Origin of the sequence: Streptococcus sp. DTU_2020_1001019_1_SI_AUS_MUR_006 (genome assembly GCF_032340315.1) — a bacterium.
In the GTDB taxonomy this organism is placed as follows: Bacteria; Bacillota; Bacilli; order Lactobacillales; family Streptococcaceae; genus Streptococcus.
The window spans coordinates 230687-345736 of the sequence record NZ_CP135436.1; the positions used below are offsets into that span (position 1 = coordinate 230687).

At 40.1% G+C, this 115050-nt stretch carries 117 protein-coding genes, 11 tRNA genes, 3 rRNA genes, 7 pseudogenes and 1 riboswitch (1 of these 139 running past the window's edge); of the genes and pseudogenes, 30 read left to right on the forward strand and 108 right to left on the reverse strand.

Going from position 1 to position 115050, the window contains the following annotated elements; genetic code table 11:
- Positions 1 to 199: 199 nt before the first annotated feature.
- Together RRU92_RS01080 and ruvB are read right to left on the reverse strand one after the other, a co-directional pair.
- The gene (locus RRU92_RS01080) at positions 200 to 772 is read right to left on the reverse strand and encodes a nucleotidyltransferase family protein (protein WP_315640028.1); all 573 of its coding nucleotides are present in this window, start codon (positions 770 to 772) and stop codon (positions 200 to 202) included.
- Complete coding sequence (gene ruvB, locus RRU92_RS01085) at positions 753 to 1751, reverse strand: Holliday junction branch migration DNA helicase RuvB (protein WP_315640029.1); 999 nt, start codon at positions 1749 to 1751, stop codon at positions 753 to 755. Before ruvB ends, RRU92_RS01080 begins: the two co-directional genes overlap by 20 nt.
- A 123-nt stretch (positions 1752 to 1874) precedes the next feature.
- Between ruvB and RRU92_RS01090 the strand changes: the two genes are divergently transcribed.
- Complete coding sequence (locus RRU92_RS01090; RefSeq protein ID WP_000970382.1) at positions 1875 to 1967, forward strand: type I toxin-antitoxin system Fst family toxin; 93 nt, start codon at positions 1875 to 1877, stop codon at positions 1965 to 1967.
- Between the two features lie 316 nt (positions 1968 to 2283).
- Here RRU92_RS01090 and RRU92_RS01095 read toward each other — a convergent pair.
- Positions 2284 to 3089 (reverse strand): IS5 family transposase gene (locus RRU92_RS01095; protein WP_315639137.1). Its coding sequence is split into 2 segments (ribosomal slippage): positions 2284 to 2712 and positions 2715 to 3089, totalling 804 coding nucleotides; the frame shifts between segments, so codons are not numbered across the junction.
- Between the two features lie 22 nt (positions 3090 to 3111).
- Between RRU92_RS01095 and RRU92_RS01100 the strand changes: the two are divergent.
- A pseudogene (locus tag RRU92_RS01100) lies at positions 3112 to 3264 on the forward strand (site-specific integrase); the annotation flags it as partial.
- A gap of 517 nt (positions 3265 to 3781) precedes the next feature.
- Here the strand turns inward: RRU92_RS01100 and RRU92_RS01105 are convergent.
- The 8 genes from RRU92_RS01105 to leuS all read right to left on the reverse strand — a co-directional run bounded on the left by RRU92_RS01105 (position 3782) and on the right by leuS (position 11082).
- On the reverse strand, positions 3782 to 4135 hold the full coding sequence (locus tag RRU92_RS01105) for a type II toxin-antitoxin system RelE/ParE family toxin (protein WP_315640030.1): 354 nt from the start codon (positions 4133 to 4135) through the stop codon (positions 3782 to 3784).
- The gene (locus tag RRU92_RS01110) at positions 4125 to 4409 is read right to left on the reverse strand and encodes a type II toxin-antitoxin system RelB/DinJ family antitoxin (protein ID WP_315640031.1); all 285 of its coding nucleotides are present in this window, start codon (positions 4407 to 4409) and stop codon (positions 4125 to 4127) included. Before RRU92_RS01110 ends, RRU92_RS01105 begins: the two co-directional genes overlap by 11 nt.
- A gap of 533 nt (positions 4410 to 4942) precedes the next feature.
- Positions 4943 to 5365, reverse strand: a complete 423-nt coding sequence (locus RRU92_RS01115; protein ID WP_315640033.1) for a GNAT family N-acetyltransferase — start codon at positions 5363 to 5365, stop codon at positions 4943 to 4945.
- Positions 5366 to 5376: 11 nt separating this feature from the next.
- Entirely contained in the window at positions 5377 to 6069 is a 693-nt protein-coding gene (locus RRU92_RS01120) for a GNAT family protein (protein ID WP_315640035.1), read from the reverse strand.
- A gap of 121 nt (positions 6070 to 6190) precedes the next feature.
- Positions 6191 to 6604, reverse strand: a complete 414-nt coding sequence (locus tag RRU92_RS01125; RefSeq protein WP_315640036.1) for a YjdF family protein — start codon at positions 6602 to 6604, stop codon at positions 6191 to 6193.
- 141 nt (positions 6605 to 6745) lie between these two features.
- A complete protein-coding gene (locus RRU92_RS01130; protein ID WP_315640037.1) occupies positions 6746 to 7978 on the reverse strand; it encodes an acyl-CoA thioesterase/BAAT N-terminal domain-containing protein in 1233 nt (410 codons plus the stop codon).
- A 56-nt stretch (positions 7979 to 8034) separates the two neighbouring features.
- Entirely contained in the window at positions 8035 to 8490 is a 456-nt protein-coding gene (locus RRU92_RS01135; protein ID WP_315640039.1) for a MarR family winged helix-turn-helix transcriptional regulator, read from the reverse strand.
- Positions 8491 to 8580: 90 nt separating this feature from the next.
- The gene (leuS, locus tag RRU92_RS01140; RefSeq protein ID WP_315640040.1) at positions 8581 to 11082 is read right to left on the reverse strand and encodes a leucine--tRNA ligase; all 2502 of its coding nucleotides are present in this window, start codon (positions 11080 to 11082) and stop codon (positions 8581 to 8583) included.
- Positions 11083 to 11321: 239 nt separating this feature from the next.
- Between leuS and RRU92_RS01145 the strand changes: the two genes are divergently transcribed.
- The 8 genes from RRU92_RS01145 (at position 11322) to RRU92_RS01180 (ending at position 20058) form a co-directional block, all read left to right on the forward strand.
- A complete protein-coding gene (locus tag RRU92_RS01145) occupies positions 11322 to 12338 on the forward strand; it encodes an NAD(P)H-dependent glycerol-3-phosphate dehydrogenase (protein WP_315640041.1) in 1017 nt (338 codons plus the stop codon).
- Between the two features lie 21 nt (positions 12339 to 12359).
- The gene (gene galU / locus RRU92_RS01150; protein WP_315640043.1) at positions 12360 to 13259 is read left to right on the forward strand and encodes a UTP--glucose-1-phosphate uridylyltransferase GalU; all 900 of its coding nucleotides are present in this window, start codon (positions 12360 to 12362) and stop codon (positions 13257 to 13259) included.
- A 147-nt stretch (positions 13260 to 13406) separates the two neighbouring features.
- A complete protein-coding gene (gene pbp1b / locus RRU92_RS01155) occupies positions 13407 to 15869 on the forward strand; it encodes a penicillin-binding protein PBP1B (protein WP_315640044.1) in 2463 nt (820 codons plus the stop codon).
- A gap of 101 nt (positions 15870 to 15970) precedes the next feature.
- A complete protein-coding gene (locus RRU92_RS01160; RefSeq protein ID WP_315640045.1) occupies positions 15971 to 16882 on the forward strand; it encodes a DMT family transporter in 912 nt (303 codons plus the stop codon).
- An 84-nt stretch (positions 16883 to 16966) separates the two neighbouring features.
- On the forward strand, positions 16967 to 17665 hold the full coding sequence (dapD, locus tag RRU92_RS01165) for a 2,3,4,5-tetrahydropyridine-2,6-dicarboxylate N-acetyltransferase (RefSeq protein WP_248034990.1): 699 nt from the start codon (positions 16967 to 16969) through the stop codon (positions 17663 to 17665).
- A 61-nt stretch (positions 17666 to 17726) separates the two neighbouring features.
- Positions 17727 to 18857: an N-acetyldiaminopimelate deacetylase gene (locus tag RRU92_RS01170; protein ID WP_315640046.1), complete on the forward strand. Its 1131-nt coding sequence runs from the start codon at positions 17727 to 17729 to the stop codon at positions 18855 to 18857.
- A gap of 3 nt (positions 18858 to 18860) precedes the next feature.
- Positions 18861 to 19400, forward strand: coding sequence for a 5-formyltetrahydrofolate cyclo-ligase (locus RRU92_RS01175; protein WP_315640048.1), 540 nt, complete (start codon positions 18861 to 18863; stop codon positions 19398 to 19400).
- Positions 19384 to 20058 (forward strand): rhomboid family intramembrane serine protease, encoded by a 675-nt coding sequence (locus RRU92_RS01180; RefSeq protein WP_315640049.1) that lies wholly within the window; start codon positions 19384 to 19386, stop codon positions 20056 to 20058. The genes RRU92_RS01175 and RRU92_RS01180 overlap by 17 nt, the downstream gene beginning before the upstream one ends.
- A gap of 76 nt (positions 20059 to 20134) precedes the next feature.
- Here RRU92_RS01180 and RRU92_RS01185 read toward each other — a convergent pair whose 3' ends face one another.
- The 5 genes from RRU92_RS01185 to RRU92_RS01205 all read right to left on the reverse strand — a co-directional run bounded on the left by RRU92_RS01185 (position 20135) and on the right by RRU92_RS01205 (position 26338).
- Positions 20135 to 21514 (reverse strand): glycoside hydrolase family 1 protein, encoded by a 1380-nt coding sequence (locus RRU92_RS01185; protein WP_315640051.1) that lies wholly within the window; start codon positions 21512 to 21514, stop codon positions 20135 to 20137.
- A 110-nt stretch (positions 21515 to 21624) separates the two neighbouring features.
- The gene (locus RRU92_RS01190) at positions 21625 to 23478 is read right to left on the reverse strand and encodes a proline--tRNA ligase (protein ID WP_315640052.1); all 1854 of its coding nucleotides are present in this window, start codon (positions 23476 to 23478) and stop codon (positions 21625 to 21627) included.
- Positions 23479 to 23495: 17 nt separating this feature from the next.
- Positions 23496 to 24752, reverse strand: a complete 1257-nt coding sequence (gene rseP / locus RRU92_RS01195) for an RIP metalloprotease RseP (RefSeq protein WP_153225268.1) — start codon at positions 24750 to 24752, stop codon at positions 23496 to 23498.
- Positions 24753 to 24773: 21 nt separating this feature from the next.
- Entirely contained in the window at positions 24774 to 25577 is an 804-nt protein-coding gene (locus tag RRU92_RS01200; protein ID WP_153225267.1) for a phosphatidate cytidylyltransferase, read from the reverse strand.
- Positions 25578 to 25585: 8 nt separating this feature from the next.
- A complete protein-coding gene (locus tag RRU92_RS01205) occupies positions 25586 to 26338 on the reverse strand; it encodes an isoprenyl transferase (RefSeq protein WP_315640055.1) in 753 nt (250 codons plus the stop codon).
- 214 nt (positions 26339 to 26552) lie between these two features.
- Here RRU92_RS01205 and RRU92_RS01210 point away from each other — a divergent pair, with 214 nt between their 5' ends.
- From RRU92_RS01210 to RRU92_RS01240, 7 genes are all read left to right on the forward strand, one after another.
- A complete protein-coding gene (locus RRU92_RS01210; RefSeq protein ID WP_315640056.1) occupies positions 26553 to 26948 on the forward strand; it encodes a helix-hairpin-helix domain-containing protein in 396 nt (131 codons plus the stop codon).
- A 286-nt stretch (positions 26949 to 27234) separates the two neighbouring features.
- Positions 27235 to 27813 carry a flavin reductase family protein gene (locus RRU92_RS01215; RefSeq protein ID WP_301560082.1) on the forward strand — a complete coding sequence of 193 codons (579 nt, stop codon included), beginning with the start codon at positions 27235 to 27237 and terminating at the stop codon, positions 27811 to 27813.
- Positions 27800 to 28360 carry a GNAT family protein gene (locus tag RRU92_RS01220; protein ID WP_315640057.1) on the forward strand — a complete coding sequence of 187 codons (561 nt, stop codon included), beginning with the start codon at positions 27800 to 27802 and terminating at the stop codon, positions 28358 to 28360. The genes RRU92_RS01215 and RRU92_RS01220 overlap by 14 nt, the downstream gene beginning before the upstream one ends.
- Entirely contained in the window at positions 28360 to 28938 is a 579-nt protein-coding gene (locus RRU92_RS01225) for an AAA family ATPase (protein ID WP_315640895.1), read from the forward strand. Before RRU92_RS01220 ends, RRU92_RS01225 begins: the two co-directional genes overlap by 1 nt.
- Positions 28931 to 31582 carry a valine--tRNA ligase gene (locus tag RRU92_RS01230; RefSeq protein WP_315640059.1) on the forward strand — a complete coding sequence of 884 codons (2652 nt, stop codon included), beginning with the start codon at positions 28931 to 28933 and terminating at the stop codon, positions 31580 to 31582. The genes RRU92_RS01225 and RRU92_RS01230 overlap by 8 nt, the downstream gene beginning before the upstream one ends.
- Before the next feature lie 88 nt (positions 31583 to 31670).
- Positions 31671 to 33785 (forward strand): ATP-dependent nuclease, encoded by a 2115-nt coding sequence (locus RRU92_RS01235; protein ID WP_315640063.1) that lies wholly within the window; start codon positions 31671 to 31673, stop codon positions 33783 to 33785.
- A complete protein-coding gene (locus RRU92_RS01240; protein ID WP_315640065.1) occupies positions 33752 to 33904 on the forward strand; it encodes a hypothetical protein in 153 nt (50 codons plus the stop codon). Before RRU92_RS01235 ends, RRU92_RS01240 begins: the two co-directional genes overlap by 34 nt.
- Here RRU92_RS01240 and RRU92_RS01245 read toward each other — a convergent pair.
- A protein-coding gene (locus tag RRU92_RS01245; protein WP_315639137.1) for an IS5 family transposase occupies positions 33893 to 34698 on the reverse strand; the annotation gives its coding sequence in 2 pieces (ribosomal slippage) (positions 33893 to 34321 and positions 34324 to 34698; 804 coding nt in all). The two genes, RRU92_RS01240 and RRU92_RS01245, sit on opposite strands and share 12 nt — an antisense overlap.
- Positions 34699 to 34717: 19 nt before the next feature.
- Between RRU92_RS01245 and RRU92_RS01250 the strand changes: the two genes are divergently transcribed.
- The 6 genes and pseudogenes from RRU92_RS01250 to RRU92_RS01275 form a co-directional block, all read left to right on the forward strand.
- Entirely contained in the window at positions 34718 to 36583 is a 1866-nt protein-coding gene (locus RRU92_RS01250; RefSeq protein WP_315640066.1) for a UvrD-helicase domain-containing protein, read from the forward strand.
- Between the two features lie 91 nt (positions 36584 to 36674).
- Positions 36675 to 36863 (forward strand): annotated as a pseudogene (locus RRU92_RS01255) (hypothetical protein); the annotation flags it as partial.
- Between the two features lie 411 nt (positions 36864 to 37274).
- A protein-coding gene (locus tag RRU92_RS01260) for an IS3 family transposase (protein ID WP_315639819.1) occupies positions 37275 to 38623 on the forward strand; the annotation gives its coding sequence in 2 pieces (ribosomal slippage) (positions 37275 to 37725 and positions 37725 to 38623; 1350 coding nt in all).
- A gap of 156 nt (positions 38624 to 38779) precedes the next feature.
- On the forward strand, positions 38780 to 41254 hold the full coding sequence (locus RRU92_RS01265) for a hypothetical protein (protein ID WP_315640068.1): 2475 nt from the start codon (positions 38780 to 38782) through the stop codon (positions 41252 to 41254).
- A 203-nt stretch (positions 41255 to 41457) separates the two neighbouring features.
- Positions 41458 to 41601 (forward strand): annotated as a pseudogene (locus RRU92_RS01270) (DNA cytosine methyltransferase); the annotation flags it as partial.
- 164 nt (positions 41602 to 41765) lie between these two features.
- Positions 41766 to 41873, forward strand: a pseudogene (locus RRU92_RS01275) (cell filamentation protein Fic); the annotation flags it as partial.
- A gap of 2 nt (positions 41874 to 41875) precedes the next feature.
- Here the strand turns inward: RRU92_RS01275 and RRU92_RS01280 are convergent.
- From RRU92_RS01280 to RRU92_RS01290, 3 genes and pseudogenes are all read right to left on the reverse strand, one after another.
- Positions 41876 to 42068: pseudogene (locus RRU92_RS01280) on the reverse strand (group II intron reverse transcriptase/maturase); the annotation flags it as partial.
- Positions 42069 to 42412: 344 nt separating this feature from the next.
- Entirely contained in the window at positions 42413 to 43099 is a 687-nt protein-coding gene (locus tag RRU92_RS01285; protein WP_315640069.1) for a YoaK family protein, read from the reverse strand.
- Positions 43100 to 43311: 212 nt separating this feature from the next.
- On the reverse strand, positions 43312 to 44004 hold the full coding sequence (locus RRU92_RS01290; protein ID WP_315640070.1) for a hypothetical protein: 693 nt from the start codon (positions 44002 to 44004) through the stop codon (positions 43312 to 43314).
- A gap of 281 nt (positions 44005 to 44285) precedes the next feature.
- Here RRU92_RS01290 and RRU92_RS01295 point away from each other — a divergent pair, with 281 nt between their 5' ends.
- On the forward strand, positions 44286 to 44516 hold the full coding sequence (locus RRU92_RS01295) for a hypothetical protein (protein ID WP_315640071.1): 231 nt from the start codon (positions 44286 to 44288) through the stop codon (positions 44514 to 44516).
- Positions 44517 to 44738: 222 nt separating this feature from the next.
- Here the strand turns inward: RRU92_RS01295 and RRU92_RS01300 are convergent, their stop codons facing one another.
- From RRU92_RS01300 to RRU92_RS01320, 5 genes are all read right to left on the reverse strand, one after another.
- A complete protein-coding gene (locus tag RRU92_RS01300) occupies positions 44739 to 45512 on the reverse strand; it encodes an NUDIX hydrolase (protein WP_315640072.1) in 774 nt (257 codons plus the stop codon).
- Position 45513: 1 nt separating this feature from the next.
- Positions 45514 to 46290: a nicotinamide riboside transporter PnuC gene (gene pnuC / locus RRU92_RS01305; protein ID WP_315640073.1), complete on the reverse strand. Its 777-nt coding sequence runs from the start codon at positions 46288 to 46290 to the stop codon at positions 45514 to 45516.
- Positions 46291 to 46299: 9 nt separating this feature from the next.
- Positions 46300 to 47358, reverse strand: a complete 1059-nt coding sequence (locus RRU92_RS01310) for an AAA family ATPase (RefSeq protein ID WP_315640074.1) — start codon at positions 47356 to 47358, stop codon at positions 46300 to 46302.
- Positions 47359 to 47607: 249 nt separating this feature from the next.
- A complete protein-coding gene (locus tag RRU92_RS01315) occupies positions 47608 to 50040 on the reverse strand; it encodes an ATP-dependent Clp protease ATP-binding subunit (RefSeq protein ID WP_315640077.1) in 2433 nt (810 codons plus the stop codon).
- 6 nt (positions 50041 to 50046) lie between these two features.
- Positions 50047 to 50505, reverse strand: coding sequence for a CtsR family transcriptional regulator (locus RRU92_RS01320; RefSeq protein ID WP_315640078.1), 459 nt, complete (start codon positions 50503 to 50505; stop codon positions 50047 to 50049).
- 466 nt (positions 50506 to 50971) lie between these two features.
- Here RRU92_RS01320 and RRU92_RS01325 point away from each other — a divergent pair, with 466 nt between their 5' ends.
- Both RRU92_RS01325 and RRU92_RS01330 read left to right on the forward strand, forming a co-directional pair.
- Positions 50972 to 51181, forward strand: a complete 210-nt coding sequence (locus tag RRU92_RS01325; protein ID WP_001044018.1) for a CPCC family cysteine-rich protein — start codon at positions 50972 to 50974, stop codon at positions 51179 to 51181.
- 34 nt (positions 51182 to 51215) lie between these two features.
- The gene (locus RRU92_RS01330) at positions 51216 to 51416 is read left to right on the forward strand and encodes a hypothetical protein (RefSeq protein WP_315640079.1); all 201 of its coding nucleotides are present in this window, start codon (positions 51216 to 51218) and stop codon (positions 51414 to 51416) included.
- A gap of 282 nt (positions 51417 to 51698) precedes the next feature.
- Here the strand turns inward: RRU92_RS01330 and RRU92_RS01335 are convergent, their stop codons facing one another.
- From RRU92_RS01335 to cls, 8 genes are all read right to left on the reverse strand, one after another.
- Positions 51699 to 52001, reverse strand: a complete 303-nt coding sequence (locus tag RRU92_RS01335) for a hypothetical protein (protein WP_315640081.1) — start codon at positions 51999 to 52001, stop codon at positions 51699 to 51701.
- 27 nt (positions 52002 to 52028) lie between these two features.
- Entirely contained in the window at positions 52029 to 52268 is a 240-nt protein-coding gene (locus tag RRU92_RS01340; RefSeq protein WP_315640082.1) for a hypothetical protein, read from the reverse strand.
- A gap of 36 nt (positions 52269 to 52304) precedes the next feature.
- Positions 52305 to 52517 carry a hypothetical protein gene (locus RRU92_RS01345; protein ID WP_315640083.1) on the reverse strand — a complete coding sequence of 71 codons (213 nt, stop codon included), beginning with the start codon at positions 52515 to 52517 and terminating at the stop codon, positions 52305 to 52307.
- Between the two features lie 349 nt (positions 52518 to 52866).
- On the reverse strand, positions 52867 to 53595 hold the full coding sequence (locus RRU92_RS01350; protein WP_315640085.1) for an ABC transporter ATP-binding protein: 729 nt from the start codon (positions 53593 to 53595) through the stop codon (positions 52867 to 52869).
- The gene (locus tag RRU92_RS01355) at positions 53595 to 54602 is read right to left on the reverse strand and encodes an ABC transporter substrate-binding protein (RefSeq protein ID WP_315640087.1); all 1008 of its coding nucleotides are present in this window, start codon (positions 54600 to 54602) and stop codon (positions 53595 to 53597) included. The genes RRU92_RS01350 and RRU92_RS01355 overlap by 1 nt, the downstream gene beginning before the upstream one ends.
- A 37-nt stretch (positions 54603 to 54639) precedes the next feature.
- Positions 54640 to 55398 (reverse strand): ABC transporter permease, encoded by a 759-nt coding sequence (locus RRU92_RS01360; RefSeq protein ID WP_315640089.1) that lies wholly within the window; start codon positions 55396 to 55398, stop codon positions 54640 to 54642.
- The gene (locus RRU92_RS01365) at positions 55361 to 55651 is read right to left on the reverse strand and encodes an MTH1187 family thiamine-binding protein (RefSeq protein ID WP_315640091.1); all 291 of its coding nucleotides are present in this window, start codon (positions 55649 to 55651) and stop codon (positions 55361 to 55363) included. Before RRU92_RS01365 ends, RRU92_RS01360 begins: the two co-directional genes overlap by 38 nt.
- Positions 55652 to 55726: 75 nt before the next feature.
- A riboswitch (TPP riboswitch) is annotated at positions 55727 to 55829 on the reverse strand.
- 108 nt (positions 55830 to 55937) lie between these two features.
- Positions 55938 to 57470: a cardiolipin synthase gene (cls, locus tag RRU92_RS01370; RefSeq protein WP_315640092.1), complete on the reverse strand. Its 1533-nt coding sequence runs from the start codon at positions 57468 to 57470 to the stop codon at positions 55938 to 55940.
- Positions 57471 to 57990: 520 nt separating this feature from the next.
- Between cls and RRU92_RS01375 the strand changes: the two are divergent.
- The 3 genes and pseudogenes from RRU92_RS01375 to RRU92_RS01385 all read left to right on the forward strand — a co-directional run.
- Positions 57991 to 59055 (forward strand): annotated as a pseudogene (locus RRU92_RS01375) (IS110 family transposase); the annotation flags it as partial.
- 124 nt (positions 59056 to 59179) lie between these two features.
- The gene (locus tag RRU92_RS01380; protein ID WP_153225811.1) at positions 59180 to 60436 is read left to right on the forward strand and encodes an ISL3 family transposase; all 1257 of its coding nucleotides are present in this window, start codon (positions 59180 to 59182) and stop codon (positions 60434 to 60436) included.
- A 27-nt stretch (positions 60437 to 60463) separates the two neighbouring features.
- A pseudogene (locus tag RRU92_RS01385) lies at positions 60464 to 60616 on the forward strand (IS110 family transposase); the annotation flags it as partial.
- A 225-nt stretch (positions 60617 to 60841) separates the two neighbouring features.
- On the opposite strand, the gene RRU92_RS01390 reads toward RRU92_RS01385, so the two are convergent.
- The 16 genes from RRU92_RS01390 to pbp2a all read right to left on the reverse strand — a co-directional run bounded on the left by RRU92_RS01390 (position 60842) and on the right by pbp2a (position 69767).
- Positions 60842 to 60915, reverse strand: a tRNA-Pro gene (locus RRU92_RS01390).
- Positions 60916 to 60929: 14 nt separating this feature from the next.
- Positions 60930 to 61003: transfer RNA gene (locus RRU92_RS01395), tRNA-Arg, on the reverse strand.
- 8 nt (positions 61004 to 61011) lie between these two features.
- Positions 61012 to 61097, reverse strand: a tRNA-Leu gene (locus RRU92_RS01400).
- A 7-nt stretch (positions 61098 to 61104) separates the two neighbouring features.
- Positions 61105 to 61176: transfer RNA gene (locus RRU92_RS01405), tRNA-Gly, on the reverse strand.
- A gap of 27 nt (positions 61177 to 61203) precedes the next feature.
- Positions 61204 to 61276 (reverse strand) — tRNA-Thr (locus tag RRU92_RS01410).
- Positions 61277 to 61288: 12 nt separating this feature from the next.
- Positions 61289 to 61370: transfer RNA gene (locus RRU92_RS01415), tRNA-Leu, on the reverse strand.
- Between the two features lie 5 nt (positions 61371 to 61375).
- A tRNA-Lys gene (locus RRU92_RS01420) sits at positions 61376 to 61448 on the reverse strand.
- Positions 61449 to 61472: 24 nt separating this feature from the next.
- A tRNA-Asp gene (locus RRU92_RS01425) sits at positions 61473 to 61545 on the reverse strand.
- A 2-nt stretch (positions 61546 to 61547) separates the two neighbouring features.
- Positions 61548 to 61620, reverse strand: a tRNA-Val gene (locus RRU92_RS01430).
- Positions 61621 to 61624: 4 nt separating this feature from the next.
- Positions 61625 to 61740 (reverse strand): 5S ribosomal RNA (gene rrf / locus RRU92_RS01435).
- A gap of 78 nt (positions 61741 to 61818) precedes the next feature.
- A 23S ribosomal RNA gene (locus RRU92_RS01440) occupies positions 61819 to 64722 on the reverse strand.
- 125 nt (positions 64723 to 64847) lie between these two features.
- Positions 64848 to 64920, reverse strand: a tRNA-Ala gene (locus RRU92_RS01445).
- 50 nt (positions 64921 to 64970) lie between these two features.
- Positions 64971 to 66517, reverse strand: a 16S ribosomal RNA gene (locus RRU92_RS01450).
- The 16S, 23S and 5S rRNA genes sit together here with 11 tRNA genes alongside, the layout of an rRNA operon.
- 242 nt (positions 66518 to 66759) lie before the next feature.
- Positions 66760 to 66831, reverse strand: a tRNA-Glu gene (locus tag RRU92_RS01455).
- 73 nt (positions 66832 to 66904) lie between these two features.
- A complete protein-coding gene (locus RRU92_RS01460) occupies positions 66905 to 67369 on the reverse strand; it encodes a sigma-70 family RNA polymerase sigma factor (protein WP_315640094.1) in 465 nt (154 codons plus the stop codon).
- A gap of 172 nt (positions 67370 to 67541) precedes the next feature.
- Positions 67542 to 69767, reverse strand: a complete 2226-nt coding sequence (gene pbp2a / locus RRU92_RS01465) for a penicillin-binding protein PBP2A (RefSeq protein ID WP_315640095.1) — start codon at positions 69765 to 69767, stop codon at positions 67542 to 67544.
- An 88-nt stretch (positions 69768 to 69855) separates the two neighbouring features.
- Here pbp2a and RRU92_RS01470 point away from each other — a divergent pair, with 88 nt between their 5' ends.
- On the forward strand, positions 69856 to 70731 hold the full coding sequence (locus RRU92_RS01470) for an RluA family pseudouridine synthase (RefSeq protein WP_148131560.1): 876 nt from the start codon (positions 69856 to 69858) through the stop codon (positions 70729 to 70731).
- Positions 70732 to 70807: 76 nt separating this feature from the next.
- On the opposite strand, the gene gap is transcribed toward RRU92_RS01470, so the two are convergent.
- The 59 genes from gap to RRU92_RS01765 all read right to left on the reverse strand — a co-directional run.
- Positions 70808 to 71818: a type I glyceraldehyde-3-phosphate dehydrogenase gene (gene gap, locus RRU92_RS01475; protein WP_049492462.1), complete on the reverse strand. Its 1011-nt coding sequence runs from the start codon at positions 71816 to 71818 to the stop codon at positions 70808 to 70810.
- 270 nt (positions 71819 to 72088) lie between these two features.
- Positions 72089 to 74740, reverse strand: coding sequence for a bifunctional acetaldehyde-CoA/alcohol dehydrogenase (adhE, locus tag RRU92_RS01480; RefSeq protein ID WP_060956407.1), 2652 nt, complete (start codon positions 74738 to 74740; stop codon positions 72089 to 72091).
- Between the two features lie 300 nt (positions 74741 to 75040).
- Positions 75041 to 75454: an MORN repeat-containing protein gene (locus RRU92_RS01485; protein WP_060956293.1), complete on the reverse strand. Its 414-nt coding sequence runs from the start codon at positions 75452 to 75454 to the stop codon at positions 75041 to 75043.
- Entirely contained in the window at positions 75429 to 75884 is a 456-nt protein-coding gene (locus RRU92_RS01490) for a low molecular weight protein-tyrosine-phosphatase (RefSeq protein ID WP_315640098.1), read from the reverse strand. Before RRU92_RS01490 ends, RRU92_RS01485 begins: the two co-directional genes overlap by 26 nt.
- Before the next feature lie 48 nt (positions 75885 to 75932).
- Complete coding sequence (yajC, locus tag RRU92_RS01495) at positions 75933 to 76253, reverse strand: preprotein translocase subunit YajC (protein ID WP_315640099.1); 321 nt, start codon at positions 76251 to 76253, stop codon at positions 75933 to 75935.
- Between the two features lie 142 nt (positions 76254 to 76395).
- Positions 76396 to 78372 (reverse strand): transketolase, encoded by a 1977-nt coding sequence (gene tkt, locus RRU92_RS01500; protein WP_315640100.1) that lies wholly within the window; start codon positions 78370 to 78372, stop codon positions 76396 to 76398.
- Between the two features lie 114 nt (positions 78373 to 78486).
- On the reverse strand, positions 78487 to 79578 hold the full coding sequence (ulaG, locus tag RRU92_RS01505; protein ID WP_006153413.1) for an L-ascorbate 6-phosphate lactonase: 1092 nt from the start codon (positions 79576 to 79578) through the stop codon (positions 78487 to 78489).
- 116 nt (positions 79579 to 79694) lie between these two features.
- Positions 79695 to 81368: a transcription antiterminator gene (locus RRU92_RS01510; RefSeq protein WP_311523473.1), complete on the reverse strand. Its 1674-nt coding sequence runs from the start codon at positions 81366 to 81368 to the stop codon at positions 79695 to 79697.
- Positions 81369 to 81534: 166 nt separating this feature from the next.
- Positions 81535 to 82242 (reverse strand): L-ribulose-5-phosphate 4-epimerase, encoded by a 708-nt coding sequence (locus tag RRU92_RS01515; protein WP_006153388.1) that lies wholly within the window; start codon positions 82240 to 82242, stop codon positions 81535 to 81537.
- Position 82243: 1 nt separating this feature from the next.
- The gene (locus tag RRU92_RS01520) at positions 82244 to 83107 is read right to left on the reverse strand and encodes an L-ribulose-5-phosphate 3-epimerase (protein ID WP_311523469.1); all 864 of its coding nucleotides are present in this window, start codon (positions 83105 to 83107) and stop codon (positions 82244 to 82246) included.
- Between the two features lie 3 nt (positions 83108 to 83110).
- Entirely contained in the window at positions 83111 to 83776 is a 666-nt protein-coding gene (locus RRU92_RS01525; protein ID WP_049548839.1) for a 3-keto-L-gulonate-6-phosphate decarboxylase UlaD, read from the reverse strand.
- A 16-nt stretch (positions 83777 to 83792) separates the two neighbouring features.
- Positions 83793 to 84278 carry a PTS sugar transporter subunit IIA gene (locus RRU92_RS01530; RefSeq protein ID WP_311523468.1) on the reverse strand — a complete coding sequence of 162 codons (486 nt, stop codon included), beginning with the start codon at positions 84276 to 84278 and terminating at the stop codon, positions 83793 to 83795.
- Between the two features lie 76 nt (positions 84279 to 84354).
- A complete protein-coding gene (locus RRU92_RS01535; protein WP_000241466.1) occupies positions 84355 to 84636 on the reverse strand; it encodes a PTS sugar transporter subunit IIB in 282 nt (93 codons plus the stop codon).
- 23 nt (positions 84637 to 84659) lie between these two features.
- Positions 84660 to 86117 (reverse strand): PTS ascorbate transporter subunit IIC, encoded by a 1458-nt coding sequence (locus tag RRU92_RS01540; protein ID WP_049548841.1) that lies wholly within the window; start codon positions 86115 to 86117, stop codon positions 84660 to 84662.
- A 130-nt stretch (positions 86118 to 86247) separates the two neighbouring features.
- Positions 86248 to 86871 carry an HI_0552 family protein gene (locus tag RRU92_RS01545; protein ID WP_315640102.1) on the reverse strand — a complete coding sequence of 208 codons (624 nt, stop codon included), beginning with the start codon at positions 86869 to 86871 and terminating at the stop codon, positions 86248 to 86250.
- Between the two features lie 55 nt (positions 86872 to 86926).
- Positions 86927 to 87883 (reverse strand): RNA-binding cell elongation regulator Jag/EloR, encoded by a 957-nt coding sequence (gene jag / locus RRU92_RS01550; RefSeq protein ID WP_315640103.1) that lies wholly within the window; start codon positions 87881 to 87883, stop codon positions 86927 to 86929.
- A 14-nt stretch (positions 87884 to 87897) separates the two neighbouring features.
- Positions 87898 to 88725: a YidC/Oxa1 family membrane protein insertase gene (locus tag RRU92_RS01555; RefSeq protein ID WP_315640104.1), complete on the reverse strand. Its 828-nt coding sequence runs from the start codon at positions 88723 to 88725 to the stop codon at positions 87898 to 87900.
- Positions 88700 to 89071 carry a ribonuclease P protein component gene (gene rnpA / locus RRU92_RS01560; protein WP_153224692.1) on the reverse strand — a complete coding sequence of 124 codons (372 nt, stop codon included), beginning with the start codon at positions 89069 to 89071 and terminating at the stop codon, positions 88700 to 88702. The genes RRU92_RS01555 and rnpA overlap by 26 nt, the downstream gene beginning before the upstream one ends.
- A gap of 329 nt (positions 89072 to 89400) precedes the next feature.
- Positions 89401 to 90738 (reverse strand): PFL family protein, encoded by a 1338-nt coding sequence (locus RRU92_RS01565; RefSeq protein WP_049504880.1) that lies wholly within the window; start codon positions 90736 to 90738, stop codon positions 89401 to 89403.
- A gap of 9 nt (positions 90739 to 90747) precedes the next feature.
- A complete protein-coding gene (locus tag RRU92_RS01570) occupies positions 90748 to 91014 on the reverse strand; it encodes an ACT domain-containing protein (RefSeq protein WP_000644115.1) in 267 nt (88 codons plus the stop codon).
- A 465-nt stretch (positions 91015 to 91479) separates the two neighbouring features.
- Positions 91480 to 91866, reverse strand: a complete 387-nt coding sequence (rplQ, locus tag RRU92_RS01575) for a 50S ribosomal protein L17 (protein WP_000331493.1) — start codon at positions 91864 to 91866, stop codon at positions 91480 to 91482.
- A gap of 11 nt (positions 91867 to 91877) precedes the next feature.
- Positions 91878 to 92813: a DNA-directed RNA polymerase subunit alpha gene (locus tag RRU92_RS01580; RefSeq protein ID WP_000568996.1), complete on the reverse strand. Its 936-nt coding sequence runs from the start codon at positions 92811 to 92813 to the stop codon at positions 91878 to 91880.
- Positions 92814 to 92855: 42 nt separating this feature from the next.
- Complete coding sequence (gene rpsK, locus RRU92_RS01585; RefSeq protein ID WP_001118385.1) at positions 92856 to 93239, reverse strand: 30S ribosomal protein S11; 384 nt, start codon at positions 93237 to 93239, stop codon at positions 92856 to 92858.
- 17 nt (positions 93240 to 93256) lie between these two features.
- A complete protein-coding gene (rpsM, locus tag RRU92_RS01590; RefSeq protein ID WP_000090783.1) occupies positions 93257 to 93622 on the reverse strand; it encodes a 30S ribosomal protein S13 in 366 nt (121 codons plus the stop codon).
- A gap of 17 nt (positions 93623 to 93639) precedes the next feature.
- Positions 93640 to 93756: a 50S ribosomal protein L36 gene (gene rpmJ, locus RRU92_RS01595; RefSeq protein ID WP_001808836.1), complete on the reverse strand. Its 117-nt coding sequence runs from the start codon at positions 93754 to 93756 to the stop codon at positions 93640 to 93642.
- A gap of 24 nt (positions 93757 to 93780) precedes the next feature.
- Entirely contained in the window at positions 93781 to 93999 is a 219-nt protein-coding gene (gene infA, locus RRU92_RS01600) for a translation initiation factor IF-1 (RefSeq protein WP_001029883.1), read from the reverse strand.
- A 117-nt stretch (positions 94000 to 94116) separates the two neighbouring features.
- The gene (locus tag RRU92_RS01605) at positions 94117 to 94755 is read right to left on the reverse strand and encodes an adenylate kinase (protein ID WP_315640119.1); all 639 of its coding nucleotides are present in this window, start codon (positions 94753 to 94755) and stop codon (positions 94117 to 94119) included.
- A gap of 155 nt (positions 94756 to 94910) precedes the next feature.
- The gene (secY, locus tag RRU92_RS01610) at positions 94911 to 96221 is read right to left on the reverse strand and encodes a preprotein translocase subunit SecY (RefSeq protein ID WP_315640121.1); all 1311 of its coding nucleotides are present in this window, start codon (positions 96219 to 96221) and stop codon (positions 94911 to 94913) included.
- 12 nt (positions 96222 to 96233) lie between these two features.
- On the reverse strand, positions 96234 to 96674 hold the full coding sequence (gene rplO, locus RRU92_RS01615) for a 50S ribosomal protein L15 (RefSeq protein WP_000766079.1): 441 nt from the start codon (positions 96672 to 96674) through the stop codon (positions 96234 to 96236).
- 146 nt (positions 96675 to 96820) lie between these two features.
- The gene (gene rpmD, locus RRU92_RS01620) at positions 96821 to 97003 is read right to left on the reverse strand and encodes a 50S ribosomal protein L30 (protein WP_000057243.1); all 183 of its coding nucleotides are present in this window, start codon (positions 97001 to 97003) and stop codon (positions 96821 to 96823) included.
- A gap of 13 nt (positions 97004 to 97016) precedes the next feature.
- Positions 97017 to 97511, reverse strand: coding sequence for a 30S ribosomal protein S5 (rpsE, locus tag RRU92_RS01625; RefSeq protein WP_000874203.1), 495 nt, complete (start codon positions 97509 to 97511; stop codon positions 97017 to 97019).
- 17 nt (positions 97512 to 97528) lie between these two features.
- The gene (rplR, locus tag RRU92_RS01630; protein ID WP_000624044.1) at positions 97529 to 97885 is read right to left on the reverse strand and encodes a 50S ribosomal protein L18; all 357 of its coding nucleotides are present in this window, start codon (positions 97883 to 97885) and stop codon (positions 97529 to 97531) included.
- Positions 97886 to 97968: 83 nt separating this feature from the next.
- Positions 97969 to 98505 carry a 50S ribosomal protein L6 gene (rplF, locus tag RRU92_RS01635; RefSeq protein WP_000086625.1) on the reverse strand — a complete coding sequence of 179 codons (537 nt, stop codon included), beginning with the start codon at positions 98503 to 98505 and terminating at the stop codon, positions 97969 to 97971.
- A 187-nt stretch (positions 98506 to 98692) separates the two neighbouring features.
- Positions 98693 to 99091, reverse strand: a complete 399-nt coding sequence (rpsH, locus tag RRU92_RS01640) for a 30S ribosomal protein S8 (RefSeq protein WP_000245504.1) — start codon at positions 99089 to 99091, stop codon at positions 98693 to 98695.
- Between the two features lie 212 nt (positions 99092 to 99303).
- Positions 99304 to 99489, reverse strand: a complete 186-nt coding sequence (locus RRU92_RS01645) for a type Z 30S ribosomal protein S14 (protein WP_001085699.1) — start codon at positions 99487 to 99489, stop codon at positions 99304 to 99306.
- A 17-nt stretch (positions 99490 to 99506) separates the two neighbouring features.
- Complete coding sequence (gene rplE / locus RRU92_RS01650) at positions 99507 to 100049, reverse strand: 50S ribosomal protein L5 (protein WP_000013542.1); 543 nt, start codon at positions 100047 to 100049, stop codon at positions 99507 to 99509.
- Positions 100050 to 100072: 23 nt separating this feature from the next.
- Positions 100073 to 100378: a 50S ribosomal protein L24 gene (gene rplX, locus RRU92_RS01655; protein ID WP_000497691.1), complete on the reverse strand. Its 306-nt coding sequence runs from the start codon at positions 100376 to 100378 to the stop codon at positions 100073 to 100075.
- 83 nt (positions 100379 to 100461) lie between these two features.
- Positions 100462 to 100830 (reverse strand): 50S ribosomal protein L14, encoded by a 369-nt coding sequence (rplN, locus tag RRU92_RS01660; protein WP_000616548.1) that lies wholly within the window; start codon positions 100828 to 100830, stop codon positions 100462 to 100464.
- 25 nt (positions 100831 to 100855) lie between these two features.
- A complete protein-coding gene (rpsQ, locus tag RRU92_RS01665) occupies positions 100856 to 101116 on the reverse strand; it encodes a 30S ribosomal protein S17 (protein ID WP_000440801.1) in 261 nt (86 codons plus the stop codon).
- A 24-nt stretch (positions 101117 to 101140) separates the two neighbouring features.
- A complete protein-coding gene (gene rpmC / locus RRU92_RS01670) occupies positions 101141 to 101347 on the reverse strand; it encodes a 50S ribosomal protein L29 (RefSeq protein WP_000772918.1) in 207 nt (68 codons plus the stop codon).
- A gap of 9 nt (positions 101348 to 101356) precedes the next feature.
- The gene (rplP, locus tag RRU92_RS01675) at positions 101357 to 101770 is read right to left on the reverse strand and encodes a 50S ribosomal protein L16 (protein WP_000960948.1); all 414 of its coding nucleotides are present in this window, start codon (positions 101768 to 101770) and stop codon (positions 101357 to 101359) included.
- A 3-nt stretch (positions 101771 to 101773) separates the two neighbouring features.
- Complete coding sequence (gene rpsC, locus RRU92_RS01680; protein ID WP_000529936.1) at positions 101774 to 102427, reverse strand: 30S ribosomal protein S3; 654 nt, start codon at positions 102425 to 102427, stop codon at positions 101774 to 101776.
- Positions 102428 to 102439: 12 nt separating this feature from the next.
- On the reverse strand, positions 102440 to 102784 hold the full coding sequence (gene rplV, locus RRU92_RS01685) for a 50S ribosomal protein L22 (RefSeq protein ID WP_049548847.1): 345 nt from the start codon (positions 102782 to 102784) through the stop codon (positions 102440 to 102442).
- Positions 102785 to 102795: 11 nt separating this feature from the next.
- Complete coding sequence (gene rpsS / locus RRU92_RS01690; protein WP_000533766.1) at positions 102796 to 103077, reverse strand: 30S ribosomal protein S19; 282 nt, start codon at positions 103075 to 103077, stop codon at positions 102796 to 102798.
- A gap of 104 nt (positions 103078 to 103181) precedes the next feature.
- Positions 103182 to 104015 carry a 50S ribosomal protein L2 gene (rplB, locus tag RRU92_RS01695; protein ID WP_075228994.1) on the reverse strand — a complete coding sequence of 278 codons (834 nt, stop codon included), beginning with the start codon at positions 104013 to 104015 and terminating at the stop codon, positions 103182 to 103184.
- Between the two features lie 17 nt (positions 104016 to 104032).
- Positions 104033 to 104329, reverse strand: coding sequence for a 50S ribosomal protein L23 (locus tag RRU92_RS01700; RefSeq protein WP_075228993.1), 297 nt, complete (start codon positions 104327 to 104329; stop codon positions 104033 to 104035).
- A complete protein-coding gene (rplD, locus tag RRU92_RS01705) occupies positions 104329 to 104952 on the reverse strand; it encodes a 50S ribosomal protein L4 (RefSeq protein WP_000024549.1) in 624 nt (207 codons plus the stop codon). Before rplD ends, RRU92_RS01700 begins: the two co-directional genes overlap by 1 nt.
- A gap of 24 nt (positions 104953 to 104976) precedes the next feature.
- Positions 104977 to 105603, reverse strand: coding sequence for a 50S ribosomal protein L3 (gene rplC / locus RRU92_RS01710; RefSeq protein WP_000160197.1), 627 nt, complete (start codon positions 105601 to 105603; stop codon positions 104977 to 104979).
- A 216-nt stretch (positions 105604 to 105819) separates the two neighbouring features.
- The gene (gene rpsJ, locus RRU92_RS01715) at positions 105820 to 106128 is read right to left on the reverse strand and encodes a 30S ribosomal protein S10 (RefSeq protein WP_001284511.1); all 309 of its coding nucleotides are present in this window, start codon (positions 106126 to 106128) and stop codon (positions 105820 to 105822) included.
- Positions 106129 to 106419: 291 nt separating this feature from the next.
- The gene (locus RRU92_RS01720) at positions 106420 to 107034 is read right to left on the reverse strand and encodes a phosphoribulokinase (RefSeq protein ID WP_315640149.1); all 615 of its coding nucleotides are present in this window, start codon (positions 107032 to 107034) and stop codon (positions 106420 to 106422) included.
- A complete protein-coding gene (gene nrdG / locus RRU92_RS01725) occupies positions 107031 to 107627 on the reverse strand; it encodes an anaerobic ribonucleoside-triphosphate reductase activating protein (protein ID WP_315640150.1) in 597 nt (198 codons plus the stop codon). Before nrdG ends, RRU92_RS01720 begins: the two co-directional genes overlap by 4 nt.
- A gap of 4 nt (positions 107628 to 107631) precedes the next feature.
- Positions 107632 to 108132, reverse strand: a complete 501-nt coding sequence (locus RRU92_RS01730; RefSeq protein WP_315640152.1) for a GNAT family N-acetyltransferase — start codon at positions 108130 to 108132, stop codon at positions 107632 to 107634.
- A 37-nt stretch (positions 108133 to 108169) separates the two neighbouring features.
- Positions 108170 to 108310: a hypothetical protein gene (locus RRU92_RS01735; RefSeq protein ID WP_315640153.1), complete on the reverse strand. Its 141-nt coding sequence runs from the start codon at positions 108308 to 108310 to the stop codon at positions 108170 to 108172.
- Between the two features lie 11 nt (positions 108311 to 108321).
- On the reverse strand, positions 108322 to 110529 hold the full coding sequence (nrdD, locus tag RRU92_RS01740) for an anaerobic ribonucleoside-triphosphate reductase (protein WP_315640155.1): 2208 nt from the start codon (positions 110527 to 110529) through the stop codon (positions 108322 to 108324).
- 119 nt (positions 110530 to 110648) lie between these two features.
- The gene (locus tag RRU92_RS01745; RefSeq protein WP_315640157.1) at positions 110649 to 112202 is read right to left on the reverse strand and encodes a damage-inducible protein CinA; all 1554 of its coding nucleotides are present in this window, start codon (positions 112200 to 112202) and stop codon (positions 110649 to 110651) included.
- Positions 112203 to 112246: 44 nt separating this feature from the next.
- The gene (locus tag RRU92_RS01750; protein ID WP_257374856.1) at positions 112247 to 112381 is read right to left on the reverse strand and encodes a hypothetical protein; all 135 of its coding nucleotides are present in this window, start codon (positions 112379 to 112381) and stop codon (positions 112247 to 112249) included.
- A gap of 87 nt (positions 112382 to 112468) precedes the next feature.
- A complete protein-coding gene (mnmG, locus tag RRU92_RS01755; protein ID WP_315640160.1) occupies positions 112469 to 114385 on the reverse strand; it encodes a tRNA uridine-5-carboxymethylaminomethyl(34) synthesis enzyme MnmG in 1917 nt (638 codons plus the stop codon).
- The gene (locus RRU92_RS01760) at positions 114375 to 114806 is read right to left on the reverse strand and encodes an NUDIX hydrolase (protein WP_315640161.1); all 432 of its coding nucleotides are present in this window, start codon (positions 114804 to 114806) and stop codon (positions 114375 to 114377) included. The genes mnmG and RRU92_RS01760 overlap by 11 nt, the downstream gene beginning before the upstream one ends.
- A gap of 8 nt (positions 114807 to 114814) precedes the next feature.
- Positions 114815 to 115050, reverse strand: partial view of an NUDIX hydrolase gene (locus RRU92_RS01765; RefSeq protein WP_194251812.1) — the 3' portion only. The gene runs 220 nt beyond the window's last position; the window shows 236 of its 456 coding nt (coding positions 221–456); its start codon lies off the right edge, out of view; it ends in the stop codon at positions 114815 to 114817.

A 115050-nucleotide genomic window follows, 5' to 3' on the forward strand; every position in this document is an offset into this window, starting at 1 on the left:
CTAGCAATGTTTTAAAATCCGTAGCGTACTATTCTAGGTTCAATCTACTATATATCGAATCATCGCTCCATCAAAAAAAGCCGCCTGATTGGGCGACTTAATTTTTTATAGGGAGATTATTATGAAAAAGTTTTAGGAGTATAAGTTAAGGTCTTTTTAACTTATGAGATAAGTATACAGCTCCTATCTTAAAGTTTCCTTAAGTATTTTTAAATGTGAGATTTTTCCATTTCTCCTGCCAATTTTTCTTTGCTAAACGCTTTTGATAGAGCTTCATTCGGTCTTCATTTTCTAAGAAATGAGGAGTTGGACGAACCTGAAAGTTCAAAATATCCTCCAAACCATAAGGGGCAAAGAGTTCTAAAGTTGCGTCAGCATGCAAGCGAAGACCTATCGCCGTACAACGTTCAGGATATTTACTCATGGCATCACAGGAATTTCTATACGGAGGTGTGTGGGGGCTATGCTGATGCATATAGACTTGATTTTTCAGCTCCCACTGATACTGGGGAAAGTCCTCTCTCAACTTGCTTTCTATAGCCAGCGTATCTTCATAACTCACATCTGGATCAAAGAAAATCACATCCACATCCGTTTCACGGTCAAAGGCTGGCTTATCTGACAAGAGATTCCAGATAAAATTTCGGACCGAACCAGCCGCCAACCAGGAATCTTTCAACTCCAAGTCACGGATAATAGTCAGAATAGCCATCATGTCAGGATTTTCTCTGAAAGAATCTAAAATTTCAGCTTTATTTTTCAATGTATTCATACCCCAAATGTTCATAAGCCTTGGCTGTCGCGACCCGTCCTGAACGAGTTCGCATGATAAAGCCCTTCTGGATCAGGTAAGGTTCATACATATCCTCTACCGTCTCACGCTCTTCGGCGATATTTACAGAAAGTGTTCCTAAACCGACAGGACCTCCACCGTAGACCTCAATCATGGTGCGAAGAATTTTCTGGTCCACATAGTCCAAGCCTTCATGGTCTACATCCAGCATGGTCAAAGCCTTATCCGTAATCACATCATCAATCAAGCCATCGCCCATAATCTGCGCAAAGTCTCGCACGCGCTTGAGGAGACGATTGGCAATACGAGGAGTTCCACGACTACGTAAAGCTAACTCCGAAGCTGCTTCATGAGTGATTTCCATCTCAAAAATATCTGCCGTCCGCTCGACAATCTCTGTCAAGTCATCATGGGCATAATACTCCATGTGACCAGTAATCCCAAAACGTGCACGAAGTGGATTCGATAGCATTCCTGCTCGTGTCGTCGCACCAATCAAGGTAAAAGGTGGCAATTCCAGATGGACACTGCGACTACCTTCCCCCGCACCAATCATGATGTCGATGTAGAAGTCTTCCATAGCACTGTAAAGCACCTCTTCCACCGACATAGGCAAGCGATGAATCTCATCAATAAAAAGAACATCTCCTGGCTCCAAGTCATTCAAAATCGCTACCAGATCACCGGCTTTTTCGATAACGGGACCAGACGTTTGTTTGAGATTGACTCCCAGTTCATTGGCAATGACAAAAGCCATGGTTGTTTTCCCGAGACCTGGAGGGCCAAACAAAAGAACATGGTCCAGCGCCTCATCACGCATTTTTGCTGCTTCGATAAAGATTTGAAGCTGATCCTTGACCTTATCTTGACCGATATATTCACGTAAATATTGAGGACGAAGGGTACGTTCTACCAGCTCCTCATCACCCATGATTTCATTATCTAAAATTCTACTCATGGCTCTATTATATCAAAAATCCAAGCCACAAACAAAAAAGCCACCTGGTTGGGTGATTCCCGAGTTTAGATATAATATTCTACGGCACTGCTACACCGCCTGCGAAATGAGGTGAAATAGCCCATGATGGAACTAGTACTCAAAACTATCATCGGACCAATTGTGGTCGGTGTCGTTCTTCGCTTAGTCGATAAATGGCTAAACAAGGACAAATAGTGTCAAAAAAGACCCCTAGCTTATTTGGACGTGAGCTTGGGGTCTTTTCTAGCCTATGATATAGAACTAGTACTCAATTCCTTTTTATTATCCCATAGTTCACAAATTTTGTCAAAGTTTTACTCCCTTGTCCAATAATACTTTCAAGATTAAGAGAAAGTTAAAAATTATCAAGGAACAACAAAAGATTACATCACTATCAATGAACATGGGCGCTCATCAACTCAAATCAGTCAAACCAACATTTTAATCCACGAAATGAAACGATAGGCTTACACATGATGTACCACTTCTTCACATTAGACTTCCTGCGAAACTAGAATCCTAGTTCACGATTGATAATGCCAGTAATCAAATTCATTCGTAATCCAAACCGTTTGCGTCGATTTCGATAGGTTGTTGAAAATATTTTAAACGTTTTTACTTTGGCAAAAATATTCTCAACCTTGATTCTCTCTTTAGATAGCGCATGGTTATAGGATTTATCTTCAAGAGTTAGTGGCTTAAGTTTGCTTGATTTCCTCGGAGTTTGCGCTTGTGAATACATCTTCATGAGTCCTTGATAACCACTGTCAGCCAAGATTTTACCAGCTTGTCCGATATTTCTGCGACTCATTTTGAACAATTTCATATCGTGGCAATAGTTCACTGCAATATCCAAAGAAACAATTCTCCCTTGGCTTGTGACAATCGCTTGAGCCTTCATAGCATGGCATTTCTTTTTACCAGAATAATTGGCTAGTTGATTTTTTTAGGACGATTTATTTTTACCTCTGTTGCATCCACAATCACCGTATCCTCAGCACTAAGATGAGTTTTTGAAATCGTAAAGCCACTTTGAATAAGAGTTGATTCAACCCATTGACTCCGACGAATTAAGTTGCTTTCGTGAATGCCAAAATCAGCCGCAATTTGTTCATAAGTACGGTATTCGCGCATGTATTGAAGAGTAGCCATGAGGAGATCTTCTAAGCTTAACTTAGGGGTCCGTCCACCTTTTGCGTGTTTACGTTGATAAGCTGTTTTTAATACGGCTAACATCTCTTCAAAAGTAGTGCGCTGAACACCAACAAGGCGTTTAAAGCGTGCATCAGTTAATGGTTTACTTACTTCATAATTCATAGTTTTATTGTATCATATTTTGTTTCGCAGGAAGTCTATTATTTCACGAGTCCCAACCGAGCAGTTTGGGCAGGCACTAGGTCATACAAAAATCTATATGACGGATCGTTATAACCAAGTTGAGGACGAACTCACTGAAACGACAATAGACCTATTTCTTAGTCATATTCACTAAAAAATCCCCGCCAATTCCCCGACCAAAATCCTAAAAATACCGAAATTTATTGGAAAATGATGTTTAGGAAACTCCCAAAAGCCTGAAATAGAGCCAAAAAACTCCACCTGATTGGGTGGAGTTAAGGGAGATTATTATGAAAAAGAAAAGTTTAGGATTTTATTAAATAAAGTTAGGAGGTCTTTATTTAATAACTACATGATACAAGACGAAACTTAAAACTAGCTTAACTTTTCTCAAATTTTACTATTCTGCAAAAAATTTCTATCACTAGCACCTCACCACGCAAAAAAGCCACCTGATTGGGTGACTTCATTAGGAGATTATGATGAAAAAAGTTTAGGATTTCATTAAATAAAGATTACTCAATGAAAATCGAAATCAGACTAGGCAGAGCGACGCAAGCATAACTAAAGTTAGGTAAGTCGACTCTAACGAAGTATGGTGAGATTTTCGAAGAGTATTAGGAGGTCTTTATTTAATAGCTAAATGATACAAGACAAGACTTAAAGTTAGCTTAAGATTTTGAACTTTTTTTATTATCTTTTTGTAGTAAGGTAACATAGTCACTCTTGGTATGAAATAAATGGGAGAGAAAAACAGTCTTTTGTGTCTGATCAATAAAGTAAAGCAAAACGTATTGATCTATAATTTTTCCTCGTGTAGGAAACTTACTATTAATCTTTACACCGATTTTCTCATCTGCATCAAAACCAGCCTCAGGAAAGACTTCTAGACTTTTTAAGCCGTCTAAAATTTTTACTACAGTATTTTTCGCAGATTGAGGGGCTAAAAGTACCGTAGCTATATATTCGTGTATATTTTCGATAGCTTGTTCAACTTCTTTTGAAAGAATCACTTTATAAGCCATAGCGTGCCCTCACATTGTCTAGGGAAGTTCCTTCACCTGCCTCATATTCTCTCAAGGCACGTTCAGATTGGGCTTGTAGTTCAGCAATTAACTGCTCTCTATGCAAATCTTCGGCCGTCTTAATAGGCAAATCTTGTTCTAGAACTATTTGCTCTACAAATAAAGAAATAGCATCTGTCATTGTCATGCCCTTTTCCTTGATAATATTTCTAGCTTGCTCCATAGTAGCTTCATTTAGTTTGAAATTGTATTGTTTCGATACGCTTATAGCCATGATATATCTCCAATCTATACGATATAGATTGATTATATACTAGATATAGATTTTCATCAAGAAAAGTATTTTTCTCATAGCCTTACCTCCTCGCTAGATAGTATATTTTTACACGAGATTTCCTCGACAATCTTCTTTTTGAAAAATTTAATTCTTTCATATTTCGATACCTTTTGATAAAACCACGATAGATCAGATACTTTTTATCAGGATCTCAAGTAGGTCATTAAAAAGTTTAATAACACCAATTTTAAAGGCATCAAGTTTCTAAACAATAGAAGATTCGGCGATCTTTGTATTATATGGATATCCGCGTTATCCTTGACACGAACTTTTACTTTTGTTCAAAACAACGAATACCAATGAAATATCGCTGAAAGTCACATAACAAAAAAAGCCACCAAATTGGGTGACTTTATTAGGAGATTATGATGAAAAAAAGTTTTAGGATTTCTATTAAATAAAGTTAGGAGGTCTTTATTAATAACTAAATGATACAGGATAAGACTTAAAGTTAGCTTAAGTGAAAAAAATTATTTTAAATTTTCTCGGTCCACCAAAATCATGCCCGTACACTGGAAACTAGATAAGGTTTCAAACCCCAGAGAACGATAAAATCCCAAGTTTTTTTCTGTTTGTTCTGTCGCTAGTTGGATTTGGTAGGTATCCTTATAATCGGATAAAGCCTGCTTCATCAAGGTGCTGCCAATTCCTTGACGCTGATAGGTAGGCAAGACGATCAAATCCTGGACAAAAACCGAAGAAAAACCGTCTCCAATCAAGCGAACTAGACCAACGACTTCCTCACCATCACGGGCAAGATAAGTCGCTAGCGAATGAGACAAAGCCTGGGACAACATTTGGGGCTGATTGGTATAATTTGTCCAACCAACTGCCTGGTAGAGATGCAAAACGTAATCAAGTGAAACAGATGTTTCTTTTGTTATCTTAATCATAGCAAACCTTTCTAACATTCTCTAAGGGATTTCAACTGTTGCCCATTTTCATCAAAATTTTCCGAACGCAACCACGATTCAAAACGAGCTTTGACCTTTGGCCAGTCCTTATCAATCATAGACATCCAGTCCGTATCCCTAGTACGCCCTTTATAAATAACAGCTTGACGGAAAGTGCCTTCGTAGACAAAGCCCAAACGTTCTGCTGCTTTTCTAGAAGGTAGATTTAGTGCATCACATTTCCACTCATAACGGCGATAGTTGAGCTCTTCAAAAACATAACGAGCAAGCAAATAGTGGGCTTCTGTTCCCATCCTGGTCTGTTTGAGAGCAGGAGAAAAGGTCACCGCGCCAACTTCAATGGTGCGATTGACTTGGTCAATACGCATGAGAGAAAAAGTCCCCAGCGCCTTTTCAGTCACTTTATCGATAATCGCATAATAGAAGCGATCCTTGCGCTCAATCATCTGCTTTAAAGCAACGATTAATTCTTCAAGATTTTCTACTGGTGGTTGAAAGAGATAGGTCCACATATCACGAGGACTATCTGGACCATAAACAGCCAGCAAATCCTCCGCATGCTTTTCCACTGACAGAGCTTCGATAATCGTATACTGTCCCTCTATCCGTACAAGCGATGGTAAAACTCCAGGTGTATCGTCTACAGGTTCACCAATCATCTGACCATATTCATTTACTGGCATATCTTTCTCCTTGTCTTACTCTTATAAGTTTAAAGATGTGAATAGTATATCACATCTCACAGGTAATCTACAAAAAATCCTCCAGATTATGGAGGATTGATCAAATATGGGAACGAGTGAGTTAATGCCCCTTGTGCTTCTCTCTACGTTTTTGCTGTTTGCGTTCGAATTTCTCTTGTTTGAGCAATTGTTTTTGGACACTAGATTGATGTTTTGAAATCTTTTTCCTTTCCTCATACTGCAACTGCAATAGTTCTTTCGACGTGGAAGAAACTTTTTGATTTACTTGTTTCCTCACCATTCGTTGTAATCGTTTAGGATTCTTGATTTTTACATGTTGCTTAATTGTAGTTTCTGGACTAAAAGATAATTGAGTAAACTGAGTCTGTAAAATCTCTAGAATTTCATCATCTTTTGGCTCCTGACCAAATGTCACACGACAAACTTGATAAGTTTCTCGATACACTTGTTCAAACAAACCATGCCAAAATCCATCTTCAAAATAAACTGTCAATCCAATTGAAATTGTTTCCACGACAGCACCTCCTTAAATCTATCCCTAAGAATGGACTACCAAGGAGGAAGGTTACTGATAGGCTTGCCTACGTCTGGACTACCAACCAGAACTGTGTTTTTATCTTAGTTGGGACTATTATAGCATATTTATAATCTTATGTTATTGCTTCTTCAAATACCTATCAAAAAAATGAATCGTAGCCAACCAAGAATCCTTACTCTCTTTCATCAATAAACGCCAATCTTTTCGATAACGGTGATTTGGTTGATAAGCCACTGTCAACATGTGACCTGTTTCATGATATTTTTTAAATGTAATGTGGTGTCCTTTATAATCTGAGACAATATCATCAATTGCTGACGAGGCATCCCATATTTCATCAACAGTACTTCCGAGCAATAAGATTGGTGAATGCATTTGACCAATATCTATCTTAGCAGTACGATCTTTAGGGAAGCTTTTTCTAAAAAGTTTGCTGAATAGATAATCTCTAAGTCGAAACTTTTGATAGGGAAGTTCTCTTTGCAAATACGTCCAAGAAGAAGTATGGGAGTTCCATTTCCCTTTTATCCCTTCATACACCACATCAGAGGGTGAATTTAGTACCAAACATTGAACGTCATTAAAAATGCTCTCCTCAGCTAAAACTAACTCTGCTCCCTTAGACCGTCCATAGATTCCAATTCTTTCACTATCTACTTGATGATGCTGACGTAGATAATCCTTTGCTTCCACAAGGCACTCTAAAGGAATACGTTCCAAATGTTTTGGCAACCCCTCTAAACCAAAGTAGGCAACTGCTAGGCAAATATAACCTCTAGAAGATAGAAGCTGAGCTATATTCTGTGCCTTTTCAATCCTTCCTTCACTACCGCTCACAATAATCAATGCTGGTGCTTTTATTGCCTTTTTATCATAAAAGAGTCTCCCTTGAAAATGTTGCCCGTAAATATCTTGATGGCTAATTTGCGAACTCATGTAATGTCTTGTGAAAGTTCTCTCTGCAATGACAGTACTTCCTTGCATAATTTTGACTTCCACAAAAAAATGATCTAATAAGGGAATTTTAGAAAGAGAGTTTGACAGTTTCTTTTTCTTATTGGTCAAGGGCTTGGCATTAAAGAATAACCCCTTTGTTGCAATATCTTCATCAGAGCCAGAACAAGATGGAGTTTGTGAAATATCAATAATACCATTCTTATCTGATACAAAAGTCGCTGTTGATTTCCATAAGACATCATGAGCTAATAGCATGGGAGCATTGATACAATAATAATCGGATAGAAACATTTCGACTCGATAGGTTTCTCTTGGTTTTAAGCCATCGATGAAAATATTAAAAGATTCGTCTGCTAAATCAGACTCTGAAATCAGTTCAATTTTTATATTCATATCTTCCTCTTTTTGTTAATATGATTAACAATATAGTTTTAAAATTACCGTGATTTTTACCACGGTAATTCTCGCCATACCTTTTCAACATCATCCATCAATTTCACAACTGTTTGAAGCTCCTCCTCGCTATAGTTGTTTAAAACTGAAAAGACCGATTCTTCAATATATGCTTGTTGCTCCTTATGGATTTTAAAAACTTCGATACCTTTTTCAGATAATCTCAAATATTTATTTTTCCCATTATTCGGAGCAAAATCAAAAACAACTAAATTTTTTTGAATTAATCTCCTAACACTTTGAGTTATTGCACTTCTCGAAACTTTTAATAATTCAGATAATTTCACTAGATTTAAGGGCTGATTTTTCCCAATCACAACAATCAAATGTACCTCATTCAACGTAATGGATTTGTCAATACTAATTTTATGTTGTGTTTTTTTTAACTGTTCAAACGCTAAAATAAATCTATTGAAACGATTATTAAATGTAATAAATTCTTTTTTATCCATAATCTCTCTTTTCTTTGTTAATTATATTAACAAAATAGAAACTTCTTGTCAAATAAAAATCCTCCAGATTCTACTCTGAAGGATTCATTTTTATTTCACAACAATATTCACAAGCTTGTTAGGGACACTAATCACCTTCACAATTTCTTTGCCATCGATCTCTGCCTTAACTTTTTCGTTAGCCAGAGCCACTTCTTGCAATTCTTCACGTGAAAGGTCCTTCGCAACCATCAATTTAGCACGGACTTTACCTTTGATTTGAACGACGATTTCGACTTCGTCTTCAACCAATTTGCTTTCGTCCCATGTTGGCCAAGCCACGTAAGAGATAGACTCACCTGTTGCTGCGACTGTTTGCCAAAGTTCTTCTGCCAAGTGAGGCGCAAATGGGGCGATCAATTGGATAAAGCCTTTGGCGTAATCCACATAGAGTTTGTCTTCCTTATTAGCCGCATTGACAAAGACCATGAGTTGGGCAATGGCTGTGTTGAATTTCATAGACTCGATTTGCTCTGTAACAGATTTAACGGTTTCGTTGTAAACCTTGTCAAGAGCGCCATTGTTTTCCGCAACGATTTCTTTACTTGTAATCAAACGGTAAACACGGTCAAGGAATTTACGGCTTCCTTCCAGACCTTCTTCTGACCAAGCGATGGAAGCATCAAGTGGCCCCATGAACATTTCATAGACGCGAAGGGTATCCGCACCGTATTGTTCCACCACATCATCTGGGTTGACAACGTTCTTGAGGGATTTAGACATCTTGGCTGGTGCTTGCTCCAACTCTTCCCCTGTTTCCACATGGAAGAAGGAACCGTCACGTTTTTCAACCTTGTCAGTTGCCACAAGTGCGCCACGGTGGTCACGGTAGCTTGTTCCCAAGATCATTCCTTGGTTAAAGAGTTTTTGGAAAGGTTCTTTGGTTGGAACAACACCGATATCATAGAGGAATTTGTGCCAGAAACGAGCGTAAAGCAAGTGGAGAACAGCGTGTTCTGCACCACCCACGTAGATATCTACTGGCAACCATTGTTTGAGAAGGTCCTCATCGGCTAATTTCTCAGTGTTGTGTGGATCGATATAGCGAAGGTAGTACCAGCTTGAACCTGCCCATTGTGGCATGGTGTTGGTTTCACGACGACCTTTGACACCATCTTCACGAGTCACTTCAAGCCAGTCTGTCAAGTTCGCCAATGGACTTTCCCCAGTACCTGAAGGGCGAATGTCCTTGGTTACTGGCAAGACAAGTGGGAGTTCACTTTCTGGAACAGCTGTTGAAGTTCCATCTTCCCAATGAATGATTGGGATTGGTTCACCCCAGTAACGTTGACGGCTAAAGAGCCAGTCGCGGAGACGGTAGGTAACCTTTTCTTGACCACAGCCTTTTTCTTCCAACCAAGCCACAATTTTAGAAATAGCGTCTTCTTTGTTCAATCCATCTAAGAAGTCAGAATTAACATGAAGTCCATCTTCTGTGTAGGCAGCTTCTTCAACGTTTCCACCTTCCAAGACTTCTACAATTGGAAGTCCAAACTGTTTAGCAAATTCCCAGTCACGTTGGTCGTGGGCAGGTACGGCCATAACGGCACCTGTACCGTAGCTAGCAAGGACATAGTCGGCAATCCAGATTGGAATTTCTTTACCGTTAACAGGGTTGATAGCATAAGCTCCAGTCCAAACACCTGTTTTTTCCTTGGCAAGGTCTGTACGAGCCAAGTCTGATTTAAGGCTGGCTTGGTGTTTGTAGTCCGCTACAGCCTCAGCTTGTTCGGGACTTGTGATAGCGTCTACCAAGTCATGCTCAGGCGCCAAAACAGTGAAAGTAGCACCGAAAAGGGTGTCAGGACGAGTGGTAAAGACGGTGAATTCCTTGTCTGTTCCTTTTACTTTGAAAGTGACATTGGCACCAGTTGATTTACCAATCCAGTTGCGTTGCATGTCCTTGATAGACTCTGGCCAGTCAAGGTCATCCAAGTCATTGAGCAAGCGCTCAGCATAGGCAGTGATTTTAAGCATCCATTGACGCATCGGTTTGCGGACAACAGGATAGCCACCACGCTCAGAAGTTCCATCAGGAAGAACTTCTTCGTTTGCGATAGCTGTTCCCAATTCCTCAACCCAGTTTACTGGCACTTCAGCTTCATAAGCCAAGCCTTTTTCGTAAAGCTTAGTGAAAATCCATTGCGTCCACTTGTAGTAGTTCGGATCTGTAGTATTGACTTCACGGTCCCAGTCGTAAGAGAATCCAAGCGCATTGATTTGGCGTTTGAAGTTGGCAATGTTTTCTGCTGTGAATTCCGCTGGGTCATTACCTGTATCCATAGCGTATTGCTCTGCAGGCAAACCAAAAGCATCCCACCCCATTGGGTGAAGGACATTGTAGCCTTGGGCACGTTTGAAACGACTGAGGATATCCGTTGCTGTGTAACCTTCTGGGTGTCCTACGTGCAGACCCGCTCCAGATGGGTAAGGGAACATGTCAAGCGCATAAAACTTAGGTTTTGAAGCGTCTGTTCCTGTCTTAAAAGTGTGATTGTCAGCCCAGTATTTTTGCCACTTAGGCTCGATTTCTTTATGATTGTAAAAACTCATGCTGTCTCTCCAATTTTCGTGATGCTCCTATTATACCATTTTTAGGGGGAATATTGCTCCTCTTTTCGTGTTTTTTATCGTTTCTCCCTTTTAAAACTAGACTATTTTACAAATAAATTCTAAAAATTCTCTAATATATATAATTTATCATTCAATTAATTCTTCATAAATAATATAGATGCAAGATAGGGCTTTTTATGGTAGAATATAGGAAAGTGCTTTCTCAGAAGGAGGGAAATATGGACAAACAAACCATCGCTGTTTTAGGGCCTGGTTCTTGGGGTACTGCGCTGTCACAAGTTCTAAATGACAACGGACACCAAGTGCGTATCTGGGGAAATATTCCTGATCAAATTGATGAAATTAATACACAACATACTAACAAACGCTATTTTAAGGATACTGTATTAGACGAAAAAATTGTTGCCTATCATGATTTGGCAGAAACCTTGAAGGGGGTTGATGCCGTCTTATTTGTGGTACCAACCAAGGTGACCAGATTGGTAGCTCAACAAGTGGCTGCTGTTTTGGATCATAAAGTGGTGGTCATGCATGCTTCAAAAGGCCTCGAACCAAATAGTCACAAACGTCTTTCAACCATTCTTGAAGAAGAAATCCCTGAAGAACTTAGAAGCGAGATCGTCGTCGTATCTGGTCCTAGCCATGCCGAAGAAACAATTGTACGCGACATTACCTTGATTACGGCTGCTTCTAAAGATTTACAGACTGCTCAATATGTTCAAAAACTCTTTAGCAACCACTACTTCCGCCTTTATACCAATACGGATGTGATCGGAGTGGAAACAGCTGGTGCTCTTAAAAATATCATCGCTGTTGGTGCAGGTGCCCTGCATGGACTTGGATTTGGGGATAATGCAAAGGCTGCTATTATCACGCGCGGGCTGGCAGAAATTACCCGTCTGGGGGTTAAACTTGGAGCAAATCCATTAACTTACAGTGGACTTTCTGGGGTTGGAGATTTAATCGTTACCGGAACTTCTGTCCACTCACGTAACTGGCGTGCAGGAGATGCTCTTGGGCGTGGCGAAGCCTTGGCAGATATCGAAGCAAATATGGGAATGGTCATTGAAGGTATTTCAACAACCAAAGCTGCTTACGAATTGGCGCAAGAACTCGGAGTTTATATGCCTATTACTCAAGCCATCTACCAAGTTATTTATGAAAATGTTAATATTAAGGATGCCGTTTCTGAACTCATGAGCAATGAGTTCAAGGCAGAGAACGAGTGGTCTTAGTCACCGTTAGAAAGGAAGCTCATGAAGCAAAAAGTTAGAAAAGCCGTTATCCCTGCTGCAGGACTTGGAACTCGTTTCCTACCTGCAACTAAAGCTTTGGCCAAAGAAATGTTGCCAATCGTGGATAAACCAACCATCCAGTTTATCGTTGAAGAAGCTCTCAAGTCTGGAATTGAGGACATTCTTGTCGTAACAGGAAAGTCAAAACGTTCTATCGAAGATCATTTCGACTCAAACTTCGAGTTAGAATATAACCTCAAGGAAAAAGGAAAAACCGACCTTTTGAAACTAGTTGATGAAACAACTGGTATGCGCCTTCACTTTATCCGTCAAACACACCCACGTGGCCTCGGAGATGCCGTTTTACAAGCCAAAGCTTTCGTCGGGAACGAACCCTTTGTGGTCATGCTTGGAGATGATCTCATGGATATCACAAATGACAAGGCCGTTCCATTGACCAAGCAACTCATGAATGATTATGAGAAGACTCATGCTTCTACTATCGCTGTCATGCCTATCCCACACGAAGAAGTTTCTTCATACGGTGTTATCGCTCCTCAAGGAGAAGGAAATGACGGTCTTTACAGTGTTGAAACCTTCGTTGAAAAGCCAGCACCTGAAGATGCACCAAGTGATTTAGCTATTATCGGTCGTTACCTTCTCACACCTGAGATTTTCAGTATTCTTGAAAATCAAACACCAGGAGCAGGAAATGAAATCCAGCTAACAGATGCTATCGATACCCTCAACAAAACCCAACGAGTATTTGCTCGCGAGTTTAAAGGCTCACGTTACGATGTTGGAGATAAGTTTGGATTTATGAAGACTTCCATCGAATACGCTCTCAAACATCCACAAGTCAAAGACCACTTGAAGGACTACTTGATTGATCTTGGAAAAGAACTTTCAGGAGACAAATAAACAATTTACCAAACAGTCAGATTTAGTTTAAATCTGGCTTTTTTGATGTCTAAATCCCAAGAACCAATCCCTATCTAACCCCCATTCTAAGCCTAATTTCTTGCAAGAGATGCTTTTATGGTATAATAATAAAGAGTGAGGAATTCTATGAACAAACATGTAACAAGAATCAAACAAAAAGGACTGGCCTTACTTCGGTCTCTAAAATTAACAATTTCCAAAAAAAATCCAGATAAAAATAAGAAAGTCAAAACAAAACTAACCATTTGGACTATTGGGGCCAAGATTTTACTTGGAATAAAAGCAACTTTTAACACACTTTTCATCCTAGCTTTTATTGGCGGTCTCCTCGGGACTGGGGTTGTTTTGGGGTATGCTGTTTCTCTCTTTGATCAAGTTAGTGTCCCTCAAACGGAGGATTTGGTTAAACAGGTCAACAATATTTCATCTATTTCTGAGATTCGCTATGCAGATGGTTCTATGATTGGGGCTATCGAGAGCGATCTTTTGCGAACATCTGTCGCATCCGATGCCATCTCAGAGAATCTCAAGCAAGCTATCGTTGCAACCGAGGACGAACACTTTGCAGAGCACAATGGTGTCGTTCCTAAAGCTGTCATTCGTGCCAGTCTAGGAAACTTTATCAGCCTTGGTTCTTCGAGTGGTGGTTCTACCCTAACACAACAGCTCATCAAACAACAAGTAGTTGGTGATACTCCTACGCTTGCTCGTAAAGCTAGTGAAATCGTAGATGCTCTAGCCCTAGAACGTGCTATGAATAAGGATGAAATCCTGACTACCTATCTAAATGTTGCACCTTTTGGTCGCAATAACAAGGGGCAAAATATCGCAGGTGCTCAGCAGGCTGCAACTGGGATTTTCGGAGTGGATGCTAGTAAACTAACCATTCCTCAAGCAGCTTTCCTAGCAGGTTTACCACAAAGCCCTATTTCCTACTCACCTTATGAGTCTACTGGTGAGATGAAGAGCGAAGAAGATATTGAACTTGGAATCAAGCGCTCAAAAGATGTTCTTTACAATATGTACAGAACTGGAGTCCTTAGCCAAGAAGATTACGAAACCTATAAAGCATACGATATTAAGAAAGACTTCTTGCCAGCAGAAAATGTCAACGTAACTGCTAAAGGTTTCCTCTACTTCTCTGCCCTCGATGAAGCGACGAACCTCATGTATGATTATCTAATCAAAAAAGATAACGTTTCTGAACAAGAGCTCAAAAATGAATCTATCCAAAAATCTTATCATGAATTGGCTGAAAAAGAGATTCAAAATGGCGGTTACCGTATCACAACTACAATCGATAAAGCTATCCATTCTGCCATGCAAGGTGCAGTTGCAAACTATGGCTACCTTGTCGATGATGATACTGGTCAACCAGAAGTCGGAAATGTCTTGATGGATAACCAAACAGGCGCCATTTTAGGATTTGTCGGTGGTCGTGATTACCAAAGTAATCAAAACAACCACGCCTTTAACACTAAACGGTCTCCTGCTTCAACTACTAAACCTATCCTAGCCTACAGTATTGCGATTGACCAAGGTTTTATGGGAAGTGCAAGCGTCTTATCTAACTATCCAACTAACTTCTCTAACGGAAATCCGATTATGTATGTCAATAGTTCTGGTACTGCCATGATGAGTCTGAAAGAAGCTCTGAATTACTCTTGGAATATCCCAGCCTACTGGACCTATCAGTTACTTCTTCAAAAAGGAGTTGATGTCCGTTCCTACATGGAAAAAATGGGCTACGAGATCCCAGAATACGGCATTGAGAGTCTTCCTATGGGTGGAGGAATCGATGTCACTGTAGCCCAGCATACAAACGGCTACCAAACCTTGGCTAACAATGGTGTTTACCATAAGAAATACATGATTTCAAAAATCGAGAAGACCAGCGGCGAGGTTATCTATGAGCACAAAGACGAACCTGTACAAGTCTACTCTAAAGCAACTGCAACCATTATGCAGAGCTTACTAAGAGATGTGATTTCTTCCCAAGTGACTTCAAGCTTCCAGAGCGATCTTGCTGCAATCAACCCAAGTTTGGCAGGTGCTGACTGGATTGGTAAAACTGGTACTACCAATGAAGATGGCGATATGTGGCTCATGCTTTCAACTCCAAGATTAACCCTTGGTGGTTGGCTTGGTCACGATGATAACCGACCACTTGGTAAAGGTGCAGGACACTACCGTAATGCAAAATATATGGCTCATCTGGTAAATGCCATTCAACAAGCAGCCCCTTCTTCTTGGGGTTCAGAACGTTTCAAACTCGATCCAAGTGTCACTTCATCACAAGTCCTCAAATCAACTGGTCAAAAACCAGGTAAGGTTACTATCAATGGTAAAGAGATTAATGTGACTGGTGAAATGGTAACAAGTTACTGGGCTAACCAAAATGGTGCTCCGACTACCACTTATAAATTCGCTATTGGTGGAAGCGATGCAGACTACCAAAATGCTTGGAACACCATTTTAGGAAGTCTTCCTAAAGCATCTTCTTCCTCATCGAACAATAGCAATAACAATAATAATCGTAATAATACTTCTAATAGTAACGGGAACAGAAGCAGCAATCAACGGCGCTAACTAAACAGCACAATCATTGAGAGTGGGAAAGAAAATTTCTGAAAGAAATGATTTTTCTCCACTCTCTTTTTTCTTTTTTCATTTCATGGTACAATAGCAACATGAATAAATATCAAAAGAATATTTTTAAGGGAACCATTTATTCTCTCCTATCTGGCCTGATCTGGGGGATCTGCGGAATTTTAGGAGAGTACTTTTTTTCACATTATCAAGTATCTTCAGGGTGGATTACTTCTATGCGTCTACTCGTCGCTGGTAGTTTCGTAATCGTCTTATCTAGTATAAAACTCCGGTCCCAGCTCTTCGAGATCTGGAAAAATCGAAACAATTACCTGCCTTTTCTGGCCTATGCTATCTTAGGGATCTTCTCCGTACAATTTTTCTTTTATCTCTGTGTGGAGTACTCCAACGCTACCACTGCCACCATCCTCCAATTTATCAGTCCTGTCTTTATACTTCTATATAATCGCATCATCTACAAGAAAAAAGCTTCTAAAAAAGCAATTTTCTATGTTTTGACTGCTATGATTGGGGTCTTTTTGATGGCTACCAAAGGCGATTTGTCTAAGCTATCCATCACTCCTCTTGCTTTACTGACAGGACTTCTCAGTGCCCTAGGTGTCATGTTCAATGTTATCTTACCCCAACGCTTTGCTAAAAAATACGGTTTTGTGCCAACTGTTGGTTGGGGAATGATTATCGCTGGACTTTTTAGTAATTTTCTCTACCCTGTTTATAAGATTAGCTTCCAGGTTGATGCCATCAGTATCTGTATTTGTTTGACCATTGCCTTTTTGGGAACTGCCTTTGCCTTTTTCCTATCGATGAAGGCTGTCTCTCTCGTTTCTCCCTTGGTGGTGTCAGTCGTCAGTGCAAGCGAACCGCTATCCTCTGCTATTCTAAGCGTTCTTTTCCTTGGCATGGTTCTGGATAGTTTCTTGGTACTGGCCATGATTTTGATTATCGTTCCTATGGTTTTCTTGTCCATCGAAGAATCTAAATCCAAGAATTAAACACCTTCTTTTAACACTTAAGGCTTCAAAATTGAAGCCTTTTTTGGTAGAATAGTAAGCATTACAAAGAGTGAGGAGACACCTATGACTGCTACAAAAATGAATGCACAAGAAATTATCCAATTTATCGCAAATGCTGAGAAAAAGACAAGTGTAAAAGTGACCTTTGAGGGGCAACTTGCTGGAGCTATCCCTGCCTCTGTTATCAAGCTTGGGAATGTTCTTTTTGGAGACTGGAAAGATATCGCTCCACTTCTTGAAGGACTTACAGAAAACAAGGACTATGTTGTTGAACAAGATGCTCGCAACTCTGCTGTGCCTCTCCTTGATAAACGTGATATCAATGCGCGTATCGAGCCAGGTGCTATCATCCGTGACCAGGTTGAGATTGGCGACAACGCTGTTATCATGATGGGGGCTGTTATCAATATCGGTGCAGAAATCGGATCTGGCACTATGATTGATATGGGAGCTATCCTTGGTGGACGCGCTATTGTCGGTAAAAATAGCCACGTTGGTGCAGGTGCTGTTCTTGCAGGCGTTATCGAGCCAGCTAGTGCTGAGCCTGTCCGTGTCGGTGACAATGTTCTCATCGGTGCTAACGCTGTGGTTATCGAAGGTGTTCAAATCGGTAGCGGTTCTGTTGTTGCAGCAGGAGCCATCGTCACTCAAGATGTTCCAGAAAATGTTGTGGTAGCTGGTGTCCCAGCTCGTGTTATCAAAGAAATCGATAGCCAAACCCAACAAAAAACAGCGCTAGAAGATGCGCTTCGCACCTTGTAATTAGTAACAGAGGCGGAAATATTTCCAGCCTCTTTCTCGTATCAATAGAAGGAAATTAGATATGTTAGATTTAATTCAAACTCGACGCGATCTTCACCAAATTCCCGAGATTGGTTTAGAAGAATTCAAAACTCACGCTTATTTACTCAATGTCATTGAAACATTAACAGCTGGTAAGGATTTTGTTCAGATTCGTACCTGGCGAACAGGTATTTTAGTTTACTTGCAAGGAAGTCAGCCAGAACGTACCATTGGTTGGCGAACAGACATCGACGGACTCCCAATTGTTGAACAAACAGGCCTTCCTTTTGCCTCTCAACACCAAGACCGTATGCATGCTTGTGGGCACGACTTTCACATGACCATTGCCCTTGGAAGTCTCGAACGCGCCTTAGAAAACCAACCAAAAAACAATCTCCTCTTTCTCTTCCAACCTGCGGAAGAAAATGAGGCAGGCGGTATGCTCATGTATGAAGATGATGCCTTTGGTGACTGGTTGCCTGATCAATTCTATGGACTTCATGTTCGCCCCGACTTAAAAGTTGGACAAATTGCGACCAATACTCATACACTCTTTGCAGGAACATGTGAAGTTAAGATTCGCTTTAAGGGTAAAGGTGGTCACGCTGCATTTCCACATGAAGCCAACGACGCTCTGGTTGCTGCGAGCTATTTTGTGACCCAAGTCCAGTCAGTCGTCAGCCGTAATGTTGATCCTATCGAGGGAGCTGTTGTCACTTTCGGTGTTTTTCAAGCTGGGACAACCAATAATGTCATAGCTGATACAGCCTTCTTGCATGGAACCATTCGAGCTCTCACACACAGCATGAGCCTCTTGGTTCAAAAACGTGTCAAAGCTATCGCTGAAGGTGTCGCAGCTGCTTTTGATATGGATGTGGAAGTTGAACTCAAGCAGGGAGGTTATTTACCAGTCGAAAACAACCCTGAACTAGCCCGTGAATTGATGACCTTCTTTGATGAAAAAGAGGGAATTGAACTAATCGACATCGAACCTGCCATGACAGGAGAAGACTTTGGTTATCTTCTCTCCAAGGTTCCTGGTGTCATGTTCTGGCTTGGAATTGATAGTCCCTATGCTCTTCACCATCCACAGATGAGTCCTAAGGAAGAAGCTCTGGCAATTGGAGTCGAGGCTGTATCAAGCTTTTTAGCCAAGAAAGCTGCGGAGTAAACTATGAAAAAAAGCTTACGCAAGCAGGTCTTGCAAGAACTCAAATCTCTGTCAACCGAAGAAAAGGAAGTCATGGACGTTTGGTTGACTGAGCAACTACTTCTACATCCCTTCTACAAGGAAGCAAAAACCATCGCCACTTATCTGTCTTTTCCTCATGAATTTCAGACAGCTAGACTCATTGAACAGGCTCAAAAAGATGGGAAGACACTCCTCATTCCCAAAACCTATCCACATGGGAAAATGGACTTTGTTCTATATGAACCAGAGAAACTCGAAAGAAATTCTTTTGGACTTTTTGAACCTCAAGGAGATTTCACTATCCTTGAACCCTCTCAGATTGACCTGATTCATGTTCCTGGTTTGGCTTCCAATCCTTCTGCTTATCGGATTGGCTACGGTGGTGGTTATTATGATCGCTACTTAGAGCATTTCCCAGACCACACCATCAGTACACTTTATTCTTGTCAGATTCAGGACTTCCAGCCTGATTCACATGATATTCCCGTTGAGGAGGTACTTATCTATGAAAGAGATTTTTGATCGTCGTTATCCCGTCACAAGCTTCTTTCTTCTTGTGACAAGCCTGGTTTTCATACTCATGTTTCTAACCAGTGGTTTCAACTATACCAGCGCAGCCACCTTGTATCAATTCGGAGCTGTGTATCCCCCTGCTATCAAGGCCATGCCTGAACAAATCTGGCGCTTATTCTCCGCAACCTTTGTCCACATTGGCTTGGAGCACTTTTTAGTCAATATGCTATCCCTCTACTTCTTAGGACGTCAGATGGAACAAATCTTTGGCTCTAAACAGTTTTTCTTTATCTACCTTCTATCAGGTATGATGGGAAATCTCTTTGTCCTAGTTTTTAATCCCAATGCTATTACTGCAGGTGCTTCAACTGCTCTCTACGGTATGTTTGCCTCAATTGTTGTTCTCCGATATGCTTCACGCAATCCCTATCTCCAACAACTTGGTCAATCCTACCTCTCCCTCTTAGTCATCAATCTAGTAGGTAGTGTCTTAATCCCTGGAATCAGCCTTGCTGGGCATGTCGGGGGTGCTGTCGGGGGTGCATTACTGGCTATCGTCTTCCCAGTTCGAGGAGAACGAAAAATTTACACACCAGGCCAACGTGGTCTAGCAATCCTAGCCTTTATTGCTTTATCAGCTTTACTACTTTTTATCGGACTATTATAAGAACAAGAAAAACCATTGGAAAAACTCGAAAAGAATTGAGGTCCAATGGTTTTTTTGAATCTATTTGAAAAGTAGTTTAAAACCCATTATTTTCGCTGAGTTCTTTGAACCAGTGACCTGATTTTTTCAGGCGTCGTTCTTGAGTTTCAAGATCAAGCTCGACCAAACCATAACGGTTTTTATAGCTGTTGAGCCATGACCAGCAATCGATAAATGTCCAGATCAAGTAGCCTTTACAGTTAGCACCATCTTCAATTGCACGATGAAGTTCACGAAGGTGACCTTTAACAAAGTCAATACGATAATCATCCTGAATCATACCATTCTCACGGAATTTATCTTCACCTTCAACGCCCATCCCATTCTCTGTCAACATCCACTCGATATTACCATAGTTTTCCTTGATATTTTGAGCGATATGGTAAATTCCTTGCTCGTAGATTTCCCAGCCACGGTGCGGATTGATCTTACGACCAGGCATGACGTAAGGTTCATAGAAATGCTCTGGCAAGAGCGGACTGTCAGGATGCTTAGCAAAACGTGGCGCCATGACACGCAAGGGTTGGTAGTAGTTGACTCCAAGAAAGTCTACTGTATGTTGGCGAATGAGTTCCAATTCTTCTGCTGTAGAATCTGGCAGTAAATCATGCTCAGCTAAAATTTCCTTCAATTCTTCTGGATAAGTTCCTAAGACAGATGGATCTAGGAAAGATTGAGCTTGAAATAGATCAGCAATGCGTGCAGCTTTCACATCAGCAGGATGCTGGCTACGTGGATAGGCTGGTGTCAAGTTGAGAACAATTCCAATCTTAGAACCAGTTAAGACTTCATGACAAGCCTTAACTGCAAGAGTGCTGGCTAGCTGGGTATGATAGGCAACCTTAACGGCAGCTTTGGCATCTACCTTATGAGGATAATGGGCATCATAGAAATAGCCGAACTCTACAGGAACGATAGGTTCATTAAAGGTAATCCATTGGTCCACAAGGTCGCCATAAGTCTCAAAACAGAAGCGAGCATAGTATTCATAAGCCTTAATAGTTGCCTTATTTTCCCAACCATCTCCATCTTCTTGAAGGGCAAAAGGCAAGTCAAAGTGATAAAGATTGACTAAAAGACGAATGCCCTTAGCCTTGATGGCTTCAAATACCTGACGGTAGAAAGCCACACCTTGAGGGTTGACTTCTCCACGACCCTGTGGGAAAATACGAGACCACTGGATGGAAGTACGAAAGGCTGTATGACCTGTTTCTAACAATAGTTCGATATCTTTTTCCCAATTTTCATAAAAGGCCGATGTCTTGTCTGGTCCAATCCCATTGTAGTAGCGATTGGGTTCTACTTGGAACCAATAATCCCAGAGATTATCTCCCTTTCCGTCACCAGGCACTCGCCCTTCTGTCTGTGGTCCAGAAGTTGAGGAACCCCAGACAAAATCCTTTGGAAATTTTAGCATAGCTCTACCTCTTTATTTACTCTTTTTATGTTTATTTTATCTCATTATAAAGAAAAAACAAGGCAAAAACTAGTTACATTTTTGTCTTGTTTTTCTTCTGATTATAGATTTTATTTGTTTGTTAGGATTTCAAGAGTTTCAAGCAAGTTATCTGCATGAACTTCGATTGTATCCCCTGTCGCCTTGATCTTGACTTCTACGATACCATCAGCTGCTTTCTTCCCAACAGTGATACGGATTGGAAGACCAATCAAATCGCTGTCACTGAATTTAACACCGACACGTTCGTTACGGTCATCCGTCAAGACTTCGTAGCCTTTATTTACCAAAGCTTCTTCGATACGATTTGTCAATGTAAGACTTGCTTCATCCTTGACGTTAACTGGAACCAAATGCACATCAAATGGCGCCAATTCTTTAGGGAAGTTGATTCCCCAAGCGTAACGATATTCGCCTTTTGGAGTTTTGTTGACAAAGAGGCGAGCGTGTTGCTCCATGACTGCTGAAAGGAGACGGCTCACACCGATACCGTAGCAGCCCATGATGATTGGCACAGCACGACCATTTTCATCCAAGACATCTGCACCCATGCTTGCTGAGTAACGAGTACCGAGTTTGAAAATGTGACCAATTTCAATACCACGCGCAAAATTGAGAACACCTTGTCCGTCTGGTGAAATTTCACCTTCACGAACTTCACGGATATCCACATACTCAGCAGTGAAATCACGACCTGGGTTGACACCAGTCAAGTGGTAACCATCTTGGTTGGCACCAGCAACAGCATTGCGACTATCTTGCACCTTGCGGTCTGCGATAATCTTGACATGTTCTGGAAGATTGACTGGGCCAAGTGAACCAAAGTCCGCTCCCAACAATTCTTTCACTCCTGCCTCAGTTGCTGGCTCCAAGAAATCTGCTCCAAGGTAGTTTTTCAATTTGACTTCATTAAGTTGGTCGTTGCCAACCAATAGAGCTACAACTGGCTCTTGGTCTGCGATATAAACCAAGGTCTTGATTGTTTGCTCTTCAGAGATATTCAAGAAGGCTGCTACTTCATCAATTGATTTGACACCTGGTGTTTCCACACGTGCCACTTGATCTTCAGTCACAACACGGTTGCTTGGTTTGTACTCGTTGGTTGCCATTTCCAAGTTGGCTGCATAGCTTGACTCGCTTGAGTAGGCAATAGTATCTTCACCAGAAACCATCCATTTGAGCAATTCTGCCTTGATTTCTTCTTGCACTTCTGCAGGAATCTCGTCAAATGATGCGACAGACTTGTCTAACACCACCCAACGATCAAGGTCTGTACGAGCAGGTGTGATGGCCATAAACTCTTGGCTATCCTTACCACCCATAGCTCCACCGTCTCCGATGATGGCTTTAAAGTCCAAGCCACTACGAGTGAAGATACGCTCGTAAGCTGCTTTGTACTCATCATAAGTTACATCCAAACTATCGTAGTTAGCGTGGAAGCTATAACCATCTTTCATGATGAACTCACGGGTACGAAGAAGTCCATTACGTGGACGTTTTTCATCACGGTACTTAGGCTGGATTTGGTACAAGTTCAGTGGTAATTGCTTGTAAGACTTAACAGAATCACGGACAATAGCTGTGAAGGTTTCTTCGTGAGTTGGACCCAAGATAAAGTCTGACTTCTCACGGTTTTTCAATTTATATAAGTCTTCCCCGTAGGTTTCATAACGGCCAGATTCACGCCAAAGGTCAGCGCTTAGAAGGGCTGGAGTCAACATCTCAACGGCACCCATCTTCTCAAACTCTTGACGCATGATGTTCTTGGCTTTTTCGATAACACGGTTAGCAAGTGGCAGGTAGGAATAGACACCTGCAGATACTTGACGAACATAACCAGCACGCAACATAAGGGCGTGGCTGATAACTTGAGCATCGCTTGGCATTTCGCGAAGCGTTGGGATAAGCATTTTACTTTGTTTCATAATTACTCCTCTAATTCTTAAAAGAAGGTTCGCATGATGTCGTTCCATGTTACAGCGAGCATCAATACGACCATAATGACAACTCCAACCAGAGTGACATAGGTTTCAATTTCTTGTTTTAGTGGTTTGCGACGGATCGCTTCTAGGATATTGAGCACGATTTTTCCACCATCTAGCGCAGGGATTGGAATCAAGTTAAAAATCCCGATATTGATGGAAATCATAGCCAAGAAGAACAAGACATTCTCAAGACCATTTTTAGCAGCATCACTACTTGCCTTAAAGATAGCAACAGGACCGCCTAGCTTATTCAAATCTGGTTGGAAGATCAAGCTTTTCAAAGCATTGAGAATACGCAAGGCTGAGTCAGCCGCACTTGTAAATCCACCCATAAACATGGACCAGATATCTGATTTGAGTCTTGGCTGAACACCCAGGATATAACGACCTTGACTTTCTTCAGGTGCCACACTCACTTGTTTTTCAGTTCCACTCTCAGCAATAGTCACATCCAAAACAGGCGCTGTTTTATCCTTGGTTTCTGCATCAACAGCCTGAATTAAATCTGCCCAGTTTGAAATCTCGTGACTGCCGACCTTAGTGATTTGGGCCGTATTTTCAACACCAACCTTAGCCAAAGCGCTATCTGGAATAATATTGAAGTTATTCGTTTGCGTATCACGAACACCGCCTTGCATGAAAATCAAGATCCAAAAAACGATGACTCCTAGAATAAAGTTATTCATAGGGCCAGCAAAGTTGGTGATCATTTTACCCCAGACAGTCGCATTTTGATATTGAACATCTAAAGGAGCGATACGAACTTCCGTTCCATCAGCTTCCACAATGGTCGCATCATGGTCTACTGAGAAGGTTTTCTCTTCTTCCAAGACCAAGCCTCTAATAAAGAGTTTGTCCTCAAAATCAAACTGAGTAACCTGCATAGGCAGAGCTGTCTGGTCAATCTTTTTACCAGAGAGATTGATACGCTTGACCTTGCCATCCACTGCCAATGTTAAGCTTGCGGGAGTTCCAGTCTTGATTTCTGTCGTATCTTCACCCCAACCGGCCATGCGAACGTACCCACCAAGTGGCAGGAGACGAATGGTATAAGCAGTTCCATCTTTTCCGATGTGGGCAAAGATTTTGGGGCCCATACCGATGGCAAATTCACGAACCAAAATTCCAGATTTCTTAGCAAAGTAAAAATGTCCGAATTCGTGAACCACTACGGTAATCCCAAAGACCAGGATAAATGTTAGTAATCCTATCATTTAATTTCTATTTACCTTTCCTTAAAATAAGCCAAAGAGGTGCATAATAGGGAAGACAGCCAGCATGCAATCAAAACGATCCAATACCCCACCATGACCTGGGATAAACTTGCCTGAGTCTTTGACACCAAAGTGACGTTTCATAGCACTTTCAATCAAATCGCCCAACTGACCAGCTATACTAAAGAAAATAGCAAAGACCATCATTTTGTAAATTCCATAAGGTAAAGCAACGGTACTATCAACTAGCATAAAAATCAAAGTCACTAGCATAGCAGCCACGATACCCCCCATAGCACCCTCTATGGTCTTGTTAGGGGAAACTCTCGGAGCTAGCTTTCTCTTACCAAACTTCATCCCTACCAGATAAGCACCACTATCGGTTGCCCAGACCATACACAGTCCCAAAAGCGCCTTATCCAAACCTGCAATACGAGCATCGACCAAAGCATTAAAACCAAAGCCAACATAAAAACTCATGGCAATCGGAAAAACAGCATCCTCAATAGTATAGTTCTTGCTGAAGACTGTTGCCCCTAGTAAAATCAGTATCACGACACTATAAGCTACAACATTCCCATCTACAGGTAAAAACTTCCAGTAGTTTTCCAAAGGTACGGTCAGAGCAAAAGTCGCTAGTAAAGTCAAGAGACCTTCAGGCGTCATGGTATTTAAACCCTTCATGCGCAGTAACTCATGTACTCCCAACATAGCCACAACCCCCATGGCAATCTGGAGCCATAAGCCACCAATCGCCAAGATTGGGATAAAGATAGCCAAGGCCAAGATAGCAAAAAGGGTTCTCTTTTGTAAATCCTGTATCATAATATCTCCTAAACTCCTCCAAAACGACGGTTGCGACGATTGTACTCGATGATAGCATCTTTCAAGGCTTCCTCATCAAAGTCAGGCCACAAGACATCCGTGAAATAGAGCTCGCTATAAGCAGCCTGCCAAGGCAAGAAATTACTCAAACGAAGTTCACCGCTGGTCCGAATAATTAAATCAGGATCCCGCAATACTTTTGGCAAATGACCCGTAAAGAGGTATTCCCCAATCAATTCCTCGGTAATATCACCAGGATTGATCTTAGCATCTAAAACATCCTGTGCAATCAACTTGACCGCTTGTGTAATTTCAGCTCGTCCACCATAATTAAGGGCAAAATTGAGAATCAATCCTGTATTTAACTTAGTCAGCTCTTCTGCCTTTTTAAGAGCATCAAAAGTCTGCTTCGGCAAACGATCAGTCTCCCCAATCATTTGAATCTTCATGTTCTTCTGATGCAATTCGGGAACAAACTTATCATAAAATTCAACAGGTAAGTTCATGATAAACTTGACTTCCTGGTCTGGACGTGTCCAATTTTCAGTTGAGAAGGCATAGACCGTCAAGGCTTTGACACCCATATCACTAGCAGCAATCGCTACCTTTCTCAATGCATACATCCCAGCCTTATGCCCAAAGACACGTGGCTGCATCCGTTTTTTAGCCCAACGGCCATTCCCATCCATAATAACACCGATGTGGTCGGGCACCATTGTGGGGGCTTCTGTTGCTTTATCTTTTTTTAAAAATCCAAACATGATTGTATTCCTATTCAAAATCTATCGTTTCATTATACCATATTTTTCATTTTTCTTCTATTATCGTCTATCATTCTACGGTGAAATTTCCCATATATCTCCTATATTTTCAGTATATCAAGCCTTGCAATTCCTAAAGAAAGTTGATACAATAAAACCATAGAGATTCGATCCTTGTTCAGCCACAGGGATTTTTTATTGAAAGGATTTTATCATGTCAAAGACACTCCAACGTAAAAAACAATTAAGAAACAGCCTCCGTCGCTCAGGTGCATTTTCAAACACTGTAAACAAGGTTGTCGAAGAAACAAAAAAAGTTGTAAAACATGCTGAAAAAGCAGCAAGCGATGCAGGTAAAGCTGTCTCTAAAAAGGTTGAAAAAACTGTAGAAGCAACCAAAGAGCAAGCTCAAAAAGTTACAAGCTCTGTAGAGGAATTCGCAGCCAACCTAGGTGGACTTTCAGTAGATCGCGCCAAAACTTTCTATGATGAAGGGATTAAGTCTGCTTCAGATTTCAAAAACTGGACTGAAAAAGAACTCCTTGCCTTGAAAGGAATCGGACCAGCTACTATTAAGAAATTGAAAGAAAATGGCATCAAGTTCAAGTAATCTTTCTTGTTCCTTGCTTTTCCGTCAAAAACTTGTTAAAATATAGCCATTAGAGGTGTTTTGAGTCCAACATTTTACAGAAAGTGGCGGTGCTGAGAAGTCCACAAATGTGTCAAAACTGGTTGCTAATGGATGAAAATGAAATAATAATGTCTTTTTGTTTTAAAGACGTAAGTTGCGGGCATCTGCCCGAAATTGGGTGGTACCGCGGATTAACACATTCGTCCCTGTCAGATTGATGGCAGGGACGATTTTTCTTTTACACCCCTAGCCAAAGGAGGTTGCCATGAAACAATCTTTTAACACCAGTAAGCTCTACTATGGTTTTCCTATCTTCATTTTGGGCTATCAGGACCAGAACTTTGGGCACAATATCACGACCTGCAGTTCCTCTTATAGTCTGGGAGATTGGTTGGTCATAGGTGTTGGTGCTGAGGAAAATGCAGCTGACCAGATTAAGCATTACCAACAGTTCACTGTCAACATCCCTGACGAAAAACTCATGATCCAGATGGAGCAGGCTGGCTTTATCAGCCATCGGGAGAAATTGAAACACCTAGGGCTTGACTACGAGATTTCTGAACGAACTCAGGCTCCGATTTTGGAGGCCTGTCCAGTCGTTTTGGATTGCCAGGTTGATCGGATTATCGAGGAAGAGGGCATCTGTCATATCTTTGCCAAAATTCTCGAGCGACTGGCTGACCAAGAGCTCTTAGATGACAAGGGCCATTTTAAAAATGACCACTTTGCGCCTACTTACTTTATGGGGGATGGCCATCAGCGCGTTTATCGTTATCTAGATGACCGAGTCGATCCTATGGGGAGCTTCATCAAGAAAGCGAGGAAGAAGAATGACAAGAACTGAACTGCCAGAACAAATCGAAACGGAGCGACTGGTCTTGCGAGTACGTACAGTGGCGGATGCTGAGGATATCTTTGGCTATGCCAGTCGTCCAGAAGTCTCTTACCCAGCAGGGTTTCCACCTGTCAAAACCTTGGAAGATGAGATTTATTACCTAGAACATATCCTTCCCGAGCGTAATCAAAAGGATAATCTCCCAGCAGGCTATGGAATTGTGATTAAAGGGACCGATACAATCATTGGTTCTGTCGATTTCCCCCATCGCCACGAAGATGATGTGCTAGAGATTGGCTATACCTTGCACCCAGACTATTGGGGCCGAGGTTATGTTCCTGAAGCGGCGCGTGCCTTGATTGATTTAGCTTTTAAAGAATTGAACCTACACAAGATTGAACTAACTTGTTTTGGTTACAATGTCCAAAGTCAACGAGTCGCTGAGAAACTTGGTTTCACCCTTGAAGCTCGCATAAGGGATCGCAAAGATGCCCAAGGCAATCGTTGTGATGATTTGAGATACGGCTTGCTGAGGAGTGAGTGGGAGGTGATTTGATGCATCTTTTCATCATTGGTGCTCCAGCCTCAGGGAAAATGACCATTGGTCAGGAACTTTCAAAACTCACCGGTGCGACTCTCTTTTTCAACCATCAACCAATTGATTTTGCACTAGAAATTTATCAGGACTTTACAGAGGAGATGTGGGAATTTGTTCGTGGAATTACCTTTTCTTTCCTTGGAGCAAGTGCAAGAAATCAGCGATCAGTAATTTTAACTGACGTGATTGATTTTTCAAATCAGTACCAGCTGATGTATTTGAAGCAAATTCAGGATTTGTTGAATGACTATCATCAAGAGATTCTTTTTGTTGAATTAGAAACGTCTCTGGAGGAGCGCTTACGTCGCAATCGGACGGAGAATCGGTTGAAATACAAACCCTTGAAACGGTATTTTGAGGTATCTGAAAGAGAGATTTTAGAGACTGATAAAACGAATCAACTTAATTCTCAAAAGCAACCGAGTGCTCTTCACCACTACCTTAAAATTGATAATACGAATCTGTCCGCAGAAGAAGTTGCAAAGCAGATTCAAGAAAAAATGAAAACAATAGAGAAAGGACAAACACATGTCTAAAGAACTTTCACCTAAATACAATCCAGCCGAGGTTGAGGCTGGTCGTTACCAAAAATGGCTTGACGAAGATGTTTTCAAGCCTTCTGGCGATAAAAAGGCTAAGCCATACTCTATCGTGATTCCACCACCAAACGTAACTGGTAAACTCCACCTTGGTCACGCTTGGGATACAACGTTGCAAGATATCATCATCCGTCAAAAACGCATGCAAGGCTTTGATACGCTTTGGCTTCCAGGGATGGACCACGCTGGGATTGCAACTCAGGCTAAGGTTGAGGAGCGCTTGCGTGGCGAGGGCATCAGCCGTTACGACCTTGGTCGTGAGAAATTCCTTGATAAAGTCTGGGAATGGAAAGACGAATATGCCACTACTATCAAGGAACAATGGGGTAAGATGGGGCTCTCTGTAGACTACTCTCGCGAACGTTTCACGCTTGACGAAGGTTTGTCAAAAGCGGTTCGCAAGGTCTTTGTGGACCTTTACAAGAAAGGCTGGATCTACCGTGGTGAGTTTATCATCAACTGGGACCCAGCAGCTCGTACAGCCCTTTCTGATATCGAGGTTATTCACAAGGATGTCGAAGGTGCCTTCTACCACATGAATTACATGCTGGAAGATGGCTCACGCGCTCTTGAGGTTGCGACAACTCGTCCTGAGACTATGTTTGGAGACGTTGCCGTTGCGGTCAATCCAGAAGACCCACGCTACAAGGACTTGATCGGTAAAAACGTCATCCTTCCAATCGCTAATAAACTCATCCCAATCGTTGGAGATGAGCACGCAGATCCAGAGTTTGGTACTGGTGTCGTGAAAATCACACCTGCCCACGATCCAAATGACTTCTTGGTTGGTCAACGCCACAACTTGCCACAAGTCAACGTCATGAACGACGACGGAACTATGAATGACTTGGCCTTCGAATTTGCAGGCATGGACCGTTTCGAAGCTCGTAAGGCAGTCGTTGCTAAGTTGGAAGAAATCGGTGCCCTCGTTAAAATCGAAAAACGTGTCCACAGTGTTGGTCACTCAGAACGTACAGGTGTTGTAGTTGAGCCACGCTTGTCTACGCAATGGTTTGTTAAGATGGACCAATTGGCCAAGAATGCCATTGCCAACCAAGATACAGAGGACAAGGTAGAATTCTACCCACCTCGTTTCAACGATACCTTCCTCCAATGGATGGAAAATGTCCACGATTGGGTAATCTCTCGTCAGCTCTGGTGGGGTCACCAAATCCCTGCTTGGTACAACGCTGAGGGTGAAATGTATGTTGGCGAAGAAGCTCCTGAAGGTGACGGTTGGACTCAGGACGAAGACGTCTTGGATACTTGGTTCAGTTCGGCCCTTTGGCCATTCTCAACCATGGGCTGGCCTGATGTCGACTCAGAAGACTTCAAACGTTACTTCCCAACTTCAACTTTGGTAACAGGTTACGACATCATCTTCTTCTGGGTGTCTCGTATGATCTTCCAATCATTGGAATTCACTGGCCGTCAACCATTCCAAAACGTTCTGATCCACGGTCTTATCCGTGATGAGCAAGGACGTAAGATGTCTAAATCTCTCGGAAACGGGATTGATCCGATGGATGTTATCGAAAAATATGGTGCCGATGCCCTTCGTTGGTTCCTTTCAAACGGTTCTGCACCAGGGCAAGACGTACGCTTCTCTTACGAGAAAATGGATGCGTCATGGAACTTCATTAACAAGATTTGGAACATCTCTCGCTACATCCTCATGAACAATGAAGGTTTGACCCTTGAGCAAGCAACTGCTAATGTCGAAAAAGTTGTTAACAAGGAAGCTGGAAATGTCACTGACCGTTGGATTCTCCACAACCTCAATGAAACGATTGGAAAAGTCACTGAAAACTTTGACAAATTTGAGTTTGGTGTCGCTGGCCACATCCTCTACAACTTCATCTGGGACGAGTTTGCGGACTGGTATGTTGAGTTGACCAAGGAAGTCCTTTATAGCGATAACGAAGAAGAGAAAGTCATCACACGTTCTGTTCTCCTTTATACTTTGGACAAAATCCTTCGTCTCCTTCACCCAATTATGCCTTTCGTTACAGAGGAAATCTTTGGGCAAATCTCAGAAGGCTCTATCGTTACAGCAGAATACCCAACTGTTAACCCAGCCTTTGAAGACCTCGCTGCTCACACTGGTGTAGAAAGCCTCAAAGACTTGATCCGTGCTGTTCGTAATGCGCGTGCGGAAGTAAACGTTGCACCAAGTAAGCCAATCACGATTCTTGTTAAGACAAGCGATAGCGATTTGGAAGCCTTCTTTAACAGTAATGTCAACTACATCAAACGCTTCACAAATCCAGAGCACTTGGAAATCGCATCAAACATCCCTGCACCTGAACTCGCTATGTCAAGCGTCATCACTGGAGCAGAAATCTACTTGCCACTCGCTGACCTCCTCAATGTCGAAGAAGAACTCGCTCGTCTCGACAAGGAACTCGCTAAATGGCAAAAAGAACTGGATATGGTAAGTAAGAAGCTCTCTAACGAACGCTTCGTAGCCAATGCCAAACCAGAAGTCGTCCAAAAAGAACGCGACAAACAAGCCGACTACCAAGCTAAATACGACGCGACCGTAGCACGTATTGATGAGATGAAGAAGTTGGTGAAATAAGATCTGAATCATAAACCTAAATTTTAATATTTAGGTTTATTTCTCAACATTCGTTGGTAACGCTTTCTTTGTGAAAAGGAGAATTCTTATGAGAATTGATAAAATTACTATTGAGGGATATAGACGCTTTAATAAAAGTACAATAAATTTAAATCATGGAAATTTTGCTATTTTAGCAGGAGCTAACAATAGTGGAAAAACTTCGCTTATTCAGCTGTTAGACATTGTTTTCAATAATAAATCAAGAAAGTCAGTGTATTTTAATGATTTTTCTATCTCATTAAAGTCTTTGTTGGATAAAAAAGTTAAGGAATTAGATCTTTCCTCAGATTTTAATGATGAGAAGTTCATTGAATTTATAAATTATATTAATGAACATATAAAAATAAAACTTCAAATTGTATTGTCCTATGATGTGGAGGAATCCATAGGTCTATTTGCAAACTACCTAATGGATCTAGAAGATGATATGCGGAACTTTTATTTTGAATACAATTATAAACTCAATACAGAGGTAATAAAAGAAGAATTTATTAAACAAGATATCAAATCAGCTACAATACTTCAAGAAATCATAGAACAAAATACAGAAAGTATTTATTTTTATGCTGATAAAGATTTCAATAATAAGAAAATTATTGAATATAAAGATTTTAAAAAATTATTCCATTTTGAATATATATCTGCTGATAGAGAACTAGATGATGAAAATCTTAAAAATAAAAAGATAACTACATCGATTATTTCATCATCTGATTCCACTGACCGTGATTCTATATGGGATAGTAAATTTGATGAATTAAAAAATAAAATAGCTAATGATTTAGCTGAATCAGAAATTGATTCTAGTATTCAAAAAGAAGCACAACAAGTTTTATCCGACTTAAAAGATAGTCTAGACAATGTATCAAAAAATGAAATTGAAGCTTTGGAAGCGAAATTTCATTTTAACGAAAAGAATTTATTGAACTTGATTAAGGATAGTTTATTAATCAATTATTCACATAGTACCGATGAATTTTTGTTTAGTTTAACTGAAGAATCTCAAGGTCTTGGGGTTAGTAATCTAATTTATATGAGCCTCCAAATTGATAGATTTAGAAGAACAATTCAACCAACTACTGTTAATCTATTTGTTATCGAAGAACCTGAAGCACATATGCATATACAAATGCAGAAAGTGCTAGTTAGTTATATTGAAACTATTTTTAGTAAACAAAAAAATCTACAAGGAATTATTACAACTCATTCAACTGAAATTGTAAAAAATGTAGATGTTAATGATATAAAAGTCATTCGTTCAGAAAATAATTTTATGAATCGTATAGTTGATTTGCATCAATTTATTGTTAATAATGGAGATAAAAAATTTTATGAAACATTTTTTAAATTGAATTTCGCAGATTTAATTTTTTCAGATGCTGTTATCTTTTATGAGGGTGATGCAGAGAGAATGTATTTTGAAAGTTTGATTAATAGGAAACATTCAAAATATATCAATTTAACTCGTCAATATATAAGTTATTGTCAATGTGGTGGAGCTCACGCACATAAATATTTTCCACTATTAAATGAATTGAGAATGACGGCCTGTGTCTTTACTGATATTGATTACGATAAAGAAAGGGAGGAATTAGAGGGAATAGATAGTGATAAATCTTCTAATGCGACTTTAAACTCAATATTATCTGGTGAGAATAAAAATGTTGGCAGTATATATCAACAACAAAGAGAAAATAGAAGGAAAAATATAGAAGTTTTCACTCAAACATGTCATGATGGTTATTCCAGAACTTTAGAAGAAGCAATTTTATATAAACTACTTTTTCCTATCCCTCCTTATTCTGAAATAAATCGAAGAAAGTACCGTTCACAAATGATTACAGCATTTGTGAATAAAAAAAGAGTCAAAAGAAATATAAAATCAAGAAAATACAATCAAGCAAATAAGAATAGGAATAAAGGTGTATTTATAAAATATGGGAGAGATTTTTGGAAAGATATAAAGATTGAATCAAAATTAGATTTTTCTATCCCGACTAAAAAGGGATTAGCAATCAGCATCAGAGATGTTGTAAATAGTATGGACAAAACCGACTTCATGTATTCAATTATCATGAATGGCAAAGAAGCTGAAATACTACCTAATTATATCGAGGAGGGATTATTATGGCTCAACAACAAAATAACTTCTACAAAATAAATGCTCCTGCTGGAAGTGGCAAGACTTACTTTATTAGTAAGACTATTAACGATATTCTTAATAATGAACCATTTGTTAAAATTTTGTGTATTAGACTTCCTGCGAAACTAGAATCCTAGTTCACGATTGATAATGCCAGTAATCAAATTCATTCGTAATCCAAACCGTTTGCGTCGATTTCGATAGGTTGTTGAAAATATTTTAAACGTTTTTACTTTGGCAAAAATATTCTCAACCTTGATTCTCTCTTTAGATAGCGCATGGTTATAGGATTTATCTTCAAGAGTTAGTGGCTTAAGTTTGCTTGATTTCCTCGGAGTTTGCGCTTGTGAATACATCTTCATGAGTCCTTGATAACCACTGTCAGCCAAGATTTTACCAGCTTGTCCGATATTTCTGCGACTCATTTTGAACAATTTCATATCGTGGCAATAGTTCACTGCAATATCCAAAGAAACAATTCTCCCTTGGCTTGTGACAATCGCTTGAGCCTTCATAGCATGGCATTTCTTTTTACCAGAATAATTGGCTAGTTGATTTTTTTAGGACGATTTATTTTTACCTCTGTTGCATCCACAATCACCGTATCCTCAGCACTAAGATGAGTTTTTGAAATCGTAAAGCCACTTTGAATAAGAGTTGATTCAACCCATTGACTCCGACGAATTAAGTTGCTTTCGTGAATGCCAAAATCAGCCGCAATTTGTTCATAAGTACGGTATTCGCGCATGTATTGAAGAGTAGCCATGAGGAGATCTTCTAAGCTTAACTTAGGGGTCCGTCCACCTTTTGCGTGTTTACGTTGATAAGCTGTTTTTAATACGGCTAACATCTCTTCAAAAGTAGTGCGCTGAACACCAACAAGGCGTTTAAAGCGTGCATCAGTTAATGGTTTACTTACTTCATAATTCATAGTTTTATTGTATCATATTTTGTTTCGCAGGAAGTCTATTACCTATACTAATAGAGCCTCCCAAGTAATGCAGGAAAGAATTGTTTCTCCAAACGTTGAAATATCAACTATTCATAGTTTCTTAAATAAGTTTTTAAAGCCATTCTTTAGAAATGAGAAAGTTATAGACTATTATCTTGAAATTTATAAAGAAGAAATTGAGACTACACTCAAAGAAGAAACAAAATTAAATAGATATAAAGAAAGATTTCAAGTAGAGGGTGAAGTTTCTGAGGAGACAATAAAATCAAATTTATATGAAATTTATTATAATGAACGACAATACTCATCCGTGTTAAATGGTGGTTTATCTCATGATGATTTATTGAACTTTTCATTTAAATTAATAGATAGATTTCCTAAAATTGGGTTTAAGTTACGTGAGATGTATGATTATATTTTCATTGATGAAGTTCAAGATACAAATGCAGTTATTTTGAGATTTTTTTATAATTCGGCTAAAGATAGTTCAACAAATGTTTATTTTCTTGGAGACAAGATGCAAGAAATCTATAATAAATATGATGGTTCGTTTGAAACTGAATTTAGAGAATTTGATGGTAATCTCTCAAAAACCTTTACCACCAATTACCGATCCTCTGAAGAAATAGTTGATTTATTAAATAATTTATACCAATCTTCTTCTAGAGTAAAACAAGTCGCCTACAAAGGCAAAAAAGGTCAATTCCCTCAATTAGTCTTCACAGATAACATTGAAAAATATTTATTTGATAATAGAGAGGCTTACGAAGAGTTTTATAAATTAAGAACAATTAATAAAAAAAGGTTTCAAAACATCAATAATAGTGGGAAGTCTGCTGAAGAAATCTATACAATATATCAGAAAATATACCCTAATAATGGTCGTGTTAGTGTAATGGATGTTTTGACAAACAGCAACTATGATGAAAATCCTGATGTGCTAATGTCTTTTTTAAGTTTGTTATTTCAAGTGTTGAATGAATATAAAAATAAAAATTATGGTGAAGTGATTCGTATCTTAAAGAATAGCAAAAGAAACTTATCTTTTGGTAAATTTATTTCAGTTTTTAATAACCATCTTTTGAAAATTGAACTTCATGAGGATAAGTTAAAACTGAAAGAAAAAATGAATTTCTTTATCGAATTATTAGAATCTGATTCTTCGCTAGAAACCGTACTTCAGGAATTAGTTAATGAGAAAATTATCAGTAGTGATTTCTATAAATTTATATCCTCATATGAAAGAAATGGCTCTTTTCTCTATACTGATTTATTCTCTTCATCAATTGAATTATTCAAATTGATTGATGAATATAATAGAAACCCTATGGTGTCAACACAACATGGGGTTAAAGGAGAAGGGCATAAAAAGATATTATTTGTAGCTGAAAATTCAAGTAATCCAGGTATCAAGATATATGAATTTCTAAACCTATTTACACATTTTTATACACAAAATAAATTTAATTTTGATAGTTTTCAACAGTTTTTCTATAACTTTAATCGTGATATTTTCTTACTAGAAGATAAACTAGAAAAAAAAATAAGTAAAATTCAAGCGGAGGATAGAAAACAGTACATTGATGATTTCCAAAATATTTATAACAAATATTTAGATAATGATTACTTTAAGTTTATCTGCTTGAAGCAAAATACGCTACAACTTCGAGAGAAAACTTGTCTCGCAGATATAAAAATTATATTTAACAATAATACGGTTAGATCTATTTTAACAGCTTACAAACTTTTTTATGTTGGTTGTTCCCGAGCTGAAGAAGAATTAGTTGTATTGATTAATGCAAGTCAAATTGACAATATGACGGAATTTAAGAATTGTTTTAAACAAATTGGTTTTCAGATATAAATATATACAAATCTGAAATTCGAATTTTTAATGGGTGTGTAGAAATTAATATTACATGATTCAAAAATGTGGAATTATAGATATACCTCAGTTAGCAGATTTCCTCAATGTTAAAGGTGAACTGGCCCGTCTCGATAAGAAACTACTCTCTAACGAACGCTTCGTAGCTAATGCCAAACCAGAAGTCGTCCAAGAAGAACGCGACAAACAAGCCGACTACCAAGCTAAATACGACGCGACCGTAGCACGTATTGATGAAATGAAGAAGTTGGTGAGATAAACATAGAAACACGGTGATAAGCCGTGTTTTTTTGGTATAATATCTATAATTACAGTTGACATGCTGTTTCAAAAATGAAAAGGATTATCTTATGTTTTTTTATTTAATTCTATTACTATTCATTTCCATATTATGTTCATCTATAATATATTTTATTCCTTACCACATAATAAAATATTTTCAAAAAAGGAAAGCTATTGTAATAAATAATATTAACAGACTTTTAAATGGCGGAATTGGACAGTTTCCTAGAACAAATTTTGAAAAAATATTATTGAAATATAATGGATTTTCTAATAAGTTAAATGATATATATAATTTATATTTCAAGAAAAATCTGCATCACATAATCAAACTGAACTGCACCCCAAAAGTTAGACATAAAAATCTAACTTTTGGGGTATTTTTATTATGAAATTAACTTATGATGATAAAGTTCAAATCTATGAACTTAGAAAACAAGGATATAGCTTAGAGAAGCTTTCAAATAAATTTGGGATAAACAATTCTAATATTAGGTACATGATTAAATTGATTGATCGTTACGGAATAGAATTCGTCAAAAAAGGAAAAAATCGTTACTATTCTCCTGATTTAAAACAAGAAATGATTAATAAAGTCTTACATGAAGGCTGGACTAAAGATAGAGTTTCACTTGAATACGGCCTCCCAAGTCGTACGATACTTCTTAATTGGCTAGCACAATACAAGAAAAACGGGTATACTATTGTTGAGAAAACAAGAGGGAGAATACCTAAAATGGGACATAAGCTAAAAACGAGACCTGAAGAGAGGACAGAATTAGAACGTCTTCAAGCAGAAAATGAGTACCTGAGAGCGGAGAATGCCATCCTAAAAAAGTTGAGAGAACTCCGATTGAAGGAGGAAAAAGAGAAAGAAGAAAGACAGAAATTGTTCAAGAATTAATGACTGAGTTTTCGTTAGATATTCTTCTAAAAGCCATTAAACTAGCTCGTTCGACCTACTACTATCACTTGAAACAGCTAGACAAACCAGATAAGGACCAAGAGCTTAAAGCTGAAATTCAATCCATTTTTATCGAACATAAGGGAAATTATGGTTATCGTCGGATTCATTTAGAACTAAGAAATCGTGGTTATCTGGTAAATCATAAAAGAGTTCAACGCTTGATGAAAGTACTCAATTTACAAGCTAAAATGCGACAGAAACGAAAATATTCTTCTCATAAAGGAGACGTTGGTAAGAAAGCAGATAACCTTATTCAACGCCAATTTGAAGCAGCCAAACCAATGGAAAAGTGCTATACGGATGTGACTGAGTTTGCCATTCCAAATAGCACGCAGAAATTGTATTTATCGCCTGTTTTAGATGGCTTTAATAGCGAAATTATTGCTTTTAATCTTTCTTGTTCGCCTAATTTAGAACAAGTACAAACAATGTTGGAACAGGCATTCACAGAGAAGCACTACGAGAATACGATTCTCCATAGCGATCAAGGTTGGCAATACCAACACGATTCTTATCATCGGTTCCTAGAGAGTAAGGGAATTCGAGCATCTATGTCACGTAAGGGCAACAGCCCAGACAACGGCATGATGGAATCTTTCTTTGGCATTCTTAAGACTGAAATGTTTTATGGTTATGAGAATACGTTTCAGTCACTTGAGCACTTGGAACAAGCTATTGTAGACTATATTGATTACTACAACAACAAACGAATTAAGGTAAAACTAAAAGGACTTAGTCCTGTACAATACAGAACTAAATCCTTTGCTTAAATTAATTGTCTAACTTTTTGGGATCAGTACAAACTGAGCGTTATTTTTTATTATATTTCATCTGTTTTGATTCAGAAAATATTTCATGTAAAATTTTTAAATCTATCCTTACTATCATTTCTTGACATTTCTTCTTTTGTTGTTGGTGTTTTGGGAATGTATGGCATTTATATTGGGTTTTTACAGTATACTACAGAGAATAATGAACGAGGGAAGTATCTTGGAAAAAATAAAACAAGCTATGTGTTGAAAGATTTTTTCTGGTATCGTTTTAGTCAAAGTAAAGCGTTTATACTTTCATTGCTAGTTCTTACAATAGTCCCAAATATTATAAAGTTATCACTTCTAACTAATGAAGTGAATCTATATCTAATTTATCTATGGCAAAGTTCACTACTTTTGTTATTAATTGCTTTTGTATTTCTTCTAAAAATGAGTTTATTTTTGATTAGTATTATATCGAGAATAAATTCTGGAGTAGACTATGATTTACAAAGTATAATAAGAGAAAGAATACAAGAGGAATATATTCAAAAGTTTTGGATAGAATTTCAAAAAGAATTATATATCAAAAAAATTGATAAAATAGATAGAGAACATACTTTAGTTGAATGTTTATTTTATAAATTAAGTTTTTTTAGAAATCATCGATTTATGAGGAAACAATTACTTTGTGATGATTTAGAACCTAGATTCCTATATAATTGGCTAAAGTATGATACAAGGAATTTATCAGAATTTGAAAAGAAAGAATTTATAGAGTTAGTATTTATAGGAATACAAAAAGATGTTTATCAAAAAATAGGTGATAAAAACAAGCAGATAATAAAAAATCTTGAGGAATTTCATAGATTTTATAGATTGTTTGTGGAAATGAAATGGAGATTATTTGTCTCAGATGATGAAATGTATAGAATTACTAGAAAGAAGCCATCTAATATAGATATAATGCTTCCCTTTAAATCATGGTATATTTTATTGAATCATGATATCAAAATATTTAATGAATTGTTCAAAACCTTTGACAACGAACTGATATATAATTACTATGTGAAACAAATTAAACGACAGCTTTTAGGATTTACTTTTGGAAGAAAAAATTCTTTGAAGTTTTCAGATGAAACTGTAGAGAATTTTCTATGGAAACTGATTTTTAGACATCCTCAGCTTGATATGCAAAGAGTATATGACGGGTTAATTATATCAACAAAAAAAATAATAGATAGTAATAATCTGTATAAAATATCTGTTAAGAAAAATGGAAATTCTAGGGTATTAAAATTATTAAATTTTCAATATGCCAGATTGAAAGAAAATCGAATTAAGGATAATATAAGAAGTTCTGAAAGATTCAGAAATTTTAAGTTTTATGAGGAAGAATTTGAATATTTTAAATGGTCTCAGCTTTGGAAGCAAAAGAACTTATTTCAAAATAATGTTAATTATAATACAAACATTTTTAAGGGTTCAGAACGAACGCTTAATGAGTATTCAAAAGTGTTATTTGAGTCTTTAGAATATTCTTATGAGCAGTTTAATCAATACCAAAAAAACTGTATATTAAGTATGAATAATGAATACAGTCTTGCTTTTATGTTATATCAATTGTTATATACCGATTATACAGAATGGGATGATAACATTGAATTTTATGATGCTGAGATTAAAAAATTAATGAGTTGCGATGAAGAACAACAAAATTACCTTTTCTATCAAGCTAAAGAGATAATCTTAAGAACAAATATTAGTGATCGTATTACAGATGAAATTTTAGATAAATTATGGACAAAACGAAATGAAAAAATAACAGATTTTTATTGGTTTAATCAGTTTGGTAGAAGTCATCAAATGTCAGAACTTAAAATTGTATATGTTCAATGGTTATTGTCAGGTAAAACATTTTCATTCTCAAGCAGATTTAACTTTATATATGATTCATTCAGCTTTGGTAAAGTGGTAACAAGAGCGAAGAACAGTAAAAAATGTATAAAAGTCTCTGTTAATAAATTACATTGGAAACGTGTTAGAAATAAAGAGAAAATGGATAACTTCTGTAGAGAATATTTCCTTCTTACTGATAAGTTAGATTCAATTCTCACAAATGATTTTTATTCCTACAAGCAAAATGATATACAATTATCAATTGAATATCTTTTGAAGACCAATAAAGTTAACATATCAAATGTAATAGAAGATCTATCCGTATCAAGTTTATTACGTCTAGAGCGGATATTAAGCTATAGGGGCTACCGTTATAATCGATATTTCAGCTATACTAGTAGAACAATTTTTGATGCTGTAACTTCTAATAGTCCATTTTATTGGTCCGGTGGGAAAGGAATATTAGAATTTTATATCCTCAAAACTATTGATAGTTTTTATCAAGATTTATATTTGGATAGTCAATTTATAGATGGCCTTAAAAGAAAAATGATTTCTACTTTGAATACTCAAAATATGATGATTGATGAGTATGTTGAAGTAATCTCCAAAAAAGTTTCAATCGTAGACAGTGTTTCTAAGTTTCAAAAAGAAGAAATTATTCGTAAATTAAATGATTTGTTATACAATACTGAAACAAAGAGTAATCAGAGTAAGTTAGCTCATAAGAAAATATACAGATATAGGTAGCGGTGCTAAATACCTCTTTTTAATTTATATAACAGACCGATGAATATACCTCACTGGAAAAGGAAAAATATAAATCAACAGTAATTAGGTTTAATATAAATTTCAATATTTGATTAGGTTAGATCTTTTTGCGTGAAAATTATAAGTAAATGAACTTTTAATGTTATACTAGAAAAGTCATTATTTTAGAAAGCAGGTAAGACATAACAAATTCTGTAAGTTCGAACCGACCTGAGAAGTACAACATTTCAGCTTTCTTCTCAGGTGTTGGGGGAATTGAGTTGGGATTTGAACAGACCAACGAGTTCAGAGTGGTGTATACCAATGAATTTGATAAGTATGAGCGCTAGAATTATTCGTTTAATCAAACCATTCATCTAAAGGACATTCCAGATGAGTGCATGGGATGTTGGGTATAACTTATTGTGAATGCTTTTTATAATTTAAAACAGTTCCTACTAAATTTCACCCTTTACCGATGACTCAGAAAAAGAATTGAAAGGAACTCTTTATGCAACCAACTTACAACATTGACCATCCAAACTTGTCTTATGAAGCTAAGCGTGATTTATGGCAGATCGGTTTTGGTCTACAGAAGGTTGATAATCTAGTGCCATCAGATAACGTTTTATTACGCTGACCGTCAATGATAACACCTGAATGAAGATACTTACGAACCGAGGATTCCGTATCTCCGTCTTCAATCATGTTATGTAGTAGGGACGTCAATCTATCTTGAGGAACTGTATCGAAAAATTTCCCTAGGTCTATATCCATTTAGGTACTCTACGAACTTCATGATGACTTTTTCACACAAACCTTAGTCCGAATTCAATTACTCTCGTGATTCACATATATAGATTAGGCCTGCCTATTTGGACTTTAGAGTTTGCAACCCCTTATCCACTCCACTATACATGCCTTGTGTTCGTAGCGCCACGGTTTAGCCATCCCTTCCTCTGATGATTCTTTTTTCAAGTGTCAGACTTAAAACGCTCTATCACCAGATCGTTTTAATCAGCTACCTCACGATAGTCAGGCTTGGGAATCGCTATTGAGTTACCGATATCGGAGAGCCCACGGAGGACTTTCACCTCAGATGTACGACATGGCCATCATACCAAAAACGGCAAATCTCAATTTGAGAGATTTGCCGTTTTATATATTTTCATCTTGCAAATCTAGCTGCTTCACTCTAACAATATAGTATGCTATAATCAAAAACAAATTGAAGCTGACAATCCAGATAGACCATTCATGGAGAAAATGCATAGATACAGCCAAGCTAATAGCGCCCACGACGAAACTGCCTACAACAATGCCATAGTTCAAGGCTTGCCGACGATATTCTTGAACATCTCCTTCTCCTCTAACGATGCGATACAAAGCAGTCAACATCTTTCTATAATTTCCAGACGTCATAAAAATGACATAGGGATGATCTTCAATCAAACTACCCGTAAATGTTAGCATCATCATGCCTGTTCCAAAAGCAATAAAAGGAACTTCTAATAGAGGAAAGCGGGAAAAGAAGGGAAGAACAAGGGTCCCGATAAATAAGGGAAGTAGCATCTTAATTCGCCAATAGGCTGTTTTGCGATATTCTTTCATGTGTAAGGCAAAAAGAAAGCCTAGGGAAAAGAATATAATCGAGCAGAATCTCAACATAGTATTGATGACATGTGAATCGTGCCAATCTGATATCAGTAGGAGAATGTTCCCTGTCTGTGTCGCCACCAAACTATGGTACTGGATATGACAGAACACATCCAAAGAACCACCGATAAAGCCAAGGAACACTCCCATGAGTCGTGTGTTTTGAGGTAAAATTAATTTATCTGGCATTGATTCATCACTCGTTTCCCTTTGATTTTTTCATTATACCACTTTCTCTGAAAGAAACTAAGTGAAAAACGGTCAGTTCAGGTAGATATGATTACATATACTCCTAAGTTCATCTCATCTCTGAAGTTCATTTATGACGTCTTATCAACTTCAAATGCTGTAGGTACTCATCAACTGAACTATTTTTAAACAAATTATTTCAGTACTGAAGACTATGGCTGAATCAAAGCAACGCTAGATACAGTTCCATCTGCGCCTGTTGTAATTTGGATGATTTTTCCACCACCAATTTTGGCATTATATTTACCATCATCAAGGGTATAGGCATAGCCTTGGATAGAGTAGTTTTCTTTCTTACCATCACTAGATTCTACTGTAAATTGACCACCTGATGAAACAGTGATAGTCTCGCCATTAGCCCCCTTCCAGTTGCCAGCTGCAGCAGAGAAATCTCCATCAACCATGGTTAGAACACCCTTGTAACGTTTGTTGTGTTCTGCTTGCTTATCTTGAAGTTTGCGATCAGTAGTTGGATCATAAGCTGATTGGCTTGTCTGTGCTTGAGAGCCTTGCTGATTTGAGGGAGTTTGCGAAGATGCCTGTTGGTTAGAAACTTCTTGCCCCTGTCTTGTTTCTGGCGCTGGTGTTGCTTGCGATTGATTAGCAGTAGTTGCTGACTGGTCAGAAGATGATGATTTAGCTTTTTCTGTTGAAGCTGAACTTGATGACTTCTGAGTCTTGTTCTCTTTACTTGAAGAACTTGCCTTAGAACTAGAAGATGCTTGTGTTGTCTTGCTAGAACTATCGCTTGCAGTATTCTCTTTCTTATTACCACAAGCTCCCAATAGCAGGGTTGAAGCGAGTACAGTTGCGGCCATCAATTTGATAGAAGTTTTATTTTTCATTTTATGCTCCTTTTGTAACATTTTTGAAATGTTTGGAAATATGTTTGTAACATTATTGTAATATTTGTTTTGAAATTTGTCAACTACTTATCTAAAATTTTTTAGAATTATTTTTTAGTACATTTATTTCCTTATCCCTCCTATATCTTTTATTCGTAAAGAATTTAAAAAAACAGGAAAATTTTTCCTATGAGAATACTATATTTTATACGTGTAATCGCTTGCATTTTTTTCCTGAAGGGCTATAATAAAATTGAAATAGATATTGGAGGTGTAGACTTATGTTAAGCAAATATTACAAGTATCTTCCTTGGGTGATTTTAGATGCTTTCGTTTCTTATGGGGCAGCTACTCATTACGCTCAAACAACATTTGATTTGTTCTACCTAACTGCCATTTTCATGATTGTCTATGTAGCTTTATTGTATTTACACGAAACCTATTTAAAATATAAATACAAAGATTTATTCATTCGAATCATGAGTAATTCAAAGACAGATAAACATCCTTAATTAGTAAAGTAGTCAAATAGCATCAAAAAAGAGGTCGGGAAAAAATCCCGACCTCACTTTTTTATGACTAATAAGTCTTTGACACGATGGCTGAATTGACTTTTGATACAAACTTTATTTTCTCTATTCTCAAGTTCAACAAGCCATCAGGTTTATTGAAATTTCTCAGGACTGAGACTAGGAAATCGAGACTTGATCTATCGATTTCTGTCCCAAAGCTTTTTATTTCAATCGATAGGTTTTTCTTGGTTTCTTTTTAGGCACTCGTTTGAGCCCAACTTCTTCTACATACTCACCGTATTTTACGAGAAAGTTATTGCTGACGATTGGTCGTCCTGGGTTGATGAGATTGACCAATTCGGTCCCTTCATAGACAGTGAACTCCTCCTCTAGCAGATAGAGGAAGGTCGGATTCCAGTCAAGACGCCCTTGGATTCGTTTGATGGATTCTTGGATAATGGCATAATGGTCAAAGGCGAAGTCTTGCTCCCCCAGCTCTAGTCCATCTAGGAAGCACTTGCCCGTCTGAAAATTGACATCGACAAAAACCACATCCTTTGCATCATCTCCAGCTTGAACGAGATCAAGTGCGCGGCTAGGTAGATACACCAAATGGGCGATAGTAACCGTCCAGCCCCGCGGATCACGACCTGGAGTAGATACTGTCATCAACTGTTCGATTTTTTCTAAAGGAAGGTCGAGGTTGACCTCCTCTCTTACTTCACGCTGACAAGCATGCCTTGCATCTTCGCTCTTATCCATAAAACCACCGACCAAAGCCAAACAGTTCTGATAAGGATGGGCCTTACGGCGGATTAGTATGAGTTTGATTTTGCCTTCCACAAAGCAATAAGCTACCATATCCACCGTCACGCTCGGTTTTTCATACTGAGGAAGATCCTGTTTGCAGTACCAGTCTAAAAATTCCTTCTCAGTCGCATGAACCTCAAAATATTCTCTTTCTGTCATTCCAGCTGGGATTATCGTTTCAGTCATCTTATCTCTCCTTGACAGCCTTAGTCCATTGGTACCAACCGACTAAACTATTGATGGTGTAAACCCAGTACATTCCTTGGATATGGATGTTTTCACCCCACCAGAGGTAGATACTAAAGAGATTGGTTGCAATCCAGAAAATCCATTGCTCACGGTAAAGACGTGTCATCAAGAGCTGACCAACACCATTTGTCGCATCGGTAACACTGTCACGGAAAGGACGAGCACTGCTGATACTTTGGTAGGCTAATCCCATGCCAATCCAGATGATAGCAGTCAAGGCCAAGTACTTGAGCCAATCAATCAGACCGAGTTTCTTAGCTTCAAAGTGAGACTCCTCTGGTCTTCCTTGTTCATTGATCCGATTAGACAACCAAGTATAGAGACCAATAGGCTGCATGACAAAGAAATAAACTGTTGTCAAAACTTCACCGTAGAAAGTCGCATTCATAGCTAGGACCAAATAGATTGCAGAGTTAATAGCACCAAAAAGATAGTTGCTAGCCCGACCTTCAGCTACCAATATAACGCAGACAATCCCTGTCCAAGAGGCCAAGAGACCAATCCAGTCATGACTTTCTGTGTTTTGTGTAAACTCCAGAATAAGAGGAACACTTGATAAAGCAATCAAATAGAGCCACTGGAAAAGACTACGGCCCACAAAGAGGTCTTTCCAAAGCAAACGCATAACTCCTGCAAAACCAATTTTACGAGCTTCTGCGTGAACATTTTTAAAGTTTTCAATAAATCGTGTGATTTTTTCAGTTATTTTTTTCATTTTCTTCTCCTAATCTGCTTGGTAAATGGCATCAATAGCCACTTTTGCTGCTTCATAATTTTCTAGATAATCATCAGCTAGATAAACATGAGGAATATTGCCTAGATATTGCTCCCTCATCATATCCAAATGCTGAGAAAAACTGTGACGGATATGGTCTTCTGCCATGGTCATGTCGCGAAAACCATCATTGACATAAGAGCCAACAGGTTGCACAAAGAGGATTAAATCCCACTTTTCCTTGGCTAAGATGGAAACAAAGAGACTATCAAAGGTCTCTACGGACAAGTCCTCCTGCTCTTCGCTTTCCATGTAGTAATCGTAGTAGCCCTTGGTTACCAAAGAGTTTGTATCTGCAAGGACCAGGCCTCGATTGGCATTGCTATCGATTAACTTGGAAGTTTGGTCATATTGCCCCAAAAGAAGGTAATAATAATCTTTGGGGATAAGCTCATCATCTCGGACATTATTTTTTATCTGATACTCACGAGCATATTCCAGACTGACTGGCGCATCATAGAAGCGAGCTAAATCCTTGGCTAGAGTTGTTTTCCCATTACTCGCACTTCCCATAATCAACACTTTTTTCGTAAACTGACGGCGGAAAGGTTGAGCGATGTATTTCCAATATTTGCTTGGATTTTCTCGAATCATAGTAGCCGAAATTCCAAATTTTCTTTCCTGTAGGACAGTCTCGAAACCACGTTCTGACAATTCTTGTTGATATTCGGACTCTCCTACAAAAAAGATGAGTTCCTGACCAGTCTGGTCATAGGAAATGGCCTGCAACATCTGATCCAACCACTCCTGCCAGCCCATTGGATAGCGTGGAATATTGGTTTCGTCAAGTTTACAAACAGAGGTCAACTCATCATCTCGAAATGCTTCACGAATATAGCGAAACCTCTTTTGTAGTGTAAGTCCAATCTGTTCACCACGATCTCCCTTATAACCTGAAACTACCACCCATACAGCATCGCATTGTCGTTTTGCTCTTTGGATTAAATCAATATGCCCCTGATGCAAGGGAGCAAAGGTTCCAAAAACCACTGCTATCTGTTTTTTCATGTCTTTTCAACCTTTTTATAACTTTTTATATTTTATATTATACTTTACCTTTCTGTATTTGTCAACACTTTTTTATTATTTTTTATAAAAACATTGCTGTATGATAAGAATTTTTTACGTAGCATACAAAACTTGATTAGGAAAAATCCCTTTTGGAAATCCTTAAACTAATTGCACAATTCAAATGCTTATTTGAGTAACAACTTCCCAAAAAAAGAGGCTGAAACAATCTGTTCCAACCTCACAATTTTAAACAATCTCAAATTTTAATTGACCAGCTTTGACACCAATCTTCAGAGTCTTACCAGCTTCCAATTCACCTTTAAGGAGAAGTTCTGCAAGTTTGTCTTCTACTTCCGTTTGCAAAGTTCTGCGTAGTGGACGAGCCCCCATCTCTGGATCATAGCCTTGCTGAGCTAGAAGTTTAAGGGCAGATGCTTGGAGTTTCAAGTCAATTCCTTTTTCTGCTAAGCTTGCAATCAATGGTTTGACCATAATCTTAACTACTTCTTGCATATCTTGACTTGACAAGCTATGGAAGACCACCTTCTCATCAATACGGTTGATAAACTCTGGACGATAAGCCTTTTTCAACTCCTCAAACATCCGTTTTTCCATATTTTCTTGGTCAAAACGAATGTCCTTAGCTCCAAAGCCGACTGTCTTGTCGTCACGAAGAGCTGTCGCACCAAGGTTTGATGTCATGATGATGATGGTATTGGAGAAGTCAACCTTGCGACCCTTACTGTCTGTCAAGACACCATCATCCAAGACCTGCAAGAGAACATTAAAGATGTCTGGATGAGCCTTTTCTACCTCGTCAAAGAGAAGTACTGAGTACGGTTTGTTACGAACCTTCTCGGTCAACTCTCCACCTTCTTCGTAACCTACATAACCTGGAGGAGCCCCATTGAGACGACTGGCCGCGAATTTCTCCATGTATTCACTCATGTCAAAGCGGATAAGAGCAGATTCATCATCAAAGAGAACTTCCGCCAAGGCCTTGGCCAACTCGGTCTTACCAACACCTGTTGGTCCTAGGAACATAAAGGATCCAATTGGACGTTTGTTATTGCGAATACCCGATTGATTTCGGCGAATGGCACGACTGATGCTAGACACCGCTTGTTCCTGTCCGATAACACGTTTATGCAGTTCAGCTTCAAGGTTGAGATACTTCTTGGCATCCGTTTGGGTTAATTTTTGCACAGGAATACCTGACAAGCGACTCAAGGTGGTCAAAATGTCTGATTCTGTCACCAAATCTTTATAGACTGGAACTTCCTGCTCTTTTGCAATGAGTTGAGCAGCTTGCTTCCATTTACCATCCATCAAGGCCTTATCAGCTGGTGTTAAACCTGACTCATCTTGTTTAGCGTGTTTCGATTTATTTTGCACTGTTGCAGCTGCTTCGTCCAATAGATCAATGGCTGAGTCTGGCAAATGACGACTCGTCAAATAACGATGTGCCATTTTGACAGCTGTTTCTACTGCATCGTCTGTAATTTGGACATGGTGGTGTTTCTCGTAAGTTGCTTTCAAGCCCTGCAAAATAGCCATACTATCTGCTAAACTCGGCTCCTCAATCATCACTTTTGCAAAGCGACGAGAAAGGGCTGCGTCTTTTTCGATGTGCTTTTGATACTCTTCCTGAGTGGTCGCACCGACAGTTCTCAGAGTTCCACGTGCCAAGGCAGGTTTCAAGATATTGGCTGCATCCAAGGTCGAATCAATCCCACTTCCTGATCCCATAATGGTATGAAGCTCATCGATAAAGAGAATGACCTTGCCATCTTCCTCAATATCTTTGATGATATTGTTCATACGTTCTTCAAAGTCACCACGGAAACGAGTTCCCGCAACCACATTCATCAAATCAAGTTCTAGGACACGCATCTTAGCCATTTCATCAGGTACATCCCCGTTGGCAATACGTTGCGCAAGACCAAGTGCTAGAGCTGTTTTACCGACACCTGCATCTCCAACTAAGACCGGATTATTTTTTGTCTTACGGCTCAAGATTTGAATCATACGAGAGATTTCTTGGTCGCGCCCGATGACTGGTTCCAATTTACCCGAACGAGCTTGCTCCGTAAGATCATGCGTATAATCTTCCAAACCTCCACTTGGTGTCTGAGGCATCCCCATCATATTAGCCATGGAATTTTGCTTATCCGCTACCGTACGATGACGCTGGCGAAGGGCCTTCAAATCTTCTCTAGTCCAACCAGCACGCGCTTCAAGACTTCGACGAAGTCCAGCAATCTTGACCTGATCCTTCTGATCTTCGTAAGAAAATCCCGCTTTTTCTAAAATGCGAGTAGCTAAGGCATTGCCATCATGTAAGATAGCATAAAGAAGGTGCTCTGTTCCCAATACCTTGGCATGTACGACAGATGCAACATGCTCTGCTTCCAACAACAATACCTTCAACCGGTGTGAAAAAGGAAGCTCCTGATAATGTTCCTGATCGCTATACTTTGTTTCAGTTAGCTCTACAGCAACTTCCTCCAGACGATCAATCTCATATGGAAATTCATTTAAAGTCGCCCCAGCTACACTGTAACCATGATTGGCCATAGCAATCAATAGATGCCATGACTCTAGGTATTCTGCCCCAAAATGACTGGCGACCAGAAAGGCACTTTCTATACATTCTCTCAATGCTTTTGAATATTTCATTTAGTTCTATTTTCCTTTTCTATCTACCTCTTGTAATAACTGACGGAGCATATTGGCACGGATAAGATTGGCATCATCGCCTAAAACTCGGTCTGTCGCCATTGCTAATAATAGATTCATCTCCTGACGAGTCACCAAATCCTGCTCAAACAAGAGTCTTAAAACATCTTCAAAGATAGCTAGGCTAACTTCTTCACCTACCGAATACAGTAGATCTCGAAGCATATCATGATGGTTAGAGAATTCAATTCGACCAATGCGAATATAACCGCCACCTCCTCGCTTACTTTCAACTAAATAACCTCTGCTTTCAGTAAATCGAGTCTTAATCACATAGTTGATCTGGCTAGGCACGACTTGAAAGGTATCCGCTAATTGGCTTCGTTGCAATTCAACCATACCCGACTGCTCCAAAATCGCCTTGATATAGGCCTCTATATGGTCTGATGTATTTTTAAATCTCATAGAACGCCACCTCTTTCTTTGAACCTTGACTATCTTTGACTATACTATCATTTAACACTCTATAAGTCAAATTTTTAGAGCTCAGCCCTTGAAAATACTGACTTTTTTAAAAAACACTTTGGCATTAAATAGCCTTAGTTTTTCTTGAAAGTTCCTAAAAAAGTCCACAAAAAAGAGCCCTAAAAAGGGCGTAATATTGACGAGTTCAGCAGGCAAGAAACTAGCACGGTCAAACGTGCTTTTTTAATACCTGGTAATATTATAGCATATCCAGAAAACTCTCTCAATCATTAGCAATAGCTCCAATGTTGAAGTATAATGATACTATAACTCTTGCAGAAGCTAAGAAAGCCTATCTCAGAAAAGTTTAGAAAGATAAGAGAATTTAATATAAAAATATTTAGTTCTAGCCAATTAATATTTCTGGTTTCACTATTTTAAAAACAATAATTAGGAGTAAATAATTATGAATAAGACTGGTAAAGAAAACTTAGTAATGATTAATGATGAAGAATACGTACATTGTCCAGTTTGCGGAACATTGACCGCTGTTTATGACATTTGTGATCATTGTAATTGGCAAAATACGGGGGAAACCAACATTGATGGAGGCCCAAACAAGATGACACTAGCAAAAGCTAAGGAAGCTTACGTTAAAGGGATTCCAATAATATAACAAACTATAGTACTACAGAATCAGGAAAATAAAAATGGAACTTAGAAAGTTTAACAATAAAGTTGTAACGATGACAGACGTTGATAACCAGACCTTTGAGGGAATTTGTCTTTTTGAAGATAAGGATACTTTTGATGAAGAGTATGATGCTTTATCTGTTAAAACAGGTTTACGATGGACGAGGTTATTTGAAAATGAAATTTTAAATGTTGAAATTATTAAAAAAATTAACTAACCTAAAAGTCCTTAGATTTTTTCCAAGGGCTGATTTATTTGCAAGGATAGCCAGGACTGTCGAGGCTCCTGCATTTCTCGACCCACTAACTAAATGGCGCGTTGGTGACAGATTCTCAACCTCTATCCTTCGTATCTTAATTATGTCACAGTATCCATCAAAAATAAATTATGAGGGAGGTGACTGAACATCAAAAATAATCTATATGTATCTAAGCATGTTTACTATTGTATATAATCTTTGTCGGTCATATCATTTAATTCTTACAAATAAATGTATAGTTTATGACTTTCTATCTGAGAAAAAATCTCTCCAAAATGGATTCTCGCTATTAAAAATTCTAACTTCTTCTTCAGTCATATTATGAGGATAATCAAGAAAAAGGTTATAAATTTTTTGCTGATCAAAGCTGAATAACAGCTCTCCTCTAACATCTATCTTATCAATCCACCAAACTTTTGACTCTTCACTATCTTTGTAAAAATCACTGTACCCTTCAAGATTAGACTCCGAAGTAATGAGTTCATCTGTTTCATCGGATGAGTCTGGTTTGTTATAGTCATGTAGTTCATTATTTAACATCATTTAATCACTTTTTGTTATCTCTTAAAATTACCACCAGGTAAATGATTTCTCGCTTGGTAATTCTCCTCTATCCCACATCTGCTTCACTGCTCCACGAGCCTTGTTTGCATAATAGGGTGCCCCAAGTTCTTTATCATAATTTGACTCGATAGCAACTGTAACTTCGCCAGTTTGCTCATCAATCTCAATCATACCTGGGTCACGGTTTTCAGGAATATACCAATATCCTAAAATACCAGAATTAAAAATTTTAATTAGTTTAAGCATTGCTTTTTTCCTATATTCTAAAGTCGCTCAAGTCATTTAGTACCACACAACTTGCCCTGGTTCTTTCAAGCCGCCGTCTTCACTTTTTAGATTTATAATACATTTTGACACATAATCAAAACCATATTTTGAGGGATCATTTCGCTTTAGCTCACGGGTAGAAGGATTAAATTTAAAAATCTCCCTTCTGCTCTCATCACCTTCAGGAAAAATCTCATAACGATTAAAACCATTCACAACTTCAATCAAATTAAATCTTACCTTTATTTTCTCTGGCCAATATCAATTATATTTTTATTTGCTGAAAAACTTCTTCATCCCATACATCCACTAAACTTTTTCCATCAAAAACTTTAGCTTCCATAGCTTCATCAATTGTATCAAACTGCCTACCTTCATAATCATAACCAACGACACAAATACTCGATAAAAAACAAGCACCTCGGCCATTAACATAAAATTCAAGATCTGTGTCTAAATTTCATCTTTTTTCATCACATCACAATACGTCAATTATATCACTTTTTATATATCAGAATTTCCATTTATAGACAAAAAAGAGCTGGCAAAGTATCAACCTCACCAACTCCCTATTTTTCTACTTATCTAAGCCTAATTCTGCCAAGATTTGACGTTTGTAGGCAATCTTTTGGACTTCCTTGTCTTCATCTTCAGACCAATCTAGTTTAATTTCTGAAACAATCTGCCCAGGACGATTTTTCAAGATATAGATGCGGTCACTGAGATTGAGGGCCTCCTCGATACTGTGAGTAATAATCAAGGTTGTTAGCTGCAACTGCTTGTGAATTTCAAGGTACCAGGCGTGGAGCTCCATCTTAGTCATCTCATCCAAGGCACTAAAGGCCTCGTCTAGAAGAAAGAGCTTGTGCCCGAAAAGGTAGGTACGAAGTAAAGCAACACGCTGACGCATCCCACCACTAAGTTCATGAGGGTACTTATCCCTTACAGCCGTCAACTGAAAGGTCGCAAGAATTTCATCTGCTTTGGCAATAGCTTCTGCCTTGTCCACCTTTTGAATTAAGAGGGGCAAGATGATATTTCCTAGCACCGTCTTGTGTTCCAAAAGCAAATCCTTTTGTAACATATAGCTCACGCGCCCCTTAGGATTTTCCTCTCCATCAAGAATGATTCGCCCTGACTGGACTTCTAAAATCCCAGCAATCAGGTTAAAGAGGGTGGTCTTTCCTACACCACTGGGCCCTAGGATAGAGACCACTTCACCTGAAGTTACCTGCAGGTTAATATCCTCTAAGATTTTTTCATCATCGTAGGCATAGCTTACGTGCTCTAGTCTAATTTCTGTCATTATTTTACAAATTCGTTGGTAAATCCTTTATCAGTCAAGTCTTCCTTGAGGATTCCATTTTCCTTATCCCATTTGTAGAAGGCATTCCAGCGGTCAGCATCAAATTGTCCCCATTTTTCCTTATCACTTGCGTATTCTTTTGACAAGTATTTCTGAGATTCGATGACAAAGTCACGTTTATCTTTGAGCTCAGGTGCATTCTTGATGAGGATATCTGCAGCTTCTTCTGGGTGCTCCATAGCGTATTGGTAGCCTTTTTTGATGGCTTGAATGACTTTACGTGCTTCTTCTTTGTTGTCTTTGAGATAGTCGTTGTTTGCAATGATAACCGGTGAGTAGTAGTCAAACTCCTTGACATAATCTTTCAAGTACATGAAGTTAGCGTCCACACCTTGAGATTTGGCGAGAATTCCATCCCAACCATAATAAATCCAAGCAGCATCAAAAATGCCATTGGCAATCGGTGTGATAGAGTTTGAGTCGTTGTTTGGTACTTTTTCAACCTTCTCAAAGTCTCCACCTTGAGATTCTACTAAGGTTTTCAGCATAGCAAGCTCAGTCGGGTCATTCCAGGTTCCGTATTTCTTGCCAACCAAGTCTTTTGGACTGTTGATATTGTCAGACTTACGAGAGATAATCCCTGATGTGTTGTGCTCAACGATAGCTGCAACTGCTGTAATACCTGCTCCTTTTTCCAATTTCTTAGCCATATAGTCTTGGAAGTACACTGCAAATGGCGCCTTACCATTGATAACCAAGTCAGAAGAGCTTTCTTCTGGTGGCAATTTCAAGTCCACGTCCACTCCAGCTTCCTTGAAATAACCTTTTTCTTTAGCTACATAAAGCCCTGTGTGGTTGGTATTGGGTGTCCAGTCTAGGATAAAGTCAATTTTTTTGAGTTCTGCTTCTTTGTTATTCTTAGAAGCTGTTCCTTGGCCACAAGCCACAAGCACGACAGCTACAAGGGCTGTTACAATCGTTAAAAACACTTTCCATGTTTTCTTCATTTTTATTTCCTCTTTTCTTTTTCCAAAACGCTCTATTTTAAGTACGTTTCCATTTAATCACATATTTTTCACTAATATCGACTAACTTCATACCAAGAAGGCTGATCAGCGATACCAGAATGATAATAGCGAACATAGTATCATACTGAAACAGTTTCTTGGACTGAATCATGTAAACACCTAGTCCTTCAAAGCCTCCCAACCACTCAGATACCACTGTTGTGATAAAGGCGTAGGAGACGCTAACCCTCAGACCTGCATAAAAGTAAGGCAGACTGACTGGAATTTTAAAATGCCACAGGATTTGCCAAGGCTTGGCCCGCATCAGACTAAACAAGGTCAGCATATCCTTGTCACAATGCCTAAAACCATCTAAAATACTGACGATGATAGGGAAGGTTGTCGTCAAGATAATCAAGACAATCTTGGGCAAAATTCCATAACCCAACCATAAAACTAGGATAGGGGCTATGGCAATGGTCGGTATGGTCTGGACAACCACCATCATGGGGTAAATCAAGTCATTGAGCCAACTCAGACTATCCATAAGGACGGCCATGATACAGGCAATCAAGACACCCAGCACCAAACCTAGTAAGGCTACTCTCAAGGTTGCCCAACTATGGTACCAAAGAAATTCTCTATCACGAACAAAAGACTGGAGGATTTCAAGTGGCGTCGGTAGGATAAACTTTGGTAAGAGTTTTAAGAATCCCGCCACCTGCCAAACGGATAAGACACCTAAAAATCCTAGCAGACTAATATGCCGTCTCATTATACTTTTCAAGTTTCTCATCGATGCTTAAAATCTCTCCTACATTTATTTTCACATTGGCAAAAACATTGTCTGCTCCTTGGCCCGCCACTTCTAACGCTTCTTTGAGAATGCGCATAAGCTCATCAAATTCTCCCTCTAAAACTGTTTCAAAGGGTGTCACCACCATGGTCACTTCTTGAGCTTGCAGATAATCAATGACCTTATCAATTACAGCTATGCGGTCAATCCTCTGTGACAGGGGCAGGACTTGTAAAGCAATGCTTGCTTTCATTCAAACCTCCTTTTAATTTACAGTTTTTCTTTATGAAAAAAGAAAAACCTCTTTCATATATGAAAAAGGTGCAAAATTAGGCCAAGTATCGTTCCCTACGCTGGCATTACCCAGATCAGGTGCGGTCGAAGTTTGACACTTCCTCTCAGACTGTACACAGACTCCCATATATTATATGGACATATGATAACGCAAAACAAACAAGATGTCAAGGAAACTGCTTACAGTAAAAAAGGCGGTTCTCCACCTCTTCCTCTAATCATCTATTCTCAATTAATTCTTCCACTTAAAGCATTGGCGCAAACAACTGGGTCACTTCCTTGATTAATGTTTGATACCAGGTAGGATTGATCGTCCCTGGGAATACTTCCTGCGATACTTCAAAAATCTCTTCAAAGTCCTTACGAATATCTGCAATCGATGGTGTTTCGTACAACAAAACCGCATTTTCATAGTGATGAACCAAGCTACGATAATCTAGATTTATGGTTCCAACAATCGCAAATCGATCATCAACAATCATTTGCTTACTATGGATAAAACCAGGAGTATACTCATAAATACGGACACCAGCAGACAAAAGATCAGGATAAGACCCTCTAGTTACTAACTGGATGAGCTTTTTATCTGGGATAAATGGAGTTATAATTCTCACATCTACACCTCGCATGGCTGCATTTTTTATATCCTCTGTCAAATCATAATCAATAATGAGATAAGGCGTGGTGATGTAGACAAAATCTTCCGCTTGATTAATCAGATTTTGATAGACGATTTTACCCACCTTCATCTGGTAGATTGGTTTTGGCCCACTACCATATGGAATACATAGACCGCCACCTGGTCGTGTCTGATTTTCCAAATGATACTGATCAAAATCACTGATTTCTCCACGGTTGATATACCAGTTCATGAGAAATAGTCTCGTAAAGGCCTGAGTCGCTGGACCATCGATCCGAATTCCACTATCCTTCCAGTGCCCAAAACGTTCAATCTGATTGATATATTCGTCTGCAAGATTAATCCCGCCAGTATAGGAAATCTGCCCATCAATGACTAATATTTTTCGGTGGTCACGGTTATTATAGGCCACCGTCATACGAGGAATCACCTTATTAAACTTATGAGCATCGATCCCTTTAGACCGCAAATGAACCGTATAATCTCCCGGCAAGGTCACCATACAACCAATATCGTCGTAGAGCATCTTGACCTCAACTCCCTGAGCTGCCTTTTCTTCCAGAATCTCAAGCATGCTATCCCACATTAATCCCTCTTCGACAATGTAGTATTCTAGAAAAATAAATTTTTCAGCCCTCTTCAAATCCTCCAGCATCTGCTGCCACATTTCCTCACCATTTGAAAAGAATTGTGAGTCTGTCTGATCATAAACTTCTGCATTACTGTCCATATGCAATAAGGCATTGATAATCCCGTAGGCAGATTTATCAGTTCCCTGTATATCTTGATGAAGACTATGTTCGCCCTTTTCATGAGATGCGATAGAACGAAGTTCCTGTAATTGTTTAAATTCCTTTTTTGATAACCGACGCTCACCAAACATGATATAAAGCAAGGGACCAAAAACAGGGACAAAAGTGACAATCAACCATGTCACCTTGCTTTCAGGAGACATAGAACGATTGACAATGGCTAAAACAGTTGCCACGCTGACCAGAAATACAAGAGCAACCCAAACAAGAGGAGCAATCTGGCTCATGTAAAGAATGACTGCAAAAACTACAAATAATTCTATCAGAATAATCGCAATGCTAAAACCATACTTGGACATCAATAGTCGAAATTTTCTAGTTCCCATAACTCCCTCTCAATTTCTAAATAAACTCCAAAGCAACTAGCTGAAAGCGCTTGTTACCTACTAGTATACTTAGTTTCATAAAACTTATCAAGCTTTTTCTGTAAAGGCCGATAGTTCAACCTATAAAATCAATAAAAAAAGTCTGCGACAAAATAATTCTCAGCCACAAGAAAGCTAGATATTCCCAGTTGTGGAACTCTAGTTTTTTATAGTGGCTCTATAATATTTGTAGTGGGTAAATCCCCTATAGATATTATGGAACCTATTTTTGTGTAGAAAACATACTAAGATTAGTAGTGAGAAAATCTCCGACGGGAGAGTACTCACTACTTTTTCTTTATGTTAAAGTAGAGGTGTCTTGTAAAGTCGTAGGGCTCTTTGGCGCTAGACGTCGCTTGATAAACTGGCAAGACACCTGTTTTAGGTGGAATTTGATCAAAGTATGTGGGACGCTAGACGTCGCGTATTGAAAATAAAATCACTAAAACACGGCATTATTCAAGACAAAAGAGGTAATATCATGCGCACAGTATTTGGGATTGATGTGAGTAAGGCAAGTTCTGAGGTGCCAATTTTAGTCAACGGTGAAAAGATTCATGGATACACTATGCTCAATGACGCCATTGGCTTCAATCGTCTTTTGAACGACTTGAAAACTGTTCATAACCCTGAAATTATATTTGAAGCTACTGGTGTCTATTCTCGGCGTCTTCGAGCCTTTCTTGAGGAATACGGCTACGCTTATACACAGCTGAATCCTCTGGAAGCTAAGAAGCAACTGGACAGTCTGCGAGTTCGTAAAACAGACAAAATTGACGCTGAAAAGTTGGCTCATTCTCAGTTTATACTCAATCGTAAACCAACTTATGCGCAGGAAGAAGTTTATCAACACCTGCGTGATTTAAGCCGTTTCTATCAAAATCTTACAGAAGACATTGTTAGAGCTAAAAACCGTCTACACAAGGTCTTACAAGTCACCTTTCCTGAATTGGAAAATCTCTTATCCACACCAACTGGAGAGCAATATGGGAATTTAGTGATGGCTTTTCCATGCAAAGAGTTTGTATTAAACCTATCTCAAAATAAATTGTGTAAGATTATCCGTCAATCTACCTCCAAACGAATCTCTGAAAAGCGTATTGCTTATCTGACTGATAAACTTATAAAACTCGCTAAACAATCTTTTTGTGCGGTCAAAAAAATCTCCCCAATGCTTGAAGAGGTTCGTTACTATGCTCAAGAATTGCTTCGTCTTTCTGAGCACAGACAGGTTGTCTTAGACGACATGGTAGCTCTAGCTCAGCCTTTACCAGAGTATGACATCTTACGATCGATTCCTGGCATCGCAGAAACCACAGCGACATCTATCATTGGCGAATTGGGAGATATTCGTCGCTTTCAGTCTACCAATCAAATCAACGCTTTTATTGGCATTGACCTGAGACACTATGAATCTGGGAACTTTCTCGCCAAGGAACACATTACTAAGCGAGGTAATCCCTATGCCAGAAAAATCTTGTTCAAGTGCATTCATAACATCGCTTCAGCTAGTCATACCAATCCCTGCCATATCGCCGATTTTTATGGCTCTATAATATTTGTAGTGGGTAAATCCCCTATAGATATTATGGAGCCTATTTTGTTGTAGAAAAAAAGTCCCATATGACCTATAATGAAAAGCGACAAAACAACTCATTAGAAAGATTCATATGGAACAATTACATTTTATCACAAAACTCCTTGATATTAAAGACCCAAACATCAAGATTGTAGATATCATCAATATGGATACTCACAAAGAAATCAGCGCTAAACTGGATTATGAGGCTCCATCTTGCCCTGAGTGCGGATGTCAAATGAAGAAATATGACTTCCAAAAACCGTCGAAAATTCCTTATCTTGAAACAACTGGTATGCCTACTAGAATCCTCCTTAGAAAGCGTCGATTCAAGTGCTATCATTGCTCGAAAATGATGGTCGCTGAGACTTCTATCGTCAAGAAGAATCATCAAATTCCTCGTATTATCAACCAAAAAATTGCGCAAAAGTTAATTGAAAAGACTTCTATGACTGATATTGCCCATCAGCTATCCATTTCAACTTCAACTGTCATTCGTAAACTCAATGACTTTCACTTTAAGCATGATTTTTCTCGTCTTCCAGAGATTATGTCTTGGGACGAGTACGCCTTTACTAAGGGAAAGATGAGCTTTATTGCACAAGATTTTGATAATCTCAACATCATCACTGTTCTTGAAGGCAGAACACAAGCTATCATCCGCAATCACTTTCTTCGCTACGATAGAGCGGTTCGCTGTCAGGTGAAAATCATTACTATGGATATGTTTAGTCCTTACTATAACTTGGCTAAACAGCTTTTTCCTTATGCTAAAATCGTTCTAGATCGTTTTCACATTGTGCAACATCTTAGCCGTGCTATGAGTCGTGTCCGTGTTCAAATCATGAATCAATTTGATAGAAAATCCCATGAATACAAAGCTATCAAGCGCTACTGGAAGCTCATTCAACAGGATAGTCGTAAACTAAGTGATAAACGTTTTTATCGCCCTACTTTTCGCATGCACTTAACAAATAAGGAGATTCTAGACAAGCTTTTGAGCTATTCAGAAGACTTGAGACACCACTATAATCTCTATCAGCTCTTGCTTTTTCACTTTCAGAACAAGGAGCCAGACAAATTTTTCGGACTCATTGAGGACAATCTTAAACAGGTTCATCCTCTTTTTCAGACTGTCTTTAAGACATTTCTCAAGGACAAAGAGAAAATTGTCAACGCCCTTCAACTACCCTATTCCAACGCCAAATTGGAAGCGACCAATAATCTCGTTAAACTTATCAAACGAAATGCCTTTGGATTTCGGAACTTTGACAACTTTAAGAAACGAATTTTCATCGCTCTGAATATAAAAATGAAGAGGACATCAATTGTCCTCTCCAGATGTTAGTTTTTATTCAACCCACTACAGTTGACAATGAGCCATTTTTATGAGAAACGAAAAAGACAATCGACAATAGCTTCAACCAAGCCACATGCGATTGCCTCTATACATCGTCTCATTCGAACAATGTATTACCTCATTACGCATAACAAACTTTACGATTACTCTTTGACCCAAAATCGATAAGGTCATCTATGCCGTATTATTATAACACCTTGTTTCAAAAAATACCAGATGAGGTGTTTTTTAGCGTGCCCTTTTATGGATCAATAAGTGGTAAAAATAAGACAGTAACCTCAGAATAGCTACTGTATTATCTCTTTTTTTACTTAAGGCCCTTGATATACTTGACAAATGGTAGAAAAGAGCACTAAAAAAAGAACAACTAGTGTTCTTACTTTTTAATATCAATCGGGAAGACAGGATTCGAACCTGCGACACCTTGGTCCCAAACCAAGTACTCTACCAAGCTGAGCTACTTCCCGAGTTAAATAGAAAATGCACCCTAGAGGAGTCGAACCTCTAACCGCCTGATTCGTAGTCAGGTACTCTATCCAGTTGAGCTAAGGGTGCTCATTATATGCCGAGGACCGGGATCGAACCGGTACGATCGTTACCAATCGCAGGATTTTAAGTCCTGTGCGTCTGCCAGTTCCGCCACCCCGGCCTCTCTAAGCGAACGACGGGATTCGAACCCGCGACCCCCACCTTGGCAAGGTGGTGTTCTACCACTGAACTACGTTCGCATCGACCTCTTGGTTATATTAAAAAAATGCCGGCTACATGACTTGAACACGCGACCCTCTGATTACAAATCAGATGCTCTACCAACTGAGCTAAGCCGGCTTATTTCTATTATGCGGGTTAAGGGACTTGAACCCCCACGCCGTTAAGCGCCAGATCCTAAATCTGGTGCGTCTGCCAATTCCGCCAAACCCGCAATGATGACCCGTACTGGGCTCGAACCAGTGACCCATTGATTAAAAGTCAATTGCTCTACCAACTGAGCTAACGAGTCTAAAATAACTTACGTTATCTTAAACGGTCCCGACGGGAATCGAACCCGCGATCTTCGCCGTGACAGGGCGACGTGATAACCGCTACACTACGGGACCTATGGGAGTTAACGGGATCGAACCGCTGACCCTCTGCTTGTAAGGCAGATGCTCTCCCAGCTGAGCTAAACTCCCTTTAGCTAAGCGACTTCCATATCTCACAGGGGGCAACCCCCAACTACTTCCGGCGTTCTAGGGCTTAACTTCTGTGTTCGGCATGGGTACAGGTGTATCTCCTAGGCTATCGTCACTTAACTTTGAGTAATACCTACTCAAAATTGAATATCTATCAAATTTCACTTAAAATAATCACGCTTCGTATTCTCAGTTGCTTTGGATAAGTCCTCGAGCTATTAGTATTAGTCCGCTACATGTGTCGCCACACTTCCACTTCTAACCTATCTACCTGATCATCTCTCAGGGCTCTTACTGATATAAAATCATGGGAAATCTCATCTTGAGGTGGGTTTCACACTTAGATGCTTTCAGCGTTTATCCCTTCCCTACATAGCTACCCAGCGATGCCTTTGGCAAGACAACTGGTACACCAGCGGTAAGTCCACTCTGGTCCTCTCGTACTAGGAGCAGATCCTCTCAAATTTCCTACGCCCGCGACGGATAGGGACCGAACTGTCTCACGACGTTCTGAACCCAGCTCGCGTGCCGCTTTAATGGGCGAACAGCCCAACCCTTGGGACCGACTACAGCCCCAGGATGCGACGAGCCGACATCGAGGTGCCAAACCTCCCCGTCGATGTGAACTCTTGGGGGAGATAAGCCTGTTATCCCCAGGGTAGCTTTTATCCGTTGAGCGATGGCCCTTCCATACGGAACCACCGGATCACTAAGCCCGACTTTCGTCCCTGCTCGAGTTGTAGCTCTCGCAGTCAAGCTCCCTTATACCTTTACACTCTGCGAATGATTTCCAACCATTCTGAGGGAACCTTTGGGCGCCTCCGTTACCTTTTAGGAGGCGACCGCCCCAGTCAAACTGCCCGTCAGACACTGTCTCCGATAGGGATCACCTATCTGGGTTAGAGTGGCCATAACACAAGGGTAGTATCCCAACAGCGTCTCCTTCGAAACTGGCGTCCCGATCTCTTAGACTCCTACCTATCCTGTACATGTGGTACAGACACTCAATATCAAACTGCAGTAAAGCTCCATGGGGTCTTTCCGTCCTGTCGCGGGTAACCTGCATCTTCACAGGTACTAAAATTTCACCGAGTCTCTCGTTGAGACAGTGCCCAAATCATTACGCCTTTCGTGCGGGTCGGAACTTACCCGACAAGGAATTTCGCTACCTTAGGACCGTTATAGTTACGGCCGCCGTTTACTGGGGCTTCAATTCATACCTTCGCGTTACCGCTAAGCACTCCTCTTAACCTTCCAGCACCGGGCAGGCGTCACCCCCTATACATCATCTTACGATTTAGCAGAGAGCTGTGTTTTTGATAAACAGTTGCTTGGGCCTATTCACTGCGGCTGACTTAAAGTCAGCACCCCTTCTCCCGAAGTTACGGGGTCATTTTGCCGAGTTCCTTAACGAGAGTTCTCTCGCTCACCTGAGGCTACTCGCCTCGACTACCTGTGTCGGTTTGCGGTACGGGTAGAGTATGTTTAAACGCTAGAAGCTTTTCTTGGCAGTGTGACGTCACTAACTTCGCTACTAAACTTCGCTCCCCTTCACAGCTCAATGTTATAGAACTAAGCATTTAACTCAATTCACACCTCACTGCTTAGACAGACTCTTCCAATCGTCTGCTTTAGTTAGCCTACTGCGTCCCTCCATCACTACATACTCTAGTACAGGAATATCAACCTGTTGTCCATCGGATACACCTTTCGGTCTCTCCTTAGGTCCCGACTAACCCAGGGCGGACGAGCCTTCCCCTGGAAACCTTAGTCTTACGGTGGACAGGATTCTCACCTGTCTTTCGCTACTCATACCGGCATTCTCACTTCTATGCGTTCCAGCACTCCTCACGGTACACCTTCTTCACACATAGAACGCTCTCCTACCATACCTATAAAGGTATCCACAGCTTCGGTAAATTGTTTTAGCCCCGGTACATTTTCGGCGCAGGGTCACTCGACTAGTGAGCTATTACGCACTCTTTGAATGAATAGCTGCTTCTAAGCTAACATCCTAGTTGTCTGTGCAACCCCACATCCTTTTCCACTTAACAATTATTTTGGGACCTTAGCTGGTGGTCTGGGCTGTTTCCCTTTCGACTACGGATCTTAGCACTCGCAGTCTGACTGCCGACCATAATTCATTGGCATTCGGAGTTTATCTGAGATTGGTAATCCGGGATGGACCCCTCACCCAAACAGTGCTCTACCTCCAAGAATCTCTAATGTCGACGCTAGCCCTAAAGCTATTTCGGAGAGAACCAGCTATCTCCAAGTTCGTTTGGAATTTCTCCGCTACCCACAAGTCATCCAAGCACTTTTCAACGTGCCCTGGTTCGGTCCTCCAGTGCGTCTTACCGCACCTTCAACCTGCTCATGGGTAGGTCACATGGTTTCGGGTCTACGACATGATACTAACTCGCCCTGTTCAGACTCGGTTTCCCTACGGCTCCGTCTCTTCAACTTAACCTCGCATCATATCGTAACTCGCCGGTTCATTCTACAAAAGGCACGCTCTCACCCATTAACGGGCTCGAACTTGTTGTAGGCACACGGTTTCAGGTTCTATTTCACTCCCCTCCCGGGGTGCTTTTCACCTTTCCCTCACGGTACTGGTTCACTATCGGTCACTAGGGAGTATTTAGGGTTGGGAGATGGTCCTCCCAGATTCCGACGGGATTTCACGTGTCCCGCCGTACTCAGGATACTGCTAGGTACAAAGACTATTTAAAATACGAGGCTATCACTCTCTTTGGCTGATCTTCCCAAATCATTCTTCTATAGTCTTTGAGTCCACATTGCAGTCCTACAACCCCGAAGAGTAAACTCTTCGGTTTGCCCTCCTGCCGTTTCGCTCGCCGCTACTAAGGCAATCGCTTTTGCTTTCTCTTCCTGCAGCTACTTAGATGTTTCAGTTCACTGCGTCTTCCTCCTCATATCCTTAACAGATATGGGTAACAGGTAGTACCTGTTGGGTTCCCCCATTCGGAAATCCCTGGATCATCGCTTACTTACAGCTACCCAAGGCATATCGTCGTTTGTCACGTCCTTCTTCGGCTCCTAGTGCCAAGGCATCCACCGTGCGCCCTTATTAACTTAACCTTATTTTTCTGACCTTTCAGTCATAAACTCTTATTAATACTACAGCGTTTTCGGTTTATTTTCTTGTTACTATTTGATATAGATATTCAATTTTCAATGTGCATTACTTGGTGATCTCTCACCAATGGAGCCTAGCGGGATCGAACCGCTGACCTCCTGCGTGCAAAGCAGGCGCTCTCCCAGCTGAGCTAAGGCCCCACAAGACCTCTCAAGACTAAACAAGACCAATGTGCATTCCTTATCCTTAGAAAGGAGGTGATCCAGCCGCACCTTCCGATACGGCTACCTTGTTACGACTTCACCCCAATCATCTATCCCACCTTAGGCGGCTGGCTCCTAAAAGGTTACCTCACCGACTTCGGGTGTTACAAACTCTCGTGGTGTGACGGGCGGTGTGTACAAGGCCCGGGAACGTATTCACCGCGGCGTGCTGATCCGCGATTACTAGCGATTCCGACTTCATGTAGGCGAGTTGCAGCCTACAATCCGAACTGAGACTGGCTTTAAGAGATTAGCTTGCCGTCACCGACTTGCGACTCGTTGTACCAGCCATTGTAGCACGTGTGTAGCCCAGGTCATAAGGGGCATGATGATTTGACGTCATCCCCACCTTCCTCCGGTTTATTACCGGCAGTCTCGCTAGAGTGCCCAACTGAATGATGGCAACTAACAATAGGGGTTGCGCTCGTTGCGGGACTTAACCCAACATCTCACGACACGAGCTGACGACAACCATGCACCACCTGTCACCTCTGTCCCGAAGGAAAGCTCTATCTCTAGAGCGGTCAGAGGGATGTCAAGACCTGGTAAGGTTCTTCGCGTTGCTTCGAATTAAACCACATGCTCCACCGCTTGTGCGGGCCCCCGTCAATTCCTTTGAGTTTCAACCTTGCGGTCGTACTCCCCAGGCGGAGTGCTTAATGCGTTAGCTGCGGCACTAAACCCCGGAAAGGGTCTAACACCTAGCACTCATCGTTTACGGCGTGGACTACCAGGGTATCTAATCCTGTTTGCTCCCCACGCTTTCGAGCCTCAGCGTCAGTTACAAGCCAGAGAGCCGCTTTCGCCACCGGTGTTCCTCCATATATCTACGCATTTCACCGCTACACATGGAATTCCACTCTCCCCTCTTGCACTCAAGTTAAACAGTTTCCAAAGCGTACTATGGTTAAGCCACAGCCTTTAACTTCAGACTTATCTAACCGCCTGCGCTCGCTTTACGCCCAATAAATCCGGACAACGCTCGGGACCTACGTATTACCGCGGCTGCTGGCACGTAGTTAGCCGTCCCTTTCTGGTAAGATACCGTCACAGTGTGAACTTTCCACTCTCACACTCGTTCTTCTCTTACAACAGAGCTTTACGATCCGAAAACCTTCTTCACTCACGCGGCGTTGCTCGGTCAGACTTCCGTCCATTGCCGAAGATTCCCTACTGCTGCCTCCCGTAGGAGTCTGGGCCGTGTCTCAGTCCCAGTGTGGCCGATCACCCTCTCAGGTCGGCTATGTATCGTCGCCTTGGTGAGCCGTTACCTCACCAACTAGCTAATACAACGCAGGTCCATCTGGTAGTGATGCAATTGCACCTTTCAAGCAGATATCATGCAATATCTACTATTATGCGGTATTAGCTATCGTTTCCAATAGTTATCCCCCGCTACCAGGCAGGTTACCTACGCGTTACTCACCCGTTCGCAACTCATCCGGAGAAGCAAGCTCCTCCTTCAGCGTTCTACTTGCATGTATTAGGCACGCCGCCAGCGTTCGTCCTGAGCCAGGATCAAACTCTCATTAAAAGTTTGAGTTCTCACTCATTTCTGTCACTGACAGATTTATTGTTTTTTTCATTGTTCAGTACTACAACCTTAGTTGTAGTGCCCTGCACATTGGTTCGTCTTGTTCAGTTTTCAAAGGTCTTTGTCACTCACTTCTCTCAAGTGACAACTATATTAGTATATCACAGTCGCTTTCGCTTGTCAACACTTTTTTGAAACTTTTTTTAATTTTTTTCATCTAGTGTTTCATCTGCTTCATACTATAGTCCGTACGGGATTCGAACCCGTGTTACCGCCGTGAAAAGGCGGTGTCTTAACCCCTTGACCAACGGACCGGAGTTGCCATTTTCAACTCTTACTATTATACCGACTTTTCTTACTTTGTCAACACCTTTTTTTAACTTTTTTTCATTTCTCCTGAATTACTTCCTTCAGCTCTCTGAGAAGGGCTTTGCGGCCTTTAAATCGTTCGTCTGCCCAGAGGCGTTCGTAGGCTTCTTGCTTATCTTGTGGTAACTTTCTTCTATAACTATTCAATAATTCATGAAGAGCGTAGTAATCATCCAGCCACAATCCTCCTTCTGGTAGGCGATGGCTAATTTCTCCTACTTCTTCATAGGCCATTCGGTCTAGGCGACGTTTTTGACTCTCTTGTTTTCTGACACTATCAAGGATTCGATTGCGAAATTTTGTTTTGAAGTAGACGTAGAGTTTCTTTTCTTCTTCCACCAGTTCTGGATGCTTTTCTAGAAGTTCATGGAGACAGAACATGCCTTCTTGATCCCAATCCTCTTTCTCCCACAGGTGGAGATAGTAATCTTTTCGACATCTATGGACAATTCCTTTTACCTTCTCATAATACTTTTCAAGCATTTGCTTTCCCCCTTTCTCTGCTTGTAGTATAGCAGAGAAAGGCGGAAAGAAGGGCTTTGGTTTCTGTCTTGTGCTTTTTTTACTCTCTAATGTTATGGAAGTTGTGAATGCTGACAAGTGAGAGTGAAAAAAGACAAAGATTTGAATCCTTGTCTTTTAGCTTATAAACGTATTAGTGAAACAGATCTACAATGGTATCCCAAACTGTCTGGGCTTTTTCTTTAATCTTAGCATCTGAAATAGCTTTGCCTGCTTCATCGACCAGATTTTGTGCTCGTCCACGAATATCTGCTAATATATCATCCGACTGCGTACTAGTATCACTTGTAGTTTGTTTCCGTGTGTTTTCTGGTGCAATACCATTCATTTTATAAGCATTTTCAACTGTAAAAGTGCTTCCTGGTGTATAAGGAAGAATTGTTTCTGCCATACTTCTAAAAATGTGAGCAGCACCATTCGAAGTCGAACCTGCCAGATAATGATTTTCGTCCGTAGTCGGGAAACCAAGCCAATGACTTATCACCACATCAGGCGTATATCCGATAACCCACTGGTCACTTGTATATACTGGGTTAAAAGCTGCTTCAGTTGTACCAGTTTTCCCAGCCATAACATAGTCATCTGGCGAGGAGCTTATTCCTGTACCGTTTGTAAAAGTACCTAACATCATACTGGTCATTTTATCGGCTACTGACTTATCTATTATACGTTTTTGAGAATTTTTGTGGGTTGCAATGACTTGGCCGCTCGCATTTTCAATACGAGTAATAAAATGCGCTTCAGGTATCAAACCTTCATTTGCAAACGCTGCATAAGCCTGCGCCATTTGTAGCGGACTTGTCTCCACCCCACCACCTAGAGCTACACCTAACACACGATCAACATTCGTTAAATCAAGTCCGAATCTTTCACCTGATTCAAAAGCCTTATCGATACCAAGTTGCTTGACTGTCGCTACAGCAGGAAGATTTAGAGACTCGGCTAAGGCTTGATACATTGGAACTTCTGGTGATGTCTTGATTCCTGCGTAGTTGTCTACTTTATAATCACCATATTGCATGGTATGATTATCCAACTCCTTATTAAGAGACCAACCCGCTTCAACCGCTGGTGTATACACTATCAAAGGTTTAATAGTAGACCCTGGACTTCTTTTGGATTGGGTTGCATAGTTAAAATTCCTGAAACCTGTCTTATCATCCCCTGCCACTCGACCAACAACTCCTCGAACTCCACCTGTTTTTGGCTCCAAAGCGACACTACCAGACTCTGCATGTGTCCCATCTTCAGCTGTCGGAAAGAGCGAAGTCTTTTGATAGATAACCTGCATATTTGCTTGGTAATTTTGATCTAGCTCCGTATAAATTCGATAACCATTATTAACGATTTCTTCCTCTGTTAGATTATACTTTTCAATAGCTTCATTAACAACTGCATCAAAATAAGAAGGATAACGGTAGTCTGATATTTTCCCTTCATAACTATCTTTCAATTGAGAAGCCATATCAACACTTGCTGCTTCTGCTTCCTTATTTTTATCAAGGTAGCCGGCAGCCACCATATTTTGCAAGACAGTATCTCTTCGATTAGTTGAATGCTCAATGGAATTCAGAGGATTGTACAATTCTGGGCCTTTAAGCATGCCTGCTAAAGTGGCAGCTTCATCAAGAGTTAATTCCGATGCCGAAACTCCAAAGTACTTCTTACTAGCATCCTCAACACCCCAAACTCCATTACCGAAGTAGGCATTGTTCAAATACATGGTTAGAATTTCTTTTTTACTGTATTTTTTGGTTAATTCTAAAGCAAGGAAGAATTCTTTGGCCTTTCTCTGAACAGTTTGGTCTTGTGAAAGATAAGCATTTTTCGCTAACTGTTGGGTAATTGTAGAACCACCACCCGAGCGACCAGCTGTTAGGATCGCTAGGAAAAAGCGACCATAGTTAATTCCACTATTTTTATAGAAGCTCCTATCTTCTGTCGCAACAACAGCATTCTGCAAGTCTTCACTAATTTCCGAGAGCTCAACATAGGTTCCTTTTTGGCCTGACAAGGCACCAGCCTCATTCTCTTCTCTATCAAAAATCACCGTTCTTGTTTTCAAAGCATTCTGCAAGTCTGTAACATTTGTCGATTTAGCCAAGGCAAATAGATAGACCCCAACAAACAAGCTTGCACTTAGTCCAAGAATTAGAAAGATTTTGGTCAGATGATAGCGACGCCAAAATTTTCGAATAGGTCCGACTTGCCCAACTTTCTTTCGCCCACCTCTTGACCGTCTTAAATTAGTCGAGGTATTTTCTTCATTATTAGCTTCGTCGATTTCTATTTCTTCCATTTCAGCTTCTTCTTTTTTAAATAAAGAAAGAAACTTTTCAAATAATGTATCTAATTTCATGCGTTTATTTTATCATCTTCCCCATAGGAAGACAAGAATTTAGCTAGATTCTCTATCCAAATAATCTATTTTTTGTTACAATATCTGTATGAAATTTACCTTTTTTATCCCTGATTCTCTTCCTGAAATGACTGTCAAAGTCTTCTTGGAGGAGCAACTACTCATTCCGAGAAAAATACGGCATTTCTTGAGAATTAAAAAGCACATTCTCATCAATCAAGAAGAAGTCCACTGGCATCAAACTGTCAAATCCGGAGATGAATGTCAACTGATTTTCGACGAGGAGGCTTATCCTACAAAAGAAATTGTTTGGGGAAATCCTAATCTTGTCCAAGAAGTCTACCAAGACCAACATTTGATCATCGTGAACAAACCAGAAGGTATGAAAACTCACGGGAATCAACCAGAAGAAATTGCACTTCTCAATCATGTCAGCGCCTATGTAGGCCAGACTTGCTATGTTGTCCATCGCCTAGATAAGGAAACGAGTGGCCTCGTACTATTTGCTAAAAATCCATTTATACTGCCCATCCTCAATCGATTATTGGAGAAAAAAGAAATCTCCCGCGAATACTGGGCTCTGGTTGAGGGAAAAATAGGAGTTAAAGAGCTCGTCTTTCGAGATAAAATCGGTCGCGATCGTCACGATCGTAGAAAAAGAGTTGTGGATCAAAAAAATGGTCAATACGCCGAAACCCAAGTAACTCGGTTGAAACAATTTCAAAACAAAACCAGTCTCGTTCGATGTAGATTGAAAACAGGACGCACTCATCAGATTCGAGTGCATCTATCTCACCACGGACATCCAATCCTTGGAGATCCTCTCTACAATCCACATTCCAAATCTAGCAGACTAATGTTACACGCATTTAAACTATCCTTTGTCCATCCTCTGACATTAAACAAATTAAGCTTTACTGCGCTATCAGACACATTTGAAAGAGAATTAAACCAAAATGGATGACACTAGCATCCATTTTTTCTTATAGATACCAAAAAAAGCAAGACCAGTTGGCCTTGCTTTTCCATCAACTCAAGAATTATTTAGCGATTTTAGCGAAGTATTCAAGAGTACGTACAAGTTGTGCAGTGTATGACATTTCGTTGTCATACCATGAAACAACTTTAACCAATTGTTTACCGTCAACGTCAAGAACTTTAGTTTGAGTTGCGTCAAACAATGATCCGTAAGACATACCTACGATATCTGAAGATACGATTGGATCTTCTGTGTAACCGTATGATTCGTTTGAAGCTGCTTTCATAGCTGCGTTCACTTCATCAACAGTAACGTTCTTTTCAAGAACAGCAACCAATTCAGTAACTGATCCAGTTGGAGTTGGAACGCGTTGTGCAGATCCGTCAAGTTTACCGTTCAATTCTGGGATTACAAGACCGATAGCTTTAGCAGCACCAGTTGAGTTAGGAACGATGTTTGCTGCACCAGCGCGAGCACGACGAAGGTCACCACCACGGTGTGGTCCGTCAAGGATCATTTGGTCACCAGTGTAAGCGTGGATAGTAGTCATCAATCCTTCTACAACACCAAAGTTGTCTTGAAGAGCTTTAGCCATTGGAGCCAAGCAGTTTGTAGTACATGAAGCACCTGAGATAACTGTTTCAGTACCATCAAGAACATCGTGGTTAGTGTTGAATACAACTGTTTTAACGTCGTTTCCACCAGGAGCAGTAATAACAACTTTCTTAGCTCCACCTGGGTGCAAGTGTTTTTCAGCAGCTGCTTTCTTAGCAAAGAAACCAGTAGCTTCAAGAACGATTTCTACACCGTCGTTAGCCCAGTCGATTTGTTCTGGATCACGTTCAGCAGAAACACGGATGAATTTACCGTTAACTTCAAATCCACCTTCTCTAACTTCCACAGTTCCGTCGAAACGACCTTGAGTTGTGTCATATTTCAACAAGTGTGCAAGCATAACTGGATCTGTAAGGTCGTTGATGCGAGTAACTTCAACACCTTCTACGTTTTGGATACGGCGGAAAGCAAGACGACCGATACGTCCGAAACCGTTAATACCAACTTTAACTACCATTAGTGATTTCCTCCTTATGAAAATCATGAAAATTTTATTGTGAAAAGAGTAACTTGAATCACTACAAATCACCTTTCAACAAACCTATTATATAACTATTTGAGTTTAATTGCAAGCGCTGGCCTTGATTTTCTGATGAGCTTTGGTAATATTTTCATTTCTTTACTTGGCCTTGCATCTGACTCTCATGCTAGCAATTTTTTATGAAAATAAACTCTCTAACCATAAAAAAACCGAGGTCCCCCTCGGTTTTGGCTGATAATTAATTAATTATTTACGACGTCCTGGTCTTTCTTTGTAACCATAGTAAGCATCTTCGATGATTTCTTGCATGTGGTCAACCATTGGAAGACGTGGGTTTGCAGGTGAACATTGGTCTTCATAAGCAAGGAAGGCCAATTCACGTGAATGTTCTTTCCATTCTTTTTCGTCAACACCTTGTGCTTTGAAGTTCATTTCGATACCTACGCGCTCACCGAGTTCGTAAACAGCTTTTGCAAAAGATTCAACCCCTTCTTCTGGTGTAGAAGCTGGAAGTCCAAGCATACGAGCGATATCTTGATATTTCTCGTCTGCACGGTAGTAGTTATACTTAGGCCATGTAGCTGTCTTAGCTGGGCGAGTACCGTTGTAACGGATAACGTATGGAAGCAAGATTGCATTTGTACGTCCGTGAACTGTGTGGAATTGCGCACCAATCTTGTGAGCCATTGAGTGAGAAATACCTAGGAAGGCATTGGCAAAGGCCATACCAGCGATTGTTGAAGCGTTATGCATTTTCTCACGTGAATGGAAGTCTGCATTCTTAACTGAGCTTTCAAGGTTTTCAAATACAAGCTTGATGGCTTGAAGTGCAAGACCGTCAGTGTAGTCGCTAGCCATTTGTGATACGTAAGCTTCAGTTGCGTGAGTCAATACGTCCATACCAGTATCAGCAGCAACAAATCCAGGAACTGTCAATACCAAAGCAGGGTCTACGATTGCCACAGTTGGTGTCAATGAGTAGTCAGCGATTGGATATTTACGGTTGTTTGCTTTATCAGAGATAACGGCAAATGGAGTTACTTCAGATCCTGTACCAGATGTAGTTGGGATAGCGATGAATTTAGTCTTCTTACCAAGCAATGGGAATTTGAAGGCACGTTTACGGATATCCATGAATTTTTGAACAAGGTCACGGAAGTCCACTTCTGGTTGTTCGTAGAAGAGCCACATTACTTTAGCAGCATCCATTGGCGATCCACCACCAAGAGCGATGATTGTATCTGGTTTGAAGGCACGCATGATCTCAGTACCACGTTCAACTGTAGTAATATCTGGATCTGGTTCTACATCTGCAAAGATTTGGTAAACAACCTTATTGCGACGAAGGTCAAGTTGTTCGATGATACGATCAAGGAAGCCAAGCTCTACCATAGCGTGGTCAGTAACGATCATGACACGCTCAACGTCACGACATTTTTGAAGGTATTGAATTGAATCACGTTCAAAGTATGTTTTTGAAGGAAGTTTCATCCATTGCATGTTATTTCTCCGTCTTCCGACTTTTTTGATGTTCAAGAGGTTGATGGCGCTAACGTTATCCCCAACTGAGTTACGTCCGTAAGAACCACATCCGAGTGTCAATGATGGCAAGAAGGCATTATAAACGTCCCCGATACCACCGAAAGTAGAAGGTGAGTTACAGATAACACGAATAGCTTTAACAGCTTTACCAAATTCTTTAGTCAATTCTTCATCAGCTGTATGGATGGCTGCTGAGTGCCCAAGACCGTTAAATTCAACCATTTGACGAGCTTTAGCAATACCATCTTCACGGCTTTCAGATTTCAAAACTGCGATAACTGGTGACAATTTTTCACGAGTCAATGGCTCGTTTTCACCAACTTCTTTACATTCTGCAGCAAGAATGTTTGTTCCTTCTGGAACAGTAAATCCTGCTTGTTCTGCAATCCAAGTTGCTGGTTTACCAACAATGTCAGCGTTCAATTTTGCACCAGCACAGTTTTTGCTGTTTGCTTTCACGCCGAAGCAGAACTCTTCAAGAAGAGCTTTTTCTTTTTTGTTTACAAAGTAAGTGTGATAAGATTTGAACTCTGCTACAAATTCATCGTAAATTTCTTTATCAATGATAACCGCTTGTTCAGATGCACAGACCATACCGTTGTCAAATGATTTAGACATTACAATATCGTGAGCAGCTTGGCGGATGTTAGCTGATTTTTCCACATAAGCTGGAACGTTACCGGCACCTACCCCAAGAGCTGGTTTACCACATGAGTATGCCGCTTTAACCATGGCATTACCACCTGTTGCAAGGATTGTTGCAATACCTTCGTGGTTCATAAGCGCACTAGTTGCTTCCATAGATGGTTCAGTAATCCACTGTACACAGTTTTCAGGAGCACCTGCTTTAATCGCTGCATCACGAACGATTTGAGCTGCGTGAGCTGATGATTCTTGAGCTGATGGGTGGAATGCAAAGACAATAGGATTACGAGTCTTCAATGAAATCAACGCTTTAAAGATTGCTGTTGAAGTTGGGTTAGTTGTTGGAGTGATACCACAAACAACACCAACTGGTTCAGCGATAAGAGTCAATCCTGTTACATCGTCTTCTTCGATAACACCAACTGTTTTAGTGTGGCGCATGTTGTTTACTACGTGTTCACAAGCAAACAAGTTCTTAGTCGCTTTATCCTCAAATACTCCACGTCCTGTTTCTTCAAAGGCATGTAAAGCCAATTCTCCGTGAGCATCAAGTGCAGCAACTGAAGCTTTTGCTACGATATAATCGACTTGATCTTGGTCAAGTTTACGCATTTCTTCAAGGGCAACTAAAGCTTTTTGCACCAAACCATCGACATGCTTTTCAGCAGCGAGTTTCTTTTCTTCTGGTGTTACAGTTTTTTTATCAGCCATATTTTCCTCCATAGCTTTCAAGGATTGTAAGTCCTTTGTTAATTTTTTCACAAGTTTATTATAACTCTTTTTTAAACGTTTGTAAACAGTTTCATAGACATTTCACAAACTTTTTTTATTTGTTTGTGAAAACAATTTTAAATATACCCATACATGCACTTTTTCACTTAAAGTTTGTGAATTATTTCGTAAAAGTTTTATTTTTCACAAACTTAGTTGTAAAACAGTCTTGTAAGCCGTTTTTATTTCCATGTAAGCGCTTTCTAGCGTTCTGGAAGAAGACCTCCTTCTAGGAGGAGGTTACTGTGCTTGTTGGAACAAACCTTGCTTGAAGTCTCCCTCATAAACTACTTCTTGTTCAGTAGTCAATTTTCCTTTTCCCTCAGCTTGGCCATTTACAAAATCACCCTCATATACCCAGCCTGCTTTGGCTTGATAGGTGCCTTTACCATTGAAGGCTCCATTACTGAATTCTCCAGTATAGCTATCACCGTTTGCAAAGGTAACAGTTCCCTGACCATTCATCTTACCACGAACTAGGCTTCCATCGTAAACAATGGTATCCCCATCCAGTTTGAGAACTCCTTGCTTGGGAAGATTTGTCAGAAATACTAAACCTGCGCAGACAACAATGACGATTACTGTCGCAATTTCTAGTCTAGAGCGTGTCAAATAGACACTGTATTTTTCATAGAGTTTCTTTATATTTTCCATTTTCACTCTCATTTTCTAAGCGACTTAACCAAGCTCGACAACCAGTTGAAATCCGATCGTAAGTTTCTTCAAAATCACCTGTATACCAGGGATCTGGAACGCTTTCAGATGTAAACGCTTGGATCTTATCTTGTTGATCTTGCGGGCACATCTGATATAAGTCAGCAAGGTTAGACTCATCCATACCAATGATATAGTCAAAATACTCAAAGTCATTTTTAGAAATTTGTTGGGAAGTTTTCGAAGTATCATAAGGGACGCCATGGCTTCGAAAGATTTCTTGTATCCCTTTGTGGATCGGATTGCCATGTTCCCAGGAAGAAGTCGCTCGGCTTTGAACCTCATACTTATCGGTCAAGGATTTCATCACAAATTCCGCCATAGGACTGCGACAAATATTACCAAGACAGACAAAAGCAATTTTTTTCATTACTCTTCCTCTCACTTATAGAAAAACGGGAATGTGATCCACCCCGTTTTATTCTTCAATAGCACTGCCGTCTTCAATAACAGCTCCTTCAGGTGTCACAGCTTCTTTGACTGGCAAAACAGTTCGAATTGCTGCTAGTTCGAAGGTTAGATATACGCCATCAACATCAAGAACAATTGTTCTGTTTTCTGTGTCTACTTCATCGACTGTACCGTAGAGACCACCGATAGTGATTACTTCGTAGCCTTTTTGAAGCTTATTGAGGCTCTCCATACGTTTTTCCGCTTGTTTCTTTTGAGAACGTTGCATGAAGAACATCAAGCCGAACATCAAAACAAGCATAATCAAAAATGTTAAATTCCCACCCATTATTTTTACTCCTTTGTAATTCAGATAAAACTACTATAACAAATTTTACGTGTTTTTACAAGATTAGGCCATGCTTTTATATCAAGAAAGAGGCTGGGACAAAAATTCCCAACCTCGACTTTTTTAGCAATATGCCTCTATATTATTTCAAGTTGTTTACAAGTTCTACAAGGTTTTCAACTGTAAAGCCAAACTCTGCTAAAACTTTTGGTGCTGGTGCAGATGCTCCAAAGGTATCAATACCAAGAACTGCTCCATCAAGACCAACGTATTTGTACCAGTTTTGAGTTGCTCCCATTTCGACTGCTACACGGCGACGAACTGCATTTGGTAAGATTTCTTCTTTATAGGCTGCATCTTGTGCGTCAAAAACATCTGTAGATGGCATGCTGACCACGCGCACCTTGTCACCTTGGCTTGCCAATTCTTTAGCGGCTGCAACAGCGAGATTAACCTCTGAACCAGTCGCAATCAAGATTGTATCGAAGTCTGCTGCATTTTCATAAACGACATAAGCACCTTTCGCAACCTTGTCAAAGTCTGTTCCTTCCTCAACAGTCAAGTTTTGACGAGTCAAGACAAGAACAGTCGGAGTTTTCTCGCTTTTGACTGCTTGATACCAAGCTGCTTGTGTTTCACGTGCATCAGCAGGACGGAAGACATTAAGGTTTGGCATAGCACGAAGGCCAGCCAAGTGTTCAATCGGTTCATGAGTTGGTCCATCTTCACCAACTGCGATTGAATCGTGTGTGAAGACATAAGTCACTGGAAGACCTTGTAAAGCCGACAATCGAACCGCTGCCTTAAGGTAGTCTGAGAATACGAAGAATGTTCCACCATAAACACGAAGTCCACCGTGAAGAGCCATTCCGTTCAAGACAGTACCCATTGCAAATTCACGAACACCAAACTGGATGTTACGATTTAAGCGATTTGCATCATCTTGAAGTCCATCAGTTTTGATGTAAGTCATATTTGAATGAGCAAGGTCAGCTGATCCACCGAGGAAGGTTGGCAATTTAGCAGCTACTACATTCAAAGCATCCTGACTTGAGTTACGAGTTGCTTGAGAGAAGCCATTCTCTAAAGCTGGGAAGTCTTCTGGAGTCACCTCAACTGGATCGCGCCCTTCGATGATTGCTTCCACTTCTGCAGCAAGTTCTGGGTGATCTTCTTTGTAATCTGCGACTAGTTTTGTCCATGCTTCGTATGCTGATGCACCACGGTCTGCAACATTTTCTTTGAAATCAGCATAAACTTCTGCCGGGATTTCAAATGGTTCGTAGTCCCAACCAAGGGCTTGGCGAGTTGCTGCAGTTTCGTCTGCACCAAGAGGAGCACCGTGTACGGCATTAGTCCCTTGTTTGTTTGGAGAACCATATCCAATAACAGTTTTCACTTCGATCAAAGATGGTTTGCCTGAAGCCTTAGCTTCTTCAATAGCAGCATGAATAGCTTCTAAATCTGTTCCATCTTCTACCAAGGCTGTATGCCAACCGTAGGCATTGTAACGATCGCGAACACTTTCTGTGAATGAATCTTTTGTCTCACCATCCAAGTTGATATCATTTGAATCATAAAGAACAACCAACTTGTCAAGCTTTTGCAAGCCTGCATAAGAAGCAGCTTCACTTGAGACACCTTCCATCAAGTCACCATCTCCACAGATAACGTAAGTGTAGTGATCAAAGATGTTATAACCTTCACGGTTGTACTTAGCTGCAAGGAAACGTTCTGCTTGTGCAAAACCTGTCGCAGTCGCAATCCCTTGTCCTAGAGGACCTGTTGTTGCATCAACCCCTGCTGTATGACCAAATTCTGGGTGACCTGGAGTTTTAGAGCCCCATTGACGGAAGTTCTTCACTTCATCCATGCTCACATCTTCAAATCCAGAAAGGTGAAGAAGAGCATAAAGGAGCATTGAACCATGACCAGCTGAAAGAATAAAACGGTCGCGGTTAATCCAGTTTGGTTGAGCTGGATTGATACGAAGTTCTTTAGTGAATAGGCTGTATGCCATCGGTGCAGCTCCCATAACCACCCCTGGGTGACCTGAGTTGGCTTTATTGATAGCGTCAATACCTAGAAAACGAATCGCATTAACAGATAGATTTGACATAGAATTTCCTTTCTCTTTGAGGTGATAGGTCTATCACATATTCTATTTGTACTATTATATGAAAATTATCCGTATCGTGCAACATACGGATAACCTCCAGAAAAAATTTTTATATTAAAGCAAGGCTTTGAATTGGATATTTGAGTCTTGTTCGAAGCAGTCATCAAAACCACGTGGGTGATGATATTCTATTAAGTGTTGGTCTTGAGGATAAGTGTATTTACCACCAACTTCCCAGATAAATGGATGGAAATCGTATTGCAAGCGATCTTTTCTCATTTTCCAAAGTTCTAGGATTTCATTCGTAGAAGCCATGAAGTTAGACCAGATATCATAGTGAACTGGGATAATGACTTTAGCACGTAGATTTTCTGCCATGCGAAGTAGGTCGATAGAGGTCATTTTATCTTGGATACCTACTGGGTTTTCACCATAGTTATTCAAAGCAACATCAATTTTGAAGTCTTTACCATGTTTCGCAAAGTAGTTTGAGAAGTGAGAATCCGCACCATGATAGATGGTTCCACCTGGTGTTTCAAAGACATAGTTAACAGCCTTTTGAGCCATTTCTTCATCTGTAACAGCCAACCCAGCAAGTTCACCACCTGTTTCGTCAGCTCCATTTACTGGTAGAGTTACCAAGCAAGTACGGTCAAATGATTCTACTGCATGAATCTTCATGTCTTTTAGTTCGATAGTATCACCTGGCTTCACAACGATGATTCGTTCTTTTGGAACACCCCAGCCTTCCCAGATTCGACCACAATGGTAAGGACCGATAAACTTAACATGCTCTAACTTAGGATTGTTGAGAATCGCTGCAGCTGTGTATGGGTCGATATGGTCACTGTGGAAGTGTGAAACCAAGTAGTAATCTAGTTCGTTAATTGCAAATGGATCAATAACCATTGGTTGAACACGCAAGTTTGGTTGCAATTTACGAACACCTGCCATATTTGCCATTTGGTGTCCACGAACCATATCTTTCACTTTTTTGGTTGATTTTCCACGGTTTGACCAAAGGTCCATGACAACGTTAGCACCACCTGGTGTCTTAATCCAAGTACCACAGTTACCTAGCCACCACATGGCAAAGTTGCCTTCAGGCACGACTTCTTCTTCGATTTCTTCGTTCAACCATGTTCCCCACTCTGGGAAAGTAGCTAAAATCCATGATTCTCTTGTAATTTCTTTTACGTTTGGCATTTGAAATCCTCCATATTTTGTTCAAGTTTTCATTTCATACTTAGTATAACACCGACCGAAATATTAAAAAAGACCAAGAAAAACACAGGTTTGTGTTCATCATTGGACTGTGATATTTATGATTCATCTAAAAAAGCTTGTATGACTAATTCTTGGTTGATTAAGAGTTGAATTTCTTCCTGTAATTTTGCTGCAACGTGTTTATCAGATATATAGGTGCCGATAATGGTTGATAGATTGTCCTTGAAGGTTCGACCGTCTTTTCTAAGGACCTTATTCTTCATAAAGTCTGTTATGCGTAAAATATCTTCTGCCTCAAGTATAGGATTTACCTTTAATACAGGGAAGCGACTCTCAAGTTCATCGTTTGTTGTGATCAGTAAATCAACCTGAGTAATATCCTCTACGCTTTTGAACTGCTCAGTTGTAAAGACTGCCCCTATCTGTTCATTTGGAAGATAGAATCGACATTGTTTAAGTAAGAGTTTAGAAACGCCCACTCCTTCATCACACACAATATAAATCTTCTTGAAATTGTTTTGAATCGATGGAGTATACTTTAAAAATCCTCCAACGTGAATGGTCAAATAGGCAATCTCATCATCCGTCAATCGAATCTGCCAGGTTTCTTCTAGTACTTCAGCACATTTTTTTGTAATTACGAAAAGTTCACTATACTTGGAACGAATCTGCCGAGTTAAAGGATTTTTTGAGAAAATCCCATAGTTCTTTCTGAATAATAGCGCCTTACAATGAATCACAAGATTCCTCAATAAGTCTTCTTTCTGTTCAATCTCCATTCTGGTTTGGGATTCAAAATACCAAATAAACTCTTCTAAAGCCATTCTCAAATGTTGAAAATCTTTACTTTCTGCATGGATGTCTCGATCTTTTCGATAGGATAACAAAAGAATAGCTAACAGAGATCTATCTAATTCTGAAAACGAGATGCCAAATGTTTCAAACAAGCGTTCTCCTAGTTTATTAGACACCTGGTATTCTATCCTCTTTCGAATCAATGAAAATTCTTGATCAATTTCTTGATGTTTATCTTGATTTCGAGTAACGGTATCACACCCTAGTAGAAGATAGGGAAGGACCTGTAACATAAAGGTGACTTCGTGATGGTTTATTTTTTTCCCCAAATCCTGCTCAACCAATGGAACCTGTTTTTTGAGAAATTGATTGACCTCATCGGAAAGAAGCATCTCACCGTCTAATCGCTCCTTGATTTTTTCCTCTAAAATAGCAACAAAGGCTGGATTTTCCTCCATAAAGATATGATAGAGAAGGGATTGAAGATACTGGATTTTATTAAGAGGGTGCGCATTTAGATAATAGCCTCGAGATTTACTAACTTGAAGCGTTACTTGATACTGCTCCAAGGTTAGTTGGTAACGAATAGTATTTAAATCATTTAGGACCGTATTTCGAGAGACTTCTGTTAATTCCATGAGTTTTTCAAGAGTGATTCTCTCTTTGGAAATACCAATCAGAAGGAGCATCAGCTGCATCCGCTCGTTGGCACTCATGATGTAATCATAAGAATCAACTTCGTCTAATAATTGACGACAAGCTTCTCTTTGTTCATCGGTCAAGTAAATACCAATCCGAGGCAGACTGATGATATGCAAATTCTCATCGTCCAAAGCATCATTGATTTTATCAATGTGATAGTAGATTTTTCTTCGAGATTGAGCCAGATCTTTTGAAATCGTCATAATCGTTTTGGACGTTTCTTGATCCATCAAATATTGAAGCAAGTCACAGCTCGCCTTATCTAAAACCATAATTCATACTCCTCTATTTGTCAATCGCTTCCAAAACAACTTTATAATGGTATCACATTCGTACAGACTTTGCAATTATATGCTGTAAACTCTTAACAGTGGATACTGACAACTACAAAAGCGAGGCTTGGATCGAAAGGTCCTAGCCTCTTTTCAATTCAATTTCTTATTTCTTTTGACCGTAATAAGCATTTGGTCCATGTTTACGTTGGTAGTGTTTTTCTAGGATGTACTGAGGAGCAGGTTCAACTCTTGGATTGATTTGCTCTGTAAAGCGATTCATCTTAGATACTTCCTCTAATACAACAGAGTGATAGACAGCATTCTCTGGGTTTTTGCCCCAGGTGAATGGACCGTGATTACGTACGACAATCCCTGGTACTTCAACAGGGTTGAGACCACGACGTTCAAACTCTTCTACGATAACTAGGCCAGTATCTTTTTCATAGGCTACTTCTACTTCATCCTTAGTCAAACTACGAGCGCAAGGGATTGAACCGTAGAAATAATCCGCATGGGTTGTTCCATAGAAAGGAATATCACGACCTGCCTGAGCCCAACCAACAGCTTCTGTCGAATGGGTATGGACCACACTAGCAATCTCTGGCCAAGCCTTATATAACTGCACATGAGTTGGGAGGTCCGAAGATGGTCTTAGATCTCCTTCTAGAACCTTGCCATCCAGGTCAGTTACCACCATATTTTCAGGTGTCAATTCGTCATAATCCACACCTGATGGTTTGATAACAATGACACCGAGTTCGCGATTGACTTCCGATACATTGCCCCAGGTAAATTTAACAAGTCCATGTTTTGGCAATGATTGATTGGCATCACAGACTCGTTTACGCATAGCATTGATTACTTGATTCATCTTACATCAAACCTACTTTCTTAATTAGTGGGTAGAGAAAGGCTTGGGCCTCTTGAATGGCTGCACGTGTTTCTTCTACAGTTTCACAATTTTCAGACCACATTTCGATTAGGAAAGGACCATTATAATTGGTTTGCTTTAAAATATCGAAAGCTTCTTCCCATTTGACACAACCTTGCCCGAAAGGTACATCTCGGAATTGGCCCTTTGAACTTTCTGTCACTGCATAAGTATCCTTGAGATGAAGAGCTGCAATAGCATGATGGCCGAGATAAAACTCACTGTAGACATCATTATGCCATGCAGACACATTACCAATATCTGGATAGACAAAGAGATAGGGAGAGTCAATCTCTTTCTCTACAGCCAAGTATTTTTCGATGCTATTGATAAAAGGATCATCCATAATTTCAATGGCAAGTAGCACCTGAGCTTCTTCAGCCCAGTCACAAGCTTTTCTCAAATTTTTGATAAAACGTTGGCGTGTCTGGGGTGACTTTTCCTCATAGTAAACATCGTAACCAGCTAATTGAATCGTACGAACTCCCAAATCCTGAGCTAATTCGATACATTTTTTCATGAGTTCCAGAGATTTTTCCTCTAGAACTGGATCATTTGATCCCAATGGGTAGCGACGATGACCTGAAAAACAGATAGAAGGAATACGAACTCCAGTTTCATAAATCGCTTTGACAACTTCCAAGCGCTCTTCCTTGCTCCAGTCAAGTCTTGCTAAACGCTCATCACGTTCGTCAATAGACATCTCGACAAAATCAAAGCCTAACTCCTTGGCAAAATTTAAACGTTCTAGCCAAGTAAAGTGTGTCGGGGTTGCCTTTTCATAAATTCCAATTGGACGTGCCATGGTTTACCCCCAAATTCGTTTGATTTCATCCTTGAAGGCACGCGCTGCTCCTGCTGGATCCGCCGCCTCTGTAATTCCACGACCTGCGATAAAGGTAAAGACATCAACGCCTTCAAAGAGTTTGAGAGTATCTACATCTAGACCACCTGTTACAGAAACTCGGAAGCCCATGTCAATGAGTTTTTTAACCTTATTAAGGTCTTTTTCACCCCAAGTTTCACCAGCAAGAAGGGCATCACGAGATTGGTGATAAATAGCTTGTGAGATACCAGCATCTAGCCAAAGCTGAGCTTGTTCAAAAGTCCAATCACCATAAAGCTCGATCTGGATTTCGCCTCGGTCCCCACGTTCAGCCTTGATAGCCTTTAGAGCTGCTTCCATAGTAGGGATGGTTGCACAACAGATACAAGTCATCCAATCTGCTCCACGAACGGCATTATTTTTGGCAACTGTTCCACCAGCATCAGCACATTTTGTATCTGCCACAATAATCTTATCTGGGAAAAGACTGCGCAAGACTTCAACCAGTTCACTTCCAACTTGAAGCAAGCAAACAGTTCCAGCTTCGATAATATCTACTTCCTGACCAACAGAAACAGCTGCTTTAATCGCTCCTTGCAAGTCTGAATGGTCTAATGCAACTTGTAAATTAGGTATTCTTTTTGTCATTTCTTTATTCCTCTTTCTAACTTTCCAAATCCAATCCTTCAAGATAAGGGCTATCCTTAGATTCTTCGATCATTTCCAAGACATCTTCTTTAGTCTGGCAAGCCTGTAAACGTGCAATAGAATCTTCTAATTCAAATAAGGCAATGATTTGTGGAATAGCTACACTCGTGTGAATTTTTGAGCTTGTTGCCGCTAGTGCAAGCAAAACAGAGACCTCTTTCCCATCTGAAAATACAACCGGATTTTGTAAGGTAATCAATGAAAAGGCATCTCTTTGCACTCCAGCTTCAGGTCTAGCATGGGGCATAGCCATACCTGGCATTAAAATATAATAAGGCCCATACTCTTCAGTTGATTCGATGATAGCATCGTAATACTCTGGCAAAATCGCCCCACTTTCAATCAAGGGATCTACTGCTACCCTGACTGCTTCTTTCCAATCCTTAGCTTCTAACCCTAGTCGGATCGAGTCATTGTCAATTAAAGCTTGTTTTAAATTCATATCTGCCTCCTTTATTTAAAGAGGGAGAAGGACAGAAACGATAACTCTCAGTTTCTGTCCAGCCCCCTCCAACCTTTTACTGTAGTGCTTGACTGAGTTTTTCAGTGATTTCTTTATCATCCATCAAGTTGTCAAGCCCAATTAACTTCCCATTAGTCCGACCTTCCAATTCTTGGATTAAATGAAGAGAAGCGATTACGATGTCATAGCCTGCTGCTAAACCTTTTGCTTCACCGACACTGCATGAATTGACTGTAAAATCTGTTTGATTAAGTTTACGGAGGGCATTTTCAACCTTCATCTTGATAACCATAGATGAACCCATTCCATTTCCGCACGCTGCTAATACTTTAACCATTTTATTTTCTCCTTTTCTAGATACTAAGCTTCTTCTTGAACTTCACCCTTGTAATATTTCTCTTTATCTTTTGCTTTGGCAAATTGAAGTTGAGGAATAACAAGCAAGAAGAGACATACAAGTACATAACCAACAATACCGAGATATTTGAAGATGTATCCAAATCCAAGCCATGGGAATTCGAAGTCGATATTTCCATGGTAACCACCGTAAGATGCTAAGTCGAGAAGGGCCACACAAAGAGCTCCTAGAGCAACTTGAAGGACACCTGAGATGAAAGATAGGATAACGGCTGCTTTCCATCCGCCACGCTTATCAGCATAGACCGCGATGGCGGCATTATCAAAGAACACTGGTACAAATCCTGTAATAATAAGGATAGGGTTTTTAAAGACGATGAGCAAGACAATTGTAATCAATTGACCAATCAAACCAAAGGCAAATCCTGACAAGACCGCATTTGGTGAACCAAATCCATAAGAAGCTGCAACGTCGACCGCTGGGAATGAACCAGGCAACAATTTGTTTGAAATACCTTGGAAGGCATTTGTCAACTCAGATACGAACATGCGGACACCTTGCATCAAAACGAACAAGTAAACAGAGAAGGTGAAGGCTGTTTGGATAATGTACATAAAGAAATCTTGTTTTGCAGGATTGAATAGAGTTCCTGAAGTGATGACTTCTTTATTAGACATAATGTCTGGACCCAAGATTAACAGAATGGCTCCAAAGAATACGAGCATCAAAGTAGCAGATGCAACAACAGTATCATGGAAGATTGAGAGGAACTTAGGCAATTTAAGATTGTCTAGACTTTCTTCTTTCTTACCAAAGCGTCCTGCCACTTTATCTACAAACCAGATTGCAAATTGTTGTTGGTGACCAATCGCAAATCCGCCACCACCAGTCAGACGTTGAGTTGCCTCAACAGTCATATTTGAACTAACTGCCCAGTAAAGGCCACAGATGATACCGATTGCTGCTGTACCATAAGCATTTCGCAATTGTGGGACTAAGAATAGAACCATAAGAGATACAGTCGCAGCTTGTTGTACCATGATGTGACCAGTAATAAAGAGGGTTCTTACTTTCGTAATCTTGCGTAGAGCTACAAGCAAGATATTTACTCCAAAACCGATCAACAGAGCTGTAGTTGCAGTTCCGACAAAATCTGGAAATTCAGCTGCAATTTTGTTGTTTGCTGCAGCAAGTCCAAAGTAAGGGTCGATAACCGCTGCACCAATTTGGAATTTGTAGTTAAGGGCTGCCAAGATTGGACGGAAGGTTGTAACCAAACCACCAGCACCCACGTTGAGCAACATATATCCTACTGTTGCTTTAACGAAACCTGAGAAAACGTCATGAGCAGGTTTTTTCAAAAGTGCATATCCTATCAACACCAATAAACCTACGAAAAATGCGGGATTCTGCAAAATATTGCTAGAAAACCAATTTAGAACACTTGAAATGACTTCCATAATTGTTCTCCTTTTGAATTGTTTTTGTAAGTTTATTATATAATGTGAAAACGGAAACAAAAAGACCAAGAATTACACAGCGGACTGTTCACTCTTGGACTGTATGATTTATGATATTTTACGGCTTATCTTATTTTCTCGTAGCTAGATAAAAGGGAAGAATTGTTTCATAAGATTCCAGTAGAGCTTCTAGGATTTCTTCTTCAGATGAATTTTCGGCCACTGGAACATCCGATTTAACTAAAACTTTGCGAACTTCCTGATGGGAGATTTTTTTCCTTAAAACTCGGCGATTTTCCTCAGTAGCCTCCATCCTTTGACTTTCTCCCTCTGAGTATACTAAATAATAAATTCCTTCTACCACTGGAACTTCTAGGACCTTGGCTTGTTTGCCTAATGTTCGCTCATCCTTCTTACGTTCAATAAAACTCACTTCTAGTGAAACTCCAAAATCAGAAGGGTTTCCATACAAACGAAGGGCCAACATAGGTTCTGACACTTCCCCCTCACGCTGTAGATAGGCCCAGAAATGCGGTCGCAAACGTTGGGCTTGATTCATCCACTGACTCGTCCCTTGAAGGTTCCATTCTGGATGTCCTTCTTGAAAAGCCTTGGCTAAGTGTGTAAAGACCTTTCTAGCCTCCTGCCCCTTACTCCTCAAATAAAGCATTTTTTCAACTTCTTGACCTGCCTTCTCTGGTTTTTGATACTGTAAGCCAGAGAAAGCTAGATATTCTCTCATTGTATTCAACATAAGATCAACCTCCCTTAGATAGCAAAAAATCAGGGTGCCCCTGATTTTGCTTTGATTATTCTGTATCAACCACAACGTAACGATTTGGCTCATCACCTTCTGAATAACTAGTGATACCCTCCATACGTGAAATAATACGATGGATGATTTTACGTTCGCTGCTAGACATTGGATCAGTCACCTGACTACGCCCCTCTTCTAGGACACGTGTAGCTAACTTCTGTGCATAGCTCTGCAAGACTTCTGCACGGTGCTCTACATAATCATTAACATTGATGGTAATATAGAAGGTTCTTGAATAGCGGTTATAAAGATAATTTTGTGCTAAGAGCTGAAGAGATTTCAAAACCTTACCATGGTAACCGATAATACGGCCCGGTTCATTGGTATCAATTTGCATATTGATAGAACGGCGATTTGAGGTACTTGAAATTGCTCCCTCAACATCCATATCATCAATAATACCTTGAACATAGCTGGTCACTTCTTCAACCACCTGGTCAATATCATAGGTCGGTTCAATCTTCAAACCTAGATTTTCTAAATCATCATTCTGCTCGACTTCTTCCTGCTCTTTAGATTCTTCTGGCAGTAAATCTTTTAGAATGGCAATATGACCAGTCTCCTCTAAAATTGTACTAGCCTCTTTCTCATTTTTTAGAATTTCGGCCTTAACCTCTTCAGAGATTCCTTGTCCTTCTTCCTCGATTTTCTTGATTGCTTCAACAACATGACCTAAGTCTACTGTTGCCTCACTAACAGTCTTAACGGGTTCGTTCTTAGCATTAACTTCCTTTGGAACTCCTTTGACTGCTTGCTGATTTGCCTTCACAACAGTTGTCTCACTAATTGCTTCGATATCAACTTGCGCTGGTTTCTTCCCAAAAAGGCCAAAGAAACCTTTTTTCTCCCTTGAGACAACCTTGATATGCGCCTTCATTCTAGGAATCCCCAATTCCTTCAATCCCGTTTGGATCGCTTCCTCAACAGTTGAACCTGTAAATAATACCATTACAAGATTCCTCCTTACTTTTTCTTTTTCTGTGCTTTCTTGAGAGCTTTTCTCTTCTTGATTTCTAAATCCTTCCTAGCCTGTACTCCCGCCTCACGCTCTGCAATAATCTTAAATGGATTGTTGAGCAAATAGGTTTGGAGCACCTGATAAGCATTGGATACCGCCCAGTATAAGGCAACCCCACTTGGTGAATACATGGCAAAGAAGAAAATCATGACTGGCATTGCATACATCATTCCTGTCATAGCACCATTTTTCTCAACCATGGCCTTATTGGATAACCAGGTGCTAAGGAAAGTAAAGATAGCTGCCAGAATAGGCAAAACAAAGGTCGTATCAACACCACCAAGGTTAATCCATAAGAAATGACCCGTTTTTAGAAATTCTACCCTACTCAAAGCTTGGAACAAGGCCAACAAGACTGGCATTTGGATTAAGATTGGCCAAAGAGAAGCTGACTGCTTCACACCATGTTGCTTGAACAACTGACGCATTTCTTGATCCAGCTTGGTACGGCTCTCCATATCCCGTCCCGGATAACGTTCTCGCAACTCCTTAACCAGTGGTTGTACTTCTTGCATCTTTCTAGATGCCACCATCTGTATCTGAAAGACTGGTAAAAGAATGGTTCTGATTAAAAGGGTAAATAAAATAATCCCCAGACCAATACTTGTATCAAATGATAAAAAGCGAATAGTTTCAGCAAAAAAATAAACAAATTTACTCCAAAAGCCTGTTGATTCAGCTGTAATCTCACTCGTCGTACCATTAGCCGTGCAGGCGCTCATCACAAATAAAGCAAGCACCACTAAGCTAGTCAACTGTAATTTCTTTTTCACTCCCATTTCCTTCCTGGTAAATCTTTGATAACTTTAATACGTGAAGTAGATTTTTTTTCATTTCCGCGTAGTCCAAGATTTCAACACCTTTTCGAGCAATCACAACAAAATCTACATTTTCAACCAGCTGATTTTTATGTTCAATCAGAATATGTCGAATTCTTCTCTTGATCTGATTCCTCGTGACAGCGTTTCCTAATTTTTTACTGACAGATAGGCCAACTCGAAAATGCTGTTCATTATTTTCTAATCGATAAATAACAAATTTACGATTAGCAAAACTCTCCCCTTTTTTAAATATTGCACTAAAATCTTTCTCTTTTTTTACACGAAAGCGTTTTTTCAAAATTCAACTCCATCTATTAAAACTACTACTATTATACCATAATTTTTCAAAAAGCCAATCATAGCAAGGTTTTAGCCCATTTTACAGAATGAAAAAACTGGTTTTATCCTTTAAATCATCTTATTTTTGAACAAATTTACAAATTTGAACATGCTACTTTCTTTATTTTCTCTTGAGATAAAACAAAAGTCACCCTTTGGAGTGACTTTTGTAGGAGATTATTATGAAAAAGTTAGGATTTTAATTAAATAAAGTTAGGAGGTCTTTATTTAATGATAGTAGTATACAGGTCTATCCTTAAACCCAACTTAAACAGATTCAATTTCTTTTTAATTTTTAAAACTATGGATTGGAGCTGGGATTTGCCCTCCACGTGCAATGAAATCAACAGATGATGCACCGTTGACCTTCATGACTGGAGCTGTTCCTAAAAGACCACCAAATTCAATCATATCGCCTTCTTTTCCTTTTGGAATAATACGTACAGCAGTTGTTTTCATATTGATGACTCCGATAGCAGCTTCATCCGCAATCATTGCTGCAATTGTTTCTGCAGGTGTATCTTCAGGAATGGCAATCATATCCAAACCAACTGAACAGATAGCCGTCATAGCTTCTAGTTTTTCCAAATTAAGGGAGCCATTTTGCACAGCAGCAATCATTCCCTCGTCCTCAGAAACTGGGATAAAGGCACCAGACAAACCACCGACTTGGTTGCAAGCCATAACTCCGCCCTTCTTAACTTGGTCATTCAAGAGAGCCAAGGCAGCAGTCGTTCCATGAGTTCCAACTGTTTCCAGTCCCATCTCTTCAAGGACACGGGCTACAGAATCACCCACTGCTGGAGTTGGAGCCAAACTCAGATCGACAATTCCAAAATCAACTCCAAGTCGCTCACTAGCCATTTGACCGACTAATTGACCAATGCGGGTAATCTTGAAGGCTGTCTTTTTAACAGTTTCAGCAACAACATCAAAGCTCTGACCACGAACCTTTTCCAAGGCACGTTTAACAACACCTGGACCAGAAACACCGACATTGATGATGACATCTGCTTCACCAACACCATGAAAAGCGCCTGCCATAAAAGGATTGTCCTCTACCGCGTTGGCAAATACAACCAATTTAGCCGCCCCCATATCAGATAAAGAAGCTGTTTCCTTGATAATGCGTCCCATATCCGCTACTGCGGTCATATTGATACCCGATTTAGTCGAACCAATATTTACTGATGAACACACCTTATCCGTTTCTGCCAAAGCACGAGGAATGGAGTTGATAAGAATTTCATCACCTTTTTGATAACCCTTTTGTACCAAGGCTGAAAAACCACCAATGAAGTCAACACCAATTTCTTTCGCAGCTTTATCCAGTGCTTTAGCCAAGACTACATAATCCGTCGCATCGGTAGCAGCACCAATCAAGGAAATTGGAGTAACTGATACACGTTTATTTACGATGGGAATGCCCAACTCAGCCGCAATTTCATCCCCAACAGCTACTAAATTAGCTGCTTTTGTAGTAATCTTTTCATATATTTTTTCTGCAGCACGATTGATATCTGGATCGATACAGTCCAAAAGGGAAATCCCCATGGTAATGGTTCTAATGTCAAAGTTTTGCTCCTCAATCATGGCGATTGTTTCGGTAACTTGTCTAATATCCATAAATACCTCCTAGATATTGTACATAGCATCAAAAATAGCTGCACTTTGAATATTGATTTTGACATTCAAAGTCTGACCAAAAACCTCAAATTCGTTTCTAAGATGTGTAAAATCTTGTTTTTCATCACTAGATACCACAGCCATCATAGTAAAGAATTCGTCTAAGACTGTTTGTGAGATATCATCAATATTTAAGCCTAATTCAGCAATTTTTGTCGCAACACCTGCAACAATTCCAGATTTATCTTTACCAACAACAGTAATAATAGCTTTCATGATTAAACTCCATTTCTAACACAGAACGATATCCATTTTGGACAAAAATAAAATGAAAAAGGAGGATAGAGTAACTAAATCACTTAATAGTGAATAATTATCCAAGTTGAAACCCTAAAAAAAATCTCTTAGTTGATCTTGTACCAGGCTAATATTTTTTACCAAGTCGCTAGTTTAGAACTTAAAACTGATAATTTATTGGCACATAATCTCTTTATAGAATATTTTTGAAAAAATGAACATTGTTGATTTTCTTTTTCAATAGTATAGCATATTTCTTACTAAAATACTCAAAAACGCCTGCTTACGAAATTGTTCTTAAGTAAAAAACAATTTCGTAAACAAGCGTCTACCTTACCATCTTATGATGAGTGTTCCCGCTAGGACATAAGTCCTAGCGGTAGACCAGAGCTAGACTAAGAGCACAAGACTCCATCATCATAACACTCAACAAAATTGATGATTTTATACTAATTCGATGATCGCCATTGGCGCTGCATCACCACGACGTGGTTCAGTCTTAAGGATACGAGTGTATCCACCGTTACGCTCAGCATAACGAGGTGCGATTTCTGAGAACAATTTTTGAAGTGCTGTAGTAGAAGTGTACTTATCAGTTGCTTCATCATAGTTTTCAGATGCGATTTCATTACGTACGAAAGCAGCTGCTTGACGACGTGCATGCAAATCACCACGTTTACCTAGAGTAATCATTTTTTCAACAGTTTTACGGATTTCTTTAGCACGAGCTTCAGTTGTCACGATTGATTCGTTGATCAAAAGGTCAGTTGTCAAATCGCGAAGCATTGCTTTACGTTGTGAGCTAGTGCGTCCTAGTTTACGGTAAGCCATTTATTCCTCCTTTATTTATCTTTTAATCCAAGACCCAAATCAATGAGTTTGACTTTCACTTCTTCCAAACTCTTGCGTCCAAGATTTCTTACTTTCATCATCTCTGCTTCAGATTTTTCTGTCAAATCATGCACAGTGTTGATACCGGCACGTTTCAAACAGTTGTATGAACGCACAGACAAGTCAAGTTCCTCAATCGTACGTTCCAAAATACGGTCGTCCGATTCAGTATCAGCTTCTTTCATCACTTCTGCTGACTTAGCAATCTCTGTAAGATTTGTAAACAAATCAAGGTGCTCTGTCAAGATACGTGCTGAAAGCCCTAAAGCATCTTCTGGAATAATTGTTCCATTAGTCAAGATTTCAAGGGTTAATTTGTCGAAACCATCATTGCTACCTACACGAGCAGGTTCAACTTGATAGTTGACTTTTGTAACTGGTGTATAAATAGAATCTACAGCAAGTGTTCCAACTGGTGCATTATCTTTTTTGTTTTCATCAGCAGGTACATATCCACGACCACTGTTAACAGTCATTGTCGCTTTTAGAGAAGAACCTTCACCGATTGTAAAGAGATAATGATCTGGATTTACAATTTCAATGTCGCTATCTGTCAAGATATCTCCAGCTGTAATTTCAGCAGGACCTTGCACATCTAGTTCAATGATCTTTTCGTCTTTAACGTAAGATTTTACTGCAATACCTTTGATGTTCAGAATGATTTGCATCACGTCTTCGCGAACACCCGGAACTGTATCAAATTCATGCAATACACCTTCGATATTGATAGATGTTACAGCAGCCCCTGGAAGAGAAGCTAGAAGTACACGACGAAGAGAGTTACCAAGTGTTGTACCGTAACCACGTTCAAGCGGTTCGATTACAAACTTGCCATAATCTTTATTTTCATCAATTTTTGTTATATTTGGTTTTTCAAACTCGATCATTTAGTTACTCCCTCTTAAACGAAAAGCAGTGTAAGGTTATGATTATACACGGCGACGTTTTGGAGGACGAGCACCATTGTGTGGCACTGGAGTCACATCACGAATTGCTGTTACTTCAAGACCAGCGGCAGCAAGAGCACGAATAGCTGACTCACGACCAGAACCTGGACCTTTAACAGTAACTTCAACTGACTTAAGACCGTGTTCTTGTGCAGATTTAGCAGCAGCTTCAGAAGCCATTTGAGCAGCAAATGGTGTAGATTTACGAGAACCTTTGAAACCAAGAGCACCAGCTGATGACCAAGCAATTGCATTACCATGCACATCAGTAATCATAACAATAGTGTTATTAAATGTAGCGTGAATATGAGCAATACCAGATTCGATATTCTTTTTCACACGACGTTTACGTGTTGGTTTAGCCAAGACTTTTACCTCCTATATTATTTTTTCTTACCAGCAATCGCAACAGCTTTACCTTTACGAGTGCGAGCGTTGTTTTTAGTGTTTTGTCCACGGACAGGAAGTCCACGACGGTGACGGATACCACGGTATGAACCGATTTCCATCAAACGTTTGATGTTCAAGTTAACTTCACGACGAAGGTCACCTTCAACTTTGATTGCATCCACTTCACGACGGATAGCATCTTCTTGATCTGGTGTAAGGTCGCGAACACGTACATCTTCTGAAATTCCAGCAGCTGCCAAGATTTTCTTAGATGTTGGAAGTCCGATACCGTACACATAAGTCAATGAAATTACTACGCGTTTGTCATTTGGAATGTCAACTCCAGCAATACGAGCCATGTTTTCTCCTTTCTATCTTATCCTTGACGTTGTTTGTGTTTTGGATTTGCTGGGCAAATTACCATAACACGACCATTACGACGAATTACTTTACAGTATTCGCAAATTGGTTTGACCGATGGTCTTACTTTCATTTCTTATCCCTCCAAGTTTTTCGATTATTTAAAGCGGTAAGTGATACGTCCACGTGTCAAGTCATATGGACTCATTTCGACAGTAACACGATCTCCCGCTAAAATACGAATATAGTTTTTACGAATTTTACCAGAAACTGTTGCTAAAATCTGATGTCCATTTTCAAGTTCAACCGTAAACATTGCATTCGGCATAGTATCAACTACTTTACCTTCAACTTCAATCACATCGTCTTTTGCCACGCAAAAGTACCTCCATAAATTTCGATTTGATGCCTCTAGACACAGAGACAACAATTATAAGTCAGACTAATTCAGTATAACATTTGTAGAGACATTTTGCAAGCATGAAAAACGCTTTTATTTCAATTTTGTCAATACTTTTTCGATATCTGCAAAGACATCATTGATATCTTGGTTTCCCTCGATATCATGTACTAAACCTTTTGCACGATAGTGGGCAATAATTGGTTCACCTTGGGCAATATTAACATCCAAACGACGTTTTACTGTTTCAGGTTTGTCATCTTCACGTTGATAGTAGTCTTCTTCTTTGTAATCAACTGGTGGGTTGAAAACTTTGTGGAAAGTTTCGCCAGTTTCACGGTGAATGATACGACCACTCAAACGCTCCAAAAGACAATCTGGATTTACTTCGATGTTAATAACACCTTCAAGCTCAATCCCTAATTCAGCTAAAGTTTTATCCAAGGCATGAGCTTGTTCAATTGTACGTGGGTACCCGTCCAACAAGAAACCAGTTTCTTTAATATCATCTTGTGAGAGACGCTCTTTCACGATACCATTTGTAACTTCATCTGGAACCAACTCGCCTTTGTCGATATAAGACTTAGCTAAGACACCCATTTCAGTTTGGTTAGCCATTGCCGCACGGAACATATCTCCTGTTGAGATATGAGCTACATGAAATTGTTCCACAATTCTAGCTGCTTGTGTTCCCTTACCTGCACCAGGCAATCCCATAATCAAAAGATTCATGATTCAAACTCCTTTTTTGTTTTTAAATAGAAGCAAAAATTCATTTCAACTCCTATTTAAGAACAAAATAGAAGAGAGGAGTAAAAAATCTGACAAGGTCTTTGATTTTTACACTCCACTCTCTGAGCAATAGTGAATTTTCTTTTCTATTACAATTATTCTGTTGTATTCATGAAACCAACATACTTACGTTTCAATAAATAACCTTCCAACTGTTTAATTCCTTCAATACCTGTTGAGATAATGATCAAAAGACTTGTTCCCCCAAAAGCAACGACTTCTGAAAGACCGAATAAATCCTTAGCTACAATAGGTAAAATAGAAATAACACCTAGGAATAGGGAACCGACTGTTGCGAGACGACGAAGAAGTTTTGACATATACTCTTCTGTCCCTTTACCAGGACGGACACCGTGGATATAAGCACCGCTCTTTTGCAAATTTTCTGCTGCCTTCTCTGGATTAATCTGTACAAATGTATAGAAGAATGTAAAGAGGATAATCAACAGAGCGTACAGAGCGATACCTGTAGGGGCTGTTGTAGATAGCAACTCCTGAGCACTACGTACCCAGGCCCAATCAAGACCAGATGCACTTACAAATTGTAAAATTGCCGCTGGTGCTGCAGTAATCGAGCTAGCAAAGATAACTGGAATAACTCCTGCAGGGTTAATCTTCAATGGAAGATAGGAACTTGACGGTGCTCCTTGTGCTACCTTAGTATACTGAATTGGTATCTTATATTCAGCTTGTTGAACATAAGTTGTAAAGTAAACAATCAATAAGACTGCTATGATTAAGATAGCAACAAAAATGAGGGATGAAGTCAAGCGACTGCTTGGTACATTGACAAAGTAGTCAACATAAATTCCCTTGATCATATCAGGAATTGAAGCAACAATCCCCGCAAAGATGATCATGGAAACACCATTTCCATAACCCTTATCAGTAATTTGCTCTCCCAACCAAGTTACAATCATACTACCCGCTGTTAGGATTGCTCCAATCACAAGGAAAACTTGTGGTGTTAAAGGAACAGTCAAAAGTTTGGCTCCAGATAAAGCATTAAAACCAGCAGTAATTCCGATAGATTGCACGAATGCAAGAACAAGGGCAATATATCGAGTTGCCTGGTTCAACTTTCTACGACCAACTTCCCCTTGTTTGCCCCACTCTACAAACTTCGGTAATAAATCCATTTGTAAGAGTTGGACAACGATAGAAGCAGTAATGTATGGACTAACACCAAGTGCAAAAACTGAAAAGTTTTTCATGGCATTACCAGACACCAAACTTAACATATTTAGAAAAGATAGACCACTCAAAGCATTCAAGCTATTGGCATTCACCCATGGAACCGTAATGCTAGTCCCGATACGGAAGACAAAGACGATAAAAATTGTAAAAAGAATTTTTGATCGAACTTGCTTGACTTTGAAGGCTTCTCTCAATAATTTAAAAAACATAGGTCACCTCTCTTAGATGACTTCTACTGAACCACCTTTAGCAGTGATAGCTTCTTCAGCTGATTTAGAGAATTTAGCTGCTTTTACAGACAATTTCTTAGTCAACTCACCGTTACCAAGAATTTTGATACCTGATTTTTCAGCTTTAACAATTCCTGATTCGATAAGAACAACTGGAGTTACTTCTGCACCATCTTCAAAGACGTTCAATTGGTCAAGGTTAACAATTGCGTATTCTTTAGCGTTGATGTTAGTGAATCCACGTTTTGGAAGACGACGGAACAATGGAGTTTGTCCACCTTCAAAACCAAGACGTACTCCGCCACCGCTACGAGCTTTTTGACCTTTTTGACCACGACCAGATGTTTTACCGTTACCTGATGAAGTACCACGACCAACACGGTTACGAGTTTTACGAGAACCTTCTGCAGGTTTCAATTCATGAAGTTTCATTATATATTTTCTCCTCTTTTGTAAAATGCTAGCGCCGATAAGAGAGAAAAGGTTGTCTCTCCTATCAACTCGCCTATACGTTTGTCATCAAAGATGACTATATCTAGTTTTAGGGGATGGTATACTGCACATCCCCTAAAATTTAATTAGTTTACTTCTTCAACTGTTACCAAGTGAGATACTGCAGTGATCATACCACGTACTGCTGGGTTATCTTCTTTAATAACAGAGCTGTTCAATTTGCCAAGTCCAAGTGCTACAACAGTTTTACGTTGTGATGGAATGCGTCCGATTGGAGACTTAGTCAAAGTAATTTTAATTTGAGCCATTTTATCCCCTTTCTTATGCCAAATCAGAAACTGAAATACCACGAAGGGCAGCAACTTCTTCAGCGCGTTTCAATTGTTTCAAACCTTCAACAGTTGCGCGAACAATGTTGATTGGAGTATTTGAGCCAAGAGATTTAGATGTAACATCAGCTACACCTGCCAACTCGATAACGGCACGAACAGCACCACCAGCGGCAACTCCAGAACCTTCTACAGCTGGTTTCAACAATACTTTAGCTCCACCGAATTCTGAAATAACTTCGTGTGGGATTGTTGTTCCAACCATAGGAACTTCGATCAAGTTTTTCTTAGCATCTTCTACTGCTTTGCGGATTGCTTCTGGAACTTCTTGAGCTTTACCAGTACCAAATCCTACGCGACCGTTGTGGTCACCAACGACTACAAGAGCTGCAAAACGAAGACGACGTCCACCTTTAACAACTTTAGTAACACGGTTAACAGCAACTACGCGTTCTTCTAATTCAACTGCATTGTCTTTAAATGCCATTTTCTAGTGTCCTCCTATTAGAATTTCAATCCGTTTTCACGAGCTGCATCAGCCAAAGCTTTCACACGTCCGTGATATAGATATCCACCGCGGTCGAACACCACTTCTGAAATACCTTTAGCGTTTGCACGTTCTGCAACGAGTTTACCGACAGCAACGGCTTGTTCAGTTTTTGTTCCTTTTGAAACTTCTTTGTCAAGAGTTGAAGCACTTGCGAGCGTTACACCCGCTACGTCATCAATAACTTGAGCGTAGATGCCTGTATTAGAACGGAATACGTTCAAACGTGGGCGATCAGCAGTTCCAGAGAGTTTTCCGCGAACGCGACGGTGGCGTTTTTGGCGGAGTTTGTTTTTATCTGGTTTAGAAATCACAGTTTTCACCTCTTTAGTTTTAAATCGTGTGCTATGCACAAAGTTGGAAATGATATTGGTGGCTGAAAATCAACCACTCAATATTATTTACCTGTTTTACCTTCTTTAAGACGAACATATTCGCCAACGTAACGGATACCTTTACCTTTGTATGGTTCTGGTGAACGAAGGCTACGTACGTAAGCAGCTGTTTGACCAACTACTTCTTTTGAAATTCCGCTAACAACGATTGTTGTTGGGTTTGGAAGTTCAAAAGTAATTCCTTCTGGAGCTTCAACTTCGTCTGGATGTGATTTACCAACAGCCAAAACAAGTTTTGATCCTTGAAGTTGTGCACGGTAACCAACCCCACGCATTTCAAGTTGTTTCTTGAATCCTTCTGATACACCAATAACCATGTTGTTCAAAAGAGCACGAGTAGTTCCGTGGATAGTTTTCATTTCTTTTGAATCGTTTGGACGGTGAAGAGTTACTTCAGTACCTTCCACACGAATTTCAATATCTTTTGAGAACTCACGAGTAAGTTCTCCTTTAGGTCCTTTTACAGTTACAACGTTGTCATTGTTAGTGATTTCAACACCAGCAGGCAACACGATAACTTTATTACCAATACGTGACATGTTTTTATTCTCCTGTTAAATTGTCAGGCCATGTTGGCCAGTTTTCACGGGGTTAAATCGATTTCTCGATTTAAAGGAATATTTAGGTTTCAATTTCAAAGTGAATCTAGGCATAGTCTAGCAGACATAACTTTGGGTTAGGCAAGAGACGATAACGACGAGTCACAAAGAAATTGGGAGCTAAATATTACCAAACGTAAGCGATAACCTCACCACCAACGTTCTTTTGGCGTGCTTCTTTATCAGTAAGCAAACCTTCAGAAGTTGAAAGGATAGCAATTCCAAGACCGTTAAGTACTTTTGGAAGGTCTTCACGTTTTTTGTAGACACGAAGTCCTGGTTTAGAAACACGTTTCAAGTTTGTGATAACTTTTTCACCGTTTGGTCCGTATTTAAGGAATACACGGATGATGCCTTGTTTGTCATCTTCGATGATTTCTACGTTCTTAACAAAACCTTCGCGTTTAAGGATTTCTGCAATCCCTTTTTTGATGTTTGATGCAGGTACTTCAAGTACTTCGTGTTTTGCTTGGTTAGCGTTACGAATACGAGTTAGGAAGTCTGCGATTGGGTCAGTCATAACCATTTTATTTTTCTCCTCTTACTAGTAGTTTGCAAGTTGCACTTGCTAGTTAATGATTGAGCTGGGCTCAGATAGTATTGACACATTCAAACAAGATAATCTCATTTGAACACGAGCTACAACCTGGGCAAAAAAGATAGATTTGTCTTGGAGCATCGCTCCTGCACCAAATCTCCTATTTTTGCTGGGGTTGTTACGCTCTTTGTATCATGATATTACCAAGATGCTTTTGTTACACCAGGGATTTGACCTTTATATGCCAATTCACGGAAGCAAACACGGCAAAGTTTAAACTTGCGGTAAACTGAGTGTGGACGTCCACAACGTTCACAGCGAGTGTATGCTTGAGTAGAGAACTTCGCTGGGCGTTTGTTCTTAGCAATCATAGATTTTTTAGCCATTAGTTATACCTCCTATATTATTTTGCAAAAGGCATTCCAAGGCCTGTAAGCAATGCACGTGACTCTTCGTCAGTGTTAGCAGTAGTTACGATAACGATGTCAAGACCACGAGTTTTGTCAACGTCATCAAAGTTGATTTCTGGGAAGATCAATTGTTCTTTCACACCAAGTGTGTAGTTTCCGCGTCCATCAAATGATTTTGTTGGAACACCATGGAAGTCACGCACACGTGGAAGTGAAACTGAAACCAATTTATCCAAGAATTCGTACATACGTTCACCACGAAGGGTAACTTTTGCACCGATCGCAACACCTTCACGAAGACGGAAGCCGGCGATTGATTTTTTAGCTTTAGTGATAAGTGGTTTTTGACCTGAGATAAGCGCCAATTCTTCAGCAGCTTTTTCAAGGCTTTTAGCGTTTGATACAGCTTCACCAACACCCATGTTCAAAACGATCTTATCTACTTTAGGCACAGCCATCACTGATGAGTAGTTGAATTGTTCTGTCAAAGCAGGAACTACTTCATTAAGATATTTTTCTTTTAAACGATTTGCCATTATACTTCTCCTTTCCTTCGTGATTAATCAAGCACTTCGCCTGATTTTTTGTTGTAGCGAACTTTTTTACCGTCTACAAATTTGTAACCAACACGACCAGCTACACCGTTTTTGTCCAAAACTTGAACGTTTGATACGTGGATAGCCGCTTCCTTCTCGATGATACCACCTTGAGGAAGTTCGTTAGTTGGACGTTGGTGTTTCTTAACGATATTAACACCTTCAACGATAACTTTGTTTACTTTTGGAAGGGCAGTAAGGACAACAGCTTCTGTTCCCTTATCTTTACCAGCGATTACGCGAACTTTGTCGCCTTTTTTTACAAACATTTTTTTCTCCTTTTATTCTTACGCCCAATGGGCACCCTGGCTAAGCCAGGGGACTGTGTTTGTTTGTTTTTGCTCTGTGAAAATTAAAGTACTTCTGGAGCAAGTGACACGATCTTCATGAAGCCACCTTCACGCAATTCACGTGCAACTGGGCCAAAGATACGTGTTCCGCGAGGAGTTTTGTCTTCACGGATGATAACTGCTGCGTTTTCGTCAAATTTGATGTATGAACCATCAGCACGACGAGCACCTGATTTAGTACGAACGATAACTGCTTTAACAACGTCACCTTTTTTAACCGCACCACCAGGAGTAGCTTGTTTTACAGATGCCACAATAACATCACCGATGTTCGCAAATTTACGTTTAGAACCACCAAGAACTTTGATAGTCAAGATTTCGCGTGCACCGCTGTTGTCTGCGACTTTCAAACGAGTTTCTGTTTGAATCATTTCAGTTTTCTCCTTTCAGGTTTGATTAAATGATAACCGCTTCTTCAACGACTTCTACAAGACGGAAACGTTTTGTAGCTGAAAGCGGACGAGTTTCCATGATACGTACGATATCGCCTTCTTTGGCAACATTGTTTTCATCATGTGCTTTGTATTTTTTAGAGTAGTTAATACGTTTACCATAGACTGGGTGGTTACGTTTTGTTTCAACTACAACTGTGATTGTCTTGTCCATTTTGTCAGATACAACACGTCCAACAAGAACTTTACGATTATTGCGTTCCATTGAAATTTCTCCTTCCCTAGTCTATTATTTCGCTTCAGATTGAACTGTTTTGATACGAGCGATTTGTTTTTTAACTTCTTTCAAGCGAGCTGTTTGTTCTAATTGACCAGTAGCAGCTTGGAAACGAAGTTCAAACAATTCTTTTTTCAATTCGTTTTCGCGCTTCGCGAGTTCTTCTTGAGAAAGACCACGAAGTTCTTTAACAAATTCTTTTACTTCATTAAGTTTCATGCCTTCTCCTTATTCTGCTTCACGTTTTACGAATTTACATTTAACTGGCAATTTGTGGCTTGCAAGACGAAGCGCTTCGCGAGCGATCTCTTCAGATACACCAGCAACTTCAAACATTACTTTACCACGTTTAACTGGTGCTACCCAACCTTCAGGTGCCCCTTTACCAGATCCCATACGAACCCCGATAGCTTTTGCTGTGTATGATTTGTGTGGGAAGATTTTAATCCAAACTTTACCACCACGTTTCATGTAACGAGTCATGGCGATACGAGCAGCTTCGATTTGGCGGTTAGTGATCCAGTGGCTAGTTGTAGCTTGAAGACCGTATTCACCGAATGCTACTTCTTTACCACCTTTAGCTTCACCGCGCATTTTACCACGGAATTCACGACGGTGTTTAACACGTTTAGGTACTAACATTGGTTATTTACCTCCTTTAGTGTTTTTACGAGCTGGAAGAACTTCACCACGGTAGATCCATACTTTAACACCAAGTTTACCGTATGTAGTGTCTGCTTCTTCCCAAGCGTAATCGATATCTGCACGAAGTGTGTGAAGTGGAACAGTTCCTTCAGAGTATCCTTCAGCACGGGCGATATCTGCACCGTTCAAACGACCTGATACTTGAGTTTTGATCCCTTTAGCTCCAGCACGCATTGCACGTTGGATTGCTTGTTTTTGTGCACGACGGAAAGCAACACGTTGCTCCAATTGACGAGCAATTCCTTCACCTACAAGGTGAGCATCCAAATCAGGTTGTTTGATTTCGATGATGTTGATGTGTACTTGTTTTCCAGTCAATTTGTTAAGTTTTGCACGGAGTGCATCAACGTTAGCACCACCTTTACCGATAACCATACCTGGTTTAGCAGTGTGAAGTGAAACGTTAACTTTGTTTACTGCACGTTCAATTTCAATAGTTGAAACTGCCGCGTCAGCAAGTTCTTTTTGAACGAATTTACGGATTGCAAGATCTTCATGAAGGTAATCCGCGTATTCTTTTTCAGCATACCATTTGGCATCCCAATCACGGATGATGCCGACACGCATACCAATTGGATGTACTTTTTGACCCACGATTTTACCTCCTTATTTTTCTGCAACAGCTACAGTGATGTGAGCTGTACGTTTGTTGATTGGTGAAGCTGAACCTTTCGCACGTGGACGGAAACGTTTCATAGTTGGTCCTTCATTTGCGAATGCTTCAGATACTACCAAGTTAGCTTTATCCAAACCAAGGTTATTTTCAGCGTTAGCTACAGCTGAGTTCAAAACTTTCAAGATGATCTCAGCAGCTTTGTTTGGAGTGAATGTCAAGATTGCAATAGCATCGGCTACGCTTTTACCACGAATGTTGTCAAGAACAAGACGTGATTTACGAGGTGAAACACGTACTGTACGAGCCATTGCTTTAGCTGAAGTAATTTCTGCCATTTATGTTCTCCTTATTTTCTACGTGTTTTCTTGTCGTCTGCAGCATGACCTTTGTAAGTACGAGTTGGTGCGAATTCACCAAGTTTGTGACCTACCATGTCTTCTTGGATGTAAACAGGTACGTGTTTACGTCCATCATAAACTGCGATAGTGTAACCAATGAAACTTGGGAAAATCGTTGAACGACGTGACCAAGTTTTAATAACTTTTTTCTTTTCGTCGTTAGCTTGAGCTTCAACTTTTTTCATCAAATGCTCATCGACGAAAGGTCCTTTTTTAAGACTGCGTCCCATTTTTATTTTTTCTCCTTTAAATGTTGTACCACAGCGGCTTGCGCTCTCAAGGAGCGCTACCGAGCTGGCGGAATGTCCTAGTTGCTTAAGCGACTAGTTTTAAATTATTTCTCGTTGCGACGACGAACGATAAGTTTGTCAGATTTCGCTTTCTTGTTACGAGTTTTAAGACCAAGAGCAGGTTTGCCCCATGGAGTTGATGGTGCTTTACGACCAACTGGTGCTTTACCTTCACCACCACCGTGTGGGTGATCGTTAGGGTTCATTACAGAACCACGAACTGTTGGACGGATACCTTTCCAACGGCTGCGTCCTGCTTTACCAAGGTTAACAAGTCCATGTTGTTCGTTTCCGACAACACCAACTGTTGCACGACAAGTTCCAAGAATCATACGAACTTCGCCTGATTGAAGACGAACAAGAACATATTTACCTTCTTGACCCAATACTTGAGCAGAAGCTCCAGCAGCACGAACCAATTCACCACCACGACCTGGTTTCAATTCAATGTTGTGAACCAAAGTACCAACTGGGATGTTAGCAAGTGGAAGAGCGTTACCTACTTTGATATCAGCTTCAGGACCTGAAACAATACGTTGACCAACTTCAAGACCTTTTGGAGCGATAATGTAAGCTTTCACACCGTCAGTGTAGTGTACAAGAGCGATGTTTGCAGAACGGTTTGGATCGTACTCGATAGTTTTAACAACTGCTTCAACGTTGTCTTTGTTACGTTTGAAGTCAACCAAACGGTAGAAACGTTTGTGTCCACCACCGTGGTGACGAACAGTGATGCGACCGTTGTTGTTACGACCAGCCTGTTTCTTCAAAGCAACAAGCAAAGATTTCTCAGGTGTGCTTGTTGTGATTTCAGCGAAATCCAAAGAAGTCATATTACGGCGACCGTTTGTTGTTGGTTTATAAACACGAATTCCCACGATATTTCCTCCTTAGATTATTCAGCTTCAGCAGCGAACAACTCGATTGCTTTTGAATCAGCTGTAAGTGTGATGATAGCTTTTTTAGTTTTGTTAGTAAAACCAGTGTAACGTCCAACACGTTTAGCTTTTGGTTTTACGTTGATTGTGTTAACATTTGCAACTTTAACACCTTCGAATGAAGCTTCAACAGCTTGTTTAATCAAAAGTTTGTGTGCACGAGTGTCAACTTCAAATACATATTTCCCTGCTTCAAGTTGAGCCATTGAGCTTTCAGTGATTACAGGTTTTTTGATAACATCATACAAATTCATTATGCAAGAACCTCCTCGATTTTAGAGATAGCTGCTTGAGTAACAAGAAGTTTGTCACTATTTGCGATGTCAAGAACACTTGCAGTTGTAGCAGTCGCAACTTTCACGTTTGGAAGGTTACGAGCTGAGAGAGCTGCGAATTCGTTTCCTTCTTCAAGAATAACAAGGACTTTAGAATCGATGCTCAAAGCTGCAAGAACTTTTGCAAATTCAGCAGTTTTTGGAGCTGTAAATTCAAGAGAATCAACGGCTACAAATTTATTTTCAGCAACTTTTTCTGAGTAAACAGATTTAAGTGCAAGGCGACGAACTTTTTGAGGAAGTTTGTACGCATAGCTACGTGGAGTTGGTCCGAAGACGATTCCACCACCACGCCATTGTGGAGAGCGGATAGAACCTTGACGAGCACGTCCAGTTCCTTTTTGACGCCATGGTTTGCGTCCGCCACCTGAAACAGCTGAGCGGTTTTTAACTGCGTGAGTTCCTTGACGAAGGCTAGCACGTTGGCTGATGATCACATCAAACACAACAGATTGGTTTGGTTCGATACCAAAGATTGCATCGTTAAGAACAACTTCGCCCGCTTGTTTACCAGTTTGGTCGAATAATGTTACATTTGCCATTTTGACTGTATTCCCCTTTCCTTATTATTTACCAGCTTTAACTGCTGACTTGATAGTGATAAGAGATTTCTTAGCACCTGGTACGTTACCTTTGATAAGGATAACGTTCTTTTCTGGAACAACTTGTACAACTTCAAGGTTTTGAATTGTTACACGGTCGCCACCCATACGTCCTGCAAGGTTTTTACCTTTGAATACGCGGTTAGGTGCAACAGGTCCCATAGAACCTGGACGACGGTGGTAACGAGAACCGTGAGCCATTGGTCCACGTGATTGTCCGTGGCGTTTGATAACACCTTGGAAACCTTTACCTTTAGAAGTACCAGTTACGTCAACAACGTCTCCAGCTGCGAATGTTTCAACAGTGATTTCAGCACCAACTTCCAAGCCTTCAACGTTTTTGAATTCACGAATGAAGCGCTTAGGAGCCGTGTTAGCTTTCGCTACATGTCCTTTAGCAGGTTTGTTGCTCAATACTTCGCGTTTGTCATCGAAACCAACTTGGATAGCGTTGTATCCGTCTGTTTCAACAGTTTTAACTTGAAGAACAACGTTTGGAGTTGCTTCAATAACTGTTACAGGGATCAATTCGCCAGCTTCAGTGAAGATTTGAGTCATTCCCACTTTTTTCCCTAAGATTCCTTTTGTCATGAGAAAATAGTTCCTTTTCTATATTTTTTATTCAAAAAGTTTTTAACGAGCGTTTTTTATGCTCAAGTCTAAGATACAAAGGGCGTCAAACTCTAAGTGAAAATAGGAAACTGACGCAGTGTCTTGCAGACACTAGGAAGTTTATCTTTTTCACACCGAGTTTAGCCCGTGTTCAATTCAATTGAAACACCAGCTTTTGCTCTTTTATATTTTAGATTAAAGTTTGATTTCTACGTTTACACCACTTGGAAGATCCAATTTCATCAAAGCGTCAACTGTTTTTTGAGTTGGGTTGATGATATCGATCAAACGTTTGTGTGTACGCATTTCAAATTGTTCGCGAGAGTCTTTATATTTGTGAGTCGCACGAATAATTGTGTAGAGGCTACGTTCAGTTGGAAGTGGGATTGGACCTGCAACTTCTGCACCTGTACGAGTAGCTGATTCTACGATTTTAGCAGCCGCTGTGTCAAGCGTACGGTGTTCGTAAGCTTTCAAACGGATACGGATTTTTTTGTTTGCCATCTTTTTCTCCTTTTCGTCTATTTAAGATAATAGGCTAGCTCCACAAGAAAACCGACGCGCGTTGCGTGGCAATGCAACCGAGCGTGTCGCAACCTCTTGCATCAAAGCTAAGGCTGTAATTTGCAGCACCATAATAGAATAACACAAAGCCCTTGCGATTGCAAGGGATTTGACAAGTTTTTTTAAATTTTTCGAATGAAACTGTTTTCTTTTTATGAATGACGAAATTACTCTCTGCCTGGAAATTAATTTTAAGCTTTTCTTCTTATAAAATAAATATAAAATAAATGATTAATATTTGATGATAAATTGATTTCCTGATTGATCTACCAAGATATCTGCCATTGACTCGGTTGTTTTATAGTATCGTAGATACTGCTCTCGTCTCATCTGCTGACTAGCCAATATAAAGGATGTATCGCCATTTCTCACAGTCGTATCTCGAGCTAGACGTCTCTTTAATTCTGTCTCTTCATCCGTGTAGAAACAAACAGTTTTATCAAAGAGTTCCTTTGGTAGAAAACCCACAGACATCCCTTCGACTATCAGAATTGGTTTTGCTCCCGATAAGACCTCACTAGCCTTCCAAGGTTCTTCGATTGTCAAGACATCCATACCCGCTTGCAAGGCGAGAATATCTCTTTGTAAACTTGCTAGCTCATGTGCCACTGGTAAACATGCTGTTACCTTTTGGTCTGGTGTCTCTTTAGGTACTACTAAATGTCGACCCGAAGTAATATAGGGATCTGTCTCTAGTAAATTTACATTTTCAGAATCTAAAACTTGGAACAATTCTTGAGCAAAAGTTGTTTTTCCTGATGCTCCATGCCCGTAGATACCTAGCGTTTTTACTTTTCCCGACTCTATTTCTGATACTAGTCTTTCTATTAACTCTTTTTTCTTCATTCTCTCTTCACCTGTTCATAGCTTTCTTTCCCATCGTTTAGTTTCTCCCAAATAACTACTTTTCCACTTTGCAGAGATTTTTGTACATCGATAATCCGTTGGTTGGAAGAGCCACGGAACTGAAGCATGAGATTACGCTTGCTTTTATCATACCGTCCATCGACAAGAATATCAATCATAGACAAGAGTTCTAGCTTATCTGGTGTCTCGAGCATCATCTCTTCCCAAGTATAGCCTGTCCAAGACCAGATGTCTTTTTCTGGCAATTCTTTCCGGATACGTTTCACGAGAGGCAAGAGTATTCCTGTATTGAGGAAAGGTTCTCCTCCTAATAAAGTCAATCCTTGAACATAGGGTTGGGCAAGATCTGCCATGATTTGTTCTTCTAACTCTGGTGTATAGGGAATGCCAGCATTGAAAGACCAGGTCGCTACGTTGTAGCAACCTTCACAGTGAAACATACAGCCTGCTACATAGAGAGAATTGCGCACTCCCTCTCCATCGACAAAGTTAAAAGCCTTATAGTCAATGATGCGCCCTTGACTGAGTTCTTCACTCTTCCACTCGCCTGGTTTTGGTGTATTCCATGTCATCCTTCTACTCCAAGTCTATCCAATAGCGCTCCGTTCCATTTCGAACATCCTCCAACTCTCCATCATTAGCTAAGATAACAGCTCGGCTGGCAGGATTTTCTGTGCTACAAGTCACAAGCGCTCGTTTGATATTCTTTCCCTTAGCAACTTGTAGACCTTGTCGGAGGGATTCTTTCGCATAACCCTTACCTCTTTCAGATGGACGAATGGAATAGCCAATGTGGCCTGCATGATTCAGCAAGCCCTCATTTAGTCTCAATCGCAGATTCAAAAATCCTAGAGCACGACCTACAGCATCAAATGATACAAATTGAATAGAAGGAACACGATTTTCAGGCAAATTTATTCCCATTTCTTTTTGCATATTTGTCTCCAACCACTCTTCATAATCAAAATTCTCAGCATCCCAAAATCCGCCATCATGGGCTGACTGGCTCTGTTCAAACTCTGCCATCATCTCTAAAACTGTTTCTTTATCTGCCAATGTCGGTTTGCGTAGTATCATCTTTACCTCCAACTAAGAGAAAAGCGAGAGCGGACTCTCACTTTTTCTTATTCTTATTTAAAAATTGCTCTCTTAGGCTAGCCACTCGGTCTTTTCTATTGCTTCCACCTTTTGAATGTTTCTCGTGGAACCGTTGAACCAAAGCCTTGCCCTTATCGTCTAATTGATATTTTCCCATTCTATCTCTTTCTAATTTCTTACTTCATGTCCTGCCGTTTTAATTGTAGAACCGTTCATGTGTTTCACACGCGCAGCAATTTCCTTGTGCCTTCCATTAACCATCGGACGGGCTTGTGGGTTCCCAAGATAGCCACAGGTCCGTTTAACCACATCTACTGTTTTAGGATCGTTATTCCCACAGTTAGGACAAGCAAATCCTCTCTCAGTAGGTTCAAAATCTCCTTCAAAATCACACTTGTAGCAACGGTCAATCGGAGTATTGGTTCCGAGATAACCTACACGGTCATAAGCATAATCCCAAACAGCTTCCAAAGCCTTTGGATTTTGTTGGAGAACTGGGTACTCGCAGTAGTGGATAAAGCCACCAGATGCACCCGCTTCTGGGTAGACTTTCTCAAAGTCCAATTTTTCAAAAGGTGTTGGATTTTTGCGGACATCATAATGGAAGGAATTTGTGTAGTATTCTTTATCTGTGATATCTGGAATAGAGCCGAATTTCTCCGTATCCAAGCGACAGAAACGGTCTGTCAAACTTTCAGATGGTGTCGAATAGATAGAAAAGTGATATCCATATTGGTCAGACCACTCTTCCACTCGATGTTTCATATCTCGAATGATATCAAGGGTGAATTCTTTAGCTTCTGGATTGGTTTCCCAATTATTATCAAAGAAGACAGTCGCTACTTCATAAAGTCCAATGTAGCCAAGCGAAACAGTAGCACGGCGATTCTTAAAGAGCTCGTCAACACTTTCTTCCTTACCAAGACGACGGCCAAAAGCTCCGTATTGATAAAGGATAGGAGCATTAGCTGGAGTGGCTTCCTTGGTTCTTTCCACACGATAAACTAGAGCATCTTCAGCAATATTCATGCGCTCGTTGAAAATTTCCCAGAACTTATTCAGGTCGCCTTCTGATTCGAGGGCAATACGAGGAAGATTGACCGTCACCACCCCTAGATTCATACGGCCAGAGTTAACTTCAACTCCATCTTCATCCTTCCATCCTTGAAGGAAAGAACGACAACCCATAGGAACCTTGAAGGAACCTGTCAACTCGACAATCTTATCATAAGACAAGACATCCGGGTACATGCGCTTAGTTGCACACTCAAGAGCCAACTGTTTGATGTCGTAGTTAGGTGAACCTTCCTCCAAGTTAAGTCCTCTTTTAAGAGTGAAGATCAATTTAGGGAAGATAGCTGTACGATGTTCTGATCCCAACCCCTTGATTCGAATGTTCAAGATAGCCTTTTGAATTTCACGTTCAAAACGACTGGTTCCTAGACCGAAACCAAGAGAGGTAAATGGCGTTTGCCCATTTGATGTAAAGAGGGTATTAATCTCGTACTCTAGAGATTGCATGGCATCATAGATATCTTTTTGGGTTTTCTTCCAGGCGTACTCCTCACGCTTGTCAGGTAGTACCCATTCCTCCGCATCTTTGAGGTGTTTTTGGTAATTTTTTTCTGCATAAGGAGCCAAGACTTCATCAATACGGTCTGCTGAACAGCCTCCATACTGACTTGATGCAACGTTGGCGATGATTTGAGATATCTGAGCAGTTGCGGTCTGAATAGACTTAGGACTCTCTACCTCAGCATTCCCAATCTTAAAACCATTTTCCAACATGCCCTTGAAATCAATTAAACAGCAGTTAGTCATCGGGGTGTAAGGGCTATAGTCCAAATCGTGATAGTGGATATCCCCTTTTTGGTGGGCATTAGCTACGTGCTTAGGAAGCATTTGAAGGCCGATGGATTTCCCAACAATCCCTGCAGTCAAATCACGTTGGGTGTTAAAAACATCACTATCTTTATTAGCATTCTCATTGACAACTGCCTGGTCTTTGTTGAGAAGTTTATGGATACTGAAGTTAATATCTGTTGCTTTTGAACGCTCAAAATCCCTTTGTGTCCGATAGGTGATATATTCCTCTGCCAAGGCATATTCTTTAGCTTCCAACAACTCGTGTTCTACGATATTTTGAATTTCATAAATCTTAACTCCCTTTGGAAAGCGACTATGAATTTCTTTGACAATACGCTCAGTCAGAGCATTAAGGCGCTTTTCGACTAAGGGTGTCACGTCCATAACCTTGTCTGCCGCCTTGTGGAGAGCCTTGTCAATCTTGTCCACATCAAATACAACACGTCTCCCATCTCGTTTCTCGACGAAGAGAGTTGGCAAAATTGTAATTTTTTCTTCTAGTGCAATCATATGCATGCTCTTTTCTAAAATGTTCTTTCTAAAAAGTATTATACCACTCTAAAAAGAAAAATCAATATCTTGTGTTAAAAATCCTAAAATTTTTAAAAATACACAAGATATTGATTATTTTATTTTAATTTGTAAAGTTTAAAGTCTTTGAATTCACTTTGAACTGGTTGATAACTTTCTGCCAGAAGCTGTTCTACTTCTGTCCAGAGAGCTGTTTTGGTATTGACCACAATCACTTTAGGCTGATTATCACGTAAATCATTGACAAGTTTGCTACGATTTGCATCAAGGCCAGTATATAATTTTGGTGATAGCAACTGACTAGCTGCTAAACGTTCACTAGTCTTATAACCATTCGTAAGATCATCCCATATATAAATACGATCGGTTGCCTGTGTTTGTCCTTTAACCGTAGTTTCTATACGAGTTCGTTCTTGATATTGTTCTGAGTGAAGGACATAGCGCGCTAGTAGAGGGGCCAAGAATAGGTAAGTCAGGGCCAAGATAGGCAGGTAAGCATTCCCTTTAAGGAAGATTGCCCATACCGAAGGGGCTTCGCTATATCTTCTACGACGACTCACTCCTTCTGTATCATTAGCACGAATTCGAGTCAATAGTAAAATAGACAAGAAAGGAAGCAACTCAGCTAGACGACTTCCATGGATCGGTTCAGTAGAGAAAATTTCCAAGCTTAGTGATAGTACAAGAGCAAGCGCAGCAAATATGGATAAGACGTATTGTTTGCTTGGTTTAGACTGGAAAAAGCCTGCAGACACCAGGGTCAATCCTCCAAGACCAATTGTTAACAATCCATAAAAAAGGAGATTTTCTAGCAAGACTGGATTGGACATAAAATTCAAACTATCAATTGGATAGAGAATTTGGCTAATGGCACTCCCGAAGCTCCCTTTGTAAACTGTGTAGTAACCGATTGGATAAAAGAGGAGTAAAAATCCTAGACCAACCGCAAGAAATTGATAAAAGCCGCGAGCCCAGTAACCACGCCCAATATTAAAGGCTAACAAAGCAAAGAATAAGACCAGAGTATATAGAACTGTGACTAGAGGTGCCAAGAAGAAGGCAAGCGCCAAACTCATCCCGATACGTAAGAAACCTTTGTCATGATTAGATTCTGCCAAATAGGTTGTGACTAAATTTAGAGCGTAGAATAAGAATGGAAGGGCAAGAATTGTGGCATAGCCACCACCAAAGCTAAGTCCTCCAGCAAGAAGGTAAAAAATCGTCAACACTTGTCGCGACTGCTCGTCCTCTTTCGTCAAGTCATAAGTTGAACGAAAAAGAAAAATTCCAGCGCCCACTAAAGCAAGCCAAGTAAAGGCTGCAAACAAAATACTACCCTTGCTTAGATACTGTAAAAAGTAATAGAGGAGCCCACTCGTTCCAAAATAGTCTGTGTAGATTTCTCCTCCTTGGTGCATGGCCCATCCAATATAGAAATCCTGAGCCTGCTCTGGACTGGTCAATCCTAGCACAAAAGGAAGAACTACAGATACAAGTACCGCTAAAGTGCTCCAAATTAAGATTTTAAACAATGGTAAGCGAGCAGATTGTCGTGTTTCAAACTCTTCTCGCTCCTCTCCCCCAGCTGAATTTTCTTGATTTCCAGTCCAAGTTGGAGTTGGTTCGTCTTCTAATCTGCCATATACGTTCATTCATTCTCTCCTAGATTTTGATTTGTTCTAGTATATCAAAAAGTCTAGTTCTTGTCAGCCTGCTGAGGACATTTATTCAGCTTTTTATAGAGACTAGCGAAGCGTTCAATCTCATAAAAACGGTGAAAAGACGCCTTTTTATAGGCTTCTAAAAAATTTTTTTCTTCTACTGTTATCATATCTTCTCCTTTTCTCTTTATTCGAAAAAAGAGAAGCAATCTATTAAAAAAAATGAATTCCCTAAAAGAGAATTCAGCACTTTGTCTTTAGTCTGCCTTTTTTTCTAAATTTTTTGAAATGCTTCGATTTTTACCTTCAAGATACACCATAAGAATGGAGATATCTGCTGGGTTTACTCCCGAAATACGGCTGGCTTGGCCGATAGTTTCGGGATTGATGAGTTTGAACTTCTGGCGAGCTTCTGTCGCAATGGAATCAATGTCATCCCAGTCGATGTTGGCTGGAATGCGTTTTTCTTCCATGCGTTTCATCTTGGCAACCTGATCCATGGCTTTTGAGATATAGCCTTCGTACTTGATTTCTGTTTCAATCAATTCGATAATCTTGTCATCTAACTCTTCAGCAGCAGGTCCGATGAAAGCCACCACATCTTGGTAAGAGACTTCTGGGCGACGAAGGAATTCCTTGGCTGTCACCGCATCTGTCAACGGCTTGAATCCCATCGCTTCAACCTTAGCATTGGTTTCCTTGACTGGCTTGAGTTTGATGCTGTCGAGACGTTTCATTTCATTATCAAACTGATTTTTCTTGATTTCAAAGCGAGCCCAGCGTTCATCGTCCACAAGTCCAATCTCACGTCCCATCTCAGTCAAACGCATATCGGCATTGTCATGACGGAGAATGAGACGGTATTCAGCACGACTAGTCAAGAGACGGTAGGGTTCAATAGTTCCTTTGGTCACCAAGTCATCAATCATCACTCCGATATAACCGTCACTGCGCTTCAAAATTAACTCAGGCTTGCCTTGGATTTTCAGAGCTGCGTTGATCCCCGCGATAATCCCTTGGCCTGCTGCCTCTTCGTAACCAGATGTGCCATTTGTCTGACCAGCTGTGAAAAGTCCTGAGATTTTCTTGGTTTCAAGCGTTGCACGCAACTGATGAGGCAAGACCATGTCGTACTCAATGGCATAACCTGTACGCATCATTTCTGCATTTTCCAAACCTTTGATAGAATGAACCAGCTCACGTTGGACATCCTCAGGAAGACTGGTTGAAAGCCCTTGAACATAAACTTCCTCTGTATTGCGACCTTCTGGCTCAAGGAAGAGTTGGTGACGTTCCTTATCCGCAAAGCGAACAATCTTATCCTCAATCGATGGACAGTAACGAGGCCCCACTCCCTTGACCACACCTGTAAACATAGGCGCACGGTGGAGGTTGTTTTGGATAATCTCATGACTGGTACCATTGGTGTAGGTCAACCAGCATGGCACTTGGTCCTTGACATAATCCTCATCTCGTGAAGTGTATGAGAAATGATTAGGCGCTTCGTCTCCTGGCTGAATCTCGGTCACATCGTAGTTGATTGAAGAAGCCTTGACACGTGGAGGGGTTCCTGTCTTGAAACGACCAATTTCGAGTCCTAATTCCTTGAGGTTGTCAGCAAGGTTAATAGAAGCTAGACTGTGATTAGGACCTGATGAATACTTAAGGTCTCCAATGATGATTTCCCCACGGAGGGCAGTCCCTGTCGTCACGATAACGGCCTTAGCAGCATATTCTTGATGGGTCGCTGTACGGACACCGACAACCTTGCCATCTTCCACCAAAATCTCATCAATCATGGTTTGACGAAGGGTCAGATTTTCTTGATTTTCAACCGTCTTGCGCATCTCCTTAGAGTAAAGCTCCTTGTCAGCCTGCGCACGAAGGGCACGGACAGCTGGCCCCTTCCCTGTGTTGAGCATCTTCATCTGGATGTAAGTCTTGTCAATGGTCTTAGCCATCTCGCCACCTAGGGCATCGACTTCACGCACAACAATCCCCTTGGCAGAACCACCGATAGAGGGATTACAAGGCATGAAAGCCAGCATTTCAATGTTGATAGTCGCAAGTAAAACCTTACAACCCATACGACTAGCAGCTAAGGAAGCCTCAACCCCAGCGTGTCCCGCACCAATTACAATAATATCGTATTCTTCAGTAAAATTATATGTCATTTCTTAACCTTTCAAAAATTTCTCGCAAATAAGGAACTAACTTCTCCTCCTCTAGAGCTTGAGCCATAGTAACCCGTTTAAAGTGTGTATGCTCTTCAGGATCTAATCTGATAATTGGCTTCTCCCCAACCCACTCTGCTTTATAAACTAAGCGAGTAAAGACCGTATCCTTAGAGGTATCCAGTTGACTATCTTCGTGAAGAAGTTTGAGCGAACTGCTATCTAGCCTAACTCCCGCTTCTTCAATACATTCTCTAAGAGCTCCATCTCGCGGAAGTTCACCCTTTTCAACCCCGCCACCAGGAATATCCCAGTAAGTCGGATAAACGTTGGGTTGTCCTCTTTTAATTTCCGAACGCTGAATGAGTAAATAATCACCACCACTATGAACAAGTACATGGGCAATAAGCTTAACCATCATTTTCTCTCCTATTCGTTAAGATGGATGTGTCGTAATTGTCCGTCCCAATCTGGTAGGGCTGTCTTTAAAAAGGCTGGAACCAGCTGAATATCCTCAAACTTGTCCAAGTCAATCCACTCACAGGGTTGCGTTTTCTCATCTTCCTGCATGGTCAACGGGGCATCTTCAAGCAAATCCACTAGATAATGAAACTCGATATTGTGATAATAGACACCGTCTTGTTCAAAACGATTTTCAACTACAA

Excerpts from the sequence above, each read along its gene's own strand:
- RRU92_RS01080 (WP_315640028.1), bottom strand. The coding sequence starts at position 772 with ATGAATACATTGAAAAATAAAGCTGAAATTTTAGATTCTTTCAGAGAA.
- ruvB (WP_315640029.1), bottom strand. The coding sequence starts at position 1,751 with ATGAGTAGAATTTTAGATAATGAAATCATGGGTGATGAGGAGCTGGTA.
- RRU92_RS01090 (WP_000970382.1), top strand. The coding sequence starts at position 1,875 with ATGATGGAACTAGTACTCAAAACTATCATCGGACCAATTGTGGTCGGT.
- RRU92_RS01105 (WP_315640030.1), bottom strand. The coding sequence starts at position 4,135 with ATGGCTTATAAAGTGATTCTTTCAAAAGAAGTTGAACAAGCTATCGAA.
- RRU92_RS01110 (WP_315640031.1), bottom strand. The coding sequence starts at position 4,409 with ATGGCTATAAGCGTATCGAAACAATACAATTTCAAACTAAATGAAGCT.
- RRU92_RS01115 (WP_315640033.1), bottom strand. The coding sequence starts at position 5,365 with ATGATTAAGATAACAAAAGAAACATCTGTTTCACTTGATTACGTTTTG.
- RRU92_RS01120 (WP_315640035.1), bottom strand. The coding sequence starts at position 6,069 with ATGCCAGTAAATGAATATGGTCAGATGATTGGTGAACCTGTAGACGAT.
- RRU92_RS01130 (WP_315640037.1), bottom strand. The coding sequence starts at position 7,978 with ATGAATATAAAAATTGAACTGATTTCAGAGTCTGATTTAGCAGACGAA.
- RRU92_RS01135 (WP_315640039.1), bottom strand. The coding sequence starts at position 8,490 with ATGGATAAAAAAGAATTTATTACATTTAATAATCGTTTCAATAGATTT.
- leuS (WP_315640040.1), bottom strand. The coding sequence starts at position 11,082 with ATGAGTTTTTACAATCATAAAGAAATCGAGCCTAAGTGGCAAAAATAC.
- RRU92_RS01145 (WP_315640041.1), top strand. The coding sequence starts at position 11,322 with ATGGACAAACAAACCATCGCTGTTTTAGGGCCTGGTTCTTGGGGTACT.
- galU (WP_315640043.1), top strand. The coding sequence starts at position 12,360 with ATGAAGCAAAAAGTTAGAAAAGCCGTTATCCCTGCTGCAGGACTTGGA.
- pbp1b (WP_315640044.1), top strand. The coding sequence starts at position 13,407 with ATGAACAAACATGTAACAAGAATCAAACAAAAAGGACTGGCCTTACTT.
- RRU92_RS01160 (WP_315640045.1), top strand. The coding sequence starts at position 15,971 with ATGAATAAATATCAAAAGAATATTTTTAAGGGAACCATTTATTCTCTC.
- dapD (WP_248034990.1), top strand. The coding sequence starts at position 16,967 with ATGACTGCTACAAAAATGAATGCACAAGAAATTATCCAATTTATCGCA.
- RRU92_RS01170 (WP_315640046.1), top strand. The coding sequence starts at position 17,727 with ATGTTAGATTTAATTCAAACTCGACGCGATCTTCACCAAATTCCCGAG.
- RRU92_RS01175 (WP_315640048.1), top strand. The coding sequence starts at position 18,861 with ATGAAAAAAAGCTTACGCAAGCAGGTCTTGCAAGAACTCAAATCTCTG.
- RRU92_RS01180 (WP_315640049.1), top strand. The coding sequence starts at position 19,384 with ATGAAAGAGATTTTTGATCGTCGTTATCCCGTCACAAGCTTCTTTCTT.
- RRU92_RS01185 (WP_315640051.1), bottom strand. The coding sequence starts at position 21,514 with ATGCTAAAATTTCCAAAGGATTTTGTCTGGGGTTCCTCAACTTCTGGA.
- RRU92_RS01190 (WP_315640052.1), bottom strand. The coding sequence starts at position 23,478 with ATGAAACAAAGTAAAATGCTTATCCCAACGCTTCGCGAAATGCCAAGC.
- rseP (WP_153225268.1), bottom strand. The coding sequence starts at position 24,752 with ATGATAGGATTACTAACATTTATCCTGGTCTTTGGGATTACCGTAGTG.
- RRU92_RS01200 (WP_153225267.1), bottom strand. The coding sequence starts at position 25,577 with ATGATACAGGATTTACAAAAGAGAACCCTTTTTGCTATCTTGGCCTTG.
- RRU92_RS01205 (WP_315640055.1), bottom strand. The coding sequence starts at position 26,338 with ATGTTTGGATTTTTAAAAAAAGATAAAGCAACAGAAGCCCCCACAATG.
- RRU92_RS01210 (WP_315640056.1), top strand. The coding sequence starts at position 26,553 with ATGTCAAAGACACTCCAACGTAAAAAACAATTAAGAAACAGCCTCCGT.
- RRU92_RS01215 (WP_301560082.1), top strand. The coding sequence starts at position 27,235 with ATGAAACAATCTTTTAACACCAGTAAGCTCTACTATGGTTTTCCTATC.
- RRU92_RS01220 (WP_315640057.1), top strand. The coding sequence starts at position 27,800 with ATGACAAGAACTGAACTGCCAGAACAAATCGAAACGGAGCGACTGGTC.
- RRU92_RS01225 (WP_315640895.1), top strand. The coding sequence starts at position 28,360 with ATGCATCTTTTCATCATTGGTGCTCCAGCCTCAGGGAAAATGACCATT.
- RRU92_RS01230 (WP_315640059.1), top strand. The coding sequence starts at position 28,931 with ATGTCTAAAGAACTTTCACCTAAATACAATCCAGCCGAGGTTGAGGCT.
- RRU92_RS01235 (WP_315640063.1), top strand. The coding sequence starts at position 31,671 with ATGAGAATTGATAAAATTACTATTGAGGGATATAGACGCTTTAATAAA.
- RRU92_RS01240 (WP_315640065.1), top strand. The coding sequence starts at position 33,752 with ATGGCTCAACAACAAAATAACTTCTACAAAATAAATGCTCCTGCTGGA.
- RRU92_RS01265 (WP_315640068.1), top strand. The coding sequence starts at position 38,780 with ATGTATGGCATTTATATTGGGTTTTTACAGTATACTACAGAGAATAAT.
- RRU92_RS01285 (WP_315640069.1), bottom strand. The coding sequence starts at position 43,099 with ATGCCAGATAAATTAATTTTACCTCAAAACACACGACTCATGGGAGTG.
- RRU92_RS01290 (WP_315640070.1), bottom strand. The coding sequence starts at position 44,004 with ATGAAAAATAAAACTTCTATCAAATTGATGGCCGCAACTGTACTCGCT.
- RRU92_RS01295 (WP_315640071.1), top strand. The coding sequence starts at position 44,286 with ATGTTAAGCAAATATTACAAGTATCTTCCTTGGGTGATTTTAGATGCT.
- RRU92_RS01300 (WP_315640072.1), bottom strand. The coding sequence starts at position 45,512 with ATGACTGAAACGATAATCCCAGCTGGAATGACAGAAAGAGAATATTTT.
- pnuC (WP_315640073.1), bottom strand. The coding sequence starts at position 46,290 with ATGAAAAAAATAACTGAAAAAATCACACGATTTATTGAAAACTTTAAA.
- RRU92_RS01310 (WP_315640074.1), bottom strand. The coding sequence starts at position 47,358 with ATGAAAAAACAGATAGCAGTGGTTTTTGGAACCTTTGCTCCCTTGCAT.
- RRU92_RS01315 (WP_315640077.1), bottom strand. The coding sequence starts at position 50,040 with ATGAAATATTCAAAAGCATTGAGAGAATGTATAGAAAGTGCCTTTCTG.
- RRU92_RS01320 (WP_315640078.1), bottom strand. The coding sequence starts at position 50,505 with ATGAGATTTAAAAATACATCAGACCATATAGAGGCCTATATCAAGGCG.
- RRU92_RS01325 (WP_001044018.1), top strand. The coding sequence starts at position 50,972 with ATGAATAAGACTGGTAAAGAAAACTTAGTAATGATTAATGATGAAGAA.
- RRU92_RS01330 (WP_315640079.1), top strand. The coding sequence starts at position 51,216 with ATGGAACTTAGAAAGTTTAACAATAAAGTTGTAACGATGACAGACGTT.
- RRU92_RS01335 (WP_315640081.1), bottom strand. The coding sequence starts at position 52,001 with ATGATGTTAAATAATGAACTACATGACTATAACAAACCAGACTCATCC.
- RRU92_RS01340 (WP_315640082.1), bottom strand. The coding sequence starts at position 52,268 with ATGCTTAAACTAATTAAAATTTTTAATTCTGGTATTTTAGGATATTGG.
- RRU92_RS01350 (WP_315640085.1), bottom strand. The coding sequence starts at position 53,595 with ATGACAGAAATTAGACTAGAGCACGTAAGCTATGCCTACGATGATGAA.
- RRU92_RS01355 (WP_315640087.1), bottom strand. The coding sequence starts at position 54,602 with ATGAAGAAAACATGGAAAGTGTTTTTAACGATTGTAACAGCCCTTGTA.
- RRU92_RS01360 (WP_315640089.1), bottom strand. The coding sequence starts at position 55,398 with ATGAGAAACTTGAAAAGTATAATGAGACGGCATATTAGTCTGCTAGGA.
- RRU92_RS01365 (WP_315640091.1), bottom strand. The coding sequence starts at position 55,651 with ATGAAAGCAAGCATTGCTTTACAAGTCCTGCCCCTGTCACAGAGGATT.
- cls (WP_315640092.1), bottom strand. The coding sequence starts at position 57,470 with ATGGGAACTAGAAAATTTCGACTATTGATGTCCAAGTATGGTTTTAGC.
- RRU92_RS01380 (WP_153225811.1), top strand. The coding sequence starts at position 59,180 with ATGGAACAATTACATTTTATCACAAAACTCCTTGATATTAAAGACCCA.
- RRU92_RS01460 (WP_315640094.1), bottom strand. The coding sequence starts at position 67,369 with ATGCTTGAAAAGTATTATGAGAAGGTAAAAGGAATTGTCCATAGATGT.
- pbp2a (WP_315640095.1), bottom strand. The coding sequence starts at position 69,767 with ATGAAATTAGATACATTATTTGAAAAGTTTCTTTCTTTATTTAAAAAA.
- RRU92_RS01470 (WP_148131560.1), top strand. The coding sequence starts at position 69,856 with ATGAAATTTACCTTTTTTATCCCTGATTCTCTTCCTGAAATGACTGTC.
- gap (WP_049492462.1), bottom strand. The coding sequence starts at position 71,818 with ATGGTAGTTAAAGTTGGTATTAACGGTTTCGGACGTATCGGTCGTCTT.
- adhE (WP_060956407.1), bottom strand. The coding sequence starts at position 74,740 with ATGGCTGATAAAAAAACTGTAACACCAGAAGAAAAGAAACTCGCTGCT.
- RRU92_RS01485 (WP_060956293.1), bottom strand. The coding sequence starts at position 75,454 with ATGGAAAATATAAAGAAACTCTATGAAAAATACAGTGTCTATTTGACA.
- RRU92_RS01490 (WP_315640098.1), bottom strand. The coding sequence starts at position 75,884 with ATGAAAAAAATTGCTTTTGTCTGTCTTGGTAATATTTGTCGCAGTCCT.
- yajC (WP_315640099.1), bottom strand. The coding sequence starts at position 76,253 with ATGGGTGGGAATTTAACATTTTTGATTATGCTTGTTTTGATGTTCGGC.
- tkt (WP_315640100.1), bottom strand. The coding sequence starts at position 78,372 with ATGTCAAATCTATCTGTTAATGCGATTCGTTTTCTAGGTATTGACGCT.
- ulaG (WP_006153413.1), bottom strand. The coding sequence starts at position 79,578 with ATGCCAAACGTAAAAGAAATTACAAGAGAATCATGGATTTTAGCTACT.
- RRU92_RS01510 (WP_311523473.1), bottom strand. The coding sequence starts at position 81,368 with ATGGTTTTAGATAAGGCGAGCTGTGACTTGCTTCAATATTTGATGGAT.
- RRU92_RS01515 (WP_006153388.1), bottom strand. The coding sequence starts at position 82,242 with ATGAATCAAGTAATCAATGCTATGCGTAAACGAGTCTGTGATGCCAAT.
- RRU92_RS01520 (WP_311523469.1), bottom strand. The coding sequence starts at position 83,107 with ATGGCACGTCCAATTGGAATTTATGAAAAGGCAACCCCGACACACTTT.
- RRU92_RS01525 (WP_049548839.1), bottom strand. The coding sequence starts at position 83,776 with ATGACAAAAAGAATACCTAATTTACAAGTTGCATTAGACCATTCAGAC.
- RRU92_RS01530 (WP_311523468.1), bottom strand. The coding sequence starts at position 84,278 with ATGAATTTAAAACAAGCTTTAATTGACAATGACTCGATCCGACTAGGG.
- RRU92_RS01535 (WP_000241466.1), bottom strand. The coding sequence starts at position 84,636 with ATGGTTAAAGTATTAGCAGCGTGCGGAAATGGAATGGGTTCATCTATG.
- RRU92_RS01540 (WP_049548841.1), bottom strand. The coding sequence starts at position 86,117 with ATGGAAGTCATTTCAAGTGTTCTAAATTGGTTTTCTAGCAATATTTTG.
- RRU92_RS01545 (WP_315640102.1), bottom strand. The coding sequence starts at position 86,871 with ATGTTGAATACAATGAGAGAATATCTAGCTTTCTCTGGCTTACAGTAT.
- jag (WP_315640103.1), bottom strand. The coding sequence starts at position 87,883 with ATGGTATTATTTACAGGTTCAACTGTTGAGGAAGCGATCCAAACGGGA.
- RRU92_RS01565 (WP_049504880.1), bottom strand. The coding sequence starts at position 90,738 with ATGGATATTAGACAAGTTACCGAAACAATCGCCATGATTGAGGAGCAA.
- RRU92_RS01570 (WP_000644115.1), bottom strand. The coding sequence starts at position 91,014 with ATGAAAGCTATTATTACTGTTGTTGGTAAAGATAAATCTGGAATTGTT.
- rplQ (WP_000331493.1), bottom strand. The coding sequence starts at position 91,866 with ATGGCTTACCGTAAACTAGGACGCACTAGCTCACAACGTAAAGCAATG.
- RRU92_RS01580 (WP_000568996.1), bottom strand. The coding sequence starts at position 92,813 with ATGATCGAGTTTGAAAAACCAAATATAACAAAAATTGATGAAAATAAA.
- rpsM (WP_000090783.1), bottom strand. The coding sequence starts at position 93,622 with ATGGCTCGTATTGCTGGAGTTGACATTCCAAATGACAAACGCGTAGTA.
- rpmJ (WP_001808836.1), bottom strand. The coding sequence starts at position 93,756 with ATGAAAGTAAGACCATCGGTCAAACCAATTTGCGAATACTGTAAAGTA.
- RRU92_RS01605 (WP_315640119.1), bottom strand. The coding sequence starts at position 94,755 with ATGAATCTTTTGATTATGGGATTGCCTGGTGCAGGTAAGGGAACACAA.
- secY (WP_315640121.1), bottom strand. The coding sequence starts at position 96,221 with ATGTTTTTTAAATTATTGAGAGAAGCCTTCAAAGTCAAGCAAGTTCGA.
- rplO (WP_000766079.1), bottom strand. The coding sequence starts at position 96,674 with ATGAAACTTCATGAATTGAAACCTGCAGAAGGTTCTCGTAAAACTCGT.
- rpmD (WP_000057243.1), bottom strand. The coding sequence starts at position 97,003 with ATGGCTCAAATTAAAATTACTTTGACTAAGTCTCCAATCGGACGCATT.
- rpsE (WP_000874203.1), bottom strand. The coding sequence starts at position 97,511 with ATGGCATTTAAAGACAATGCAGTTGAATTAGAAGAACGCGTAGTTGCT.
- rplF (WP_000086625.1), bottom strand. The coding sequence starts at position 98,505 with ATGTCACGTATTGGTAATAAAGTTATCGTGTTGCCTGCTGGTGTTGAA.
- rpsH (WP_000245504.1), bottom strand. The coding sequence starts at position 99,091 with ATGGTTATGACTGACCCAATCGCAGACTTCCTAACTCGTATTCGTAAC.
- RRU92_RS01645 (WP_001085699.1), bottom strand. The coding sequence starts at position 99,489 with ATGGCTAAAAAATCTATGATTGCTAAGAACAAACGCCCAGCGAAGTTC.
- rplE (WP_000013542.1), bottom strand. The coding sequence starts at position 100,049 with ATGGCAAATCGTTTAAAAGAAAAATATCTTAATGAAGTAGTTCCTGCT.
- rplX (WP_000497691.1), bottom strand. The coding sequence starts at position 100,378 with ATGTTTGTAAAAAAAGGCGACAAAGTTCGCGTAATCGCTGGTAAAGAT.
- rplN (WP_000616548.1), bottom strand. The coding sequence starts at position 100,830 with ATGATTCAAACAGAAACTCGTTTGAAAGTCGCAGACAACAGCGGTGCA.
- rpsQ (WP_000440801.1), bottom strand. The coding sequence starts at position 101,116 with ATGGAACGCAATAATCGTAAAGTTCTTGTTGGACGTGTTGTATCTGAC.
- rpmC (WP_000772918.1), bottom strand. The coding sequence starts at position 101,347 with ATGAAACTTAATGAAGTAAAAGAATTTGTTAAAGAACTTCGTGGTCTT.
- rplP (WP_000960948.1), bottom strand. The coding sequence starts at position 101,770 with ATGTTAGTACCTAAACGTGTTAAACACCGTCGTGAATTCCGTGGTAAA.
- rplV (WP_049548847.1), bottom strand. The coding sequence starts at position 102,784 with ATGGCAGAAATTACTTCAGCTAAAGCAATGGCTCGTACAGTACGTGTT.
- rpsS (WP_000533766.1), bottom strand. The coding sequence starts at position 103,077 with ATGGGACGCAGTCTTAAAAAAGGACCTTTCGTCGATGAGCATTTGATG.
- RRU92_RS01700 (WP_075228993.1), bottom strand. The coding sequence starts at position 104,329 with ATGAATTTGTATGATGTTATCAAAAAACCTGTAATCACTGAAAGCTCA.
- rplD (WP_000024549.1), bottom strand. The coding sequence starts at position 104,952 with ATGGCAAATGTAACATTATTCGACCAAACTGGTAAACAAGCGGGCGAA.
- rplC (WP_000160197.1), bottom strand. The coding sequence starts at position 105,603 with ATGACAAAAGGAATCTTAGGGAAAAAAGTGGGAATGACTCAAATCTTC.
- rpsJ (WP_001284511.1), bottom strand. The coding sequence starts at position 106,128 with ATGGCAAACAAAAAAATCCGTATCCGTTTGAAAGCTTACGAACACCGT.
- RRU92_RS01720 (WP_315640149.1), bottom strand. The coding sequence starts at position 107,034 with ATGAAGAAAAAAGAGTTAATAGAAAGACTAGTATCAGAAATAGAGTCG.
- nrdG (WP_315640150.1), bottom strand. The coding sequence starts at position 107,627 with ATGACATGGAATACACCAAAACCAGGCGAGTGGAAGAGTGAAGAACTC.
- RRU92_RS01730 (WP_315640152.1), bottom strand. The coding sequence starts at position 108,132 with ATGATACTACGCAAACCGACATTGGCAGATAAAGAAACAGTTTTAGAG.
- RRU92_RS01735 (WP_315640153.1), bottom strand. The coding sequence starts at position 108,310 with ATGGGAAAATATCAATTAGACGATAAGGGCAAGGCTTTGGTTCAACGG.
- nrdD (WP_315640155.1), bottom strand. The coding sequence starts at position 110,529 with ATGATTGCACTAGAAGAAAAAATTACAATTTTGCCAACTCTCTTCGTC.
- RRU92_RS01745 (WP_315640157.1), bottom strand. The coding sequence starts at position 112,202 with ATGAACGTATATGGCAGATTAGAAGACGAACCAACTCCAACTTGGACT.
- RRU92_RS01750 (WP_257374856.1), bottom strand. The coding sequence starts at position 112,381 with ATGATAACAGTAGAAGAAAAAAATTTTTTAGAAGCCTATAAAAAGGCG.
- mnmG (WP_315640160.1), bottom strand. The coding sequence starts at position 114,385 with ATGACATATAATTTTACTGAAGAATACGATATTATTGTAATTGGTGCG.
- RRU92_RS01760 (WP_315640161.1), bottom strand. The coding sequence starts at position 114,806 with ATGATGGTTAAGCTTATTGCCCATGTACTTGTTCATAGTGGTGGTGAT.